This window comes from Streptomyces sp. SID5469 (genome assembly GCF_009862865.1).
Lineage (GTDB): Bacteria > Actinomycetota > Actinomycetes > Streptomycetales > Streptomycetaceae > Streptomyces > Streptomyces avermitilis.
Map to the genome: position 1 here is coordinate 1,827,348 of NZ_WWIN01000001.1, position 115,343 is coordinate 1,942,690.

General features: G+C 71.7%; 94 protein-coding genes and 3 pseudogenes (1 of these 97 only partly in view). 47 read left to right on the forward strand and 50 right to left on the reverse strand.

Annotation, left to right across the window (positions count from 1 at the left end):
* Nucleotides 1-151 precede the first annotated feature (151 nt).
* A complete protein-coding gene (locus GTY58_RS07870) occupies nt 152-565 on the reverse strand; it encodes a thioredoxin family protein (RefSeq protein WP_010982921.1) in 414 nt (137 codons plus the stop codon).
* A gap of 102 nt (nt 566-667) precedes the next feature.
* Between GTY58_RS07870 and GTY58_RS07875 the strand changes: the two genes are divergently transcribed.
* Both GTY58_RS07875 and GTY58_RS07880 read left to right on the forward strand, forming a co-directional pair.
* Complete coding sequence (locus GTY58_RS07875; RefSeq protein WP_010982922.1) at nt 668-1,084, forward strand: DUF4395 domain-containing protein; 417 nt, start codon at nt 668-670, stop codon at nt 1,082-1,084.
* A gap of 185 nt (nt 1,085-1,269) precedes the next feature.
* Nucleotides 1,270-1,998 (forward strand): lysophospholipid acyltransferase family protein, encoded by a 729-nt coding sequence (locus GTY58_RS07880; RefSeq protein WP_010982923.1) that lies wholly within the window; start codon nt 1,270-1,272, stop codon nt 1,996-1,998.
* 4 nt (nt 1,999-2,002) lie between these two features.
* Here the strand turns inward: GTY58_RS07880 and GTY58_RS07885 are convergent, their stop codons facing one another.
* The 6 genes from GTY58_RS07885 to GTY58_RS07910 form a co-directional block, all read right to left on the reverse strand.
* Nucleotides 2,003-2,695 carry a phenylalanine--tRNA ligase beta subunit-related protein gene (locus GTY58_RS07885; RefSeq protein WP_010982924.1) on the reverse strand — a complete coding sequence of 231 codons (693 nt, stop codon included), beginning with the start codon at nt 2,693-2,695 and terminating at the stop codon, nt 2,003-2,005.
* Nucleotides 2,696-2,709: 14 nt separating this feature from the next.
* Nucleotides 2,710-3,282 (reverse strand): transglutaminase domain-containing protein, encoded by a 573-nt coding sequence (locus GTY58_RS07890; RefSeq protein ID WP_037645961.1) that lies wholly within the window; start codon nt 3,280-3,282, stop codon nt 2,710-2,712.
* Between the two features lie 87 nt (nt 3,283-3,369).
* Nucleotides 3,370-4,440, reverse strand: coding sequence for a low specificity L-threonine aldolase (locus GTY58_RS07895; protein WP_010982926.1), 1,071 nt, complete (start codon nt 4,438-4,440; stop codon nt 3,370-3,372).
* Nucleotides 4,437-5,183, reverse strand: coding sequence for an SDR family oxidoreductase (locus GTY58_RS07900; RefSeq protein WP_010982927.1), 747 nt, complete (start codon nt 5,181-5,183; stop codon nt 4,437-4,439). The genes GTY58_RS07895 and GTY58_RS07900 overlap by 4 nt, the downstream gene beginning before the upstream one ends.
* A gap of 38 nt (nt 5,184-5,221) precedes the next feature.
* On the reverse strand, nt 5,222-6,619 hold the full coding sequence (locus GTY58_RS07905) for a DUF6421 family protein (RefSeq protein WP_010982928.1): 1,398 nt from the start codon (nt 6,617-6,619) through the stop codon (nt 5,222-5,224).
* Nucleotides 6,620-6,700: 81 nt separating this feature from the next.
* Nucleotides 6,701-7,021: an alpha/beta hydrolase gene (locus tag GTY58_RS07910; RefSeq protein WP_137865271.1), complete on the reverse strand. Its 321-nt coding sequence runs from the start codon at nt 7,019-7,021 to the stop codon at nt 6,701-6,703.
* Nucleotides 7,022-7,311: 290 nt separating this feature from the next.
* Between GTY58_RS07910 and GTY58_RS07915 the strand changes: the two genes are divergently transcribed.
* Nucleotides 7,312-7,995 carry a glycerophosphodiester phosphodiesterase family protein gene (locus tag GTY58_RS07915; protein WP_010982930.1) on the forward strand — a complete coding sequence of 228 codons (684 nt, stop codon included), beginning with the start codon at nt 7,312-7,314 and terminating at the stop codon, nt 7,993-7,995.
* Between the two features lie 3 nt (nt 7,996-7,998).
* Here the strand turns inward: GTY58_RS07915 and GTY58_RS07920 are convergent, their stop codons facing one another.
* Nucleotides 7,999-8,538, reverse strand: coding sequence for a GNAT family N-acetyltransferase (locus GTY58_RS07920; RefSeq protein ID WP_010982931.1), 540 nt, complete (start codon nt 8,536-8,538; stop codon nt 7,999-8,001).
* A gap of 71 nt (nt 8,539-8,609) precedes the next feature.
* Here GTY58_RS07920 and GTY58_RS07925 point away from each other — a divergent pair, with 71 nt between their 5' ends.
* Both GTY58_RS07925 and GTY58_RS07930 read left to right on the forward strand, forming a co-directional pair.
* On the forward strand, nt 8,610-9,002 hold the full coding sequence (locus GTY58_RS07925; protein ID WP_010982932.1) for a VOC family protein: 393 nt from the start codon (nt 8,610-8,612) through the stop codon (nt 9,000-9,002).
* 61 nt (nt 9,003-9,063) lie between these two features.
* Nucleotides 9,064-9,828 carry a VOC family protein gene (locus GTY58_RS07930; RefSeq protein ID WP_010982933.1) on the forward strand — a complete coding sequence of 255 codons (765 nt, stop codon included), beginning with the start codon at nt 9,064-9,066 and terminating at the stop codon, nt 9,826-9,828.
* Here GTY58_RS07930 and GTY58_RS07935 read toward each other — a convergent pair.
* The 3 genes from GTY58_RS07935 to GTY58_RS07945 form a co-directional block, all read right to left on the reverse strand.
* Nucleotides 9,825-10,334 carry a cupin domain-containing protein gene (locus GTY58_RS07935; RefSeq protein WP_037645953.1) on the reverse strand — a complete coding sequence of 170 codons (510 nt, stop codon included), beginning with the start codon at nt 10,332-10,334 and terminating at the stop codon, nt 9,825-9,827. The two genes, GTY58_RS07930 and GTY58_RS07935, sit on opposite strands and share 4 nt — an antisense overlap.
* 126 nt (nt 10,335-10,460) lie before the next feature.
* On the reverse strand, nt 10,461-11,057 hold the full coding sequence (locus tag GTY58_RS07940; protein ID WP_010982935.1) for a MarR family transcriptional regulator: 597 nt from the start codon (nt 11,055-11,057) through the stop codon (nt 10,461-10,463).
* Entirely contained in the window at nt 11,054-12,715 is a 1,662-nt protein-coding gene (locus tag GTY58_RS07945; RefSeq protein ID WP_010982936.1) for an FUSC family protein, read from the reverse strand. The genes GTY58_RS07940 and GTY58_RS07945 overlap by 4 nt, the downstream gene beginning before the upstream one ends.
* A 160-nt stretch (nt 12,716-12,875) precedes the next feature.
* Between GTY58_RS07945 and GTY58_RS07950 the strand changes: the two genes are divergently transcribed.
* The 5 genes from GTY58_RS07950 to GTY58_RS07970 all read left to right on the forward strand — a co-directional run bounded on the left by GTY58_RS07950 (nt 12,876) and on the right by GTY58_RS07970 (nt 16,973).
* Nucleotides 12,876-13,424 (forward strand): DUF5134 domain-containing protein, encoded by a 549-nt coding sequence (locus GTY58_RS07950; RefSeq protein ID WP_010982937.1) that lies wholly within the window; start codon nt 12,876-12,878, stop codon nt 13,422-13,424.
* 176 nt (nt 13,425-13,600) lie between these two features.
* On the forward strand, nt 13,601-14,536 hold the full coding sequence (locus GTY58_RS07955; RefSeq protein WP_010982938.1) for a M56 family metallopeptidase: 936 nt from the start codon (nt 13,601-13,603) through the stop codon (nt 14,534-14,536).
* Nucleotides 14,537-14,639: 103 nt separating this feature from the next.
* Nucleotides 14,640-15,323 (forward strand): phosphatase PAP2 family protein, encoded by a 684-nt coding sequence (locus GTY58_RS07960; protein ID WP_010982939.1) that lies wholly within the window; start codon nt 14,640-14,642, stop codon nt 15,321-15,323.
* Between the two features lie 79 nt (nt 15,324-15,402).
* Nucleotides 15,403-16,095 (forward strand): HAD-IA family hydrolase, encoded by a 693-nt coding sequence (locus tag GTY58_RS07965; RefSeq protein WP_107083179.1) that lies wholly within the window; start codon nt 15,403-15,405, stop codon nt 16,093-16,095.
* Between the two features lie 158 nt (nt 16,096-16,253).
* On the forward strand, nt 16,254-16,973 hold the full coding sequence (locus tag GTY58_RS07970; protein WP_010982941.1) for a TetR/AcrR family transcriptional regulator: 720 nt from the start codon (nt 16,254-16,256) through the stop codon (nt 16,971-16,973).
* Here the strand turns inward: GTY58_RS07970 and GTY58_RS07975 are convergent.
* On the reverse strand, nt 16,961-18,463 hold the full coding sequence (locus tag GTY58_RS07975; RefSeq protein WP_010982942.1) for a hypothetical protein: 1,503 nt from the start codon (nt 18,461-18,463) through the stop codon (nt 16,961-16,963). The two genes, GTY58_RS07970 and GTY58_RS07975, sit on opposite strands and share 13 nt — an antisense overlap.
* A 146-nt stretch (nt 18,464-18,609) precedes the next feature.
* On the opposite strand from GTY58_RS07975, the gene GTY58_RS07980 reads away from it, so the two are divergent.
* The gene (locus GTY58_RS07980; RefSeq protein WP_037645943.1) at nt 18,610-19,248 is read left to right on the forward strand and encodes a DUF305 domain-containing protein; all 639 of its coding nucleotides are present in this window, start codon (nt 18,610-18,612) and stop codon (nt 19,246-19,248) included.
* Nucleotides 19,249-19,257: 9 nt separating this feature from the next.
* Here GTY58_RS07980 and GTY58_RS07985 read toward each other — a convergent pair whose 3' ends face one another.
* Entirely contained in the window at nt 19,258-19,722 is a 465-nt protein-coding gene (locus GTY58_RS07985) for a DUF6214 family protein (RefSeq protein ID WP_010982944.1), read from the reverse strand.
* A gap of 203 nt (nt 19,723-19,925) precedes the next feature.
* Here GTY58_RS07985 and GTY58_RS07990 point away from each other — a divergent pair, with 203 nt between their 5' ends.
* Together GTY58_RS07990 and GTY58_RS07995 are read left to right on the forward strand one after the other, a co-directional pair.
* The gene (locus GTY58_RS07990) at nt 19,926-21,272 is read left to right on the forward strand and encodes an FAD-dependent oxidoreductase (RefSeq protein WP_010982945.1); all 1,347 of its coding nucleotides are present in this window, start codon (nt 19,926-19,928) and stop codon (nt 21,270-21,272) included.
* Between the two features lie 125 nt (nt 21,273-21,397).
* On the forward strand, nt 21,398-22,753 hold the full coding sequence (locus tag GTY58_RS07995) for a nucleobase:cation symporter-2 family protein (RefSeq protein ID WP_010982946.1): 1,356 nt from the start codon (nt 21,398-21,400) through the stop codon (nt 22,751-22,753).
* On the opposite strand, the gene GTY58_RS08000 is transcribed toward GTY58_RS07995, so the two are convergent.
* Nucleotides 22,739-23,098 carry a helix-turn-helix transcriptional regulator gene (locus GTY58_RS08000; protein WP_010982947.1) on the reverse strand — a complete coding sequence of 120 codons (360 nt, stop codon included), beginning with the start codon at nt 23,096-23,098 and terminating at the stop codon, nt 22,739-22,741. The two genes, GTY58_RS07995 and GTY58_RS08000, sit on opposite strands and share 15 nt — an antisense overlap.
* 116 nt (nt 23,099-23,214) lie before the next feature.
* Between GTY58_RS08000 and GTY58_RS08005 the strand changes: the two genes are divergently transcribed.
* Nucleotides 23,215-24,294, forward strand: coding sequence for an NADH:flavin oxidoreductase/NADH oxidase (locus tag GTY58_RS08005; RefSeq protein ID WP_010982948.1), 1,080 nt, complete (start codon nt 23,215-23,217; stop codon nt 24,292-24,294).
* 196 nt (nt 24,295-24,490) lie between these two features.
* Here GTY58_RS08005 and GTY58_RS08010 read toward each other — a convergent pair whose 3' ends face one another.
* Together GTY58_RS08010 and GTY58_RS08015 are read right to left on the reverse strand one after the other, a co-directional pair.
* Nucleotides 24,491-25,402, reverse strand: a complete 912-nt coding sequence (locus GTY58_RS08010; RefSeq protein WP_010982949.1) for an adenosine kinase — start codon at nt 25,400-25,402, stop codon at nt 24,491-24,493.
* 80 nt (nt 25,403-25,482) lie between these two features.
* On the reverse strand, nt 25,483-26,112 hold the full coding sequence (locus tag GTY58_RS08015) for a hypothetical protein (RefSeq protein ID WP_010982950.1): 630 nt from the start codon (nt 26,110-26,112) through the stop codon (nt 25,483-25,485).
* 237 nt (nt 26,113-26,349) lie between these two features.
* Between GTY58_RS08015 and GTY58_RS08020 the strand changes: the two genes are divergently transcribed.
* From GTY58_RS08020 to GTY58_RS08040, 5 genes are all read left to right on the forward strand, one after another.
* The gene (locus tag GTY58_RS08020) at nt 26,350-27,492 is read left to right on the forward strand and encodes a sialidase family protein (RefSeq protein ID WP_010982951.1); all 1,143 of its coding nucleotides are present in this window, start codon (nt 26,350-26,352) and stop codon (nt 27,490-27,492) included.
* Between the two features lie 237 nt (nt 27,493-27,729).
* Nucleotides 27,730-29,433, forward strand: coding sequence for an NAD-dependent malic enzyme (locus GTY58_RS08025; RefSeq protein WP_037645939.1), 1,704 nt, complete (start codon nt 27,730-27,732; stop codon nt 29,431-29,433).
* 124 nt (nt 29,434-29,557) lie between these two features.
* Nucleotides 29,558-30,631 (forward strand): AEC family transporter, encoded by a 1,074-nt coding sequence (locus GTY58_RS08030; protein ID WP_037645936.1) that lies wholly within the window; start codon nt 29,558-29,560, stop codon nt 30,629-30,631.
* A gap of 99 nt (nt 30,632-30,730) precedes the next feature.
* On the forward strand, nt 30,731-32,488 hold the full coding sequence (locus GTY58_RS08035; protein ID WP_010982954.1) for an FUSC family protein: 1,758 nt from the start codon (nt 30,731-30,733) through the stop codon (nt 32,486-32,488).
* 141 nt (nt 32,489-32,629) lie between these two features.
* Nucleotides 32,630-33,547 (forward strand): LysR substrate-binding domain-containing protein, encoded by a 918-nt coding sequence (locus GTY58_RS08040; RefSeq protein WP_037645934.1) that lies wholly within the window; start codon nt 32,630-32,632, stop codon nt 33,545-33,547.
* A gap of 54 nt (nt 33,548-33,601) precedes the next feature.
* Here the strand turns inward: GTY58_RS08040 and GTY58_RS08045 are convergent, their stop codons facing one another.
* Nucleotides 33,602-33,901: a zinc-ribbon domain-containing protein gene (locus tag GTY58_RS08045; RefSeq protein WP_010982956.1), complete on the reverse strand. Its 300-nt coding sequence runs from the start codon at nt 33,899-33,901 to the stop codon at nt 33,602-33,604.
* Nucleotides 33,902-34,221: 320 nt separating this feature from the next.
* Here GTY58_RS08045 and GTY58_RS08050 point away from each other — a divergent pair, with 320 nt between their 5' ends.
* The 5 genes and pseudogenes from GTY58_RS08050 (at nt 34,222) to GTY58_RS08070 (ending at nt 38,433) form a co-directional block, all read left to right on the forward strand.
* On the forward strand, nt 34,222-34,935 hold the full coding sequence (locus tag GTY58_RS08050; protein ID WP_010982957.1) for an SDR family oxidoreductase: 714 nt from the start codon (nt 34,222-34,224) through the stop codon (nt 34,933-34,935).
* Nucleotides 34,936-35,353: 418 nt separating this feature from the next.
* Nucleotides 35,354-36,334 carry a D-cysteine desulfhydrase family protein gene (locus tag GTY58_RS08055; RefSeq protein ID WP_010982958.1) on the forward strand — a complete coding sequence of 327 codons (981 nt, stop codon included), beginning with the start codon at nt 35,354-35,356 and terminating at the stop codon, nt 36,332-36,334.
* Between the two features lie 70 nt (nt 36,335-36,404).
* Nucleotides 36,405-36,968: a CGNR zinc finger domain-containing protein gene (locus tag GTY58_RS08060; RefSeq protein ID WP_037645932.1), complete on the forward strand. Its 564-nt coding sequence runs from the start codon at nt 36,405-36,407 to the stop codon at nt 36,966-36,968.
* Nucleotides 36,969-37,138: 170 nt separating this feature from the next.
* Nucleotides 37,139-37,824: pseudogene (locus tag GTY58_RS08065) on the forward strand (alpha/beta hydrolase).
* Nucleotides 37,825-37,989: 165 nt separating this feature from the next.
* On the forward strand, nt 37,990-38,433 hold the full coding sequence (locus tag GTY58_RS08070; RefSeq protein ID WP_010982961.1) for a VOC family protein: 444 nt from the start codon (nt 37,990-37,992) through the stop codon (nt 38,431-38,433).
* Nucleotides 38,434-38,490: 57 nt separating this feature from the next.
* On the opposite strand, the gene GTY58_RS08075 is transcribed toward GTY58_RS08070, so the two are convergent.
* Together GTY58_RS08075 and GTY58_RS08080 are read right to left on the reverse strand one after the other, a co-directional pair.
* Nucleotides 38,491-39,111, reverse strand: a complete 621-nt coding sequence (locus tag GTY58_RS08075; RefSeq protein ID WP_010982962.1) for a TetR/AcrR family transcriptional regulator — start codon at nt 39,109-39,111, stop codon at nt 38,491-38,493.
* A gap of 300 nt (nt 39,112-39,411) precedes the next feature.
* Nucleotides 39,412-39,714: a muconolactone Delta-isomerase family protein gene (locus tag GTY58_RS08080; protein WP_037646199.1), complete on the reverse strand. Its 303-nt coding sequence runs from the start codon at nt 39,712-39,714 to the stop codon at nt 39,412-39,414.
* Between the two features lie 443 nt (nt 39,715-40,157).
* Between GTY58_RS08080 and GTY58_RS08085 the strand changes: the two genes are divergently transcribed.
* Nucleotides 40,158-41,072 (forward strand): LysR family transcriptional regulator, encoded by a 915-nt coding sequence (locus GTY58_RS08085; protein ID WP_010982964.1) that lies wholly within the window; start codon nt 40,158-40,160, stop codon nt 41,070-41,072.
* 24 nt (nt 41,073-41,096) lie between these two features.
* Here GTY58_RS08085 and GTY58_RS40545 read toward each other — a convergent pair whose 3' ends face one another.
* On the reverse strand, nt 41,097-41,417 hold the full coding sequence (locus tag GTY58_RS40545) for a hypothetical protein (protein WP_237529831.1): 321 nt from the start codon (nt 41,415-41,417) through the stop codon (nt 41,097-41,099).
* Between the two features lie 331 nt (nt 41,418-41,748).
* A complete protein-coding gene (locus tag GTY58_RS08095; RefSeq protein ID WP_010982965.1) occupies nt 41,749-42,426 on the reverse strand; it encodes a uracil-DNA glycosylase in 678 nt (225 codons plus the stop codon).
* A gap of 358 nt (nt 42,427-42,784) precedes the next feature.
* Between GTY58_RS08095 and GTY58_RS08100 the strand changes: the two genes are divergently transcribed.
* Nucleotides 42,785-43,735, forward strand: coding sequence for a BadF/BadG/BcrA/BcrD ATPase family protein (locus tag GTY58_RS08100; protein WP_037645928.1), 951 nt, complete (start codon nt 42,785-42,787; stop codon nt 43,733-43,735).
* 192 nt (nt 43,736-43,927) lie between these two features.
* A complete protein-coding gene (locus GTY58_RS08105; RefSeq protein WP_010982967.1) occupies nt 43,928-44,851 on the forward strand; it encodes a hypothetical protein in 924 nt (307 codons plus the stop codon).
* A gap of 122 nt (nt 44,852-44,973) precedes the next feature.
* On the opposite strand, the gene GTY58_RS08110 is transcribed toward GTY58_RS08105, so the two are convergent.
* From GTY58_RS08110 to GTY58_RS08120, 3 genes are all read right to left on the reverse strand, one after another.
* Nucleotides 44,974-46,014: a lactonase family protein gene (locus GTY58_RS08110; RefSeq protein ID WP_010982968.1), complete on the reverse strand. Its 1,041-nt coding sequence runs from the start codon at nt 46,012-46,014 to the stop codon at nt 44,974-44,976.
* 101 nt (nt 46,015-46,115) lie between these two features.
* Nucleotides 46,116-47,666 carry a nitric oxide synthase oxygenase gene (locus tag GTY58_RS08115; protein ID WP_010982969.1) on the reverse strand — a complete coding sequence of 517 codons (1,551 nt, stop codon included), beginning with the start codon at nt 47,664-47,666 and terminating at the stop codon, nt 46,116-46,118.
* A gap of 437 nt (nt 47,667-48,103) precedes the next feature.
* Complete coding sequence (locus tag GTY58_RS08120; protein WP_037645925.1) at nt 48,104-49,612, reverse strand: FUSC family protein; 1,509 nt, start codon at nt 49,610-49,612, stop codon at nt 48,104-48,106.
* A 264-nt stretch (nt 49,613-49,876) separates the two neighbouring features.
* Between GTY58_RS08120 and GTY58_RS08125 the strand changes: the two genes are divergently transcribed.
* Complete coding sequence (locus GTY58_RS08125; protein WP_010982971.1) at nt 49,877-50,101, forward strand: hypothetical protein; 225 nt, start codon at nt 49,877-49,879, stop codon at nt 50,099-50,101.
* A 24-nt stretch (nt 50,102-50,125) separates the two neighbouring features.
* Here the strand turns inward: GTY58_RS08125 and GTY58_RS08130 are convergent, their stop codons facing one another.
* The gene (locus tag GTY58_RS08130) at nt 50,126-50,476 is read right to left on the reverse strand and encodes an ANTAR domain-containing protein (RefSeq protein WP_010982972.1); all 351 of its coding nucleotides are present in this window, start codon (nt 50,474-50,476) and stop codon (nt 50,126-50,128) included.
* 227 nt (nt 50,477-50,703) lie between these two features.
* On the opposite strand from GTY58_RS08130, the gene GTY58_RS08135 reads away from it, so the two are divergent.
* On the forward strand, nt 50,704-51,180 hold the full coding sequence (locus GTY58_RS08135; protein ID WP_010982973.1) for an Lrp/AsnC family transcriptional regulator: 477 nt from the start codon (nt 50,704-50,706) through the stop codon (nt 51,178-51,180).
* 20 nt (nt 51,181-51,200) lie between these two features.
* Nucleotides 51,201-51,896 carry an HAD family phosphatase gene (locus GTY58_RS08140; protein ID WP_010982974.1) on the forward strand — a complete coding sequence of 232 codons (696 nt, stop codon included), beginning with the start codon at nt 51,201-51,203 and terminating at the stop codon, nt 51,894-51,896.
* 103 nt (nt 51,897-51,999) lie between these two features.
* On the opposite strand, the gene GTY58_RS08145 is transcribed toward GTY58_RS08140, so the two are convergent.
* The 4 genes and pseudogenes from GTY58_RS08145 to GTY58_RS08160 form a co-directional block, all read right to left on the reverse strand.
* Nucleotides 52,000-53,160 carry an XdhC/CoxI family protein gene (locus tag GTY58_RS08145; protein WP_010982975.1) on the reverse strand — a complete coding sequence of 387 codons (1,161 nt, stop codon included), beginning with the start codon at nt 53,158-53,160 and terminating at the stop codon, nt 52,000-52,002.
* Nucleotides 53,153-55,295 (reverse strand): annotated as a pseudogene (locus tag GTY58_RS08150) (xanthine dehydrogenase family protein molybdopterin-binding subunit). The gene GTY58_RS08145 and the pseudogene GTY58_RS08150 overlap by 8 nt, the downstream one beginning before the upstream one ends.
* Entirely contained in the window at nt 55,292-56,284 is a 993-nt protein-coding gene (locus tag GTY58_RS08155) for a xanthine dehydrogenase family protein subunit M (RefSeq protein ID WP_010982978.1), read from the reverse strand. The pseudogene GTY58_RS08150 and the gene GTY58_RS08155 overlap by 4 nt, the downstream one beginning before the upstream one ends.
* Entirely contained in the window at nt 56,281-56,853 is a 573-nt protein-coding gene (locus GTY58_RS08160; protein WP_010982979.1) for a 2Fe-2S iron-sulfur cluster-binding protein, read from the reverse strand. Before GTY58_RS08160 ends, GTY58_RS08155 begins: the two co-directional genes overlap by 4 nt.
* Nucleotides 56,854-57,126: 273 nt before the next feature.
* On the opposite strand from GTY58_RS08160, the gene GTY58_RS08165 reads away from it, so the two are divergent.
* Complete coding sequence (locus GTY58_RS08165; protein ID WP_037645921.1) at nt 57,127-57,705, forward strand: TetR/AcrR family transcriptional regulator; 579 nt, start codon at nt 57,127-57,129, stop codon at nt 57,703-57,705.
* 72 nt (nt 57,706-57,777) lie between these two features.
* Here GTY58_RS08165 and GTY58_RS08170 read toward each other — a convergent pair whose 3' ends face one another.
* The 11 genes from GTY58_RS08170 to GTY58_RS08225 form a co-directional block, all read right to left on the reverse strand.
* Nucleotides 57,778-58,668: an NAD(P)-dependent oxidoreductase gene (locus GTY58_RS08170; RefSeq protein WP_010982981.1), complete on the reverse strand. Its 891-nt coding sequence runs from the start codon at nt 58,666-58,668 to the stop codon at nt 57,778-57,780.
* A 217-nt stretch (nt 58,669-58,885) separates the two neighbouring features.
* Nucleotides 58,886-60,505: a subtype B tannase gene (locus GTY58_RS08175; protein WP_237528741.1), complete on the reverse strand. Its 1,620-nt coding sequence runs from the start codon at nt 60,503-60,505 to the stop codon at nt 58,886-58,888.
* 187 nt (nt 60,506-60,692) lie between these two features.
* Nucleotides 60,693-61,952 (reverse strand): acyltransferase, encoded by a 1,260-nt coding sequence (locus GTY58_RS08180; RefSeq protein ID WP_042492851.1) that lies wholly within the window; start codon nt 61,950-61,952, stop codon nt 60,693-60,695.
* A gap of 210 nt (nt 61,953-62,162) precedes the next feature.
* Entirely contained in the window at nt 62,163-62,690 is a 528-nt protein-coding gene (locus GTY58_RS08185) for a GAP family protein (protein ID WP_052082301.1), read from the reverse strand.
* Between the two features lie 163 nt (nt 62,691-62,853).
* Nucleotides 62,854-63,351 carry a carboxymuconolactone decarboxylase family protein gene (locus tag GTY58_RS08190; protein WP_078234682.1) on the reverse strand — a complete coding sequence of 166 codons (498 nt, stop codon included), beginning with the start codon at nt 63,349-63,351 and terminating at the stop codon, nt 62,854-62,856.
* 85 nt (nt 63,352-63,436) lie between these two features.
* Complete coding sequence (locus GTY58_RS08195; RefSeq protein ID WP_010982986.1) at nt 63,437-63,907, reverse strand: RpiB/LacA/LacB family sugar-phosphate isomerase; 471 nt, start codon at nt 63,905-63,907, stop codon at nt 63,437-63,439.
* Between the two features lie 14 nt (nt 63,908-63,921).
* Complete coding sequence (locus GTY58_RS08200; RefSeq protein WP_010982987.1) at nt 63,922-64,722, reverse strand: alpha/beta fold hydrolase; 801 nt, start codon at nt 64,720-64,722, stop codon at nt 63,922-63,924.
* 63 nt (nt 64,723-64,785) lie between these two features.
* Nucleotides 64,786-65,922 (reverse strand): alpha/beta fold hydrolase, encoded by a 1,137-nt coding sequence (locus GTY58_RS08205; RefSeq protein ID WP_010982988.1) that lies wholly within the window; start codon nt 65,920-65,922, stop codon nt 64,786-64,788.
* Nucleotides 65,919-68,447, reverse strand: a complete 2,529-nt coding sequence (locus GTY58_RS08210; protein ID WP_010982989.1) for a thioester reductase domain-containing protein — start codon at nt 68,445-68,447, stop codon at nt 65,919-65,921. Before GTY58_RS08210 ends, GTY58_RS08205 begins: the two co-directional genes overlap by 4 nt.
* Nucleotides 68,448-68,480: 33 nt before the next feature.
* Nucleotides 68,481-82,970: a type I polyketide synthase gene (locus tag GTY58_RS08215; protein WP_063774023.1), complete on the reverse strand. Its 14,490-nt coding sequence runs from the start codon at nt 82,968-82,970 to the stop codon at nt 68,481-68,483.
* A gap of 240 nt (nt 82,971-83,210) precedes the next feature.
* Entirely contained in the window at nt 83,211-84,935 is a 1,725-nt protein-coding gene (locus GTY58_RS08225; RefSeq protein WP_010982991.1) for a fatty acyl-AMP ligase, read from the reverse strand.
* Between the two features lie 321 nt (nt 84,936-85,256).
* On the opposite strand from GTY58_RS08225, the gene GTY58_RS08230 reads away from it, so the two are divergent.
* The gene (locus GTY58_RS08230; protein WP_010982992.1) at nt 85,257-85,937 is read left to right on the forward strand and encodes a class I SAM-dependent methyltransferase; all 681 of its coding nucleotides are present in this window, start codon (nt 85,257-85,259) and stop codon (nt 85,935-85,937) included.
* Nucleotides 85,938-86,257: 320 nt separating this feature from the next.
* Entirely contained in the window at nt 86,258-87,973 is a 1,716-nt protein-coding gene (locus GTY58_RS08235) for an ATP-binding SpoIIE family protein phosphatase (protein WP_037646192.1), read from the forward strand.
* Between the two features lie 12 nt (nt 87,974-87,985).
* Here GTY58_RS08235 and GTY58_RS08240 read toward each other — a convergent pair whose 3' ends face one another.
* Entirely contained in the window at nt 87,986-89,308 is a 1,323-nt protein-coding gene (locus tag GTY58_RS08240; RefSeq protein WP_042492856.1) for an MFS transporter, read from the reverse strand.
* A 71-nt stretch (nt 89,309-89,379) separates the two neighbouring features.
* Between GTY58_RS08240 and GTY58_RS08245 the strand changes: the two genes are divergently transcribed.
* Nucleotides 89,380-90,375, forward strand: a complete 996-nt coding sequence (locus GTY58_RS08245) for a helix-turn-helix domain-containing protein (RefSeq protein ID WP_037645914.1) — start codon at nt 89,380-89,382, stop codon at nt 90,373-90,375.
* 190 nt (nt 90,376-90,565) lie between these two features.
* Nucleotides 90,566-90,931, forward strand: coding sequence for a peptidoglycan-binding domain-containing protein (locus GTY58_RS08250; protein ID WP_037645913.1), 366 nt, complete (start codon nt 90,566-90,568; stop codon nt 90,929-90,931).
* A 1,070-nt stretch (nt 90,932-92,001) separates the two neighbouring features.
* Here GTY58_RS08250 and GTY58_RS08255 read toward each other — a convergent pair.
* Complete coding sequence (locus tag GTY58_RS08255) at nt 92,002-92,424, reverse strand: secondary thiamine-phosphate synthase enzyme YjbQ (RefSeq protein ID WP_010982996.1); 423 nt, start codon at nt 92,422-92,424, stop codon at nt 92,002-92,004.
* Nucleotides 92,425-92,751: 327 nt separating this feature from the next.
* Here GTY58_RS08255 and GTY58_RS08260 point away from each other — a divergent pair, with 327 nt between their 5' ends.
* The 5 genes from GTY58_RS08260 to GTY58_RS08280 all read left to right on the forward strand — a co-directional run bounded on the left by GTY58_RS08260 (nt 92,752) and on the right by GTY58_RS08280 (nt 97,810).
* A complete protein-coding gene (locus GTY58_RS08260) occupies nt 92,752-93,630 on the forward strand; it encodes an ABC transporter permease (RefSeq protein ID WP_037645912.1) in 879 nt (292 codons plus the stop codon).
* The gene (locus tag GTY58_RS08265; protein WP_010982998.1) at nt 93,603-94,385 is read left to right on the forward strand and encodes an ABC transporter ATP-binding protein; all 783 of its coding nucleotides are present in this window, start codon (nt 93,603-93,605) and stop codon (nt 94,383-94,385) included. The genes GTY58_RS08260 and GTY58_RS08265 overlap by 28 nt, the downstream gene beginning before the upstream one ends.
* A gap of 112 nt (nt 94,386-94,497) precedes the next feature.
* Nucleotides 94,498-95,526, forward strand: a complete 1,029-nt coding sequence (locus GTY58_RS08270; RefSeq protein ID WP_010982999.1) for an ABC transporter substrate-binding protein — start codon at nt 94,498-94,500, stop codon at nt 95,524-95,526.
* Nucleotides 95,526-96,680: an LLM class flavin-dependent oxidoreductase gene (locus tag GTY58_RS08275; RefSeq protein WP_010983000.1), complete on the forward strand. Its 1,155-nt coding sequence runs from the start codon at nt 95,526-95,528 to the stop codon at nt 96,678-96,680. The genes GTY58_RS08270 and GTY58_RS08275 overlap by 1 nt, the downstream gene beginning before the upstream one ends.
* Before the next feature lie 41 nt (nt 96,681-96,721).
* Complete coding sequence (locus GTY58_RS08280) at nt 96,722-97,810, forward strand: NAD(P)-binding domain-containing protein (RefSeq protein ID WP_010983001.1); 1,089 nt, start codon at nt 96,722-96,724, stop codon at nt 97,808-97,810.
* Nucleotides 97,811-97,826: 16 nt separating this feature from the next.
* On the opposite strand, the gene mltG is transcribed toward GTY58_RS08280, so the two are convergent.
* Together mltG and GTY58_RS08290 are read right to left on the reverse strand one after the other, a co-directional pair.
* Nucleotides 97,827-98,672 carry an endolytic transglycosylase MltG gene (gene mltG / locus GTY58_RS08285; RefSeq protein WP_010983002.1) on the reverse strand — a complete coding sequence of 282 codons (846 nt, stop codon included), beginning with the start codon at nt 98,670-98,672 and terminating at the stop codon, nt 97,827-97,829.
* Nucleotides 98,673-98,715: 43 nt separating this feature from the next.
* Nucleotides 98,716-100,515: an ABC transporter transmembrane domain-containing protein gene (locus GTY58_RS08290; protein WP_010983003.1), complete on the reverse strand. Its 1,800-nt coding sequence runs from the start codon at nt 100,513-100,515 to the stop codon at nt 98,716-98,718.
* A gap of 94 nt (nt 100,516-100,609) precedes the next feature.
* Here GTY58_RS08290 and GTY58_RS08295 point away from each other — a divergent pair, with 94 nt between their 5' ends.
* The gene (locus GTY58_RS08295; RefSeq protein ID WP_010983004.1) at nt 100,610-101,065 is read left to right on the forward strand and encodes a MarR family transcriptional regulator; all 456 of its coding nucleotides are present in this window, start codon (nt 100,610-100,612) and stop codon (nt 101,063-101,065) included.
* A gap of 327 nt (nt 101,066-101,392) precedes the next feature.
* On the opposite strand, the pseudogene GTY58_RS08300 reads toward GTY58_RS08295, so the two are convergent.
* The 3 genes and pseudogenes from GTY58_RS08300 to GTY58_RS08310 all read right to left on the reverse strand — a co-directional run.
* Nucleotides 101,393-101,614, reverse strand: a pseudogene (locus GTY58_RS08300) (C4-dicarboxylate transporter DctA); the annotation flags it as partial.
* Between the two features lie 57 nt (nt 101,615-101,671).
* Nucleotides 101,672-103,315 (reverse strand): peptide-N4-asparagine amidase, encoded by a 1,644-nt coding sequence (locus GTY58_RS08305; protein WP_078234680.1) that lies wholly within the window; start codon nt 103,313-103,315, stop codon nt 101,672-101,674.
* Between the two features lie 176 nt (nt 103,316-103,491).
* Nucleotides 103,492-104,256 carry a lipoprotein gene (locus GTY58_RS08310; RefSeq protein WP_042492861.1) on the reverse strand — a complete coding sequence of 255 codons (765 nt, stop codon included), beginning with the start codon at nt 104,254-104,256 and terminating at the stop codon, nt 103,492-103,494.
* Nucleotides 104,257-104,526: 270 nt separating this feature from the next.
* Between GTY58_RS08310 and GTY58_RS08315 the strand changes: the two genes are divergently transcribed.
* From GTY58_RS08315 to GTY58_RS08330, 4 genes are all read left to right on the forward strand, one after another.
* Nucleotides 104,527-106,389: an ABC transporter ATP-binding protein gene (locus tag GTY58_RS08315; RefSeq protein WP_010983008.1), complete on the forward strand. Its 1,863-nt coding sequence runs from the start codon at nt 104,527-104,529 to the stop codon at nt 106,387-106,389.
* Nucleotides 106,386-108,167, forward strand: coding sequence for an ABC transporter ATP-binding protein (locus GTY58_RS08320; protein ID WP_010983009.1), 1,782 nt, complete (start codon nt 106,386-106,388; stop codon nt 108,165-108,167). Before GTY58_RS08315 ends, GTY58_RS08320 begins: the two co-directional genes overlap by 4 nt.
* A gap of 576 nt (nt 108,168-108,743) precedes the next feature.
* Entirely contained in the window at nt 108,744-109,214 is a 471-nt protein-coding gene (locus GTY58_RS08325) for a DUF5709 domain-containing protein (protein ID WP_010983010.1), read from the forward strand.
* A gap of 154 nt (nt 109,215-109,368) precedes the next feature.
* The gene (locus GTY58_RS08330) at nt 109,369-109,644 is read left to right on the forward strand and encodes a type B 50S ribosomal protein L31 (protein WP_010983011.1); all 276 of its coding nucleotides are present in this window, start codon (nt 109,369-109,371) and stop codon (nt 109,642-109,644) included.
* An 80-nt stretch (nt 109,645-109,724) separates the two neighbouring features.
* Here GTY58_RS08330 and GTY58_RS08335 read toward each other — a convergent pair whose 3' ends face one another.
* Nucleotides 109,725-110,519: a metal-dependent hydrolase gene (locus GTY58_RS08335; protein WP_010983012.1), complete on the reverse strand. Its 795-nt coding sequence runs from the start codon at nt 110,517-110,519 to the stop codon at nt 109,725-109,727.
* Between the two features lie 145 nt (nt 110,520-110,664).
* Between GTY58_RS08335 and GTY58_RS08340 the strand changes: the two genes are divergently transcribed.
* Together GTY58_RS08340 and GTY58_RS08345 are read left to right on the forward strand one after the other, a co-directional pair.
* The gene (locus GTY58_RS08340) at nt 110,665-113,178 is read left to right on the forward strand and encodes a DEAD/DEAH box helicase (protein WP_042492864.1); all 2,514 of its coding nucleotides are present in this window, start codon (nt 110,665-110,667) and stop codon (nt 113,176-113,178) included.
* A 19-nt stretch (nt 113,179-113,197) separates the two neighbouring features.
* Nucleotides 113,198-114,064 carry an acyl-CoA thioesterase II gene (locus GTY58_RS08345; protein ID WP_010983014.1) on the forward strand — a complete coding sequence of 289 codons (867 nt, stop codon included), beginning with the start codon at nt 113,198-113,200 and terminating at the stop codon, nt 114,062-114,064.
* Nucleotides 114,065-114,123: 59 nt separating this feature from the next.
* Here the strand turns inward: GTY58_RS08345 and GTY58_RS08350 are convergent, their stop codons facing one another.
* Entirely contained in the window at nt 114,124-114,999 is an 876-nt protein-coding gene (locus GTY58_RS08350) for a DUF6397 family protein (protein WP_042494288.1), read from the reverse strand.
* A gap of 261 nt (nt 115,000-115,260) precedes the next feature.
* On the reverse strand, nt 115,261-115,343 hold the 3' portion of the coding sequence (locus GTY58_RS08355; RefSeq protein ID WP_010983016.1) for a roadblock/LC7 domain-containing protein. Its footprint extends 334 nt past the window's final position; only the last 83 of its 417 coding nucleotides appear in the window; its start codon lies beyond the right edge, outside the window; its stop codon occupies nt 115,261-115,263.

A 115,343-nucleotide genomic window follows, 5' to 3' on the forward strand; every position in this document is an offset into this window, starting at 1 on the left:
GACACCGCACACTCGCGGTGCGGGCCAGGGCCGCAGTCCGAATGCGTACGCGCTCGAAGAGAAGGAGTTCCGGGGGCATACGGTCAGGCTGACGATAGGTGGCGCGTGCAGTCAAGTGCGTTCCGGGATCTGGGAGCCTCGTCACCACGGATCAGACCGCCTCTCCCAGCGCGGCGATGACATCCGCCTTGCGGGGCTGCCCCGTTGCGCGCCGCACGATCCGCCCCTCCGCGTCGAGGACGAGCACCGTCGGCGTCTTGATGATGTCGAGTTCGCGGACGAGTTCGAGCCGGTCCTCGGCGTCGATCTCCACATGGGTGACCCCGGGAACCAGCCCGGCCACCTCCGTGAGGACCCGCCGGGTGGCCCGGCACGGCGCGCAGAAGGCGCTGGAGAACTGGACGAGTGTGGCCCGTTCGCCGAGCCCCTCCCCCAACTCCGCCGCGCCGAGGTGCTTTCCGCCGTCGCGCCCGCGCACTCTCACTCTCCCGCTCCGCCGCCGATGCAGCACTCCGTACGCGCTCGCCACCACGAGCACCACCACGCACACCACAAGTCCGGTCATCCCCGCCTTCAGCGTTCCCGCGGCCGTGGAGATTCCCGTGTTCACGAGACTGCAAAGATTCCCTGCTCCTCACCAGCGCTCCCGGTGCGGAATGCTTGATTCATGGACATTGATGTGAGGGGGCCGCGCTTCGGGGCGGCCGTGACGACCGTCGTGCTGGCGGTGGTGCTGATCACCGGCAGCGCCTGGCTGCTGGCCTGGCAGACGCTGGCCTTCGCGCTGGGCGCGGCGGGCGGTGCCGGGCGCTCGCCGTACGGGTGGCTGTTCCGGAAGGTCGTGCGCCCCCGCTTGGGGCCGCCGACGGAGTTCGAGGCGCCCGATCCGCCGCGGTTCGCGCAGACGGTCGGGCTCGGCTTCGCCGCCGTGGGTCTCGTCGGCTACACGGTGGGGCCGCCGTGGCTGGGCCTCGCCGCGACGGGATGCGCGCTCGCGGCCGCCTTCCTCAATGCCGCGTTCGGGTACTGCCTCGGCTGCGAGCTTTACCTGCTGGTGCGCAGGGTGACGGTGCGAGCGGAGTAAAGCACTGGGAAAACTCCGAGGTCGACCACTCGGCTGACGTGACGAGGATCTCGCCGTTCCCGGGCACCAGGACTGGCCACTCGTCCGTTCTTGGGGCACGATCTGCGCAATGCCGTAAACCTACGGCTGCGTAACTTTCCCGCCGGGCGCCCCATTCCAGGCAGAGAGAAGGGTCCACCCCGTCCATGGCAGAGCTTGTCTACCGTCCCGTCGTCGGTCTCGCCCAAACGTTGTTCAAGGCCTGGGACCTCAAGATCGACTGCAAGGGATCGGAGAACATTCCGCGCTCGGGCGGCGCCGTGCTGGTCAGCAACCACATCAGCTATCTGGACTTCATCTTCGACGGCCTGGCCGCCCTGCCGCAGAAGCGTCTGGTGCGTTTCATGGCGAAGGAGTCGGTCTTCCGGCACAAGATCTCCGGTCCGCTGATGCGGGGCATGAAGCACATCCCGGTGGACCGCAAGCAGGGTGAGACGGCGTACCAGCACGCGCTGGACTCGCTGCGCTCCGGCGAGATCGTCGGTGTCTTCCCCGAGGCGACCATCTCGCAGTCGTTCACCCTCAAGAGCTTCAAGTCGGGTGCCGCGCGCATGGCCCAGGAGGCCGGCGTCCCGCTGATCCCGATGGCCCTGTGGGGCACCCAGCGCCTGTGGACCAAGGGCCACCCGAAGAACTTCAAGCGCAGCCACACCCCCATCACGATCCGGGTCGGGGAGCCGGTCGAGGCTCCGACCGACCAGTACGCGGGCGCGATCACGCGGCGGCTGCGCGAGCGGGTCCAGGAGCTGCTGGAGGCCGCTCAGCGCGCCTATCCCGTACGCCCCAAGGGTCCGGACGACACCTGGTGGATGCCGGCCCATCTCGGCGGCACGGCACCGACCCCCGAAGAGGTGAAGGCGGCCGAGGCCCGCTGAATCGTCACACCGGGGCGCGGACGGTGATCCGCGCCCCCGGGCTGAACTTCTCGAGCAGTTCCGCGAGCTCGGCAGCCGCCGCCTCGAGGTGGGCCACCGGCATGGGGGCGAGACTCTCCAGCAGGAAGACCGCCGAGGCCGACTCCTCCGTGAGCCGGGTCCGCGGTCCCTGGCGCCAGTTCCAGCGGCGGCAGGTGACACCGGCGTCGTCGCACCACACGACCTCACCGGCGTCGGGGTGTTCGACGGCCTCCTCACCCGCGGCCACCGTCACGAACTCCTCGTCGCCCGTGGCCCGCACAAGACGCATTCCGCCCTGGACGCGGTCGAGGTCCTCACCGCCGACCGGGATCAGATGGGCGACGCTGACCGCGTTGTAGAGGTCGACGAGCATGTTGATACGGGGCAGTCCGGCATCGGCGAGGGCCCGCTTCGCCAGCGCCTCGGCGGAGTTGCGGGTGCGCGACGGCTTGGAGCCGAACGCCGTGTACACCTCACGCCAGGCCGCCATGTGCGGGTCCTCGTGCGGGGCGCGACCGTCGAGGCGTACGGCGAGCCGACGCGCCGCGTCCTCGAGGAGTGCCGCAGTACCTTCGTTACTGGGCCCGTTGAGCAGTCCGTGCGCCTCGACGGCGACATGGGTGAAGCCGGGTGCGAGGGCGCGCACCTCGTCGGACACGGTGAGCGTGAGCGTCATCTTCCTGCCTTGCCTCAGAGTGCGGTGGGGAGCGTCTTCCACAGGTGCGGCCGGTCGTGCGCGGCTTGGAGAGCGCCCAGAACCGCCGGATGAGGTTCAGCATACAGAACTGGATAGTCCAACTCATTGGACTCGGGATCGGGAGTGAAGGCCAGCCGCTCCCCGTCGAGCGAGAACCGGGCGTCGACCCCCGGCTTGTTTCCGCGGGGATCCTGCCGGTGCCACGCGCCGTCGAACCGCACGGCGACCAGCCCGTGCACCAGGTCGAGCTTCTGGTAGCAGAGCGCCGTGGGGATGTCCTCGGCCCGCAGCAGCGCGGCCAGCGCGTGGGCCTTGGCGTGACAGATTCCGGTGCCCTCGGCCAGGACGTCGGAGGCGCGCCAGGTGACGCGCAGGTCTCCGGAGTCCGCCGAGTGCGGGATGGCGTCCCGTACGAATTCGTACGCCGATCGCGCATAGGCATACGAGTCCACGGCCTGCTCGGCCAAGCGCGCAGCCGTCTCCCGCACCCGCGGATGGTGATGATCGATGACCTCGCCAGCGGCCAAGTAGGCGGACAGGTCCGGGGTCTCCTGCGTCAGCTCCATACCCGCAGAGCATAGAAATGCGACCACCCGAGCGTCAATGACTTTTCGAGTGATCGCATATCTATGCATCGAGGCGGGTGGCTGTGACTACCGGGCCATCTCCTCCTTGAGCGCCGCCACGAATCCGTCGACGTCGTCCTCGGTCGTGTCGAAGGCGCACATCCAGCGGACGTCGCCCGCGGCCTCGTTCCAGAAGTAGAAGCGGTAGTGCTTCTGCAGGCGCTCACTCACGTCGTGCGGGAGACGCGCGAAGACCGCGTTGGCCTGCACCGGGTAGAGGATCTCCACGCCGTGGACCGCGCGCACGCCCTCCGCGAGCCGCTGGGCCATCTCGTTGGCGTGCCGGGCGTTGCGCAGCCACAGATCCTTGGCGAGCAGCGCCTCCAGCTGCACCGAGACGAAACGCATCTTCGAGGCCAGCTGCATGGACAGCTTGCGCAGGTGCTTCATGTGGCTGACGGCGTCCTGGTTGATGACCACGACGGCCTCGCCGAACAGCGCGCCGTTCTTCGTCCCGCCCAGGGAGAGGATGTCGACGCCGACCGCGTTGGTGAACGTCCGCATGGGGACGTTCAGCGAGGCGGCCGCGTTGGCTATCCGGGCGCCGTCGAGGTGCACCTTCATGCCGTGCCCGTGGGCGTGGTCGCAGATCGCGCGGATCTCGTCGGGCGTGTAGACGGTGCCCAGTTCGGTGTTCTGGGCGATCGAGACGACCTGCGGCATCGCACGGTGCTCGTCGTCCCAGCCGTACGCCTGCCGGTCGATCAGCTCGGGCGTGAGCTTGCCGTCGGGCGTGGGCACGGTGAGGAGTTTGAGGCCGCCCATGCGCTCGGGGGCGCCGCCCTCGTCCACGTTGATGTGCGCGCTCTCCGCGCAGATCACCGCGCCCCAGCGGTCGGTGACCGCCTGGAGGGCGACGACGTTTGCGCCGGTGCCGTTGAAGACGGGGAACGCCTCGGCGCCGGCGCCGAAGTGGCTGCGGACGATGCGCTGGAGGTTGTCCGTGTACTCGTCCTCGCCGTACGCGATCTGGTGCCCGCCGTTGGCCAGGGCCAGGGCGGCGAGCACCTCGGGGTGGGCCCCCGCGTAGTTGTCGCTGGCGAAGCCACGTACCTCCGGGTCGTGATGCCGCCGGGCGTCGGTCTTAGGAGGGTTCACGGCTTCTCGGTCAGCCACAGACGGTTTCCGTTCACTTCGGCGGCGGACTGCTCCCAGACACCGGCGATGGCCTCGGCCAGCTCCTTGACGTCGGTGAAGCCCGCGAACTTCGCATTGGGGCGCTCGGCGCGCATCGCGTCGTGCACCAGTGCCTTGACCACCAGGACGGCAGCCGCGGACGTCGGCCCGCTCTCGCCGCCCGCCTTGCGGAAGTAGTCGGCAAGGGCCAGCGTCCACGCCTCGGCGGCGGCCTTGGCGGAGGCGTAGGCGGCATTGCCCGCGGTGGGCCTGCTCGCGCTCGAGGCGCTGATCAGGAGGTACCGGCCACGGTCGCTGCGCTGCAAGGCCTCGTGGAACGCGAGGGAGGTGTGCTGCACGGTGCGGATGAGCAGCAGCTCGAGGAAGTCCCAGTCGTCCAGGATCGTCTTGGTGAAGGTCTCGCTGCCGCGCCAGCCGCCGACGAGATGGACCAGGCCGTCGACGCGGCCGAAGTCCTTCTCGATGCGCGTGGCCCAGTCCCGGGTCGACTCCAGGTCGAACAGGTCGACCGTGTCCCCGACGACGGTGGCGCCGCCGTGCCCGTAGCGGGCCGCGTCGACGGCTTCCGCGAGCCGCTCGGGGTCGTTGTCGGAGCCGACGACGGTCGCGCCCGCGTCGGCGAGCCGGACGAGTGTCGCGCGTCCGGCGGGTCCGCCCGCGCCGGCCACCGCGATCACCGCACCGCTGAGAGCACCGTTCCTCATCTTCTTCGCCTCCTGAGCAGTGTTCTCGGCGCCGTCGCTCACGCGGCGGCCCGCTCGGCACTCGTCGCCGTGATGCCCTTGGTGGAGGCAATCACGTTCTTCAGCTTCTTGGCGAGCGCCTCATAGAACATGCTCAGCGGAAACTCGTCCGGGAGCACGTCGTCCACGAGCTTGCGCGGGGGCTGGGTCAGGTCGAGGGCGTCCGGGCCCTTGGCCCAGCGGGAGCCGGGGTGCGGGGCGAGGTAGGTGGAGACCAGCTCGTACGCCTTGAACCAGTGGACGAGCTTGGGGCGGTCGATGCCGGCCCGGTAGAGGTCCTCGATCTCGGCGCACAGCTCGTTGGTGACCTGCGGGGCACGCTGCCAGTCGATGTGCAGCTTGTTGTCCGTCCAGCGGACGACGTCGTGCTTGTGCAGGTAGGCGAAGAGCAGCTGCCCGCCGAGGCCGTCGTAGTTGCGCACGCGCTCACCGGTGACCGGGAAGCGGAACATCCGGTCGAAGAGCACCGCGTACTGCACGTCACGGCCCTGCGGGAAGCCGTCGGCCTCCAGCTTCACGGCCTCCTTGAAGGCGGTCAGGTCACAGCGCAGCTCTTCGAGGCCGTACATCCAGAACGGCTGGCGCTGCTTGATCATGAACGGGTCGAAGGGCAGGTCACCGTGGCTGTGGGTGCGGTCGTGGACCATGTCCCACAGCACGAAGGCCTGCTCACAGCGCTGCTGGTCGTGGACCATGGCGGCGATGTCCGCGGGCAGCTCCAGGCCCAGGGTGTCGACGGCCGCGTCGGTCACGGCGCGAAAACGGGCGGCCTCGCGGTCGCAGAAGATGCCGCCCCAGCTGAAGCGCTCGGGGGCCTCGCGCACGGCGATGGTCTCCGGGAAGAGGACCGCCGAGTTCGTGTCGTAGCCCGCCGTGAAGTCCTCGAAGGTAATGCCGCAGAACAGCGGGTTGTCGTAGCGGGTCGCCTCCAGCTCGGCGAGCCAGTCCGGCCAGACCATGCGCAGCACGACCGCTTCGAAGTTGCGGTCCGGGTTGCCGTTCTGCGTGTACATCGGGAAGACGACCAGGTGCTGGAGGCCGTCCCGGCGGTGCCCCGCGGGCTGGAAGGCCAGCAGCGAGTCCAGGAAGTCGGGCACCTTGAACCCGTCGTCGGACCAGCGGCGCAGGTCCTTCACCAAGGCCGCGTGGTAGGCGGCGTCGTGCGGGAGCAGCGGGGAGAGCTCCTCGACCGCGTCTATGGCACGGCGGACGGCCAGTTCGGCGTCGGAGGCGTCCGGCGCGCCCTCGGCCTCGAAGTCGATGGAGCCGTCCTTCGACTGCCATGGCCGAATCTGCTCCACGGCATCCTTGAGCACGGGCCAAGCCGGGTGCTCCACCACCCTGACCTGCGGAGGAACCTGCTCCTCCGAACGCTCCTGCACAAGAATTTCCGTCATAACCCATCCTCCACGAGAGAACCTCACGTATGGACACCGTATGCATATGAGGTTTCTTCCAGCAAGTAGGGGTTCGGGAAATTATCCTGCCTCACCCCCGCCTTCACCGCTCTTTTTCCTGCCGGACACCGTAGAGGCGACGACTTCCGCTATCGACCGCTGGGCATCCCGGGCGTCCGCGACGGGTTCGGCGAGAGGTTCGGCAAGGGGTTCGGCGAGGCCGAGGAATCCATGGAGCATGGCCGGATACCGACTACAGGTGACCGGCACCCCGGTCACACGGAGCTTCGCGGCGTAGGCCAGGTCGCCGACGCGGCGGCTAGGTGCCGGCGGGCCTCGGCCGTCGGCGACACTGCCGCCGAGGTCGGGAGAGTGCTCCTTGACGGCGTCGGCCGGCGGCATGAAGTCACCTCCCGAAGAGCCGAACATCCCGGGGGCGCATGCCATATGACCATTCGTCAGTTTCATGCCAGGCGCATGCCCGCGACCTCGGTCAACCTCCGCGTGACGCGCCCACCCAGGGGTGACGCGGACCGGCTGTACGGCCCGGGCCGCCGTTGGGCGGGGCCCCATTCACCCGTGTACAAGCGGGTTCATCGCGGACCGGGAGCATTAGGCTGCGGCCTTGCCGCGTGGCCACGGGAGCGCAGTACGCGGCAGCCGAGCCGCCGTCGACGGAAGCGAGTTGAGCCTTGAACTTCCTCACCATCGGTCACCGCGGAGTCATGGGCACCGAGCCCGAGAACACCCTCCGTTCCTTCGTCGCCGCCCAGCGTGCGGGCCTCGACCTGATCGAACTCGATCTGCATCTGAGCAAGGACGGGGCCCTCGTCGTCATGCACGACGCCGAGGTGGACCGGACGACCGACGGCACGGGACCGATCGCCGAGAAGACCCTCGCCGAGCTGCGGACGCTGGACGCGGGCCGGGGCGAGCGCGTCCCCGTCTTCGAGGAGGTCCTCGACGCCGTCAGCGCACCGCTCCAGGCCGAGATCAAGGACGTGGCGGCGGCGCGGGCGCTGGCCGAGGTGATGAACCGCAGGGACCTGGTCGCCCGGGTGGAGGTGCTCTCGTTCCACGACGCGGCCATCGCCGAGATCTCCCGCCTCGTGCCGGGGGTACGCACCGCCCTGGTCGCCAGCCGCTACGGCACCGACGTCGTCGACCGTGCCACGGCGGTCGGCGCCACCACGCTCGTGCTCAACATCCGGCGGCTGACGCTGGAGATCGTCGAGCACGCGCGCAAGGCGGACCTGAGGATCATCGGCTGGGTGGTGAACACCCAGGACCATCTGCGGCTCGTCCGGGCGCTGCAACTGGACGGCGCGACCACCGACTACCCGGAGATCAAACGCACCGGCCGTTTCACCGCATGAACGTCACGCCAGCGGCTTGACCAGCAGCTCGAACTCCAGGTCGTCGCGCTGCGGAACGCCGAAGCGCTCGTCGCCGTACGGGAAGGGGGTCGTCTCTCCCGTACGGCGGTAGCCGCGCCGCTCGTACCAGGCGATGAGGTCGTCGCGTACGGAGATCACGGTCATGTGCATCGCGGCGACGCCCCAGGCCTCGCGGGCCGCCCGCTCCGCCTCCCCGATGATCACCTTGCCGAGGCCACCGCCCTGGAGGGCGGGGCTCACCGCGAACATGCCGAAGTAGGCGTGGTCACCGCGGTGTTCGAGCTGGCAGCAGGCGACGACCGCGCCGGCCCGCTCGACGGTGAGCAGTCGGCTGTCCGACGACTTGATCACCGCGCGCACGCCCTCGGGGTCGGTCCGCTGCCCTTCCAGGATGTCCGCCTCGGTGGTCCAGCCGGCCCGGCTGGCGTCCCCGCGATAGGCCGACTCGATCAGCGCGACCAGCGCGTCGACGTCGGCGTCGGTGGCGTCGCGGAAGGTCAGTCCGGTGGCGGCGGTGTCCATGGGGCACTTCTCCGATCTCTGGCGGGGCTCGGGCACCGCTGAGCGTAACCCTCGCACTAGGCTCCGTTTGTATGGTCCACGTACTGAGCAGCCGCACCCTTCTGCGCCCCACCGACCCGGAACGCTCCCGCGCCTTCTACGGCGAGAAGCTGGGCCTCGCCGTCTACCGCGAGTTCGGCACGGGCCCCGAGCGCGGCACGGTCTACTTCCTCGGCGGCGGCTTTCTGGAGGTCGCGGGCCGCTCGGACAGCCCGCCGTCACCGGCCCTGAAACTGTGGCTCCAGGTGCCTGACGCGGGCACGGTGCACGAGGAGCTGAAGAACGCCGGCGTCGAGATCGTCCGGCCACCGGTACGGGAGCCGTGGGGCCTGATCGAGATGTGGATCGCGGACCCGGACGGTACGGAGATCGTGCTCGTGGAGATCCCGGCGGACCATCCGCTGCGGTACCGGCCCGGGATCTGATGCCGCTCGCGGGGCACGGGCTTAGCCTGCTGGAGGGGGCCGGACCGGCGGAAGGTACTCCATGAAGCTCGACAGGCCGGTGACCGGCGGGCCCTGCTGGACCGAGCTGGGCACCAGTGATCTGGAGGCGGCCAAGCGGTTCTACACCGACCTGTTCGGCTGGCGGCTGGAGACCGACCCTCGGCAGGAGGCCGGCGGCTATACCGTCGCGCACCTCGGCGACGCGGCCGTCGCGGCGATCTCCCCGCGGTACGAGGAGTCGCAGCCGGTCGCCTGGAACGTGTCGTTCTCGGTGGCGGACGCGGACGCGGCCGTCGCCACGGTGCGGGACGCGGGCGGCACGGTGGTGCTGGGCCCGATGGACGTGTTCGACGTCGGCCGTTTCGCGGTGGCGTCCGATCCGGGCGGCGCGGCCTTCCAGCTGTGGCAGCCACGGGCCTTCCCCGGCGCGGGGCTGTTCAACGCGCCCGGCTCGCTCGGCTGGGTGGAGCTGCTGACGCGGGCTGCCGAGCAGGCCACGGCGTTCTACACGACCGTGTTCGGCTGGAGTGTCAACGCCTCCGAGCACTACACACAGTGGGGTGTCGGCGGCGCCGACTTCGGCGGCATGGTGACGATGGACGAGCAGTTCCCGCCTCAGGTGCCGTCGCACTGGCTGCCGTACTTCGCGGTCGAGGACGTGGACGCCACCGCGCACGACGCGACCGAGGCGGGCGGCAGCGTACTCATGGAGCCCACGTCCGTGCCGGACGGACCACGGATCGCCGTCCTGCGGGACGCGCAGGGCGCGGCCTTCGGGATCCATGTGGGCGGCGAGGAGGGCTAACCACCGGGCTTCATCGGCGTGAGCTGGTGGATGCCATGGCGTGTGCGTGCCTCGGCGATCGCTCTCTGGTCGGGCGGGCCCGGGGCGTCGAGGATGTCGGCGATCTCCCGGATGTAGAGCTCATGGCCGGCCGGCGCCGCGAGGAAGAGCATCCGGGCGGGCACCGAGCCGGGGTTGGCGAACGCGTGCGGGCATCCCGAAGGCACGTACATCATGCTGCCCGGGCCGCCGCGGACGACCTTGTGACCGGTGCCGGACTCCCAGGCCCGCCAGTCGCCGGACGCCCTGATCCGCGGCTCGAAGGCCAGCAGATCGAGTTCGCCGTCGAGTATGTAGAACAGTTCCTCCGCTTCGTCGTGCAGGTGTGCCCCCACGTCGAACCCCGGCTCCACATCGGCCTCGAACACCGACCATCGGGCCGAGACGTCGGCCCCCACCTTGAGCGTCATGCCGGACGTACCCATCCGGCGGCCCGACCCGGGCGACAGGACCAGTCCATGGGTCATGGCGCACATCGTCCCCCGGAAGCCGGGCCTCAGGAAGGCGTCGGGCCTGCGGTGTCAACGACACCTGGCCGATGACCGGGGCGCACGCGGCGCGTTGTCGAAGTGGACAGAGGGCACCGGGCGGGCTCAGCCGCGCGGCACGCCGAGCCTGCCCTCCAGCTGGACCAGCAATTCGCCGAGCAGGCCCGCGAGTTCACCCTGCCCTTCGCCGTCGAGGCCGGACAGTACGGCGCTCTCGTAGGAAAGCTGCTCGGGAAGGATGCCGTCGACCAGCTCGCGCCCGGCGTCCGTGAGCCGGACGTGGGCCACGCGGCGGTCGCGGGCGTCTCCGCGCCGTTCGACCAGGCCGCGCTCGGTCAGCTGCTTGAGGCGCTTGGTGACGGCGGCCCCGGAGGAGAAGGTCTCGCGGGCGATCTCGCCGGGCGTCAGCTCATGGCCGGTGCGGCGCAGCGTGCCGAGGACGTCGAACTCGGGACGGGTCAGCCCGACGCGGCGCAGCGGGGCGTCCTCGGCCTGCTGGAGGAGGGCCGCGCAGCGGTTGATGCGCCCGATGATCTCCATGGGTCCGGTGTCGATGTCGGGACGGACGGCCCGCCACTGGCGCACCACGGCGGCCACGGTGTCGTGCGCCGCCGCACCGCCCCCGTCGGCGCCGCTGCCGGTGTGCGGCCGCCCGCCCGCCGTGCCGCCCCCGGTGTCCGTCCGTCCGTCCGCTGCCGTCATGCCGGTGCACCCTCCGTGGTGTGCAGTCCCTGCCGTCGTACCGTCGCCGCGAGCGTACGGTGTCCGGCCTGCTCGGCGAGCACCACCCGCTCCTCCGGCAGGGCGCGCTGCCACCACTCGCCGGCCGCGGCGTCCGTGGTGGCCCGCAGATCCACGACCGCGGCGGCCAGCTCGCGGCGGGCGGACTCCAGGGCCCCGGGCTCAGGGTGCTCGGCGGTGACGGTCTTCGCCGCGTGCTCCCGGGCGCTTTCCAGGGCGTCGAGGGCGAGCTCGATGCGGTCGCCGGCCCGCCGGTTGGTCACCGCGACCGCCGCGACGAAGCCCACCAGGGCCCCGACGAGGGTGTCCACGACCCGGTCGGTCATCAGCTCGCCGGGTTCCTGGAGGTGCGCGAACTCGGTGATGAGCAGGGCCATCGGGGTCACGCACACGCTGCCGAGCCAGTAGTTGCGGCCGATGAGTGCCTCGGCGCCGAAGTTGAGGGCGAGGCAGCTCAGCACGAGGGCCGCCGGGCCGAGATGCGCGAGCGGGGCGATCGCGGCGAAGGCGAGGACGCCCACGAGGTTGCCGACTACGCGCTGGATGCCACGGCTCCAGGTGAGCGTGACGTTGGCCTGGTAGAGCGAGGCGGCCGTGACCAGCGCCCAGTAGGGGCGGCCGACGCCGAGGGCGAGCGCGACGTATCCGGCGAGGGCGCACCCGAGGGCGGTGCGCAGCGCGATGGGCGCGAGGGGGCCGAGCCGGCTGAGCAACGGCCGTGCGGGGCTGTCGAGTTCGGCTTCCACACCGAGCAGTTCGTCCGTCGTGCCGTCGCCAGCCCGCGGGACGCGCGGGATCGGGATCGGCCCCTTGCCGCGCAGCTCGCGGGCCCAGGCGCGCAGCTGCCCGGCTTCGGCGTCCGCGGGCACGGCGAGCGCGACCTCGGCGCGCACGACGAGCCGTTCGAGGGCACGGCGGGGCGCGGTACGGGCGCCGGTGGACAGCAGCGACTGCCAGGCCGCGTGCACGGCGGCGGCCGCACCGGCGCGGGCCCGGGCATGTCCGTCGCCGGTGCCCCGTGTCTCGGCGTACGCGGCCGCGGCGTTCAGGGCATGGGCGGTGGCGCGCCGCTCGGGCCCGTGCGGCCGTACGAGACCGGGGGCCATGCCCACGATCCAGGCCCAGGCACCCGCGGCGACCGCGAGCGCCAGATGTCCGGGGACCTGGCCGAGGGTCCCCGGCGCGAACAAGGAAGCGGAGCTGATGAAGGTGAGCACGACATGCCCGGGCGGGCCGATGCGGGTCGCGTCGCACACCGCCTTCTGCGCGGCGGCCAGCAGCGCCCCCACGGTGACCAGCACGACGGCGCTGGTGGTGAGCGACGCCGCGATCAGGGCGACCGCGAGCCCGCCGATCATCCCGAGCACCACCCAGGCGAGGGCACGGGCCCGGGCGGCGTACGGGCGGTTGTGCGCGTAGAGGGCACAGAGCGACCCGGCCATCGTGTACATCGCCAGATCGAGGCGGCCGAGCGCAAGGAGGGTCAGGTTGGGCGGTGTGACCGCGGCGACCACGCTCAGGGCGGGTTTGAACCAGATGTCGGAGGGCCGGCCGAGGCGCAGCACGCCCACGAGGGGGAGCGGACGGACGCGGGAGGTGGTGGGGGTCGCACTGCTCATGCGTTTAACATTAGCAGGTGTTTTACTCGTAAAACATTGCCTGCGGGCCGGTGCGCGTCCCGTGCGCTCCCCCGCGTACCCCTGTGCGCTCGCGTGCGCACCGTCCGTGACGGGCATGCCCTGACCGACTGTCCGACACCGTCGAGCGGGGAGGTGCGCGGTGCACGGATCGGCTTCGCCCGGCTGGCTGCTCGTCGCGCTGTGCGCGGCGACCGGGACCTACTGTCTGCTGCGGATGCGCAGCGGCGTCGAGGAGCAGCGCCGGGCCGCGGGCGGCGAGGCGCTGATGGGGTTCGGCATGGCGGCCATGGCCGTACCGGCCGCGGTGGCCGCCCCACCCCGGTGGGCCTGGCTGGCGTACGCGGTGGTCTTCGGCGCGGCCGGCGTACGGGCCCTGTGGGGGGCGCAGACCGGCGCACACCATCTGCACCATCTGGTGGGCGCGTTCGCGATGGCCTACATGGCGGGGGTGATGGCAGCGTCCCCCGCGCACCACGAGCACGGTGCCGCCTCCGGGCTGCCGCCGGTGACAGGGGTGCTGCTGCTCTACTTCGCGGGGTACGTGCTGTGGTCCGGGGTGCGGCTGATACCGGTGGCGTCCGTGGCGGGGGGCGGCCGGAGCGTCGGCTGGGGCGACCGGCCCGAACTGGCGCGGGCCTGCAGACTCTCCATGGGGATCGCCATGGTCGCCATGCTCCTCACACTCTGACCACGCCCGATCCGTCCGCGCCGAGTCGCAGTGGCGCGAAGCCGAATCCCAGTGGTGTACGAAGCCGAGTCGCAGAGGCACGAAGCCGAGTCCGGGCCGCACGAACCCGTGGCGTGCGTCACTTTGCCATGACAGGCCGTATCCTCCGGCGCCGCCCCGCTCATAGGCTGCGCCCCATGATGGTCCCCGCGGCACTGTTGCTGCTCGGCGCCCTGACCGCCGTCGTCGCGCCGCGGCTGCTCGCCCTGGCCGACTGGCCGGACCGTGAACCGGTGGTCGCCCTGTGGGTGTGGCAGTGCGTGGTGGCGGCCGTACTGGTGTGCTGCGCGCTGTCGATGACCCTGAGCGCGGCCGCCGCGTGGGTGGCCGTGCGCGGTCATGTGTTCGCCGGGGCGCCGCACCCGGTCGTGGAGGCGTACGCGCTGAGCACCGGGGGTTCCTGGGCGTCGACGACCGCCGTGATGCTCGCGGGCGGCGGCGTGTGGAGCGCGGCGATGCTGGTCCGTGAGATCGCCCGGGCCCGGGCCCGCCGCCGGCAGCGCCGGGCCGAACTTCTCGTACGCGCACCGCTGTTGCCCGGCGAGGAACCCGGTGCCGATCGGCTCGTGGTGCTGGAGGGCGAGCGGCCCGATGCCTGGTGGCTGCCCGGGGCCGCGCCCCAGCTCGTCATCACCACGGCCGCGTTGCGCCGGCTCAAGGGGCGGCAGCTGGACGCCGTCCTCGCCCATGAGCAGGGGCACGCACAGGCCCGGCACGACTGGCTGCTGCACTGTTCGGGCGCGCTGGCGGGCGGCTTTCCCCAGGTGCCGGTCTTCGCCGCGTTCCGCGACGAGATGCACCGACTGGTCGAACTCGCCGCCGACGACGTGGCGTCCCGCCGGTTCGGCCGCCTCACGATCGCCCTGGCGCTGGTGGAACTCAACGAGGACCGGGGCGTGTTCGGCCCCTGCCCGACCCCGCAGGCCCACGTTCCGCAGCGTGTCCACCGCCTGCTCACTCCCCCGGACCGCCTCACGGCCGCGCGCCGGCTGCAACTGACGGCGGCCGCGGCGCTGGTGCCGGTGATTCCGGTACTGGTGGCGTTCGTACCGGGACTGCGGGCGCTCGGGTAATCACCTTTTCCAGCCACCGGTCCGCCCGTGCCGAACGACGGCGATCCTCCGGTCCCGCGATCCTCGTTCGCCTCCGGTCCCCCGGGTCGGAGAGGATCACTCCATGCACTCCCCGCCCGTCGGCTCGCCGCCCCGACCGCCCCGTCCCCGGGCCGCCGCGCGCGCCGTGGTGGTGCTCGCCGCCGCGTCCGCGCTGGTCGTCCTGCTGGTCGCCCTCCCCTGGCAACCGCTCATCGCCCTCGACGGCGACATCTCGCGCGCCACACACCGCTGGGCCGTGGACGAACCCGGTGTCACCCACGCCTTCCGCATCCTGACGGACTGGGTGTGGGACCCGCTGACGATGCGGCTCGCGTGTGCGGCGGCCGTCGTGTGGCTGGTGTGGCGGCACTCCGCGTGGCGGCTCGCGCTGTGGGTGGCGGCCGCGTGCGCGCTGGGCACGCTGCTGCAACAGGTCCTCAAGGCCGCGGTCGACCGTGCCCGTCCCGTGTGGCCTGATCCCGTGGACTCGGCCCACTACACGGCCTTCCCCTCGGGCCACGCCATGACGGCCACGGTGGTGTGCGGGCTGCTCCTGTGGCTGCTGCGCCTGTACGGCGCCGGGCGCGCACTGTGGCGTACGGGCGTCGCGCTGGCGGCGGTCTCCGTCGTGGGAGTCGGTCTGACCCGCGTATGGCTGGGTGTGCACTGGCCGTCGGACGTGCTCGGCGGCTGGCTGCTCGGGGCGCTGGTGGTGGCGGGCGCGATGGCGTCGTACGGGCGGTGGCACGGCTCAGGGCCCGCTTGACCCGCTTGACCCGCCCGCTTGGATGGTGTGACCCGCTTGACCCGATTGGATCGTGTGACGAAGGATCACCTGTATGGCGATCAAAGGTGTGCTCTTCGACTTCTCCGGAACGCTCTTCCGTATCGAGTCCACCGAGTCCTGGCTGCGCGCGGCGCTCACCGCGGCCGAAGTCCCCCTGCCGGAACCGGAGTTGATCCGGACCGCCGAGGAACTGGAGTCGGTGGGCGCGCTGCCCGGCGGGGCGCTCCCGTCCCAGCCGCTGCCCGCCCGCCTCGCCGAGCTGTGGGAGGTCCGTGACCGCAGCGCCGCCCAGCACCGGGCCGCGTACACCGGCATCGCCCGTCAGGTGCCGCTCCCGGATCCACGCCTCCACGACGCGCTGTACGACCGCCACATGGCCCCGGCGGCGTGGTCCCCCTACCCCGACGCGGCCGAGGTGCTCGGCGCACTGCGCGAGCGCGGGGTCGCCGTGGGGGTGGTCAGCAACATCGGCTGGGATCTGCGGCCGGTCTTCCGTGCGCATGGCCTCGCCCCGCACGTGGGCGCGTACGTCCTGTCGTACAAGCACGGCATCCAGAAACCGGACACCCGCCTGTTCGCCCTCGCCTGCGAGGCGCTCGGCGTCGCCCCGCAGGACACGCTGATGGTCGGCGACGACCGCCGCGCGGACGGCGGCGCGGCGGCCCTGGGCTGCGGAGTGCACTTCGTGGACCATCTCCCGGCCCCGGAACGCCCGGACGGCCTCCGGCCGGTACTGGAACTGGTCGGCTAGGGCACCTGCGGCCAGTGCTCCGTCCGTGCACGACCGCCCTGGACGCTCCCCCGCGACGCCCAGGGCAGACGGCAACCGCCGGAACCGACCCGCACGAGGCCGGGTCCGGATGCGCTGAGTATAGTTGGCTGGCAGCCAGTCAACGCAGGAGTTACAGGATGTCCCCGCGCAGCGCCTCGGTCAATGAAGAGTTGCGCCGGCGTTCCCGGGAACGGCTTCTGCAGGCGGCCGTGGAGCTGGTGAGCGAGCGTGGCTACGAGGCGACGACGCTCGGCGACATCGCTGACCGGGCGGGCTCGGCACGGGGGCTGGTGTCGTACTACTTCCCCGGCAAACGACAGCTCGTCCAGTCCGCCGTGCACCGGTTGATGCACCGCACGCTTCAGGAGGCGCTGGACCGTGAGCCGCGTACCGAGGACGGCAGGGAGCGGATGGCGCGGGCCATCGACGCGATCCTGGGCCTCGCCCGGGACCAGCCCGTGCTGATGCGCCAGCACATGGCGGGCATCCTGCAAGCCGAGGGCTTCATGCAGTGTCCTGAGCAGCGGCGGCTGGCGGAACTGCTGCGCGAGACGGTCGCCCGTCGCGGCTCGCCGGACGCCGCCACCGACTATCCGATGCTGCGCGCCCTGCTGATGGGCGCGGTCTACGCGGCCCTGGTGCCGGGGGCTCCGATGCCCCTGCCCGTGCTGCGGGCCGAGTTGTTCAAGCGGTACGGCCTCGACTGGGAGACAGGCGCCCCGCCGGCCCCGGAGGGGGCCGACGGGACGTGCGGCACGGATCTGTCGCGCTTTTTCGCGACGGAGAGCCGAGCCGGTGAGGACGAGGGCCGGCCGAAGCCGCCGGACTCCGTCCCCGGGACGCGTCAGTCGAAGTAGTCCGGCTGCGTCTGGACGTTGAGCTCACGCAGACGGACCCGCTTCGCGGGGTCGGTCCGCCGGTCGGTGATCTTCAGGACGTCGAAGCCCTTGGCGATGTCGTTCGAGTAGATGTAACCGTTGTAGTAGTACGCGGACCACGAGCCGCCGACCGAGAGCGTCCCGGTGGACAGCGGACCGCGCTCGAAGTAGGCGATCTCCTCGGGGTGGGCCGAGTCGGTGAAGTCCCAGACCGAGACCCCGCCCTGGTACCACGCCTGGACCATGAGGTCCTTGCCCTTGACCGGGATCAGCGAGCCGTTGTGGGCCACGCAGTTCTCGGTGTCCGCCTGGTGGCGGGGGATCTTGTAGTAGCTCTTGAAGACGAGCTTGCGCTTCTCGCCCTTGCCGACGATGTCGTAGATGCCGTCGGCTCCGCGGTTCGGCCCGACCGTCGCGTTGCAGGTGGCCGCGCCACCGCCGCCCAACTCATCGGTGAACACGACCTTGTTGGCCTTCTGGTTGAAGGTGGCCGAGTGCCAGAACGCGAAGTTGACGTTGTCCTCGACCTGGTCGAGGACCTTCGGGTGCTCCGGATCCTTGATGGAGAACAGGATGCCGTCGCCCATGCAGGCGCCCGCCGCGAGGTCCTTCGAGGGCAGGACGGTGATGTCGTGGCAGCCGGTGGTTTTGGCGACGCCGGGGTTGGTGGGCGAGCCGGGGTTGCCCCCGCCGTCCTGGCCCTCACCCGGGAACAGCACCGGGAAGCTGACGACGGCCGCCTTCTCCGGCGCCTTGCGCGGCACCTTGATGACCGAGATGCCGTCGTGCGGCGGCTGGCAGTCGGGGAAGGCGGCGTTCGGCGAGTACGAGGACACGTAGACGTAGACGTTCCTGCGTTCCGGCACCAGCGCGTGCGTGTGCGAACCGCAGGCGGTCTCGACTGCGGCGACGTACTTCGGGTTCGCCTTGTCGCTGATGTCGAAGACCTTCATGCCCTCCCAGGAGGACTTCTCGGTCGCGGGCTGTGTGGTGCTGTTGCAGGAGCTGTCGCTGCGCGAGGAGTCGGTGGACAGGAAGAGGAGGTCGCCCGAGACGGAGATGTCGTTCTGCGAGCCGGGGCACAGCACCTGGGCGACCGTCCTGGGGGCCCTCGGGTTGCTGATGTCGAAGATGCGGAAGCCGTCGTAGTTGCCGGCGAACGCGTACTTGCCCTGGAAGGCCAGGTCCGAGTTGAAGCCGGTGAAAGCCTCCTTGGGGATGTTGGCGACGTGTTCGATGTTGTCGGAGTGGACGACCTCGTCCTGGCCGGGTATCTCGCCGTCGGACATCGCCGCCCTGACCTGAGCCTGTGCGCTCCGGGAGACCTCCTTCTGCGTCACGGCGCCGTCCCCGGGGTCGGGGGTGGCGGCCGCCGGGCCTGCCGTGAGCAACGCGGCCAGGAGTCCCGCCGCGGCGGCGGCAACTCCCGTGGATCTGCGCCGCCTTCGGGGTTCGTTCAACAGGGTCACTGCGTCCTCCCTGGTTGCCGTTCACACTGGAACGGTTCACGGACCTCCGAAGTATCGTCTCTCCCATGCGGAGATCAACAGGTGGCAACGTACTCGTCACAAACGTTCCTGATCCCTCTCGCGCCCTCAACAGCCGTGTCCGCCAAATGACTTGGGCCACGGTGTCACTGGCCGTCGTGGCGCTCGCGCTCTCGGGATGCGACTCCGGATCGGATTCCCCCACGGACGTCAAGTCCGGTGCGGCGAGCGGCCCTTCGGTGATCGTGCCCGGCAAGCCCGGAGACGCGAACGAGACGCTCTCCGCCGAGGACGCCGCGAAGCGGCGGACCGACGACGACTCCCCCAACACGGCGGACTTCTCCTACGCACGCATGATGATCGAGCACCACACCCAGGCCCTGGAGATGACCGAACTCGCCCCGAAGCGGGCCGAGTCGGGCAAGGTGAAACGACTGGCCGAGCGGATCGCGGCCGCGCAGGGGCCCGAAATCGCCTCCATGGAAGCCTGGTTGAAGTCGCACGGCGGCGAGCGGAAGAGCACCTCGCACGCACACGACACGATGCCCGGCATGGCGAGCGCCGCACAGCTGAAGACGTTGCGGGCGGCGAAGGGCCGGGCATTCGACGAGCTGTTCCTGACGCTCATGATCACGCATCACGACGGGGCGATCACCATGGCCACCGAGGTGAAGTCGCAGGGCAACAACATCCAGATCGAGGAGATGGCCGACGATGTGATCGCGCAGCAGACCAGCGAGCTCGGCCGGATGCGCGACCTGCCATGACAGCCACGCTCAGCGCCGGACGTGACGTGGTGTCAGGAATCCCGCGTCACGCGCCCCGGCGATCAGCCTGAGCGCCCTGCGGCGGCTGTGCCCGGTCGCGCACATCACCGCGAGCACCGGGTCGATCCCCTCGCCCTGGGCGGCGAGATACTCCTCGGCGACGAGGCGCCGCCCCTCGATGCCGCGCGGCCAGGCCGGCCGGGCATGGCGCGACGACGCCTCCTCCGGCTCGCCCGACGGCCCGGGCTCCCCGCCGCAGGCCTCGAACAGCGGGCCCTCGATCCAGTCAGCCAGTGCCGTCAGGTCGTCGAGCGACAGCGGCGGCTGGGCGCGTACGTCCTCGACGAAGACACCCCCCTCGGCCAGCACCGCGAGGACGTCGACCCGGGCCCCGTCGGCGAAGGCCAGGCAGACGTCGAACCAGGACGTGGTGACCTCGTGCTCCCGCACCTCCCACGCGCGCCGAACGGACACCGCGCCGTCCGGTCGATCGCGATCAGAAAGATTGAGAAAGGATTCTTCCAGCACATACGCAACGTAAGCAAATGATCACATTCAATGCGAATCGGCACGCAGAGCAGATACACGACAGGCCCACACCTTCCCCCTCCCTTCGGGGCGTCCGCGGTGCGATCCTGGAGCCATCAGCGACCTCCGCCGAAGCAGGGAGTCCCGCCGTGCTGCATGTCGCCGTCGTAGGTTCGGGGCCGAGCGGGGTCTACACCGCCCAGGGCCTCGTCCAGCAGGACTCCGGGGTGCGCGTCGACGTCCTGGACCGACTGCCGTGCCCGTACGGCCTGGTGCGCTACGGGGTGGCGCCCGACCACGAAAAGATCAAGTCCCTGCAGAACAATCTGCGGACGGTCCTCGAACATGAGCGGGTGCGTTTCCTCGGCGGCGTCCGGATCGGCCCGGACGGGGTGCCGGCCACCCGGCTGCGGGAGCTGTACCACGCGGTCGTCTACTGCGTGGGCGCCGCCACCGACCGCCATCTGGGCATCCCGGGCGAGGAACTGCCCGGGAGCTGGTCGGCGACCGAGTTCGTGTCCTGGTACAGCGCCCACCCGGACTCCGTCGCCGACGGCTTCGTACGCGGGGCGCGGTCGGCCGTGGTGATCGGCGTCGGGAACGTGGCGGTGGACGTCACCCGGATTCTGGCTCGCGGACCGAGCGAGCTGAGCCCCACCGACATGCCCCAGGCGGCGCTCACGGCACTGGCCGCCAGCCGGGTCACCGACATCCACATGGTCGGACGGCGCGGTCCGTCGCAGGCCCGCTTCACCACCAAGGAGCTGCGCGAGCTGGGCGCGCTGCCGGACACCGATGTCGTCGTGGACCAGCGGGAGCTGGCGCTCGATCCGGCGTACGCCGATCCTTCCGGGCTGCCCGCCGCCCAGCGCCGCAATGTGGAGGTGCTGCGGGCATGGGCCGAGGCGCCGCCGAAGGGCGCTCCGCGTCGTATCCGGCCGCGGTTCTTCCTGCGGCCCGTCGAACTGCTCGACGGCGGCGGGCACGTGGGTGCGGTGCGTTTCGAGCGGACGGCGCCGGACGGGCGCGGCGGGGTGGCGGGCACCGGGCAGTACGAGGACATCGAGGCGCAGCTCGTGCTGCGGTCCGTGGGCTATCGCGGGGTGCCGCTGGAGGGGCTGCCGTTCGACGCGGAGCAGGGCACGGTGCCGCATCTCGCGGGGCGCGTGCTGCGCGACGGAGCGGTCTCCCCGGGCGAGTACGTGGCGGGGTGGATCAAGCGCGGTCCGACCGGCGTGATCGGCACCAACCGGCCCTGCGCCAAGGAGACGGTGACCTCGCTGCTCGCGGACGCCCCCGTTCTCGTACGGCGGGAGGTGCCGGACGATCCCATGGCGGTGCTGCGTGCGGAGGGGCTGCGACCGGTCGAGTGGGCGGGGTGGCAGGCCATCGAGCGCGCCGAGGCGGAGCTGGGCGCATCACTGGGGCGGAACGTGGTCAAGCTTCCCGACTGGGCGGCACTTCGGGCGGCAGCTGCGGGGACCGCGGCGCACTAGCAGGTGTTTGCAGGGGCGTCGACCGGGACACACTCCGGCAACAATCCGGAAATCAACAAACTGTTCAAGACCCTTACGGTCTCGTGCTGTCCCCATCGTTCCCGCCCGCCGCTCCTGGAGTGCCCATGGCAACGACCGCATCCGTGCATCCCGTCGACGAGGTCCCGCCCATACGCCAGTTGGCCGCCTTCGGGCTCCAGCATGTTCTCGCGATGTACGCGGGCGCGGTGGCCGTTCCGCTGATCGTGGGCAGCGCGATGAAGCTGTCGGCCGCGGACCTGGCTTATCTGATCACCGCCGACCTGCTGGTGTGCGGGATCGCGACGCTCATCCAGTGCGTGGGTTTCTGGCGCTTCGGGGTACGGCTGCCGATCATGCAGGGCTGCACCTTCGCCGCCGTGTCGCCGATGGTGCTCATCGGCACGACGGGCGGCGGACTGCCCGCGATCTACGGTTCCGTGATCGTCGCGGGCCTCGCGATCGCGCTCCTCGCTCCGGTCTTCGGGAAGCTGCTGCGGTTCTTCCCGCCGCTCGTCACCGGCACGGTGATCCTGATCATCGGCGTCTCGCTGCTGCCGGTCGCGGGCAACTGGGCCGCGGGCGGCCAGGGGGCGAAGGGCTTCGGTGAGCCGAAGAACCTGGCGCTCGCCGGATTCGTGCTGCTGGTGGTGCTGGGCGTGCAGCGGTTCGCGCCGGCGTTCCTGAGCCGGATCGCCGTACTGATCGGCATCGTGGTGGGGCTCGCGGTCGCGGTGCCGTTCGGCTTCACCGACTTCGGCGGGGTCGGCGACGCCGACTGGCTCGGCATCAGCACGCCCTTCCACTTCGGTACGCCCACCTTCCACGCCTCCGCGATCGCGTCGATGCTGGTGGTCGCGCTGGTGACGATGACCGAGACCACCGGTGACCTCATCGCGGTCGGCGAGATGACGGACCGCGGGGTCGAGCCGCGTATGCTCGCCGACGGGCTGCGGGCCGACGGCCTGTCCACCGTCCTCGGCGGTGTCTTCAACACCTTCCCGTACACGGCGTACGCGCAGAACGTGGGCCTGGTGGGCATGACCCGGGTGCGCAGCCGCTGGGTCGTCGCCGCCGCGGGCGGCATGCTGGTGCTGCTGGGCCTGCTGCCCAAGCTGGGCGCGGTGGTCGCGGCGATACCGGCGCCGGTCCTGGGCGGCGCGGGCCTGGTGATGTTCGGAACGGTCGCCGCGAGCGGGCTGAAGACGCTGGCGCGGGTCGACTTCAAGGACAACGACAACCTCACGGTGGTGGCCGTTTCGGTGGCGGTGGGGATGCTGCCGGTGGGGGTGCCGACGATCTACGCGCAGTTCCCGGACTGGTTCCAGACCGTCATGAACAGCGGCATCAGTGCCGGCTGCCTGACTGCGATCGTATTGAATCTGCTCTTCAACCACCTTCCGGGGAAGGCCGGTTCGCCCGCGAAGGCCGCCGAGCCCGACGAGGCCTCAGGCACCGCCTAGCCGGTCGGCCTGGTGGGCGCACGCGGTGAGGACGCTGTCGAGGAGGCCGGGGAACAGCGCGTCCAGGTCGTCCTTGCGCAGGCCGCTCATCTTGGCCGTGCCCCGGTAGATCTGCCGGATCACTCCGCTCTCGCGCAGCACCCGGAAGTGGTGCGTGGTGGTGGACTTGGTGACCGGCAGGTCGAAGTGCGAACAGGAGAGCTCGTCGCCATCGGCGGCGAGCTCTCGCACGATCTGGAGCCGCATCGGGTCGGACAGCGCGTGCAGCACGGCTTCCAGGCGGATCTCCTCGCGGGCGGGGTGCGCGAGGGCGCGACTGCGTGCGGTCGGGGCGGCGGTCGTCACGGCGGCTCCAATGGTCGGAACCCCATTGTACGAGAACCCTCGTAGTTTGACATCTCCCGTACTACGATGCCTACCGTACGAGCCGGTACACCGTCCCGCGATGAAGGGAGTCCGCTGTGAGCGCGCTCTTCGAGCCCTACAGCCTGCGCGATCTGACCATCCCCAACCGGGTGTGGATGGCCCCGATGTGTCAGTACTCCGCGGCGCCACAGGGCCCTGCGGCCGGCGCCCCGCACGACTGGCACTTCGCGCACTACGCGGCGCGCGCCACCGGCGGCACGGGCCTGATCGTCGTCGAGGCGACCGCCGTCTCGCCCGAGGGCCGCATCAGCCCGTACGACCTCGGCATCTGGAACGACACCCAGGTCGAGGCGTTCCGCCGGATCACCCGCTTCCTCGCGGCCCAGGGCACGGTGCCCGCGATCCAGCTCGCACACGGCGGCCGGAAGGCCTCCACGGACCGCCCCTGGAAGGGCGGCGCGCCGCTCGCCGCCGACGAGCACGGCTGGCAGCCGCTCGGACCGAGCCCGGTCGCGTTCGACGAGAGGCACCCGGTGCCGACCGAACTGTCGGTCGCCGAGATCCGGCAGATCGTCGGCCAGTTCGCGGACGCGGCGCGGCGCGCCCTGGCGGCCGGTTTCGAGATCGCCGAGATCCACGGCGCCCACGGCTACCTGATCAACGAGTTCCTCTCCCCGCACTCCAACCGCCGCACCGACGAGTACGGCGGCTCGTACGAGAACCGCGTCCGCTTCGCCCTCGAGGTCGTCGACGCCGTACGGGAGGTGTGGCCGGCCGGGAAGCCGCTGTTCTTCCGCGTCTCGGCCACCGACTGGCTGGACGAGGGCGGCTGGACCGCCGACGACACGGTCCGCTTCGCGGCCGAGCTCCAGGCGCACGGCGTGGACCTCCTCGACGTCTCGACGGGCGGCAACGCCTCGGGTGTACGCATCCCGACCGGGCCCGGCTACCAGGTCCCCTTCGCGGCCCGGGTGAAGGCCGGAACCTCCCTGCCGGTGGCCGCCGTCGGCCTCATCACGGACGCCGAGCAGGCCGAGAAGATCCTCGCCAACGGGGAGGCGGACGCGATCCTGCTGGGCCGTGAACTCCTGCGCAATCCGTCGTTCGCCCGGCTCGCGGCCCGGGAACTGGGCGGCGACGTCCATGTCCCCGCCCAGTACCACCGCTCCGTCTGACGTCGCGCGCCCGACGTCCGACGCCCGGGCGTGACATCGCGCGTCCGACGCCGACGCCGATGCCGATGCCCGGGCGGCCCGGGATCCCTGCTCGACGGCGGCGGCCGGCCGGGTGGGGGGCCGGGGCGGGTCGCCGACGAGGAGTCCCGCGCGGTGTGCGGTTACGGCTGGGGTCGTCGGCCACCGTGCTCGTGGGCTACGGCCTGTTCGTCAACTCCGCTGCCGTGGCCAGCAGTTGCTCCCGGCCGATGGCGTCCGCCCTCGTCGCCGGTACCGTGCAGGCGTAGGCTCCGGCGATCGAACCGTACAGGGCGCAGCGCCTGGGTGGCTCGCCCGCCAGCCGGCCGAAGAGGTAGCCCGAGGCGAAGGCGTCGCCCGCCCCGTTGGAGTCCACCACCGGGGCCGGGGGTGTGACGGTGGGGATGTGTGTCACCTCGCCGTCGGCCAGCAGATACGCCCCTTCGGCCCCCGCCGTGGCGACGACCTCCCGGGCCCGGCCGCGCTCGGCGATCTGCCGCATGGTCTTCTCCGGGTTCGCCAGGGCGGTGGTCGACAGGAACACGATGTCGGCCTCGTGGGCGAACGCCTCGTGATACGCCTGGACACCGTCCCAGTTGTGCAGATCGGTGGAGATGCTCACCCCCGTCTCGCGCAGCGTGGGAAGAGCGTCCGCGCAGGGGTGGGTGATCGCCACATGGGCGTGCCGGCTCGCCGCGGCCAGGGCGGCCACCGTGGGCGGGGGCAGCCGCTCCTCGTCCGGTGCGCGGCTGTCGTCGTACAGCGACAGGCGGCGCCCGTCGGGGCCCACGAGATTCACCGCCCGCTTCGTACCCGCGGACAGCGGCACTTCGGTGAGTCCGATTCCCCGGTCGCGGTGGAGCGCGCGGACCAGGTCGCCCTCCCGGTCGTCCCCGATCATGTCGATGTGGTGCGTGCGCAGCCCCAGCGCATGCACGCCGACCGCCACGAAGTCGCCGGTCTGCCCCGCCCGGGTCTCGATCGCGGGCACCATGTAGCTGTCCGCGTACGGGAGCGGCAGCTCGGGCACCTGCACGATCGTGTCGACCCCGGCACCTCCCAGGACAAGGACGTCGATTTCACTGCTCAAGGCGCTCCCCCAGCCGGTGAGTTCAGGACCACGAGATCCACGACGGGCAGCCTACCCGGGCAAAAACGCCGGATCCGCTCTCAGCCCGTCTTACGCCCCCACATCGGCCCGAACCGTGCCCAGTCCTCGTCCCACCGCTCCATCCGCCGCCGCTCCAGACGTCCCCGGACCAGCCGCCCGCCCACGAACGGCCCGGCCGCCGCGCTGACCCCCACGAGAAGGCCGACCGTGACGCCGCGCACCTGCGCCTCGGAGGGGGGCACGGGCTTGGTCACCAGAAGGCCGTCGCGGTCCGTCCACACGGTCACCGGGGTGCCCGTGGCGCTGCCGGCGGCGACGCGCGCCTGGCCGGAGTGCGTCGAACCGTTCGCCGTGGTCCAGCGGACCTTCGCCCACACCCGGTCGGCGCCGGACGAGGCCGCGGCGGACGACTCGGGCGCGTCCTCGGCGACCAGGGCGCGGACGGGGCGCCACTCGGCGCGTTCCCGGGCGAGGCCCTGCTCGACGGAGTGTGCCGCCGCGAGCCCCGTCAGCACACCGCAGAGCACGGTGACGGTCCAGGCCGAGAACAGGACCCACGCCTCCAGCACGTCGCTGCGGCGCCGCAGCTGGTTGCGCCGCCATCGCCACAGGGGGTTGCGCCGCCATCGCGCCAGGGGCTTGCGCCGCCATCGCGACCTCCATGCCTGGGGACCACGGAATGCCGACATCGATGGCACCCTCCTCACGAACTCACGGACACGCCGGACCGCCCTCCCATACGCGAGCCGTCCCCCTCGTGCTCACGTGATGTCCGTCAACTCGTCTGCCCGCAAGGGCCCGATGACAGTCCCGCCGGTTCGGCAAGGGCTCTTTCGAGGGCCGCGACGCCGTCCCGTCCCCCTCCCGCCGCCTGCCGGAAACACCGCCCTGACCTCCCGGAACGACGCGTCCGGAGGTGACTGTCAGTGGTGGGGTGCAGACTGGCCCGTATCTGGAACAACGTTGTTGCGGAGGTGGCCGCCATGGCCGAGGTACTGCTCACCGTGGGCACACGCAAGGGGCTCTTCGTCGGACGGCGGCGGGGCGGCGCCTGGGAGTTCGACGAGAGCCCGTACTTCAACGCGCAGGCCGTGTACTCGGTCGCCATCGACACCCGGGACAAGGCGCCGCGGCTGCTGGTCGGCGGGGACAGCGCGCACTGGGGCCCGTCCGTCTTCCACTCCGACGACCTGGGCCGGACCTGGACCGAGCCACCGCAGCCGGCCGTCAAGTTCCCCAAGGACACGGGCGCTTCGCTGGAGCGGGTGTGGCAGCTGCACCCGGCGGCCGCCGAGCCGGACGTGGTGTACGCGGGTACGGAACCGGCCGCGCTGTACCGCTCCGAGGACCGGGGCGAGAGCTTCCGGCTCGTACGTCCCCTGTGGGAGCACCCCACCCGCGACAGATGGGTGCCGGGCGGCGGTGGCGAGGGCCTGCACACCGTCATCACCGACAAGCGGGACCCGAGCGCCGTGACGGTGGCCGTCTCCACGGCCGGCGTGTTCCGCACGCACGACGGCGGCGCGAGCTGGGCACCGTCCAACTCCGGGGTCTCCGCGGTGTTCCTGCCCGATCCGAACCCGGAGTTCGGACAGTGCGTGCACAAGATCGCACAGGACGCGGCGACTCCGGACCGGCTGTATCTGCAGAACCACTGGGGGGTGTACAGAAGTGACGACGCGGGCGGCCACTGGACGGACATCGGCGAGGGCCTGCCGTCCACGTTCGGGTTCGCGGCCGCCGCCCATCCGCACCGCGGGGACACGGCGTACGTCTTCCCGATCAACGCGGACGCGGACCGTGTCCCGGCGGACCGCCGATGCCGTGTCTTCCGCACGGCGGACGCGGGCGAAAGCTGGGAGCCGCTCACGGCCGGGCTGCCGGACGAGGACCACTACGGCACGGTGCTGCGCGACGCGCTGTGCACGGACGACGCGGACCCGGCGGGCGTGTACTTCGGCAATCGCAACGGAGAGGTGTACGCATCGGCGGACGACGGCGACAGCTGGCGGCAACTGGCCTCGCATCTGCCGGACGTGCTGTGCGTACGCGCGGCGGTGGTCGGGTGAGGCGGGCGAGTCCCCGGTCACCTTCGGTCGCGGACCGATCGCCTCGGAGGGCCGTCGGGAGGGGCGGCGTCCGTCACAGTCGCACCGCCTGACGGCGTCGTCTCCTCCACAAAACCGCACTTCAGGCCGTCGAATTCCGTCAGGTTATGGATCATGTGAATACCAGGCATTGGACGCATGCATCCGTGTTCTCCCAGGCTGGTCGGTGTCCCCGCCCCCGACCGTTTTGGAGTACTCATGGGCACGCAGTGGAACGCCGTGGACGGTCGCATCCGGACGACCGCCCGCGGACACGCCGTGCTGAACAGTCCGCGGCTGAACCGGGGCACCGCCTTCACCCGGCAGGAGCGGCAGGAACTGGGCCTGGTGGGTCTGGTGCCGCCGCAGGTGCTGACGCAGGACCAGCAGGCCGCCCGCGCCTACACGCAGTTCCGTTCCCAGCCCAACGACCTCGCCAAGAACGTGTATCTGACGGCGCTGCGCGACCGCAACGAGGTGCTGTTCCACCGGCTGCTCGGCGACCACCTCGCCGAGATGCTGCCCATCGTGTACACCCCGACCGTCGGCACCGCGATCGAGCGCTACAGCTATGAGTACCGCCGCCCGCGCGGCGTGTACCTGTCGGTCGACGCGCCCGAGGACATCGAGCGCACCCTGCGCGCGTCCGGGCTGGGCGCCGACGACGTCGACCTGATCGTGGCGACCGACGGCGAGGCGATCCTCGGCATCGGCGACTGGGGGGTGGGTGGCATCGACATCGCGGTGGGGAAACTCGCCGTCTACACCGCCGCCGCGGGCGTGGACCCGGCCCGCACTCTGGCGGTGATGCTGGACGTGGGCACCAACCGCCAGGAGCTGCTGGACGACCCGCTCTATCTGGGGAACCGGCACCCGCGCGTGGACCGGGAGAGCTATGACGCCTTCATCGACGCGTACGTCACCGCGGCCACCGAGCTGTTCCCCGACGCCCTGCTGCACTGGGAGGACTTCGGCCCGGCCAACGCCCGCCGCATCCTGGACCGGTACCGCGAGAAGGTCCGCACCTTCAACGACGACATCCAGGGCACCGGCGCGGTCAACCTGGCCGCCGTGCTCTCCGGTGTGCGCGCCGGCGGTGTCCCGCTGCGCGACCACCGCGTCGTGCTCTTCGGCGCCGGTACCGCCGGCATCGGGATCGCCGACCAGCTCCGCGACGCCCTGATCGCCGACGGGCTGACGCCGCAGGAGGCCACCGACCGCATCTGGGCCGTGGACCGCCACGGCCTGCTCGCCGAGGACCAGCAGGGGCTGCACGACTTCCAGCTGCGCTACGTCCGTCGCGGCGCCGAGATCGCCGGCTGGCGGCGCGACGACGCCCTCGGCGGCGTTCCGCTGGCCGAGGTCGTCGACCGGGTGCGCCCGAGCGTCCTGATCGGCGCGTCCGGGCAGGGCGGGGCCTTCACCGAGGACATCGTCCGCGCCATGGCCGCGCACACCGACCGCCCGATCATCCTGCCCATGTCCAACCCCACCCGGCTGGCCGAGGCCGTCCCCGCCGACCTGCTGACCTGGACCGACGGCCAAGCGCTGATCGCCACCGGCAGCCCCTTCGACCCGGTGGAGGTCGACGGCGTCACCCACCACATCGGGCAGGCCAACAACGCGCTGGTCTTCCCCGGCCTGGGGCTGGGCGCCGTCGTCGCCCGCGCCGAGCGCATCACCGACGGCATGCTCGTCGCCTCGGCACGCGCCGTCGCGGAGCAGACCGACGCCACGGCGCCGGGCGTGCCGGTGCTGCCCCTGATCGACCGGCTGCGGGACACCTCCGCCGCGGTGGCCGTGGCCGTGGCCCGCGCCGCCGTCGAGGACGGCGTCGCCCGGGAGACCGTCGACGACGCGGTCGAGGAGCGGGTCCGCGCGGCCATGTGGCAGCCGGAGTACCCGCCGATCGAGGCCGTCTGACGGACGCCGGTCCACGGATCAGCCCACTCCCGTAAGAGTCGACGACCGTCGGAACTCGCCTCTCCGACATGCCGTCGCCGGGCCGCGCGGTCGCGCCTCCCCCTTTCGAAGGATGGACCCAGCCATGTCTTTCGCCGAGATCTTCACCGTCGTGGTGCCGGTCTTCCTCGTCATCGCGGTCGGCTACGGCACCGGCCGCCGCGCGCTCTTCGACGCCGGCGGAGCACAGGCGCTGCGCGAGTTGACCATGCAACTCGCCCTTCCGGCCGCCCTGTTGCTGAGCATCTGGCAGACACCGCGGCGGGTGCTGGTCGAGCAGCTGCCCCTGGTGGGCCTTCTCGCCTTCGGGCTGCTCGGGGTGTACGCCGTCCTGCTCGGCGTCCTGCGCCTCGCCGGCCGTCGTCCGCTGCGGCGGGCGGCCCTGTTCGCACTGGCGTGCGTCCAGCCGCAGTACGCCTTCATGGGTACGTCCATCCTCGGGGGCCTGTTCGGTACCGCGCAGGCCGCCGTGCCGATCGCCGTCGCGGGCATCCTCGTCAACGTCGTCCTCGACCCGGTCGTCCTGATACTGCTCGGCATGCCGGAACACCCGGCGTCCCGGACAGCCGCGACCGCGGCAGCCGCCACCTCCGCGGTACGGCGGCCGGCCCTGGTGACCGTCGGCGGCGGCGCGCCTGGGGAATCCGTGGAAGCCGCCGCCCCGGTGGCCGCCGGGGACGCGTCGCCCGAGCACCGTCCCTCCGTGCTGCGCACCGTCGGGCACGCGCTGCGCGAGCCGTTCTGCTGGGGCCCGGTCCTGGGTCTGATCCTGTCGGTCGGCGGGGTCGGTGTGCCGAAGGTCGCCGGCACCTCGCTGACCCTGCTCGCCGGGGCCGCGTCGGCCGCCGCGCTGCTGTATGTCGGCGTCTCCGTGTCCCGGATCGGCCGCCCGAAGCTGACCCCCGCGGTGTGGGCGATCGCCCTCACCAGCGTCGTCGTCCTGCCGCTGCTCGTCTACGGTGCGGGTCTGGCCATGGCCTCCGCGGCCGACGCCGCCCAGGCCGCGCTGATCGTCGCGTTCCCCGTCTCCCCCGTCCCTCTGATGTTCGCCGCCCGTCACGGCTCGAAGGCCGACGTGCGGACCATCGGCTCCGCCGTCGTACTGAGCCTGCTCCTCTCCTTCGTCACCCTCCCGCTGCTCATCGAACTGATCGGCTGACTCCGGCCTCAGGGCCGTCGTTTCGCCCCTGCCCGGGTCCGACCACTCCCCTCCTGGCAGGCCAAGTGAGCCCACCCGCAAGCGAAAGGACACGGCCGCATGACACCGACAGCCGACACGCGACCGGAACGTCCGCCCCGCACGTCCCGTATGCGGTGGCCGCGTTCCGCCGCCGGCTGCACGCCCGTACGCCTGCCCCTCGCGGCGGCGGCGCGGGGTGCCGTCGCCCTCGCGCTGCCGCTGCTCGTCGGGCTGCGCACGGGGTGGGTGGTGCCGTCCGTGATCGCGGCGATCGGCGCCCTGTGGGGCGTGAGCCAGGACGGCTCCGATCCCTACCGGGTACGGGTGCGGCGGCTGGGCTGGACCGGCCTGTCCAGCGCGCTCGGCCTGCTCGCCGGTGAACTCGCCCTGCGCAGCGGGGAGCCGGCGGCCGTGGCGGGCTGTCTGGTGGCTGCCGCGCTCGTGGCGGGCACCGTCGGCCTGCGGGGGCGGATCGCGTCCGTTTCGGGCATGCATCTGCTGCTCGGCGTGACGATCGGCAGTGGCATCCCCGTGCCGGGACCGTGGTGGCAGCCGCCGCTGGCCCTGCTCGCCGGTGTCGCCCTCGTCCTCGCGCTGTCCGCGGCCCCGTGGCTGTGGCGTCGGCACCACGTCGAGCGGGCCGCCGTGCTCGCCGTGTACCGGAGCGCGGGCGAGGCACTGGCCGCGGCCGGCACCCCTCGCGCCGAGGAGGCCCGGCGACGGATGACGCTGGCCCTCAACCACGCCCATGAGGTGATGGCCGCCCATCTCGCGCCGCGCGCCCGGCAGCGACAGCAGTCGGAAGTCCGGGAGCTGATCCGGGCGTTCCACTGCGCCGTACGGCTGGGCGAGGCCGTGACGGCGGTGGTGTGGGAGGCCCGTCCGCTCCCGCCCGCCGTGACCGGCGTACCGCAGCAGCTGTCCGAGCGCCTGCTGCCGGGACGGGGCTCGGCTCCCGCCGCGGCAGATACGGCGGCGGAGCAGGCGGTGCCGGCAGTCGATGCCGGTTCACCGGGCAGGCGGGCCCTGGCCGAACTGTGCGCGACCGTCGACGGCGCACCGGACCCCGCCGACCTGACGCTGGATCTGCCGGCGCGTTCGTGGCCCGGGCGGGCGGCACGTCTGCGCTATGCCACGCTGCTCGCGGGCTGTGTGCTCACCGCCCATCTGCTCGCCGAGGCCCTGCACGGTGCCCGCGGTTACTGGCTCCCCATGACGGTGGCCTTCGTCTACAAGCCCGACTTCGGCCCGGTGTTCACCCGGGCGCTGCACCGCTGCGCCGGCACGGTCGTCGGCGTTGCCGCCATCGGCGCGGTGTCCCTGGCGGCGACCGGCACCTACACCGTGATCGGCGTCGTGGCCGTCTTCGGCGCCCTGATGGCCGTCGGCGTGCGCCATCACTACGCGCTCGCCACGCTGGGCCTGACCGCGGTCGTGTTCGTGCTCGTCGACCTGCTCGGAGACCACCGGGCGCTGTACGGCACACGCATCCTCGACACCGTCCTGGCCTCCGCGCTGGTGCTCGTCGCGCACTTCGCGGTGTGGCCCGACTCCGCGGCGAACCGGGCCGAGGCGCAGACCGAGGCCGCCGTCGCCGCCGCCCGCCGCTACCGCGAGGTCGCTCCGGAAGCAGGCCTGGTCCAGCGGCAGTCACTGCGCCGCGCCGCGTACCACCAGCTGGCCGAGGCACGCCGGGCCGTCGCGCACGCCCGCGGTGAACCGGCTCGCCCCGGCCGGCCACTGCCCGACTGGGAGGACACGATCACGACGGCCGAACGGCTCTGCGACAGGGTGACCGCGCAGGCGGTGGCGGGCGCGGCGGGCCCGGCCCGATAGGCGGTTCCGTCCGGGGTCGCCGAAGGCGGAACCCGGCCCTGCCTGCCCGCGCGTGCCTGCGTGCCTGCGTGCCTGCGTGCGAGTGACCCATGCCGCTGCTGCCTGGATTCTCCCTGACCCATGAGGAGGAAGAATGCACGCATGGACCTCCAGGTACTCCGCTCCTTCCAGGCCGTGGCAGAGGGAACGACGGTGACCGACGCCGCGGCGGACGCCCGTATCACCCAGCCCGCCCTGTCGCGGGCCCTGAACCGGCTCGAGGACGAGGTCGGCGCGGAACTCTTCCAGCGCGTCGGACGCGTACTGCGCCTCACCCCGGCCGGACGGGTGTTCAAGGAGTACGTCGACGCGGTGCTCGACAGCTACGACCGGGGCCGGCGAGCCGTGGCGGAGATCGTCGACCCGGACGCGGGTGCGGTGTCGCTGGCCTTCCTGCACACCCTGGGCACCTGGCTGGTGCCCAGGCTTGTCACGGACTTCCGGCAGGCGTTCCCGCAGGCCCGGTTCGAGCTGCACCAGGACGGCGAGATCGGACTGACCCGGCACCTCCTCGACGCCACCGCGGACCTGATCATCACCAGCAGCGAGCCCGCCCACCCCCTGATCACCTGGCGGCGTCTCCTGGTGGAGCCACTACGGCTGGCCGTCCCCGCCCGGCACCGGCTGGCCAGGCGGCGCCGGGCCCGTCTGGCCGAGGTGGCCGAGGAGCCGTTCATCCTGCTCAAGCCCGGGTACGGGCTGCGCGGCATCAGCGAGACGTTGTGCCTCGAGGCCGGCTTCACCCCGCTCGTCGGCTTCGAGGGCGAGGAGGTGGAGACCTTGCGGGGCCTGGTCGCCGCCGGTCTGGGTGTGTCCCTGATCCCGTCGTCGCCGGACAGCACGACGCCCCCGGACTCCCCGATCCGCTACCTGGAGATCACCGACGTACACGGTGCCCGGGACATCGGCATCGCCTGGCTGAGCTCCCGTGCCCTGCCACCGATCACCCGGCGTTTCCTCGATCACGCCCTGAAGTCGGCCGCCGCACCCGCGGCTTCACAAGCGACCTCGCGCGCCTGACCTCGCTGCCGAGTGGAGCGGAAGCCACCGCGCCGGTCCCCGATCCGCTCAGGATCAGGACTGGTACGGCTGCTGCGGTTGCTGCGACTGCTGCCCGTACGTCTGACCGCCGTGGCCGTGCGCGCCCTGCGCCTGTAGCCGCTCCGCCTGCTCCTTGGTCACTTTCTGCTCCGCACCGCAGAAGGTGCACTGCGTCGTGTACTTCGTCGAGAACGGGAACAGCGGCACGAAGAAAAGCGTGAACTTCGTGACGCGCTTCCTGAGCGTGTGCGCGGAGGGATTGCCGCAACGGCCGCACACGAGCGTCAGCATCGCGAGCTGGTACAGGTATCCCCTGGTGCCAAAGATGATCATGCTGGTCCCTCCCGGGTCAGGCCACGGTGCCGGTGGCGACTGTGGTGGCAGTGGCGGCTGTAGTGACCGTGGTGGCAGTGATGGCATCTGAACTGCCGGCCGTGGCCAGTAGGTTCCCCTGACGGCCGGCCGCCTGGCCAATTCCGTCAGGACGCGTCGACCTGCGCTGGGAGGACGAGTCTCCCAGCTGGGAGGAAGCCGGTCCTGGTACAGGCCCTGTCGACCTTTGACTCGGCTCTGCGGACCGACTACTTTCCAAATAGTAGACCGGTCGGCTAGTAATTCGTCGGAACATCCTCACCCCTTTCGGAGAAGTCACCATGAGCTCTCAAGGCCAGAAGGTCGCGGTCATCACCGGCGCGTCGCAGGGCATCGGCGCCGCACTGGTCGACGCCTACCGCAAGCTCGGCTACGCCGTCGTCGCCACCTCGCGCACGATCGCCCCCGTCAACGACGCGGGCGTCCTGACCGTCCAGGGCGACATCGCCTACCCGGCCACCGCCGAACGCGTCATCTCCACCGGCGTCGAGCGATTCGGTCGTATCGACACCTTGGTCAACAACGCGGGCGTCTTCGTCGCCAAGCCCTTCACCGACTACACCCAGGACGACTACGCCACCGTGACCGGGGTGAACCTCGCCGGCTTCTTCCGCATCACCCAGCTGGCCCTGGAGCACATGCTCTCCCAGGGCGGCGGCCACATCGTCAACGTCACCACCAGCCTGGTCGACAACGCCGACTCCAACGTCCCCTCCGTGCTTGCCTCGTTGACCAAGGGCGGCCTGCAGTCCGCCACCAAGTCCCTCGCCATCGAATACGCCACGCGCGGCATACGCAGCAACGCCGTCTCGCCGGGCGTCATCAAGACGCCCATGCATTCCGAGGAGACGCACGAGGCGCTCGCCGCCCTGCATCCGGTCGGCCGGATGGGCGAGCAGAGTGACATCGTCGACGCGGTGATCTTCCTGGAGAACGCCCCGTTCGTCACCGGCGAGATCCTCCACGTCGACGGCGGCCAGAGCGCCGGGCACTGACCCACGGGCACGCGCGGGCCGGGAAAACGTTCGTGTCGTCGGGGAACAAGACGATTCATCGGGGAACAAGACGATCGTGGCACCGGTCCCGGTGCGGGCAGACGATCAGAGCAGGTCGAGCCAGTGCCCGGTGGGCTCCGCAGCTTCGCACTCGACCAGTTGTCGTCCCGCGGCTTCGCCCGGCTGTCGCCCCATCCAGCGGCCCACCGATCGAGCGGCAAGCCCCCTCAGCAGAACCGCACACGGCCGACCGCCGCTCCAGGTCCGGCGAGGGACGCGTACGACCCCGCCGAGCGGCCCGTACGCAAGTGTCTGCGAGCCTGATGGGCAGCACCGAGCAGTGGCAGGGCCCCCTCCGGTCCCGCACGTTCCACACCCGCCCTCGGCCGGTGCACGCACCGCTTCAACTGGAGATTTCATGAGTGACAAGATCGCCCTGTCGACGTGGCCCACACCGCTGGAGCCCATGCCCCGTCTGGCGGCGGCACTGGGCCTCGGCGAGAACGACCTCTGGATCAAACGGGACGACCTCATCGGCCTGGGCGGCGGTGGCAACAAGGTCCGCAAACTGGAATGGACCGTCGGCGCCGCCCTCGCGGCAGGCGCGGACACCCTGGTCACCACCGGCGCCGCGCAGAGCAACCACGCCCGCCTCACCGCGGCCGCCGGCGCCCGCCTGGGACTCGACGTCGTACTCGTCTTCCCCGGCACTCCCGACAGCGCCACGCACGGCTCCGGCAACCTCGTTCTCGACAGCCTCTTCGGAGCCAGGGTCCACTGGGCCGGAGACGGCGGCCCGAGCACGATGGGTGACGTCGCCGACGAGGTCTGCCGGCAGCTGCGCCGCGATGGAGCACGCCCTCATCTCATCCCCTTCGGGGGGTCAAGTCCCCTCGGGGCGCGGGGATACGTGGAAGGCGGCGAGGAACTGCGCTCCCAACTGCCCGACGTGGACCACGTCGTGGTCGCCCTCGGTTCCGGCGGCACCATGGCGGGACTGGTCGGCGCACTCGGGGAGCAACGCGTCCTCGGCGTTCACTGCGGGGCGGTGGCAGAGCCGGCCGCCACCGTCGCCGACCTCGCGGGCCCACTCACCCGCCGCAGCATCACCCCGGAATCCCTGCGCCTTCGCACCGACCAGGTGGGTGCGGGATACGGAGTGCTTCATGAGCCGGTCCTGGAAGCGATGCGAACCGCCGCAGGCACCGAGGGCATCGTCCTGGATCCGGTCTACAGCGGGCGCGCCATGGCCGGCCTGATCGCCGCGGTGCGGGACGGCGACATCCGCCCGGCCCAGCGCACCGTATTTCTTCACACCGGGGGGCTCCCGGGCCTGTTCGGGCATACGGAGACCGTGCAGCGCTCCGTCAGCACCCTGCGCTCCTACGAGGTCGAGTGAGCGCGATTCGTCACCTGTTCAACAGGTGACGAGCTTTGCACGGGTCAGGATCACCTGTCAAGATGGTGACGTGAATCTGGATCATGTCTTTGTGTGCGGGAACCCGGCTCTCGACTTCGCCGCCACGCTGCGCGCTCGGCGCTCGCTGCGGTTCGAGATGTTCGCGTCGCCGGACCGACTGGATGCCTGGTACCGGGAGTCCGGTGTCGTCGACGCCGTCTCCCCCAGTCAGGAGGCCGACGTCGAGCAGGCGGTGGCGGTACGGGAGGCCATCTACGAGCTGGTCACCGCCCGGCGCCTCGGGGAGGCCTACGCCGATGAGGCGCTCTCCGTGGTGAACGGCGCGGCCCGGAAACCTCCCGCGACGCCGCAGCTCACCGCCGCGGGGCGGCGAACGGACGCGACGCCGGAAGAAGCGCTGTCCACCGTGGCGCGACATGCCGTCGAGGTCCTGAGCGGACCGGATGTGCCGCTGCTCAAGGAGTGCGGCAATCCCGAATGCACCCGCGTCTACATCGACCGGTCACGAGGCATGCGCCGGCAGTGGTGCGGCATGGAGTCGTGCGGGAACAAGCTCAAGGCCGCGGCCTACCGCGCCCGCAAGAAGGAGGCCCAAGCACCCGCCTCCCGCTGAGACACCGCGACACCGCGACACCGCGCCTTGCCGCATGAGGGCCCGCAGGCATGCCTGACGGATGAGCCCCGTTCTCAACCAGCACGAACACCTCTCGACCCCTGGCGCATACCCCTCCCCACCACCACCGCACCCCCGCGACGGCAGGACGCGCCCCGGGGCAAAAGCACCTGCCCGGCCAGCTGAGTGTCGGCTACGCGGAGGCCGGTCCCGCACACGGCCCTGTGGTCGTTCTTCTGCACGGCTGGCCCCACGACATTCACAGCTTCGTCGGTGTCGCGCCCTTGCTGGCGGCGCGGGGCTACCGGGTGATCGTGCCGTGGTCTCCGTGACCGGTTATCTGATCACCAACCGTGAACGCAACAAGTCGCCGTTGCCGCCGCAGGCCGAGTGGGCGTGGTGGTACCAGTACTACTTCAGCACGGAGAGGGGTCTGCTCGGACTCCAGGCGAACGCCCATGACCTTGCCAGGCTCATCTGGAAGTTCAACTCCCCCACCTGGGACTTCGACGACGCCACGTTCGACCGTACGGCGGCGGCCTTCGACAATCCCGACTACGTCAGCATCGTGATCCACAACTACCGCTGGCGGCTGGGCCTGGCCGAGGGCGACCCTCGGTACGACCGCCTCGAGAACCGACTTGCCGCAGGTCCCGTCATCGGCGTGCCCACGGTCACCCTGGACGGGGAACGGGATCCCTTTACTCCTGCCGGGGACGGCTCGTCCTATCGCGACAAGTTCTCCGGCCCGTACGCCCACCGGACTCTGAAAAACATCGGCCACAACGTGCCGCAGGAAGCACCCGAGGCCTTTGCCGAAGCCGTCGTCGAAGCGGACGGGCTCGGTCACCGTTAGTCGGCACGGACCGCAGGCCAGGACCTTTGCACAGGTTGCGACCAGCCATCTCCGGCACAACCGTGGATACAGGCGGAAGCACCCAGTGGTCAGAGGCCAGCGGCCGGCGGCATGGACACAGAGACCGTTGAGACCCGTTGACACCAAAGACAGGAGCAGGCAGTCGTGGACATGAAACTCGAGATTGCGGTGGTGCCGGTCGCCGATGTCGACCGAGCCAAGGACTTCTACCAGGCTCTGGGGTGGCGGCTCGACGCCGACGTCGCCGACGGTGAGGACTTCCGGGTGGTGCAGTTCACCCCGCCCGGCTCGCCGTGCTCGATCATCTTCGGCACCGGGGTCACCTCGGCCGCGCCGGGCTCTACGCAAGGCTTGCACCTCATCGTCTCCGACATCGAGGCGGCCCATGCCGAGCTCACCGATCGCGGCGTCAAGGTGAGCGAGGTGTTCCACGACGCGAGCGGGGTGTTCCACCGCGCCGGGAACGAGGGGCGGGTACCGGGCCCGGACCCGGAACGTCGCAGCTATGCCTCGTACCTCTCGTTCAGCGATCCGGACGGCAACGGCTGGCTGCTCCAGGAGATCACGGAGCGGTTTCCGGGCCGGTGACCGGACCCCCGCGCACCGAGACGCGGGTGCCCCCGCCGCACCGCCGCGGCGGAAACCTCAATTCGCGGCCGACACCTCCTCAGGCATACGGGCACCGAGGATGGCGAGACAGTTCGTCCAGAGGGGCTTGAGGCGCCCGGTGTCGTTGTAGAGCTTGGCGAAGAGCACCTGGCCCTCGAGCTGGGCGACAACGGAGCGCGCGCCCTCGCGAGTATCACTCACGGCGACTTCACCGCGCTCCCGGGCTCCGATGATGACTTCTTCCACCATGTCGACCTGCGCGTCGAAGATCTGTTGCAGGCGCTCACGGATGGCTTCGGTCTGGTTGCTCATCTCCAGGGTCAGATTCCCGAACATGCACCCGGAGACGGTGCCGCAGCTCTGCTGCCCGGCACGCTGGCCGGCCTCGGTCTCCTCGAAGAGCTGCCGCAGGCGCTGGAGCGGCTCGGCCTCGCCGCTCAGGATGCGGGTCCACTCGCGGCGCTGGGTGGCCCAGTGCTCGTCGAGAACCGCGAGGGCGAGCGCTTCCTTGGACTCGAAGAAGTAATAGAAGCTGCCCTTCGGCACGCCTGCGACCTTACAGATCTCGGCCGTACCCAACGCCGAGTAGCCCCGCAGCTCGATGAGCGACTGCGCGGCGGTGAGGATCTTCTCCCGGGCATCACTGGTACGTCCCATGCGGCAAGTATACGACCGATCGACTACTAATATAGTAGATCGGTCTACTACTGCAGGTCCCGCCAACTGTCTCCACCGCCTCTCCCCCGCCCATGCCGACCGTCAGGGCCGCCACGGCCTGGGCAACGTGGGCCCAGGGTGAGCGGACCGGGCCGTCCGATCGGGCGGAGGAGTGTCGGGGGATCCCCGCGTTCATGCCGTAGTCCTCGTGCGGGGGTGAACGTATCCGGGCCGGGCATGGCTCACCGCCGCGGCCGCGTCGTGGCGGGCGACGGTGAGGACCGCGAGCGGAACTGACTGTCACGCGGTGGCGTCGGCTCTGCCCGGGTCGTTGGGGTGGGACTCGAGAGGGGTGACGGTGAGCGTCATCCACGAGCGCAGCGGCAGCGTGCCGAGCACCTTCTCGTGAAGCTCGTCCTCGTCCGCGGCGCGCCACACGCCGATGCTGCGCAGCTCGCCGACCGGGCGCCACAGCCGGAACAGGTTGCCGGTGGCGGCCAGTTCCTCGGCCCGGACCGCTTCGGCGGCACGGCGCCGGTCGACCTCGGCCGGTTCGGTGCCTTCGGGGATGGTGGTGGTGATCTCGACCAGGAACTCACGCATGATGTTTCTCCGTTGGGTGTGGCGCCCGGCTCGGGCCGGAACGCCGGAGACGACCGTTGGGAGCAGGTGGCGTCCGGCGAAGCCGAGGTTGTCGATGTCGACGGACCGGTCGTGCGAGAGAAGTACGGCGTGGGGTGTGCCGATCCCCTCGGCCGCCCCTGCGGGGTGGCGGGACTTGGCCAGGGCGCGGGTGCCGCCGGTGGCGGGGCCGGGGGCGTCGAAGGCGGGGTCGGTCAGCAGCCGCAGGCCGCCGGTCTCGATCAGTGCGGTCGGTCCGCCGAACAGCCGCACCGTGACCGGCTGCCGGGTGCCGGCGGGACCCCTACCGGTGGCGTGCTGTCGGGTTTCCATGTCCTCATGGTGTGCCTGCCGCCGGCGCGGACGCCACGACCGGCTTCCTCCTTGCTGGTAGGCGCAGCCTCTCAGCGACGTAGCATGACAGCGTGGAGCTGCGCCAACTGCGGTACTTCCTCGCGGTCGCCGAAGAGCTGAACTTCGGCCGGGCCGCCGAGCGGTTGCTGATCGCCGGACCCTCCCTGTCCCAGCAGATCAAGACGCTCGAACGCGACCTGGGGGTACGACTGTTCGATCGCGACCGCCGCTCCGTGTCTCTCACTCCGGCCGGTACGGCCCTGCTGCCGTACACCCGCTCCCTGCTCGAAAGGGCCGACGACCTCCAGCGCCGTGCCCGTCGGCTGGGCGGATCGGAGCCGGTCCGGCTCGGCTACGTCAACTGGCTCCCCGCCGACCTGACCGCCCGCGCCTCCGCGGTGGCCCAACTGCACATCGACGCCTGGGTCGCGCCCTCGCACGCCCAGGCCGCCCGGGTCGCCGACGGCAGCCTCGACCTCGCCGTGTGCTGGGTGCGGAACGAGGACCTGGAACGGCACGGCCTGCGAGCCCGGCTCATCGGTGCCGATCGGCTGTACGCGGTCACCACCGGCAGCGACCCCAGCGGTGTCGGCGCCCAGGACACCGTGGTCCTGCTCGACGACGACACCACATCCTGGTCGTCGTGGAACGTCTACGCCGAACAACTGGCCCATGACACCGGCGCCCGCACGGTACGCATCTCCGACGGCGGCGTCACGGGCCCCGCGTTCTTCGACCATGTCCGCCGCGGCCGCCGTCCGGTCGTCAACTCTCCCAAGGGCCAGACCACACCGCTGCCGCCGGACCTGGTCCAGCGTCCCGTGATCGCGCCCAAGATCTACTGGACCTGGTCTCTGGTCTGGCGCAGCAGCGAAGTCCGCGCCGCGGTACTCGCCGTCGTCGACACCCTCACCGACGGCGTCGGCGACCTCGGAATCCATGCCCCGGACGCCTGGCTGCCCGACGGAGACCCGTACAAGCGGTAGGGGCACCCGATAGGTCGGAACAACTCACAGACACGTACGGACGAGCCACTCGTCGTAATTGTATGCGTCTCTCGCCGGATCCGGGACTGTGGCCGGCTTTTCTTCAACCGTATCCGCCAGGCGGATACGCTCCGGAAGCTTGCCGAATCGTTCACGGCGCGCCACCTCGACGGCATCCAGGGCCTTCTGTTCGTACGGCATTTCGCCCTCCTCCATTCGACGCGGCCCGCCGGGGGCAGCTCGGACGACGGCCGCTTCGACGACGGCCGCTCCGACAGCGACCGAGAGGCTGCCGCGATTCTCCTTGCCAGGTTCGACTGCGGCCTGCCGGTCACTCGTAGCCACGGCAATTCCCCTCCGCCGGATTTCGAGTCAACAAAGTCTCATATGCGATCGATAGACCTACGACGCGGAATCCAAATGGCGGTCCGAATTCGTTCGGAATTCCGCAGCCTTGAACCGCCGGGCGACGGGACATCACCTCTTCAGCTGGTGACGATGCTCGCAGCCTGCTGCGTCACCTGTCAAGGAGGTGACGTGATCCCGACCGCGACTTCGACGCGACCGGGATCGGGAACGAGAACGGGAACAGGAACAGGAACAGGAAACAGGAAACGGGAAACGCTCCAGCGAACAAGGGGCGGCACCCGTGCCACCCCGCCGCGACGGCCGCGCCCTAAGGCAGGCGCCAGTCCACCGGCTGCGCACCCTGGCGGACCAGGAGTTCATTGGCCCGGCTGAAGGGACGTGAGCCGAAGAACCCGCGATCGGCCGACATCGGCGAGGGATGTGCGGACTCGATCGCCGGGAGATCCCCGAGCAGCGGCCGCAGATTGCGGGCGTCCCGCCCCCACAGGACCGACACCAGCGGCGTACCGCGCGCCACCAGTGCCCGGATCGCCTGCTCCGTCACCTCTTCCCAGCCCTTGCCCCGGTGCGCCGCCGGCTTGCGGGGGGCCGTCGTCAGCGCCCTGTTGAGCAGCAGCACCCCCTGCTCGGTCCATGGCGTCAGATCGCCGTTGGACGGCCTGGGCAGCCCCAAGTCCGTGTGCAGTTCCCGGAAGATGTTCTCCAGGCTTCCCGGCAACGAACGCACCTCGGGTGACACTGCGAAGCTCAGCCCGATGGCCATCCCCGGCGTGGGATAGGGGTCCTGACCGACAATCAGAACGCGGACGTCGTCGAAGGGCTGCTGAAAGGCCCTCAGCACATTCGCCCCGGCGGGGAGATAGGTCCGGCCGGCAGCCACCTCGGCCCGGAGGAAGTCCCCCATCGCCGCGATGCGTCCGGCCACAGGGTCAAGAGCCTTCGCCCAGCCTGCTTCAACGAGTTCATGCAAAGGTCGTGGTGCCACAACGCGTCACTCTACTGGCACACACCGGGGCCCTACCCAGGCATCGCCGCCCCGCGCACGGGGCCGTCGCACGGCGCTACTCTTCCTCCTCGCCAAGGCCTTCGAACCGGAAGGCCTTCGAACCGGTCCGACAGAGCACCCAGCCGGTCGCCGCGAAGAAGGGGAGCGTGTTGCGTCCAGTGATCAAGTCACTCCGCCATGGTGACCTGCCCCCGCGGCAAGGGGCGCAGCCGGTGGACCGGCGCCTGCCGTGACACCCACAGGCGCGGCGCCGGGCGGTAGGGACGGGACGCCGGACGGCCCGGGACCACGTGCCGATCCCACCGCGGCTGCCGGACGTTCGGATGTCGTCCTCGCCGTGGACTCCGGGGGTTCCGGACTGCGGGCCGTTCTGGCCGCGCGCGGCGGCGGGGGCGCGGCTCTGTCGGCGCCGCTCGTGTCGAAGGAGCCGGTGCGCACCGGACCTCGCGGTATCGATGCCGGGCAGCTGCTGGAGCACCTGCTGCCCATGGCACGGCAGTTGCTGGCCGACGCCGAGGCGGGCGGACCGTGCGCGGTGGCGATCGGAGCGGCCGGCTTCGCCACCCTCGGCGACGGGTTGCGCGCCGAACTGCCCTCCGCGCTGGCCCGGGAGCTCGGCGTACCGAGGGTCGCCCTCGCCGCCGACGCCGTCACCGCCTACACGGGCGCCCTCGGCGTCCGGCCCGGCGCGGTGGTCGCGGCAGGCACCGGTCTCATCGCCGTCGGCACGGATCTCCGAAGCTGGCGCCGGGCGGACGGCTGGGGCCATCTGCTGGGCGACTGTGGCAGCGGGGCGTGGATCGGGCGGGCCGGTCTCGAGGCGGCGCTGCGGGCCCACGACGGACGGCCGGGCGGCTCTCCGCGGCTGCTGGCGCGGGCCGAGGAGAGGTTCGGTCCGGTCGCCTCTCTGCCCGGCAAGCTCTATCCGCGCACCGACCGCCCGGCCGTGCTCGCCTCCTTCGCACCCGAAGTGGCCGCCTGCGCACCGGGCGACCCGGTCTCGGCGGGCGTCCTGCGCACGGCGGCCCGGCACATGGCGGAGTCCGCGGCCGCCGTCTGCCCGGCCTCGGGGCATCCCCAAGTCGCCCTCACCGGCGGCCTGTTCAAAATGGGCGCCCCGCTCCTCGTACCACTGGGGGAGGAACTGGCCGTCCAGCTCCCGCACGCACGGCGGGTGACGGCGGAAGGCGACCCGTTGCACGGCGCCGTGCGCATCGCCCTCGACCTGGCCGCCGGTTCGCTCACTCTCCCGTGCGACGAGCACATGCTGTACGTGGTGACCGAGTGACCGAGTGACCGAAAAGAGTGACTGATCCGCCTTGCGGAAAGGATGACTGGCGTCTTCCGGCACAGCCGCAAGATCAGACCGTGTCGATCCCTTCAATTCCGTACGTAACTCATCAGACAAAAGCGGACGGATACCGCTCACCTGCACCCTCCCCGAACAGGGGAGCCCAGGAAACCAGTAACATGCGGCGCCATGAGCTCCCCCACTGGGCCCGCGTCCGGCCTGCCTGTACGAATGCCGCGACCCCGCCAGCCCGGGCGGCACCGCCGTCCGGAACCCCTGGCGGCTCCCGAGGGCGCGCCCGCGCTCGTCCTCGCGGTGCCGGGCACCCCCAGCGCCGCCACGCGCAGCCTCGCCGAGGAGGTCGTGAGCATCGCGCGCTCCGAGCTGCCCGGCCTCGACGCCCGGATCGGCTACCTGGACGGGGACACCTCCGAGTTCCCCACGCTTCAGTCCGTGCTCGTGCGCACCTTCGAGGAGCGCACCGCCCGCTTCGAACAGGCCCGCGCCGCCGGTATGGACGTCAAGGAGCCCGACGGCCCCGTCGCCGTCGTGGTGCCCCTGCTCGCGGGACCGGACAGCGCGCTGCTGCGCCAGGTCCGCCAGGCGGTCATGGACAGCCGTATCGCGGCCGATCTGACCGATGTCCTCGGCCCGCACCCGCTGCTCGCCGAGGCGCTCCACGTGCGCCTCTCCGAGGCCGGTCTGGCCCGCGCCGACCGGGCCAGGCTGTTCACCGTGGCCACGGCCGCGGACGGCATCATCCTGGCCTCCGTGGGTGGCGACGAGGCCGTGCAGGCGGCCGGGATCACCGGCATGCTGCTCGCCGCGCGGCTCGCCGTGCCGGTGATGGCGGCGGCGCTGGACGAAGAGGGCTCGATCGCGGCCACCGCCGAGCAGCTGCGTTCCTCGGGCTCGCAGCAGCTGGCGCTCGCGCCGTACCTGATCGGCCCGGAGATCGACGCGGGGCTGCTGGACGCGGCCGCCCAGGAGGCGGGCTGCTCCGCCGCCGAGGCCCTCGGCCCGTACCCGGCGATCGGCAAGCTCGTGCTCGCCAAGTACACGACGGCGCTCGGTATCGCCCCGCAGCAGCCGCAGGGCGCGCCCGTCCGCTGACCCGTACGCTTCCAGAACGACACAGGGCCCGCCCTTCTCGAGGGGCGGGCCCTGCGGCTTCCGGCGTTCCACCTCGGCCAACGCCCATCAGGCAGCCGGTCGGCTGGTCCGGAGCACGCACCCTAGACCCGGTCGAAGACCACGCAGGACGCCGCCGGCGCCTCGATCGAGCCGCCCCTGCGTGGCAGCCCCGTCGTCGGGTCGACGGCGAACCAGGTGACGTTCCCCGACCGCTCGTTCGCGACGTACAGGAAACGCCCCGCGAGGGTCAGCGCCCGAGGCCAGGCTCCTCCGCACGGCACCGTCGTGACCAGGCGCAGTCCGTCCTTCTCGACCGCGAGCACGGAGATCACGTCCTTGCCGCGCGTCGCGGTCCATACGAAGCGGCCGTCGGGCGAGACGACGATTCCGGACGGGTAGGCGTCGCCTTCGGGGGCGCCGGGCAGCACGGGTGTCTCCGCGACCGGCTTCAACGCTCCGTCGGCGGGGTCCCAGCGGCAGACGGTGACCATGGGTGTCAGTTCGTTCAGTACGTACGCGCGGTCGCCGTCCGGGTGGAAGGCCAGATGGCGGGGGCCCGAACCGGGCCGCAGCGCGATCTCGCGGTGCACGGCGAGTGCACCGCCGTGCAGGATGCACACCCGCACCGAGTCCGTGCCGAGGTCGACACTGACGATCCACCGGCCGCTCGGGTCGGGCAGCACCTGGTGGGCGTGCGGACTCTGCTGGCGCTTGGGGTCCGGGCCCGCGCCGGCATGCTGGAGGACAGTGGCCCCCTCGTCCGCCGGGGTGCCGTCGGCGCGCAGGGGAACGGCGGTGACACTGCCGGAGCCGTAGTTGGCGATCAGGACGTGACCGGCGTGCACGCTGAGATGGGTGGGCCCGCTGCCGCCGACCGGGACCGGCGGAGCGGTCAGTTCCGGCTTGTCGTCCTCCACGCGGTACGCGGCCACCGCGCCGTCGGCCGTCTCGCTGACCGCGTAGAGCATGCCTCCGTCCGGTGACAGGGCGAGGTACGACGGGTCGGGTACGCCGTCCGCGCCGCCCAGGACCGTCAGCGCGCCGGTGTCCTCGTCCACGGCCGCGGTGAGCACGCCGAGACCTCCCGCCGCCGTGAACGACCCGATGAACGCCCGTCGTCGCCGCCTGCCGCCGTCTGTCACCTGCGTCCCCTCTCACCGATGGGGGTCTCCAGCCCGGGAGGCCGGGCTCGGGAGCCTCTGGGCCGACCGTAGCAGCCGGTCTAGACCAGAATCTCGTCGATCTAGACCAGAATCTCGTCGATCTCACCGCGCGCCCGGGCCAGCGCCTCCGGATGGTGGACGTAGGCGGGGTGCCGTTCCACCGTCTCGTACGTGCGGTGGAAGACCGGGGTGGCGCTGCCGGAGATCGGCGGCACGATCCAGGACCAGTCGGCACCGACCCGGCGGCCCTTGCGCTCCTCGCGGTCCAGGTGGGTGAGGAAACGAAGGGACTCGGTGTGGTGATCGGTGACGGTGACACCGGCGCGGTCGAAGGAGTGCAGGACGGAGCGGTTGAGCTCGACGAGCGCGCGGTCCTTCCACAGGGAGCGGTCGCTGCGGGTGTCGAGGCCGAGGCGGTCGGCGAGGTGCGGCAGGAGGTCGTAGCGGTCGGCGTCGGCGAGGTTGCGGGCGCCGATCTCGGTACCCATGTACCAGCCGTTGAAGGGGGCCGCCGGGTAGCAGATGCCGCCGCTCTCCAGACACATGCCGGCCAGGGCGGGCACCGCGTGCCAGCGCAGTCCGAGCGACCGCCACCAGGGGTACTCGGGGTGCGTGAGCGCCACTTCGAGCACGGCGTCCTCGGGCAGCGTGAACCAACGGGGCCGGTCGCCCGCGCTCTGCACGATCAGCGGCAGCACGTCGAACGGGCTGCCGGGGCCGCCGGGCCAGCCGAGGCGACGGGCGAGCGCGGTCAGACCGGCGTTGCGCGGGTCACCGGTGACTGCGCCGCCGGGGCGGGCGTAGCCGGCGTACCGGATGAGCTGCTCGTTCCAGATCCGCGGTCCTGGACGGCCGGGCGCGTCGGGTGCGAACACCGTGATCAGGGCGCGGATACGGCCGTCCCGGGTGGCCTCCCGCAGGTGGTCCGCCGAAGCCTCGGCGACGTCCTTTGCGTCCCGCACGTCCCGGCGGTCGCGTACGCACAGGGAGTGCCAGTACAGCCGCCCTATGCATCGATTGGCGTTCCGCCAGGCGACCCGGGCGCCGAAGACCAGTTCTTCCGTGGTGTGTCGGTACGTCCCTGTCTCCGCGATCTCCGCGTGCGCGGCGGCGATGCGGCGGGCCGGGTCGCCGAGGCGTTCTTCGGTGTGGTGGAGGGTGAGGAACGCGGTGGCGGCGCAGAGGAGATCGTGCCCGTCGTGACCGTCCTGGCCCTCGTGCCCGTCATGGCCGTCGCCTTCTTCACGCCGGTCGGGCCGGGCGGGCCGGGCCGGCCCGTCGGTGGTGGGGCTGCCGGTCGGGTGGTCCGGATGCCCGTCCGGGCGGTCACCGCGGGTGCGCGCCGCGCCCCACCCGCGGGCGCCTGGGAGGGTCGGCCCAGGGGGTCTGTGCTCGGACTCCCCCGCGGTGTCCTTGCGACCGTGCGGCGCGCACCACGTCTCCGTGCTCCAGCCGCGTGCGCGGGAGGGCGCGCCGTGCCGATCGCGCGCGTCCCCGCCCGGTCGACTCGCGGCACTTTCCGGCGGAGCGTCGGCCAGTAAGCGGCCCTGGAGGCCCGTGATCGATCCGGTACCGGATCCGTCGGCCGTCCATACGCCCCGGCCCCGCCCGACACCGGATGGGTCGGCCATGCGCGGGCCCTGTCCCGTGGCGGTCCGCAGGCCCTGGCCCGTATCAGGCGGCTCCGCGGTCCGCAGGCCACGTCCCGCGCCGCCGGTGGCGGGCTCGTGGGATGCCGGGGGATCCGTATCCGCGCCGTCACGGTGGGCCCGGGCCCGGTCGAGCCAGCCTCCTGGCTCCTCCGGCCACTGCGGCCGGGACCCGGTGCTTCCCGTACCAGCCGTATTCCCGGCGCTTCCGGTACTTCCGTCGCCGTGTCGGCGTGGGAAGTTCCGCATGGCACACCCCCAAGCGGCTCCGTCCGCGGGCCGCTCCCGCACGGTCCGCGGGTTCCGTGCTGTCCGATAGCGGCGGGATTACCCAGCCGATGCCCTGATCCACCCTCCAGGTGGCCGAAACATGTGCCTCACTTCAAGGTCGGGTCGCCCGGCCCCCGAGCGCAGCAAGGTCAGGCGCGGGCGAGTCCCGGGTCGTGGGCGTCGCGCAGGGGTGCGGTGAGTTCGTGCAGGGCCCGCTCGATCCCGTGCAGATGTGCGAGCACCGGTTCCTCCGCCGGACCGGCGGCCGTCCTGCCGCCTGCCGGGACCCCGACGCCCGGACTCCCGGGGGTGGTGAGCGCCTCGACGGCCGCCTCGACCCGCTCGCATGCGGCGGAAAGGCGGGGATCGTGGGACGCCTCGGGGTCCGAAGCGATGGCGGCGAGACCGCGCACCTCGTCCGCACAGGTACGCAGCAGGGCGAGCACGCGTCGGGCCCGCCGACCACGGGCGCGCAGCGGGTTGAGTGGGTGCACCAGAGGGGCGAGCGAGAGGCCCACCCGGCTCAACAGCACCTCCAGCTCGGCCACGTGCGCGGTCGGATCGGCGGTGGCCGAGCCCTGCAGACGCGCCGCGGTCTCGGCGGTGCAGCGGTGCACACAGCGAAGTGCTCGCGCTATCCAGGCATCCGTGATGACGTGCGTGCTGACCGGCAGGACGAACAGGACGGCCAGCACAGCGCCGAGTGCCCCGACTCCCGTCTCGACAAGACGCAAGGCGATCAAGTGCGGATCCAGCACTCCGAGAACCCCGTAGAGCAGCTCGGCCATCACGGTCACGGCGAGCATCATCCACGTGTACGAGACGGGGGCGCTGTAGAAGATGCCGAAGACGCACACGGCCACGAGAGCCGCGGTGGGTACGGGCGCCCCGTGCAGCGGGACGACCACCAGCAACCCGAGAGCGATGCCGATCACCGTGCCGAGGACCCGGCGGAACCCTCGAATCAGGGTCTCCCCACGGGAGGTGGTGTTCACGAAAACCCACCATGCCGCGCCGACAGCCCAGTACCACCGTTCCGGCGACACCATCTGCCCGGCGACAAGGGCGAAGGCAGCGGCTACGGCCGCCTGGACCGCCTGACGGTTCGTCGGGCGAGCAAGACCTCGGCCGGTGAGCGGAGCGGACGCCGCGACGGGCGGCATACGGCGCTCGTAGCACCAGAGGCCGAACCTGACAGCGGAGGAAGCCGAGAGGGCGAGCAGCGTGGCGCCGTACAGCTCGGGCAGCTGATCAGGCACGGTACGCAGGAACTGCGCCACGAAGAACGCCATGAACGCGAAGACGCCGAGGGAATGGCCGCGCGGCCCCCATCGCCGTGCGTACACGCCCGCGGCCACGACGGCGACGAAGGCGGCATCCCTCGCCACCGGGTGTTCGTGCAGCCCGGCGGCGAGAGCCAGTACCGGGAAGCCCACGACGGGCAGCAGCGCGGTCGTGGTCGCCTGTCCGCGCACTGTCGCGTCGGCGACCGTGAACAGCGCGAGCAACGCCGCGAGGCCGCCGGCGACAGCCCCGACGAGAGAGTGACCGGCCAGACCGCACAGGGTCACCGCCAGGCCGATGCCGAGGACAGCCCGGGTGGCGCTGCGCAGACGCAGCAATCCCGGGTCCGGAGCCACGAACATCCTCTTCCACACGTTTTCCCGCCCCAGATTTCTTCGCCATGGCGCCCGCCCGGCACACAAAAGGCGCCGCGGAGTCCGCAGCGCCATCGACCTGCACATGAGAGCATCCACAGGTCCTATGGCTCAAGTCGCCCTCTCACACATGAGCCATTGGCCCAATCGACGGGCAAGACCGGTGGCCGACGCAGAACCATTGGGTCATCAGGAGCAGGACGTCGAGGCGTACGGTCGACCGGCCCGGATGCGTAACCGGACGGTCCGGCCGATCCTGGGAACATGTCCGGACCACTGCCCGTGATCGTGTCGCCGCCCTCGCCGACGGGCGGACGGCGCGTCCGTGTGGACGGGGAGATCCTGGGACTCGCGTACAACCTGGGGGATGTCGCCGAGTTCCTCCGTCGGGCCGGGATGGACATGGAGCCGGTGCAGGTGGCCGTCTCACCGCTGATCGACTGGCGCGGTGTGGGGCCGGAGTACTGGGGGCCGGAGACGCGAGCCTGACCCGGGCGAGGCACCACGGCGCGGTCAGAGCGGCCCGTCTCCTCCGTCGACCCGGCATTTCGCCTGTCGCAGCCCGCTCTCGAGTTCCTCGCGGATGTCCCTGGGCAGATCACCCGTCTGGGCCCAGTCGATGATCAGTTCCGCCACGTGTCTCAGCTTGATGTTGGTGCGCTGCGAAACCTCCCGCAGGACGTCCCAGCTCCGGCCGGGTGCCAGCCCGCCCAGCACGACGACGACACCGATCGCCTGGTCGATCGTGGCGTGCGACAGCACCGCCTGCTTGAGCTGGAGGTTCTCATCCTCCAGTCGGGCCTTGGAGAGTTCCTGCTCATACGGTTCCTGGGCCGCAGGGCGCTCGTATGCCTCGGATGTCAACGTTGCCTCCGGGGGTGGGGAAGTAGCGTCAACCTGTTACTGCCGCAGATGCCCGTCGACCTCCAGGACATTCCCGGCGGGGGCGGGAAGTTACCCGGCAGGGTGAACGAGACGCCCCTGCCCCCTGTCCGGATCGACCCGCTCGCCTCGAGCCGAGCCACGGGTACGGCCGAGCCATGGGTACAGTCGTCGAAGATCACGCCGGACGGCTGGGAGGCCAACGGACCATGGCCGTCGACGAACTCGACACCCGCATCCTGCGGTTGCTGCTCGAGCAGCCGCGCACCAGCGTGCGCGAGTACGCACGCATCCTCGGCGTGGCCCGTGGCACGCTCCAGGCCCGCCTCGACCGGCTGGAGCGGGACGGAGTCATCACCGGCACGGGTCCGGCCCTCTCCCCCGCCGCCCTCGGCCACCCGGTGCTCGCGTTCGTGCACATCGAGGTCACCCAGGGCCATCTCGACGACGTGGGCGACGCGCTCGCGGCCGTACCGGAGATCGTCGAGGCGTTCTCGATCACCGGCGGCGGCGATCTGCTGACCCGGGTGGTCGCGCGGGACAACGGGCATCTGGAGGACGTGATCCAGTCGCTGATCAGCATGCCGGGCGTGGTGCGCACCCGCACCGAGGTGGCACTGCGCGAGCGCGTACCGCACCGGCTGCTGCCGCTGGTGGAGTCGATCGGCCGCACGGCCGCCAAGTGATCATTGGCATCCTGGACACCATGAGCACTCTCGGCACCACGTCGGTCGTCTTCGATCTCGACGGAACTCTTGTGGACAGCGAGCCCAACTATTACGAGGCGGGCCGGCACCTCCTCGCCGAGCAGGGCGTCACGGACTTCACCTGGGCGGACCACGAGCAGTACGTCGGCATCAGCACCCAGGAGAGCCTGGAGCTGTGGAAGGAGCGGTACGGCGTCGAGGCCCCGCTCGACGACCTCCTCGCGGACATGAACCGCCGTTATCTGGCGCTGGCCCGCGCCTCCACGCCGGTCTACCCGGAGATGCGGAAGTTCGTGGAACTGCTGGCCGGCGAGGGCGTGCCGATGGCCGTGGCCTCCGGTTCGTCGCCGGAGGCCATCGAGGCGATCCTGACGGGCACGGGCCTGGCGTCGTGGCTCACCACCGTCGTCTCCGCCGACGAGGTCGCCCGGGGCAAGCCCGCCCCCGACGTCTTCCTGGAGGCGGCGCGCCGGCTCGGGGTGTCCCCGGCGGACTGTGTGGTCCTGGAGGACGCCGCCCCTGGGGCCGCGGCCGCGCACGCCGCCCGAATGCGCTGCATCGCGATCCCCTACGTCGCCGCCCAGGCCGACGACCCGGCGTTCGCGACCGCGGGGCTACTGGTGCGCGGCGGCCAGACCGAGTTCACCGCGCGGGCGGCGTACGAGTGGCTGGCGCGCTCGACACCGTCTTCCTGAGGTGCGGCCCGTAGGGCGTTGACGTCGGCTTCCGCGCCCCTGAGCCAGGCCGGTCTCCAGGTCTCCAGGTCTGGCGTGGTGCCCGGCACCTCGGCGTCGTGAGTCATCCGACCGCCCTCGTCCCCGCGGTCACCGGGCCGGGGGCATCGGACAGGTCGTGGTGGATCGGGGTCGGTGAGCCGGTCAGTGGTACGCCCGTCCCGCCCCGTCGGGCCGCGACGATCTCTGCCGCGATGGACAGGGCGGTCTCCTCGGGCGTACGGGCGCCGAGGTCGAGGCCGATCGGTGAGCGCAGCCGGGACAGTTCACGTGGGGTGAGGCCGGCCTCGCGGAGTCTGCGGTCGCGGTCCTCGTGGGTCCGGCGCGAGCCCATCGCGCCGACGAACGCGACCGGCAGCCGCAGGGCCTCCACGAGCAGCGGCACGTCGAACTTGGCGTCATGGGTGAGCACGCACAGCACCGTGCGCTCGTCGGTCGGCGTGTCCCGGAGGTAGCGGTGCGGCCAGTCGACCACGAGGTCGTCCGCCTCGGGGAAGCGGACCCGGGTGGCGAAGACGGGACGGGCATCGCACACGGTCACGTGATAGCCGAGGAACTTGCCGGTGCGCACCAGCGCGGCGGCGAAGTCGACGGCCCCGAAGACGATCATCCGGGGCGGCGGCACGCTCGACTCGACGAACAGCGTCAGTCCGCCCGGGCAGCGCGCTCCGCTCTCCGAGACCTCGACCGTGCCGGTGCGGCCCGTGTCCAGCATCGCGCGGGCCTCGGCCACCGCCGTCCGGTCCAGCCGGGGATGCCCGTCGAGACCTCCTTCGTACGATCCGTCCGGGTGGACCAGCAGGGCCCGGCCGAGCAGTTCGGCGGGCCCCCGGGACACGCGGACGACCGCCGCGGCCTCCCCCCGGGCGGCGGCCGAGAGGGCCGCCGCGAACACGGTCCGGCCAGGTGCGTCCACGCCGACCGGCGTGACCAGGACCTCGATGACCCCGCCGCAGGTGAGCCCCACCGCGAAGGCGTCGTCGTCGCTGTAGCCGAACCGCTCCAGGACGGTGGTGCCGTCCTGGAGCGCCTGGACGCAACTGTCGTACACCGCTGCTTCCACACAGCCGCCGGAGACGGAGCCGATGACCGTGCCGTCGGAGTCGACGGCGAGGGCGGCGCCCGGCGGGCGGGGCGCGCTGCCGCCGACGGCCACGACCGTGGCCACGGCGAAGCCGCGCCCCTCCCCGACCCAGCGGTTCAGCTCCTCGGCGATGTCAAGCACTCCTGGATCCCTCCGCCGCCAGCAGGACACGGTCGGGCCTGATCGGGAGCTGCCGGTGGCGTACGCCGGTCGCGTGCCAGACCGCGTTGGCGATCGCCGCCGCGCCACCGACCACGCCGATCTCGCCGATGCCCTTGATCCCGACCGGGTCGTCCGGGTCGGGGTCCTCCACCCAGTCCGCCTCGAGCAGAGGGACGTCGGCGTTCGCGGCGAAGTGGTAGCCCGCGAAGTCGGCGCCGACGAGGCCGCCCGAGGAATGGTCCCTGACGGCCTCCTCGTGCAGCGCCATGGACAGACCCCAGACCATGCCGCCGAGGAACTGGCTGCGCGCGGTGAGCGGGTTGACGATCCGGCCCGCGGCGAAGATGCCGAGCATCCGCCGTACGCGTACCTCGCCGGTGGTGGTGTCGACCGCGACCTCGGCGAACTGCGCTCCGAAGGAGTGCCGTTCCTTCTTCGCGAGGCCGCCGACGGCCTCGGTGGTGTCCGACCGTGCGGTGATCCCCTCCGGCGGAATGCCGCCGCCCAGGGCCAGCCGCTCCCGCAGCTCGCCCGCCGCGGCCGTCACCGCCCAGGCCCAGGAGCGGGTGCCCATCGAGCCGCCGGCGAACATCGCCGGACCGAGGTCGCTGTCCCCGATGTGCACGCGGACGCGTCCCGGCTCGGCGGCCAGCGCCTCCGCGGCGATCAGGGTCAGCGCGGTCCGTGCTCCGGTCCCGATGTCCGCCGCGTTGATCCGCACGGTGAAGGTGCCGTCCGCCTCCGCGGTCACCGCCGCCGTGGACGGGCCGACCCCCGAGGGGTACGTGGCGGCCGCCGTACCGGTCCCGAGCAGCCAGCGCCCCTCGCGGCGCACGCCGGGACGCGGATCGCGGTCCGCCCAGCCGAACCTGCGGGCGCCCTCCTCGAAGCAGGCGAGCACATTGCGGCTGCTGAACGGCAGCCCGGACACAGGGCCCGCCCCGGGTTCGTTGCGCGCGCGCAGGGCGATCGGGTCCAGGCCGCACTTCTCCGCGAGTTCGTCGAGCGCCGACTCCAGCGCGAACGAGCCCGGCGCCTCGCCCGGCGCACGCATCCAGGTCGGGGTCGGCACGTCGAGCCGTACGAGGCGATGAGTGGTGCGGTGCGCGTCGGCGTCGTACAGCACACGGCCGAGGACGGCGCTCGACTCGACGAACTCGTGCACGGTCGACGTGAGGCTCTGCGCCTGGTGGTCGAAGGCCCGCAGCCGCCCGTCGGGGTCGGCACCGAGCCTGATCCGCTGCGCCGTGGGGCTGCGGTAGCCGACCAGCGAGAACATCTGCCGACGGGTCAGTACGACTCTGACGGGGCGGTGCAGAACCGTTGCGGCCATGACGGCGGCCACCTGGTGCGGGCGCACCCCCTTGGACCCGAAGCCGCCGCCCACGTGCTCCGACCGCACCCGCACCGAGGCCGGGTCGAGGGAGAACAGCTGGGCCAGCTCGCCGGCCACCCACACGGTGCTCTGGTTGGAGTCGACGACGTCGAGCCGGCCGCTGTCCCAGCGGGCCGTCGCCGCGTGCGGCTCCAGCGGGCAGTGGTACGCCTCCGGGAGTGGCGTACTCCGCGTCCACGACGACGTCGGACGCCGCCAGTTCGGCCTCCACGTCGCCCTTCACCGCCTCCGCCTGCACGAGCGGGCTGTCCTGCGGCGTGTACAGACCGGGATGCCCGGCGAAGAACTCGACGTCGTGCGGCTCCTCGTCGTAGCGGACGACCAGTGCCTCGGCCGCTTCCCTGGCCTGCTCCGAAGTCTCGGCCACGACGAGCGCCACCGGCCAGCCGACGTACGGCACCCGGTCGTCCTGGAAGATCCCCAGGGCCGGGTCGGGACGCCCCACGATGCCGATGTAGTCGGTGGTGACGCGCGGCGCGTTGGCGTGGTGCAGGACGGCGAGGACACCCGGCATCGCGAGGACGGGGTCGGACTCGACCGTGCGGACACGGCCACGGGCGACGGTGGACAACACCAGCCAGCCGTGGGCCAGTTCGTCGTACGGAATCTCTCCGGCGTAGCGTGCCGCTCCGGTGACCTTGTCGCGGCCCTCGACGCGGGTGTGCGCGGTTCCGACGGCACCCGTCGCCCGGGCGGCGCCCTGGGTGGTCGTGGTCATCGGGCGGCCTCCTCGGTGAGTTCGGTCAACACGGCCACGACGAGGTTGCGCAGCAGCGGCACCTTGTATCCGTTGTGCGGCAGGACCTCGGCGGCGCCCAGTTCGGCGTCCGCGGCGGCGGCGAACGCCTCGGCGCTCGCCGGGCGCCCGGTCAGCGCCCGCTCGGCCGTCCGGGCCCGCCACGGCCGGGACGCGACCGCGCCGAAGGCGAGGCGCACCTCGCGTACGACGCCGTCCTGGACGTCGAGGGCGGCGGCGAGCGAGCCGATCGCGAACGCGTACGACGCCCGTTCGCGCACCTTCCGATAGCGCGAGACGGCGGCGACCGGGCTCGGCGGGAGGGTGACGCCGGTGATCAGCGCACCCGGCGGCAGGGCGGTCTCCCGGTGCGGGGTGTCACCGACGGGCAGATAGAAGTCCGCGAGTGCCAACTCCCCTTCTCCGTCCGCGGTTTCGTACGAGACGACCGCGTCGAAGGCGGCGAGCGCCACCGCCATGTCCGAGGGATGGGTGGCCACGCAGTGGGCGGAGGCGCCGAGGATCGCGTGGTTGTGGTGCTCGCCCTCGACGGCGGGGCAACCGCTGCCGGGGAGACGCTTGTTGCAGGGTTGGGCGAGGTCGGTGAAGTAGCCGCAGCGGGTGCGCTGGAGCAGGTTCCCGCCGACGGTGGCCATGTTGCGCAGCTGGCCCGAGGCGCCGGCCAGGACGGCCTGCGCCAACGCCGGGTAGCGACGCCGCACGTCGGGGTGGACGGCAAGATCGCTGTTGGTGACGGTGGCGCCGATGCGCAGTCCGCCTTCCGGGGTCGGCTCGACGAGGTCCAGGGGAAGCTCACGTACGTCGACGAGACGGCCGGGCCGCTCCACGCCGGACTTCATCAGGTCGACGAGATTGGTGCCGCCGCCGAGGAAGCGCGCGTCGGGATCGGCGCCGAGCAACGCGACCGCGCCCGGGACGTCGAACGCCCGCTGATAGTCGAACTCCCTCATGCCGCGGCCCCTTTGACCTCGGCCGCCTGAGCGTCGGCCGCGTGCGCCTCGGCCGCCCGCGCGACCGCCTGGACTATGGACACATAGGCACCGCAGCGGCAGAGGTTGCCGCTCATCCGTTCGCGGATCTCGTCGGCGGTGAGCGGTGGCGCTCCCGCTTCGGGACGTACGTCGGCGGTCACGGCGCTCGGCCAGCCCGCCGCGTGCTCCTCGATCACCGCGATGGCCGAACAGATCTGGCCCGGGGTGCAGTATCCGCACTGGTAGCCGTCGAGGTCGAGGAACGCCTGCTGCACCGGGTGGAGTTGCTCACCGTCCGCCACGCCTTCGATGGTGGTGATGACGCGCCCCTCGGCGGCCACCGCCAACTGCAGGCAGGAGACGGCCCGGCGTCCGTCGAGGAGCACCGTGCAGGCACCGCACTGGCCCTGGTCACAGCCCTTCTTGGTACCCGTCAGATCGAGCCGCTCGCGCAGCGCGTCGAGCAGGGTGGTGCGATGGTCGACGGGCAGCGTGTGTTTCTCCCCGTTGATGTTGAGGGTGATGGCGCTGGACGTCGATGGGGCCATGGTCAGCCTTCTTTCGCGTTCGTGGTGCGCGTCGAAGTCGAACGGGAGCCTCAGGGGAGCCGAAGGGGCGGTCCCTCAATTGGAGAGGTACGAGAGAATGCCGGTGGGCGATCGGTTCCGGCCATCCCCACGGGCCCTGTTTGCCGCTATGGTGGCGCTAAGCGGACAGCTGTCCGTTACATGGAAAACCTAACGGACAGCTGTCCGCTTAGCAAGGGCGGCCCGGCCGCGACTTCCGGAGGGAGTCTCGCCGTGATGCCGGAAGGAGGACGGGTGCAGCAGAAGAAGGAAGCACCGCTGCGCTCGGACGCGCAACGGAATCGCGAGCGCATCCTGGAAGTCGCCCTGGCGGAGCTGACGTGCTCGGCGGACGCCCCGCTCAGCGCGATCGCGAAGAAGGCGGGCGTCGGGCAGGGGACGTTCTACCGCAACTTCCCCAACCGCGAGGCCCTCGTCCTGGAGATCTACCGCTACGAGATGCAGCAGGTCGCCGACACCGCGGCCCAGTTGTTGCGGACCCGCGCACCGGACGAGGCCCTGCGGGAGTGGATGGACCGGCTCGCCCAGTTCGCCATGGCCAAGGCAGGCATGGCCGAGGCGATTCGCAAGGCGACCAGCGCGCCGGGCAGCCCGGCCAAACCGGGGCACGAACCGGTGACCGCGGCCGCCGCGCTCCTGCTGGACGCGAACGAATCGGCCGGCACGATCCGCCCCGGGGTGACCCCCGACGACTTCATCCTCGCCATCGCCGGCCTCTGGCAGATCGACCCGCACGGCGACTGGCAGCCACGCGCCGCCCGCCTTCTGGACCTGGTCATGGACGGCCTGCGCACCGGGGCACGCGGGCGCTGAGCGTCACGCCCCCGCGGCCCCGGGCCCGGCCCGGCCCGCAGACGATCCATGCGGCCGCGCCGACCGCCGTCGTCAGGGGGTCCGTGTCTCGTCGAAGCTGGCGTAGTAGACCGCGGCCATGTCTTCGTCGGCGTGGCCCTGGGCGGCGGCGCGGTGGAGGCGTTCGGCGGAGGCCTCGGCTCCGTCGAGGCGGACGCCGTGCTCCTGTCCGGCCTGGACGATCAGGCGGGCGTCCTTTTCGGCCGTGCTCACGGCGAAGCTGGCCGGGGTGAGACCGTTGTTGAGGACGAGGTCGGCCTTGGCGTGCAGATAGCCCATGTCGAGGGGGCCGCCGGCGATGGCGTCGAAGAAGTTCTGCGGGTCCACGCCGAGGGCCTTGGCCAGGGCGAGGACCTCTCCGGTGGCGTTGGTGGCGGCGATGACCCAACTGTTGGCCACGAGCTTGAGGCGGGTGGCACTGCCGGCCGCGCCGTCCTCGCCGGTCCACAGCGTGCGGGAGCCGACGGCGTCGAACACGGGCGTCACGGTCTCCCGGCTCTCCGTGGGGCCGGCGGCGAGGACGACGAGCTGTCCGGCTTCGGCGGGCTGGCGGGTGCCGAGGACGGGGGCGTCGAAGAAGGCCAGCCGGTGCTCGCGGGCGAAGTCGGCGAGGCCGGTGAGGGCGTCGAGGCCGGCGGTGGTCGACTGGATCCAGGCGGTCCCGGGGCGCAGGGCGGGGGCGGCCTGGCGCATGACGCCCAGGACGGCGTCACCGTCGTGCAGCATGGTGAGGACGACGTCGGCGCCCTCCACGGCCTCGGCCGGGGTGTCGGCGATGTGCGCACCGTCGGCGGCCAGCGGCTCGGCCTTGGCGCGGGTGCGGTTCCAGGCCCGGACGGTGTGTCCGGCCCGGGCGAGGTTGCGGGCCATCGCCGCTCCCATGATTCCGGTGCCGAGGACGCTCACGGTGAGGGTGTCGGTCATGACGTCAGCCTTCTGTGCTGGGGGTCTGCGGGGCCGGCGCGTCTCAGGATGCCCGGGCGCACCGGCTCCCAGGAGTGTGCCCCTCACAAGCGCGCTTTCCCGGCCACGGCACGGACGGGGTCGTCACAACACCGCGACGCCGGGCCCACGCTGACTGAGGGACGTGGGTTCGGCGTCGCGGTTGATGGTGGGTTACTTGTTGTGGCCGGGGACCGGGCTACTTCTTGTAGCCGGTGACCTTGGCGATCCAGGTGATGAAGTCGGCGGCGTCGGTGTTGGCGCCGTGGCCCTGGTCCCAGTAGTAGAGCGTGTCGACGTCGTCGCCGAGCTGTTCCAGGCTCGCGGCGAGGTTGCCGACGACGGACAGGGAGGTGTCGCTGTCCTTGGTGCCGACCCGGATCCACCAGTGCTTGGACCGGTGGGGGTTCTGCTCCTTGACGAGGTGGTACATCGGGTTCATCAGATCGAGCTTGGTGGGAAGGTCGCTGTCCAGCCGGGCGCTGCCGCCCTTCTCGTGCCGCAGGCTGTACAGGGTGAAGTGGCGGGCCTGGGTGGTTCCGGTGCCGAACTCGTTGTTCTCGCCCGCGGACAGGTCGAACGCGTCGAACGCGGGCGTGTCCTTCTTCCGCGCTCCCACATGGGTCAGGAAGTCGGCCCAGGTGAAGGTCGCGACGGTCCCGTCCCAGGTGATGAACGTGTTCGCCGCCAGATACGTCGACCGCTCCGTCTCCGACAGGCCCTTGAGGTAAGTGGTGGCGGACGGCTGAAGGTAGGTGCGCAGCAGGTAGTCGTCCAGATTGCGTGCGGTCAGCGCGCCGAAGCCCTTGGCGCGCAGCCTGAGGGAGGCCTGGTAGTCGGCGAAGGCGGTGCTCAGTTCCTTGGAGACGCTCTGGTCGACGAGTGTGCCGGTGCTCAGCTTGTTGGCACCCCAGTTCCACTCGTAGGCCATGTCGGCGTGCTCCAGATCCGTGATCGGGCACCAGTCGCCGCTGGCGAAGATCGCGTCGCTGGCCTCGGCCGCCCCGAGATCCTTCAGGTAGCTGTCGTAGAGGGGGCTGTCGCCGGACGCGCCCAGCAGCGCCGAGAGCGCGCCGCCCGCGCTGGTGCCGGAGGAGACGATCCGGGCCGTGTTGCCGGGGATGCGGCCCTTGTTGAAGCGGACGTAGCGCACCGCGGCCTTCAGGTCCACGATCGCGGCCGGTGCCGTCCCGTAGTACGTGCCACTGGAATCCGTCAGTGTCCGCCCGCGCGCACCCGGCTCGACGACCACATAGCCGGCCGCCAGGGCCAGCTTGCCGTTGTTGACCATCTCACCGCCGGCATTCACCTGCCCGTTGCCGCCGGACTGCACCTCGCCCGCACCCGTACCGGCCGACGCCGAGGCGCTGGGCGACGCGCTCGCGCCGCCGCCGGGCATGCCGGTCATCGCGGCGCCGCCCACCCCGGTCGCGTCCGCCACCGACGACGGCATGTAGCCGCCCACCGAGTTCGCGAACAGGATCGGCGCGTTCGTCGCATCCACCGCCGTCCCGTCGATCTCGACCGGAACACTCACATTCAGGCTCTGGTACTTCTCGTCCACCGGCTTGGCGACATAGGTGATCGCCTTGTAGAAGTGATACTTGACCTCCTTGTCACCCCCGTCCGTGGTGATGGTCGTCGTCAAAACCGTGAAAGCGTCCTTGTCGAAAACCAACGCGTCCGAAGAATCCGAGGACTTGGAACCGGACGTACCCGACGCCTGCGCGCTCAAGGCGAATCCGCCGGCCGCCACGACGCCGGCTGCCGCGCCGACTCCCATGACGACGGTCCTGCGCTTCATTGCCCTGTGCTTCATTGATCTCTCCCATTCACGGCCGCGCTCTGTGCTGATCTTGCGCTTGCGAACGTAAAAGACCCGACGCGATATTGTCAACAATCCTGTCGACGTTATCGCGGACGCATATGTAATTCATCGCGAACACACAGCATTTCCATGGCTGCGCCATTCCCTCAGCGGACGGAGGGAATATGACGGCCTCTTGTCAGCGGGAGCGCGGGGAAGTCCCGGGCCGTGGCGGTCGGTCAGGTGTATTGACCCGCATTCCGAGAAGGAACCGCGTCACACGCGTGCGCCGCACCAGGAGCTCGTAGACCGACAGGGTGACAGCCAGGGAGATGATCACGATCACCGCGTATTCGACGGGGATCGGGGCGTTCCAGCCCACGACGAAGTACGCGACGGCCACGACGACGGGCTGGTGCAGTACGTAGACCGGCAGCACGGCGGCGCCCAGGTAGGCGTACACGCGGTGGCGCCCGGAAGAGAGCGGGTCGGGAGTCCGGCCGACGGCCCGCGCCGCGCGGCGCCGGTCGAGGTGGCCGAGGATGGCGACGACCAGGCACCAGCCGGCCGCCCCGAAGAACGCGCGGGTCGCCATGCCCAGGGCGGTCATCTCGGTGAAGGGCTCGTCCGCGACGGCGAAGCCGGGGCCGGACAGGGCGAACAGGACACCCCCCAGCCGGCCGGCCGGCACCGCGGCCCGGCGCATGGCGGTGCGGACGCGGTCATCGGCGGCGAGGGCGCAGCCCGCGGCGAAGAACACCAGATAGGCCCAGCGATGCCAGCCGGCGTAGTCCTCCTCCAGGCCGGCGAAGGCGCAGAGCAGGGCGAGCGGAAGCGCCGGCAGAAGGATCGCCCCGCGGACGCGGAAGGTGGCCTGCGCCAGCCGGTCGGTGACGGGTCGGAGGCGATCCGCCGCGAGCACGCGGAACAGGAACGCCAGCATCAGGGAGAAGGCGAGCAGCAGCACCACGAACCAGAGGTGGCCGGTCTCGAAGTGCTCGCCCTGCAAGAGGAAGGGGAACTCGGCGAGTTCGACATGCACGTCGTAGAAGTGAGGGAGGAAGGCGAGGTAGGACTCGTCGTAGCCGGGGTCCGCGGAGCGCAGGCGCAGCCACTGCGGCAGGGGGTTCAGGACGAGGGTGGCGAAGACCAGCGGCACGCCCAGGCGCAACAGGCGTTCCTTGACGAAGCCCGCCGCGCCGCGGCGGCGCAGCGAGTACCACGAGCCCAGGCCGGAGATCAGGAACAGCACCGGCATCGCCCAGACGACCGCGAAGCCGGCCAGGATCATGATGACTTGCGTGGTCTCGGAGTTCTTGACGTAGTAGTCGTCGTCCGTCGCGAAGACGAGGGCCGAGTGGAAGAAGATCAGCCCGAACACCACGAGCATCCGGATGGCGTCGAGCTCCGGACGCCGCTCCGGCAGCGCCTGCCCTACCTGTTCGATGCGGGTCGCCATGACCGGTGCCCCTCCCCCGACTGCCGCCTGCACCACCAGTGTTGGGGGGCGAGCGCGCCGGGCACCACCCCCCGGCGTGTCCGGCGCGTCAGCCGCGTGCCACCCAGGACACCGACCGCGGACCTCGGGTGGCGCGTGCGAACGCGGCGACGTGTGGGGGACGAGGAATCAAGCGGAAGCATCCGCGAGAGGGAGGGCGTCGGAGGACGGTCAACCGGTGAGGATGGCGATGCCGTCCCCGAGCAGCTTCAGCCCGATCACGAAACACAGCACCGCCATCACGGGGATGTTGTGCTGTGCGGCCCAGTTCTTCCAGCCGTCGAGCGTGTTCCGTGCTCGCTCTCCCGCGATCAGGAAGACCGCCAGCGGCGCCAGGATCCCCAGAGACGCGATGACCACGAACACCGCCAGCGCCCCGATCTGCTGCCCCAACGGAATCCCGGACGAGCTGATCGAGGCGCTCGCGGCGATGGTGAACGTGGCGTTCTTGATGTTGGCCGCCGACAGCAGCAGCGCGAGCCCGAAGATCTTGACTGGGGTGAAGCTGTCGATCGCGGCCATCCACTTCGGCAGTCGCGCCTGGGAGACGTCCCTGGGGCGCCGGTGCCACAGCCGGACACCGAACAGCGCGAGCAGCACTCCCAGGCCCAGCTTGAGCCCCCCCCCGACCCAGGTGGCCGGCTGCCCGTGGCCGGAAGCTCCTTCCGACCCGCCGACATCGCCGAGCACCTTCCCCATGTACCTGCCTCCGGACGGCGATAGGCGGCCGAGGCGAACAGGCATGCAGCCGGCGACCGCCGGAACGCCCACTGCAACGTGCCCCCACGGACATCATCGACGGCAGCCGCCCCGGCGGCGCGATGCGGGGGACGAACGGGTGATCCGACCCGACGGGTATCCGTTACTGGTGGGGGATCCCGCGCACAGGGTGCTTGCTCATGATGGAGACCCGGTTGAAAGCGTTGATGGTGACCGCCACCCAGATCACCGCGGAGATCTCGTCGTCGGTGAGAACCTGGCGGGCGGCGTCGTAGGCGTGCTCCTGCGCGGTGGCGTCCGCGGGGTCGGTGGTCACCTCCGCCAGGGCGAGGGCCGCGCGTTCCCGTGATGTGAACAGTTCGGTGTCGCGCCACGCCGCCAGCACACCGAGGCGCTGGGTAGTCTCACCCACCCGCAGCGCTGCCTTCGTGTGCAGGCTGAGGCAGTACGCACAGCCGTTGATCTGCGACACGCGGAGATTGATCAGCTCCACGAGCACACGGTCCAGCCCCGCGTCGGCGGCGACCGCGCGGACCGCCTCGGAGGTTTCGACCAACGCGTGATAGGCCTTCGGGCTCTGCTTGTCGATGAAGACCCGCGTGCCCCGCGTGCCCACGGGACCTGCTGTCGTGTCGCTCAACGTGAAACTCCTCGGTGCTGCGGCGTCGGCTTTTGGCGCGGCCGTCTCCTCGGCCACGGGAATGTTCGCACGGCCGAGGAACGCGTCACCCGCGGTCGGCGGCGCCCCCGGTCCTGTCCGCGTCCAGCCGCCCGACGTGCGCCACGTTCTCCCGGTCGTCGGCGTCCTCGCCGGCCTCGGCGGCGAACCAGGCGTCGAGGATCTCCCTGAGCAGGGGCTGGGACGTCAGCCGCAGGCTGAGCGCCAGCACGTTGGCGTCGTTCCAGCGGCGTGCGCCGTCCGCCGTGTACGCGTCCGTGCACAGAGCCGCCCGCACGCCGGGCACCTTGTTCGCGGCGATCGACGCGCCCGTGCCGGTCCAGCAGCACACGACCGCCTGGTCCGACGTCCCGGTGGCGACCTCCCGGGCCGCCGCCGCCGAGCACGCCGCCCACCGCGTGTCGTCGCCGGGGCGCAGCGCGCCGTGCGCCACGACCTCGTGGCCGCGGCCGCGCAGTTCCGCGAGCAGAGAGCGGGCCACGGGTTCGTCCATGTCCGAGGAGACGGAGATCCGCATGCCTCGGAGACTACTCAGCCGACGAGCTGGACGCCTCCCACTTGGCCGGTCACGAACCGGTCCAGCGCCGAGGTCAGCTCCGCGGGCTTCTCCACCGGCAGTTCGTGGCCGGCGTCCACGATCCGGACCACCGCGTCCGGGTAGTCCTTCGCCATCCGCAGCATCTGTGAGACGGGCAACTGGATGTCGTAGTAGCCGTGCACCAGCAGGGTGGGCATCCGGATCTCGCCGACCCGGTCGAGGACGTCGAAGGACCGCATGGCCGCGTAGTACGTCATGACCACGTCCCGCGGCGTCGCCGAGGAGGCCCGGATGTACTCCCGGACCTCCTCGCGCGGGTGACCGGGGGCGAACGCCCGCTGGATGTTGGCGGCGACGAACAGCTTGAACGGCACCAGCGTGGACGCCGCCATCAGCAGCCCCCGCCCCCGGCTGTAGGTCATCCGGCTGATCGAGTTCACCAGCACCAGGCGCTCGATCCGCTCGGGGTGGGCGAGCGCGAGGGTCTGCGCGATCATCCCGCCCATCGAGTGGCCGACGGGTATGAACCGGTCGATCTCCAGGTGGTCGAGGAGAGCGATGACGTCCCCGGCCAGCTCGTCGATCGTCCGCGCCGAACCCCCGCTCTCCCCGTGCCCGCGCAGGTCGAGCCGGACCACCCGGCGCTTGTCGGCGAAGTGCGCCATCTGGTGGTCCCAGCGGTGCCGGTCGGCCGTCCAGCCGTGGATGAACACCAGAGGCACACCGCCGTCACCGTCGTGCGGGCCCTCGTCGTCGTACGTCATTCCTGCGCCGTCGACAGCGAGCTGCGGCATGGGTCGCCTCCTGGAGTGCGGTCCGGTTACTGACGCGTACGGTAGTCGGCCGCTCCGCTGCCGTCACCGCCGTTCGCCCAGGAAGTCGAGAATGTGACCGAACACGTCGAGGGCGGCGCCCCGGCCGAGGAACGTGTCGAGGTGACCGTAGCCGGGAATCTCGGTGTACGAGACGTCCAAGTACGGCTGCCTGCGCGCGAGTACGTCGTGACAGAGCTTCTGGGAGTCGAGCCACAGCCCGTTCTCGCTGCCCGCGATCAGCAGGACCGGGGTGTCGATACGGCCGGCCGCGTCCAGCGCGTTCTGCGGCAACTCCCGGTAGCGGTGGTCGGTGTCGTGCCAGCGGACCACGCTGCGGGCCAGCTCGATCCGGCGCAGATGCGGCAGGATCCACAGCGGCGCGGGGCCTAGCAGCTCGGCGAGCCGGTCGTGGGTGGCCTCGGACAGGTGCTCGTGCACGAACAGCGAGGCGCCCGTCCCCCACGCCGAGTTGTGCAGGATCTGACAGGTCGGGTCCGGGCAGCTCGCCTTGCGGGAGGCCAGTGCGAACAGCGGCGTGTACTTCGACCAGAGGCCCACCTTGCGGAAGTCGACCGGGATGTGATCGATCCGGGTTTTCAGCAGCTCTCCGGCCACCGACATCCGCAGCGAGGTCCGGCCCGCGAGCTTCGGCGTCAGGAACACGCCCTGCGACACGACGCCCGCGAGCCCCGGCACCAGCCCCGCCGTCATGCTCAGCGACAGCGTGAGCGAGCCGATGCAGTGGGCGACCACGAACAACGGCCGGTCGCCGATGCGCCCGCGGATGTGGGAGACGGCCGCGGGGATGTCGTACAGGGCGACGTCGTCGTACGTGTACTTCTGGCCGGTCTCGTTGTACGGCAGCCGGCAACTGCCGCGCCAGTCGAGCAGCCAGGGCTCGTAGCCGTCGTCGAGGAGGGCGTCGACGAGGTTGCGGGTCTCGGGCAGCAAGAACATGTCGGCGGACGCGGTGTGTCCGTGCAGGAGCAGCACCGCGGGCCGGTCGGGCTCGCCGCTGTCGACGCGGGTCAGGCCGAGCCGGACCCCGTCCCCCGCGCGGAAGGGGATCTCCTCGACGCGCGCGGGATCGAGGCGGTGGTGGAGCGGGCGCAGGGTCGTGGTGGTCCTGACCCTGCGGAGCGCCGGCCTGGTGGTGGAGTCGGTCGTCCTGAAGATCATCGGTTGCGCTCCGTGAGGGTCGGGTTGCGGCGCAGGTCGAGCAGGTCCGCGGCGACCCGGGCGAAGGGGCCGAGCAGACCGCGGCCCACCTCAAGGCCGAACCAGGCGAGCCAGGTCAGCTTGGCGGCCCGCTTCTCCTGGCTGGTCAGGCGCGGGTCGACCTTGATGCCGTCGATCTGGTCGCGCACATAGCTGTCCGCCGGTACGACGACCTCGCCCGTCAGTCGCGCCGGTTCGCCCGCACGGCCGATCTCGACGGTCAGCGCGCGGGTCTGCCGCCACACGTCGCGGCGGGCCCGGGCGTACTTGTGGCCCTCGAGCCACCAGTGGCCGCCGTCGGTGTCACGCAACTCCAGCCGGTAGCGCAGGAGTTGATGTCGCATACCGTGCTGTTCCGGGATGCCCTCCTCGGGGCGGATCCAGACGTCACCGCGCTCCACCGTCAGCGGCTCGGGGTGCACCGCCGCGCACACCAGCTCGCCGCTGACGTCCACCCGGCGCTCCTTCACCAGCTGGTACATGCTCGCGATGGACAGGGTGAGCGCCATCGAGCAGGGGGTGTCGGCGGGGGCGCCGACCGGGCCGACGCCGCCCTCGGTCCTCTCGGAGAACCACAGGTACGGCTGGTCGTCCTTGTGCGGCAGCCGGGCGAGGCCGTCGCGGGCCAGCCGCTCGAACGTCCTGAGCTGCGCCTGGGCGTCGTAGCGGGCCGCGGGCCCGAGCCCGAGCGCCTCGACGAGCGCGGCGGTGCGGTCGTCGTGGGCCGCCGGGCCCTTCAGTGTCGCCTCGCACAGCTTGAGGGCGGTGGGGCTCCGCAACACCCTTGTCAGGAAGGCGAGTTCGGGCACCGGGTCGGCCTCCAGGCGGGCCAGGGCGTCGGTGCGCCACTCGTCCCAGTCCTGTACGCGCACGTGCATGCCGCCGAGCGCCATGTCCTGTACGACGTCGTCGAGGGTGTTGGGCACGCCGGTCAGGTTGTAGTCGTAGCCCCAGGCGTCGGGTTCGCAGATGACGCCGACCGCGACCCGGCTCACCCAGTCCACCGGGGCCGCGTTCAGGTAGCGGAACGCGGGCACGGTGCGGAAGCGGCCGAAGGCCGAGATGAGGCCGCTGCTGAGGTCCTGGGGGTTGTAGGCGCCGGTCCTGGTGTGGCCGCCGATGCCGCCCGGGCGCATCGCCGTGACCAGCAGACCGTGGTCGCGGGCTCGCCGCAGCGCGACTTCGGCGGTCCACTTCGTCTGGTCGTAGCCCGCGACGAGCCGGTCTACGCGGGCGAGCGGGTCGTCCTCGCCCATGGCGGTGATGCCGACCTCGTTGAAGACCGCGATCGAGGAGATGTGGTGCAGCGGCTTGGGCCGGCCGGTCGCCGCCAGTTCGGCCAGGGTCAGCGCGCCGAGGACGTTGCTCTGCCGCAGCGAGGGGTAGCCGCGCAGGAAGTCCACGGCCGCCGCCACGCCGACGACGCTGTCCAGCTCGTGGGCGAGGGTGTTCCACAGGTCGTCGGACAGGCCGAGGCGCGGGTGCCGGATGTCTCCGGGGAGCACGGTCACCCGGCGGCGGACCTCCGACGACCAGGGCAGCTCGTAGCCCTTCAGCGCCTGGCCCAGCCGGGCGGTGGCCGCCTCCTCGTCGGCGGCGCGGACCAGGCAGTAGACGTGGGCGTCGCTGTGCCGCAGCAGGTCGAGAAGCATGTGGCTGCCGAGGAAGCCGGTCGCGCCGGTCAGCAGGATCCGGCGCGGCGGCAGCGGCTCGGGCGCGCCGGTCCAGGGCAGGCGATCGGCGAGCGCGAGGTCGGCCAGGATCTGGTCGAGGTCCTCGCGGCGGGCGGTGGAGTAGGGGGCGTCGCCGCTCCCGGGCGGCGGGGTGGCCGCCACCGCCGGTGGGGTGCGGGGGGACGGGACGGGGAGGCCGCTCGGGGCGGGCGCCGGACGGGTGCCCGCGGCGGAGAGCGGGAGGAGGCCCGGGGTCGCGGCGACGCCGGCCGCGGTGGCACCGGCCACGGCGGCACCGGCCGCAGTGGCGCCAATCGCGGTGACGCCCGTCGCGGCGACGCCGGCCGCGGTGGGCTCCGGGGTCGCCGGAGTTGCTGAGTGGGCGGCCGGGGCGCCGCCGGCCGACAGCCACCGCCGGGCGAGGGTGCGCGGCCGGGCGTCGGCGAACACGTCGTCCAGGGCGATCTCCATGCCCAGCTCGCGTTCCAGCTCCGCGACGAGTTCCACGGCGTGCACGGACGTGCCCCCGGCGTCGAAGAAGTCACTGTCCGGCGACAGGTGCCCCCCAGGCAGATAGCGGCCCGCGGTGGCGGCGACGGCGACGGCGAGGCCGTCCACATCGAGCGACGGACCGGCCGTCGGACCGGCGCCGGGCCCCGACTCCGTACCGCTGCCGGTCGGCTGGGGCGCGGCGGCCGTCATGACCTTGGCCAGCAGGTCGCTCACGCTGAGCCCGCCGCCGCCCCGTTCGATCGACTCGCCGGTCGCCCGCTGTCCGGGGTACGCCGACGCGCCCTCGTTCACCTCACGCATGAGAACCCTTCACGGTGTGCTGTGTCCTTTCCCTCACTGCTGCTGCCAGGACCGGAAGGCCCGCAGTTGGTCCGGTGTGACCACGGTCTCCAGATACGCGTCGTCCTGGTCACCGCCGCCGAGCGCGGCGACCAGACGACGGGCCGGAACGTTGCGCGGGGTGCGCTCCGCCGTCAGCCGTACCTTCGCGCAGCCCAGTTCCTCGGCGCGGTCGGCCAGCCACCGCAACAGGCGCTCCTCGACACCCCGGCCGAGCGCCCGGCAGCTCATCATCCAGGCCAGTACGTCGAGTTGGCCCTCTCCCGGGCGGACGGCGAGCAGGCCGATCTGGCCGTAGTCGCCGAACCGGTCCCGGGCCGCGGCCGTCCACACCTCGCCGCACTCCCGCCACCGGGTGAGATCGCCGCCGTCGGCCGACCGGGCGCGGAGAGTGAACTGGTTGGTACGACGGACGAGTTGCTCGGCCCGCTGGACGTCGGCCGCGGACAGGGCCCGGATGTCTACCTCCAGCTCCAGCTGGGCGAGGAACTCTTCGAAACCGGCGTGTTCGCGGACGGCGTCCCGCTCCCGCTCCTGCTCGTAGAACCGTGCCCGCAGCCCGTCCTCGGCCGTCGCAGCCGCCGGGACCAGCGGCCACAACCGGCCCAGGAACTCGTCCAGTTCGGCCGTCGGCGGGCAGGTCACCGACAGCACCTCCGGCAACGCGGACCGCACCCCCGCGATCTCGACCGGGTTGTCGTCGAGGAACAGGAAACTGTCCGTACCGAGGTTGAGCGTGCGCGCCGCCTCGGCCAGGCGACCCGACTTCGGGCCCCAGGCGGCGGAGAGCACGCTGAAGTGCTCCGCCTTCAGCAGGCTGTCCGGGCGGTCCAGGACGGCCCGGACCGTGTCCTCGTCGTTGTTGCTGACCAGCGCCAGCAGCGCACCCGCGGCACGCCACTGCAGCAGCCTGCGCGCCAGCAGGGCACGCGGACCGGTCAGGTCCACCGCCTCCGGGCCGATCTCCCCGGCGACACCGCCCCACAGGGTCTCGTCCCCGTCCACCGCGATCACCTTCGGCGCGGGGCGCCGCACCGCTCGTACGACGTCGGCCAGGCGCAGGGCCACCGCCGCCTGGAAGTCCGGGGTGAAGGGGAGGTGGGCGAGCTTCTCGGTCCGTTCGTCGAAGCGTTCCCCGACGGCGTGGTGCCGGGTCCAGTCGTCGGGGCCCAGCACCGCGATGCCGGGCAGCCCGGCCAGCTCGGCGGCGACCTCGCTGTCCCAGCGCTCGAGGCGGTCGTCGGCGCGCGCGGACGGCGGGAAGCCGACGATCAGCGGCTTCCGGGTCCGCTCGGACAGGGCCCGCAGCGCGGCCGGGTACTCGGTGCGGAGCTCGGCGAGCAGCGCGTCGTCGACCGGCCCGAACCGTTCCAGGTCCGCCGCCCGCAGCAGCACCACGCCCACCGCCGTGGCCGGGTCCGCGAAGACGCCGGAAGGATCCCGCAGGCTCGCGAGCACATGGTGGTACGGCGCCTCCGCGACCGTCACACCGCCGTCCCGTGCCCCCGCCCCCTCGTTGCACGCCAACTCGCACATCAGCGGCAGATTGCCCAGGGCGAAGGTGGCGGCGACGGCGAGCGGACGCGGCGGGACGACAGCGGGCTCGCCGGCGGGCGGGACTTCGGTCGCGGGCGGGACTTCCGTCGCTGCCGGCGCTTCGCTCACCGCCAGGGCTTCGGCCGCGGGCGGGACTTCGGACGCGACCAGGACTTCCGTCGCTGCCGGGGCTTCGCTCGCGGCCGTCGTACGCACCGGTGCCGTCGGATCCTCCACCGCCCGGGCGAGCAGCCGCAGGAACTCCTCCCCCAGGTCCGTGGTGGCCGCCGCGTCCAGGATGTCGAGGTTGTGGTCGAGCCGGATCCGGCCCGCGTCCGGCGTCATGGTGATCATCAGGTCGAGGTCCGACCAGCCCGTCCCGGCCGGCAGCACCTCCAGGTTCGTCAGGCGCCCCGCCGAGGAGCGTACGTAGTTGAAGTACACCTCCACCAGCGGCGCGTTCGGCCGGTACAGCCCCTGCTTCGCCAGCGTCGGCAGGACGTCCGAGAACATGGCACCCTTCGCGAGGACCTTCTCGAGGCGGCCGTCGGTGCGGCGCAGCACCTGCTCGACCGGCTCGCCTGCCCCCGCCTCGGCAGGGAACGGCACCGGCACGCCGAAGAAGCCCACCGCGTCGTACGCGTCGGCGTGGATGCGCGTGTCCACGGGCACGGCCAGCACGAAGCGCTCACGCTCGCGCCTGTGTGCCAGCAGCACGGTGAGTGTGCCGAGGCAGAAGGCGGCGGGCGTGACGGCTAGCCCGCTCGCGGCTGCCGACACCCGCTCCATGAGCCCGTCGGGGATCGCCACGGTCACACTGCCGGCCCGGTACGACCGCGCGGCCGGGCGCTCCCTGGTGAGTGTCAGGTCGAGACGGCCACTGCCGTGGAAGGCCTCGCGCCACTCGACCGCGGCGGCAGCACCTGGCCCGTCGCCGGTCGGCACGGTCCCCTCGGTGCGCTGGGCCTGGATCAGCAGGTCTATGTCGCGGTTGGTGACGGTGTCGCCGAGCGAGGTGCCGGACAGTTCGGCGTCGATCTCCCCCGCCACGAGCAGCAGCGACTGAAGATCGCTCACCGCGTGGTGCGCGCCGAACACCAGGATCTGTCCCCGCGCACCACCGTCGAGCAGTTCGAACCGCCACAGCGCCGCGGTCGTCAGGTCGAACGGTGACTCGAGCAGTTCCCGCAGCCGGTCGCCGGCGTCGAGTTCCACGTCGGCGGCCACGTCCGTCCAGCGCAGCACCGGGTTCGCCGGCTCCCGGTCCACCCGCAGCTGCCGCCCGCCTTCGGCACCGGGCACGATCGCGGTCCGCAGGGCCGCGTGCCGTGCGACGAGCCGGGTGAGGATGCCGGTGAGCGTCTCGCGGGTGGTCGGCGTGGTGAGCCGCACCGCCAGGCCGACGGCGTGCGCCGCGCCCGGCATGCCCGGCTGGGCGCTGCGCAGCAGTCGTACGACATCGCGGGTCGCGGGCCGCAGTTCGGTCTCCGGCACTTCCAGCACTTCCGAGGTGACGTCGGCCGGCTGCTCCGGTGTCACGGTGTCCCGCTCGGGCAGGGCCGCGACCAGGGCCCGTACGAGGCCGCGGATGTCGGACGCCGAGAACATCGCGGCGGCCGGGAGTTCGACGCCCAGCTCGCGGGCGAAGGCGTTGCGCAGCCGGACGAGCATGAGGGAGTCCAGGCCCAGTTCCTTGAGGACCGTGGTCCCGGACACGTCCACGGCACCTCCGCAGACCTCGCCGACCCTGGCCCGTACGTACGCTTCGAGCCGTACGGCACGGTCGTGGTCCGTCGTCGCCGCGAACACCTTCTTGACGAGGTCGTCCGAGTCCGCCCCACCCGTCGGGACGGTGACCAGGTCACCCAGGAGCGGGCGGGTCCGCGCCGCGTCCGCGTCGAGCGCCAGCATCTCCCAGTCCAGGGCGATGGGCGCGAGCTGGCGCCGGGACGTGGCCAGCACCCGCTCGAACAGTTCCCCGCCCTCGTCGGGGGAGAAGGCGACCAGACCCGACCGGCTGGTCTCGTCGGCCCGGGTGCCGGACTCGGCGACCATGCCGACGCCGGCCCAGGCACCCCAGTCGAGGCTCAGCGCCCGGCGGTCGGTACGGGAAAGGTGGTGCGCCCAGGCGTCGAGGAAGGCGTTCGCCGCCGAGTACGGGCTCTGCCCGGCCGAGCCCAGAAGACCGGCCGCCGAGGCGAACAGGACCAGGTTCCCGGCTTCCGGGATCAGCTCGGTGAGCAGGGTGGTGCCCAGAACCTTGGGGGCGAGCACGCGCAGGACGCGTTCGTCCGTGAGGTTCGCGACCGTGGCGTCGTCGAGCACACCGGCCGCGTGGACGACTCCGGCGACCGGTCCGGCGTCACGCCGCAGGGCCGCCAGCGCGGCCGTCAGACCGGCACGGTCGGCGACGTCGGCGCGGGCGAGGTGCACGGTGACGCCGCGCTCTTCGAGGCCCTTGATCCAGCCCGCGGCGTCCGCGCCGGGCCTGCCTCGGCTCAGCAGGGCCAGTCTGCGGGCACCACGGCGGACCAGCCGCTCGGCGACCACGCGACCGAGGCCGCCCAGACCGCCGGTGATCAGGTACACGCCGTCCGGGGTGAGCTCACCGTGACCGCCGTCGTCCGGGCGCGTACGAGCCAGGCGCGGCACCAGACGTCCCGTGTCCCGCAGTGCGACCAGCCGTTCGTCGTCCGCGTGCCGGAGCTGCTCCCACAGGGCGTCGACGCCGTCCGTGGACGGCAGGTCGATCAGCGTGGTCGCCAGCTCCGGGTACTCCTGCGCCACCGCGAGACCGAAGCCCCAGGCGAGCGCCTGCTGAGGGTGCGTCACCTGTGTGCTGTCGCCCACGGCCTGGCTGCCCCGTACGACCACGAAGAGACGAGGGGCCCGGCCCTCGGGACGGTCGGCGAGCGTCCGCACCAGGTGCAGGGTGCTCAGGCAGCACAGCCGGGCCGCTTGCTCCGCCGTACGGGCCTCCCCGATCGCCGGAGCGTCGAGCGCGGACAACTGGACCACCCGCTCGGGCAGCCCGTCCGCGAAGGCCTCGTCGAGCAGGTGCGCCAGTTGCTGCGGATCGGCCGGATCGAGGACGTACCGGCCGGGTCCTTCGACGCCGAACGCCTCGCCCCTGCGGACGATGACATGCGGTACCGACGAGCCCAGCCGCTCGGCGAGCTCGACGGCCACGCCCGTCTCGTCCGCCAGGATCAGCCAACTGCCCGTGGCGGGCGGCTCCTGCGCGGGCGGGCGCGGCTGCCAGCGGGTCTCGAAGAGCGCGCCGTCCAGTGGGGAGAGCGCGGCCAGCTCGAACTCCTCCGCTTCCAGGACGAGTTGCTCGTTCTCGTCCCAGAGCCGCAGGTCCAGGGTCGCGGTGTCGCCGGCCATGGACCGCAGCTCGCAGGTCACCCACACGGGCGTGGTGCGCAGCCCGGTGAACCGCAGCCGTCCGAACCCGGCGGGCACGAACGCCCGGCCCTCGGGCGCGTCGCCCGGCAGCGCGGCCGTATGGAAGGCGGCGTCGAGGACCGCGGGGTGCAGCAGATGACCGGCTGCGGGGTGCGCGGCCAGCCGGCCGAGCGCCGCGGAGTGTGTGCGGCGGCCCTCCTCCAGGCCCCGGAAGGCGGGGCCGTAGTCGATGCCGAGGGCGGCGAGCCGGGCGTAGACACCCGGCAGGTCGACCTGTTCGGTGCACTGCTCACGCAGGACGGCGAGCCGCGCATCGGCCATGGGTTCCCCGGCGGTGACCGTGACGCGTCCGCTGACGTGCCGCTCCCAGCGGGTACGCCGCTCACCGGTGACCGCGGAGGCGATGGTGAAGTCCCGGACGCCGTCCTCGGCGGGCCGCAGGACCAGTTGCAGCCGCACGGGCCGACCCTCGTCCAGACGCAGCGGCCGCAGGAACCTGACGTCGGCCAGCCGCACCTCGCCGCCGTCCTGCAGCGCGGAAGCGGCTTCCAGTGCCATGTCGAGGAAGGCGGCGCCGGGCAGCCAGACGTCGCCGGTGACCCGGTGGTCGGTCAGGTAGGCGAAGCGGCTGTCGCGCAGGTCCAGGTCGCTCTGGAAGAGGTGCCGGTCGGGCTCGTCGCTGGCCTCGACGTGGGTGCCGAGGAGCGGCCCCCCGCCGCCCGCCGGGGAGGCCGGGGCGGGCGCGAGCCAGTGGCGTTCGCGGGCGAAGGCGTACGTGGGCAGGTCGACCCGGCGCCCCGTCGGGAACAGCACCGGCCAGTCGGGCGTGTGCCCGGCCGCGTACAACTCCCCCAGCCTGCGCAGCAGAATGTCGCGCCCGTCCTGCTGCCGGCGCAGCGAGCCGACGCCGACCGCGTCGATGCCTGCCTCGGCCGCCACCGCCTCGATCGAGGGGCCGAGCGACGGGTGCGGGCTCAGCTCGACGAAGTAGCGGTAGCCGTCGTCCAGCATCCGCCGGACCGTGTCCGCGAAACGGACGGGCTCCCTGAGGTTCGCGTACCAGTACGCGGCGTCGAGCCGGTCCCCGGGCACGGGCTCGGCCAGCACCGTCGAGTACAGCGGGGTCGGCGTCCGCGCGCCCCGCACATCGGCGAACCGGTCGAGCAGTTCCTCGCGGAGCGGATCCATCAAAGGGGTGTGCGAGGCGAACGGCGTCGACAGTCGCCGGGCGGGGATCTTCCGCTCCTCGAGTCGGTGGAGCACCTCGGCCAGTGCCTCGGCGTCGCCCGAGACGGCGGTGGCGTGCGCGCTGTTGACCGCCGCGACGAACAGCCGTCCCGCGTACGGCGCGAGCAGCTCCTCCACCTGCGCGCGCGGCAGTTCCACGCTCAGCATCCCGCCCTTGCCCGCCAGCGGTACGACGGCCTGGGCACGCCTGGTCACCACGGTCACGGCAGCGTCCAGGGTGAGGGCGCCCGCGCTGTACGCGGCGGCGATCTCGCCCAGGCTGTGCCCGATCACGGCGTCCGGGGTGATGCCGAGCGCACGCCAGGCGGCGGCCAGCGCCGCGTTGACCGCGAACAGCACCGGCTGAAGGAACTCGGTCCGGTCGAGCGGGGCGATTTCCTCCGGTGCCCGCAGCACGTTGAGCACCGACCAGCCGACGTGCCGCCGAACCGCCTCGTCGATGCGGGCCAGCTCCTCGCGGAAGGCATCCGAGCCGGCCATCAACTCCACGCCCATGCCCGGCCACTGGCCCCCGTGCCCGGCGAAGACGAAGGCCACTTTGCCCGTCTGCTCCTCGCGGGGCGGCACGAGCGGTGTCCGTCCGGTCGCCAGCGCGTCGAGCGCGGCGCGCAGTTCGTCCCGGTCGGCCGCCACGATCGCCGTGCGCCGCTCGAAGTGGCTGCGGTGCCGCGCCAGGGTGTGGGCGACGTCGGGCAGGGCGACGTCCTCGGTCAGGTACTGGGCCAGTCGCGCGGCCTGGCCCCGCACGCCGGCCTCACTGCGCCCGGACAGTGCGAACAGCCGCTTCCCGGGCATGGGTTCGGCGTTCGGCTCCGTCGCGGCCGGTGGTGGTGCCTCCTCCACGATCACATGCGCGTTGGTGCCGCTGATCCCGAAGGCGCTCACGCCGGCCCGCCGCACCCGCTCCCCCGACGACGGCCAGTCCACCGCCTCCTGGAGCAGGTGCAGGCCGCTGCCGTCCCAGTCGACGTGCTGACTGGGCGTGCCCGCGTGCAGGGTGCGCGGCAGGGTCCCGTGCCGCAGCGACTGCACCACCTTGATCAGCCCGAGCACGCCCGAGGCCGCCTGCGCATGCCCGATGTTGGACTTGAGCGACCCGAGGTACAGCGGACGGTTCTCGGGACGCGAGTCGCCGAAGACCTCCGACAGCGCGTTCGCCTCGATCGGGTCGCCCAGTGTGGTTCCCGTGCCGTGCGCCTCGACGTAGTCGATGTCGGCGGCGCCCAGTGCGGACAGCTCCAGCGCCCGCCGGATCACCTGTTCCTGAGCCGGGCCGTTCGGCGCGGACAGCCCCTGGCTGCGGCCGTCCTGGTTGACGGCCGTGCCACGCAGCACCGCCAGCACCTGGTCGCCGTCCCGCCGCGCGTCGCTCAGCCGCTTCAGTACGAGCATGCCCGCGCCCTCGGCCCAGACGGCGCCGTCGGCGTCGTCGGAGAACGAGCGGCAGCGGCCGGTCGGGGACAGGCCCCGAAGGCGGCTGAACTCCACGAAGGTCCCGGGCGTCACCATCAACGTCACACCACCGGCGAGCGCCAGGTCGCACTCGCCCGACCGCAGTGCCTGCGCCGCCAGGTGCGTCGCGACCAGCGACGACGAGCACGCCGTGTCCACCGTCAACGCGGGACCGTGCAGCCCCAGCGCGTACGAGAGCCGGCCCGAGGCCACGCTCAGCGCCGACCCCGTACCGACGTACCCGTCCAGCTGGTCGAGCCGGGAGCCCGCGAGATAGTCGCTGCCGAACATGCCGACGTACACACCGGTGGTGCTGCCCGCCAGTTCGGCGGGCACGGTACCGGCGCGCTCCAGTGCCTCCCACGCCATCTCCAGCAGCAGCCGCTGCTGCGGGTCCATGGCCGCCGCTTCCTTCGGGGTGATCCCGAAGAAGCCCGCGTCGAAGGACTCGATGCCGTCCAGGAAACCGCCTTCCCGGGCGTACGACTTGCCGAGGGCCTCCGGGTCGGGGTCGTACAGCGACTCCACGTCCCAGCGGCCCGCCGGGAACGGGCCGACCGCGTCACGGCCCTGGGCGACCAGGTGCCACAGACCCTCCGGGTCGCTCACCCCGCCGGGCAGGCGGCAGGCCATGCTCACCACGGCCACCGGCTCGTCGGACGCGGGCGTCGCCGTGCGGGCCGGCTGGGCGCCGGGTGCGGTCCGGCGGGCCGGCCGGCCGGCCGTCGCGAGCGCTGTGGTCAGCAGGTACTCGGCGAGCCGGGACGGCGTGGGGTGGTCGAACAGCAGGGTGGCGGGGAGCTTGGCGCCGATGCGGGTGCCGATGCGGTTGCGCAGTTCGACCGCCGTGACCGAGTCCATGCCGAGTTCGCGCAGCGGCTGGTCGGGGCGGACCGACTGGGCCGAGCGCAGGCCCAGGGCGCGGGAGGCCTCCTCGCGGACCAGGGCCAGGACGCGTTCGGCGCGTTCGGCCTCCGGCAGCCGGGCCAGGCGGTCCGCCAGGCCGTCGGCGCCGTCCTGGCCGGTGCGGGGCGCGGGGAGCAGCGAGCGCCACAAGGCCGCCGCCGTGTCGTCGCCGGCCGCCGTCGTCTCGCGCAGGCGGGGCAGGTCCAGGGACCAGGCGACCAGGTGCGGTGCGCCCCGGCGCAGGGAGAGTTCGACGAGTTCGCGGCCCTGGTCGGGGGTGAGGGCGCGGTGGCCGAGGCGGGCCATCCGTTCCAGGTCGGCGTGTTCGGCGGCCAGTCCCTCGCCCGCCCAGGCGCCGAAGGAGACCGAGACGCCGGGCAGGCCCAGCGCCCGGCGATGGTGGGCCAGTTGGTCGAGGAAGACATTGGCCGCCGCGTAGTTGCTCTGCCCCGCGGTGCCGAGGACGCCGGCGGCGGAGGAGACCAGCAGGAACAGGTCGAGCGGTACGTCGGCGGTGAGCCGGTGCAGATGGGCGGCGCCGTCGACCTTGGGGCGCAGGACCCGCGTGAGGCGTTCGGGCGTCAGCTCGGCGACCACCCCGTCGGCCAGGACGCCCGCGCAGTGCACGACGCCGCGCAGCGGCAACTCGTCGCCGATGCGGCCGAGTACGTCGGCCAGGGCCGCGGCGTCCGCGACGTCGCACGCCGCCACCTCGACCTCGGCGCCGAGCGCGGCCAGTTCCGCTCGCACCTCGGCGGCGCGCGGGTCGTCGGCGCCCTGACGGGAGGTCAGCAGCAGCCGGGGGACGCCGTGTTCGGCGAGGAGCCGGGCGATGTGCCGGCCGACCGCGCCCAGGCCGCCGGTGATCAGCACCGTGCCGTCGGTGGGCGCCAGGGTGGGGCGGCCGACCAGGTCGAGGACGACGGGGCCGCCTCTCCGTATCGCCTCGCGCGCGGCGGTGACGGGCCACGCCCGCGGGCGCGTGGGACGCGTGTGCCCGGCGGCGACCGACGCGACGGCCTCGCGCAGAGCCGCACCGAGCTCTGCGCGGCCTGGTGCGACGGCATCGGCGTGTTCCCCGGGCAGCGTGACCGCGGTGGTGAACGGCAGGCCGTCCGGGAGCGCCACGACCAGCCGCGCGTCGGCGACCGCCGCGGAGCCGGGCGCGGTGTCGGCGACGGCGACGACCCGCAGGCCGAGGGCGAGTCCCTCGACGTCGGCGCCGACCTCGGTGAGCACACCGGCCGACACGGCGTCCGGCGCGTCGTCACCGGAGGGGTGTACGCGTGCCGCGTGCACCTGGATCCGGACCTGGCCGGGGGCCAGGGCCCGGGGCGCCACCGCGCGCAGGGTCACGTCCGCCGGGAGGCCGGCCAGCTCGTAGTGGTCATCGGCCGGGATCGGCAACGCCTGTGCGGCGCGGGCCCGCACCAGCCGCGGGACGAGCAACGTGCCTGCCCGGAGCGCGAGTTCGGGTTCACCGGCGTACGCGACGGCGACCGGCAGGGCACCCCCGGGATCGGAGCCGTCGAGGTCGAGCAGGGTCAGCCCGAGGCCGGGGTGTTCGGTGCGGGCGCTGCGGGCGAGGCCCCACAGCACCGACTGGGCGAGGCCGGGCACCGTGTCCCCCTCGCCGGCCGCGACCGCGCCATGGGTCACCCAAACCGTCCGGGTGGGCGCCTCGTCCTCGGGGAGGGCGAGCAGCGCCTGGAGTTCGGCCAGTGCCGTGGCCGCCAACTCCTGTGCCGCGGCGGCCGGTTCGACGTCGGACGCCGGGCGCGGCCAGAACCGTACGCGGACGTCCGCGCCCGTCTCGCCCACCGTGATCCCCGCCGCCGCGAGGCCGCGCAGGGCCGCCGCGGCCTCCGGGTCCGAGGGGTCGCCGAGGACGGTCCACTCGGTGCCCGGCGCCCCGGCGGGCTCCTCGGGTACGGCCGTCCACGCCACCTCGTACAGGTGCCGCCCGTTCTCGGAGCCGGTGCCCAGGTCCGCCGGGTTCGCGGCCCGCAGCCGTACGCCCTCCAGGCGGCCCGCCGGGATTCCGTCGGCGTCCCACAGCGTCACGTCGAGCGTGAGGTCCGTCCCGGAACCGCCCGACCGCCTTACGCGCGCGGTCAGTTCGGTCGCTCCGCCGTGCGGCAGGACGCAGCGGCCCACCGCGACCGGCAGCAGCACCCGGCCGTCGGACGCGTCGCCCGCGTCGAACACGGCGGCCACGTGCAGTGCGGCGTCCAGCACCGCCGGGTGGAGCGGGTAGGGGTCGGCGACATCGCGGGCCACGGTCGGCAGCGAGAGCCTGGCCAGCAGCTCGCCGTCGCCGGTCGTCACCGCCGCCCGTACGCCCTGGAAGGCCGGGCCGTAGCCGAGGCCGAGGCGGGCCAGCCGCTCGTACGTCTTGGGGCTCCAGGCCGTCCCGGCCGCCTCCGGCCACACCGGCAAGGGCCCTTGCGTCACCGGAGCGGCCTCGGCCGCCGACGCGGTGGCGTGCAGGGTCCAGCCCGTGCCCTCCTGGCCGCGCGGACGGCTGTGCACGGTGATCTCCGGTACGGGACCGGCGGTGACCACCTCGACGGACACCTCGACCGTGCCGGACCCGGGCAGGGTGAGGGGCGTCAGGAGGAACAGGTCGGTGACGTCCCCCGGGGCGTCCGGGCGGGCCACGGCGAGCGCGGCGCGGCACAGTTCCATCAGCGTCGTGCCCGACACCACGGTCCGGCCGAACACGGCGTGGTCGGGCAGCCAGTCGGCGGTGGCCGGGGACCACTCGTTGCGGAAGGTCCAGCGGGTCTCGTCCGCCGACTGCAACTGGATGCCGAGCAACGGATGCGCGGCACGGTCGAAGAGACCGGGGGCGCCGGCGGCCGCTTCCGGTTCGATCCAGTGGCGCTGCGGGTCCCAGGCGTACGTCGGCAGATCCGCGCGGGGTGCGTCGGCGACCAGACGGCGCCAGTCGATCCGCCGTCCGTGGACGTGGAGTTCGGCGGCGGCCCGGTCCAGGCAGGCGGGCCCGTCCTCGTCGCGACGGAGCGATCCGACGGCGACCAGGTCGGGGGCTGTGTCTTCAGCGGCCTCGGCGGCATCGGCGTCTTCGACGACGGTGCGCAGGGCGGTGAGCAGGGACGGATGGGGGCTGAGTTCCACGAAGTACCGGTAGCCGTCGGCCGCCATGCGTTCCACGGTGGGCGCGAAGCGGACGGGTTCCCGGAGGTTGGTGTACCAGTAGTCGGCTTCCAGTTCCTCGGTGACCGGTTCGCCCAGGACCGTGGAGTACCAGGCGACGGACGTCGGGCAGGTGGTGATCCCGTCGAGTTCGTCGAGGACGGCCGCGCGGACCTGCTCGACCTGGGCGCTGTGGGAGGCGTAGTCGACGTCGAGGCGGCGGACGAACACCTGCTGCCGGTCGAGGTCGGCGAGCAGGGCTTCCAGTGGCTCCACGTCGCCGGCGATCACCGTGGACCGGCCGCTGTTCACGGCTGCGACGGACACCCGGCCGTCGAGGCCGGCGAGGTGGGCCTCGACCTCGGTGTGCGGCAGGGCGACGACGGCCATGGCTCCGGTGCCGGACAGCTCGGTCAGGGCCTGGCTGCGCAGGGCGACCACCGCCGCCGCGTCGTTGAGGCTGAGCGCCCCGGCGACGCAGGCCGCGGCGACCTCGCCCTGGCTGTGCCCGATCACGGCGTCCGGCCGTACGCCACGGGCCCGCCACACGGCGGCCAGGGACATCATCACGGCGAAGAGGACCGGCTGGACGACGTCCACCCGGTCCGGCGACGGGGCGCCCGCGTCGCCGCGCAGGACGGCCGCCACCGACCAGGTGGTGAACGGGCGCAGGGCGGCGTCGCAGCGGTCGAGTTCGTCCGCGAACACCGGGGAGCGGTCCAGCAGATCGCGGGCCATGCCGGTCCACTGGGCGCCTTGGCCGGGGAAGACGAAGGCCAGCTTCCCCGGGGGGAGGGCTTGTTGGGGGCCGGCGACCCTGTCGGTGTCCGGCTGTCCCTCGGCCAGCCCGCGCAGTGCGGTCAGCAGTTCGTCGCGGTCGCCCGCCTGGACGACGGCCCGGTGCTCGAAGTGCGTGCGGTGGTGGGCCAGCGTGGCGGCCGCCTCGGGCAGCGGCGTCTGCGGATCCGCGCTGAGCGCTTCGAGGAGACGGCCGGCCTGGCCCCGGAGGGCGGGGAGGGTGCGGGCGGAGAGCGGGAAGAGGGTCTTTCCGGTCAGGTGGGGGGCTGGCAGGTGGGGAGCGGGCAGGTGGGGAGCGGTCTCTTCGGCCGTCGGCTGCTCGGGACTCTGCGGCTCGCCCGTGGGCCGCGTCAGGTCGTGCGGTGCCTCCTCCAGAACCACGTGCGCGTTCGTACCGCTGATCCCGAACGCGCTCACTCCGGCCCGCCGCACCCGGTCGACGTCGCGCGGCCACCCCGCCGCGGTGCTGTGCACGCGCAGGCCGCCGCCCGCCCAGTCGATGTGTTCGGTCGGGGTCTCGGCGTGCAGCGATGCCGGGAGCAGTTGGTGGCCGAGGGCCAGCACCGTCTTGATGACGCCGCCGATGCCCGCCGCGGCCTGTGTGTGACCGAGGTTGGACTTCAGGGAGCCGACGCCGAGCGGCCGGTCGGCGGGGCGGCCCGGCCCGAAGACGGCGGTCAGCGCCCGGCCCTCGATGGGGTCGCCGAGCGGCGTGCCCGTACCGTGCGCCTCGACGTAGTCCAGGTCGTCTGGCCGGAGCCCGGCGGCGTCCAGGGCGGCGCGCAGCACCCGCTCCTGCGCCGGGCCGCTCGGGGCGCTGAGGCCCTGGCTGCGGCCGTCCTGGTTGATCGCCGACCCCTTGACGACCGCGAGGACCCGGTCGCCGTCCCGGCGCGCGTCCGCGAGCCGCTTGAGCAGGACCAGACCGCAGCCCTCGGCCCACACCACGCCGTCCGCCTCGGTGGAGAACGGGCTGCACCGCCCGGACGGCGACAGCCCGCGCAGCCTGCTGAACTCGACGTGCCCGCGCGGGGTCACCAGCAGGGTGGCGCCGCCCGTCAGCGCGAGGTCGCACTCGCCGTCCGCCAGCGCCCGCGCCGCCAGGTGCAGGGCGACGAGGGAGGAGGAGCAGGCGGTGTCGACGGTCACCGCCGGGCCCTGGAGGCCGAGGGTGTAGGAGATGCGGCCGGAGGCCACGCTGGACGCGGAGCCGGTGCCGACGTGCCCGTCGAGCCGACCCAGTGAGGCCGAGGCCTGGTATCCGCTGTCGTACAGACCGATGTAGACGCCCGTGGAGCTGCCGTTCAGCGTCTCCGGGACGATCCCGGCACGTTCGATCGTCTCCCAGGCGGTCCCGAGGAGCAGCCGCTGCTGCGGGTCCATGGCCGCGGCCTCGCGCGGTGAGATTCCGAAGAAGGACGCGTCGAAACGGTCGATGTCGGAGAGGAAGCCGCCCCGCAGGGTGTACGCCTTGCCGGTGGCCTCCGGGTCGGGGTCGTAGAGCCCCTGGGTGTCCCAACGGCCCGCGGGCACCTCCGAGATGGCGTCCTCGCCCGCGGTCAGCAGCCGCCACAGCGCCTCGGGGTCGTCGGCGCCGCCGGGGAAGCGGCAGGCCATGGAGACGATGGCGATGTCGTCGTCCGCCCGTGCGGGCGGCGCGTCCGCAGGCGCCGGGTCCGCCGCCGTCGCGCCGACGGGACTTTCGTCGAAGACCGCCTCGGCGATCCCCGCGATGGTGGGGTGGTCGAAGACGAGGGACGGGTTCAGGGGCCGGTCGATCCGCTGGGAGAGTTCCGCGGCCAGAGTGACCAACTGGCGGGAGCTGAGGCCGAATTCGGCTATCGGCCGGTCCAGGTCGATGACCGGCGCCTGGAGCCCGGCCGCGTCGGCGACGGCCGCCGACAGCCAGGCCCGCACTCCTTCGGAGGTCGCGTGGGACGTCTCGGGGAACTGCTTCGGGAACTCGTTCGCAGGCATCTGGGCAGGTGTCCTCGTGAACTCGGGCTCAGGCGGTTTCCGTACGGCCGACACGGCTGACGGTGCCGACGCCGATCCAGCGGGCGCGGGCCGACGCCGGTCCGGCTGAAGCGGTCGTCGTACGACGGATTCAGGCGCCGTACGACCGTGGGCGACCGGCGTGCGACCGGCACGCCGGTACGACGGCGGCAACTGGCGTACCGCCGCCGGCGCTCTCGTCCGCGCCGGCGGCGGGCGACGTCATCTCGTGGCGGCCGCGCCGACCACGGAGAGGGTGCCGTCGAGGTACGCCGTCCTGGAGGCGCGGCGCTGGATCTTCCCGCTGGACGTCTTGGGGATGGTGCCGGGATGGACCAGCACGACATCACGCACCGACAGTCCGTGGGCCTCGCCGATCGCGCTGCGGATCCGGTCGGTGATCTTCTCGAACTCGTCCGCCGCCTCCGGGGCCGCCTCGGCGACGATGACGGGCTGTTCGCCCTCCACTCCGCCGTCCACGGAGAACGTGGCGGTGCAGCCGGGCCGCAGCGCCGGGTGGGACATCTCCGCCGACAGCTCCAGGTCCTGCGGGTAGTGGTTGCGTCCGTCGATGACGATCAGGTCCTTGAGGCGGCCGGTGACGAACAGTTCGCCGTCACGCAGGAAGCCGAGGTCGCCGGTCCGCAGGAAGCGGCCCTCACGGTTCTTCAGGGTGGCGCGGAAGCTCTCGCGGGTGGCGAGGGTGTTGCGCCAGTAGCCCTTGGCGACGCTCGCGCCCAGGACCCAGATCTCGCCGACCTCGCCGTCGGGCAGTTCCTGCTGCCGCTCCGGGTCGGCGATCACCAGGGTCACACCGGGGCCGGGCCGGCCGGAGCCGACCGCCGCCGCGTCCGCCGCGCCGGCGTGCGGTCCGGTCTCGGGGGCCTCGATCAGAGTGGGCGGGGCCGCCACCGAGCCGCCGGTGACCATCAGGGTGGCTTCGGCCAGCCCGTAGCACGGGTAGAGCGCCTCGCGACGGAACCCGGCCGTGCCGAACGTCTCGGTGAACCGCCGCAGGGTGGCGGCCCGCACCGGTTCGGCGCCGTTGAAGGCGACCTTCCACCGGCTCAGGTCGAGGCCGTCGAGGAGGTCGGGAGTGGCCTGCTTCAGGCACAGCTCGTACGCGAAGTTGGGGCCGCCGCTGGTGTGCGGGCGGTAGTGGCTGAGGGCGGTCAGCCAGCGCTGCGGCTGCTGGAGGAAGTGCAGCGGCGAGAAGAGTGTGGCGGTCGCGCCGAGGTAGACCGTGTTCAGCACCGGGCCGATGAGGCCCATGTCGTGGTACACGGGCAGCCAGCTGACGAACAGTTCGTGGTCGTACTCCGCGATGGTGTCGGGAGTGTGGCCCATCCGTTCCGTGATGACCCGTTCGTTGTCCAGCAGGTTCCCGTGGGTCACCATCACGCCGCGCGGAGCGGAGGTCGACCCTGAGGTGTACTGGAGGAAGGCGACCGAGTCGGCGGTGAGGTCGGGTTCGCGCCAGGAGCCGGCCGCCGCGTCCGGGATGTCCTCGGTGGCGACGCAGGTGATCTCGGCCAGTTCGGGCAGGTGCTCCGCCATGGTGCCCAGGGCGGCGATCACCTCACGGCCGCCCAGGATCACCTTGGCGTCCGCGTCGGCGATCAGGCGCTTCATCCGGGTCAGGGCGCGGTGGTTCTGCGACCGGCCCTGCGGGGGCACGCCCGGCACGGCGACGACCCCGGCCGAAAGGCAGCCCAGGTAGCCGCAGATGAACTCGAGACCGGGCGGATACAGCAGCATGGCGCGGGAGCCGGCCAGGCCGCGCTCCTGAAGCCAGGAGGCGACGGCGCGGGACCGTTCGGCCAGCCGCCCGTACGAGATGTCCTGGATCTCTCCGTCACGGTCGCCCGTGACGAGATAGCGGTAGGCGGTCCGGTCGGGCTGGTGCGAGGCGTGCTTGGTCAGTAAGTCGACCAGGGATCGAGCCATATGAAGAGTCTCACCTGTCTGGATCAGTGGGCGAGGGAACTGGAGTTCGAGGGCCGCGTGACACACACGCGCAGAAGCCTTGGCCGACCTGGCCCCCTTGCCAGACCGTCCGTCTCAACCACCCGCCCGAGGAGCTGCGGCGATACGTCCGCCGACCCCTCGCGCCCCCCATTCAGCTTGCTACCAACGGGTAACACCCTAGCAAGTCCCACCCGCCCGAGGGACAGACCGCATGTAAACGCTGCGCGTCGAGGATGCGCCCACGACCGCAATTCACCCGATTGTGGGATAATACAATATGACCCATGAAAGGTTACTTTCGTGATCAACAGTGGCAATGGGACTGATTACGAGAGCATGCGGTTCGACCGCAGAGGTCAGGCCGAGGCCTTCGACGCCATCGGCGACCGCTACGACGAGGCCTTCCCGCACAAGGAGGGCCAGGTTTCCGTCGGCGAATGGCTGATCGGATCCCTGCCGCCGCGATCCCGCGTGCTGGATCTGGGCTGCGGCACCGGAATGCCGACCGCGCGCCAGCTGACGGACGCCGGCTTCGACGTGGTGGGCGTCGACCTGTCCGGCGGGATGGTGGAACTCGCCCGCGCGTATGTCCCGGGTGCGACGTTCCACCAGTTGGACGTCGCCGACCTGCGACCGGGCGGCTCTCGCGACCTGGGCCGCTTCGACGCCGTCGCGGCCTTCTTCTCCCTGCTGATGCTCCCGCGCCCCGAGATTCCGCTCGCGCTGCTGACGGTCCGCCATCTCCTCGTTCCCGGCGGCCTGTTCGCCCTCGCGATGGTGGAAGCCGATGTGGACGACTTCTCCATCCCGTTCGTCGGACACACCATCCGGGTCTCCGGCTACCTGCGGGAGGACCTGCACACGGTCATCGAGACCGCGGGCTTCGAGATCGTCAAGGAGTTCTCCTACACCTATGCCCCCTCGGTCGCCGACGTCCCTCCCGAGGAACAGGTCTTCCTCTGCTGCAGACGGCGCGGCTGAGAACGCACGAGCCATCACCGCGGACCGCGGCACCCACGGAACGGGACAAACGCGTGACGGAGCACCACACCCCTCATGAAGGCCCGGCCCAGGCCTCCCGGCAGTCCGGCGGCCCGCTGAGCGGGGCCGGGCCTGTCGCACCCGTCACGCCCATGGGCCCGCGGGTCACCCGGACGCCCCAGCCGCCCCCCGCGCACGGCCGCCACGACGGGGGCAGGCCCGGGCAGCCGGGAAAGGGGCCGGTCACCCCGTCCCGTGCCGACACCGGGCGACACGCGCCGGAAGGGGACGCTCCCGAAGCGGAGTACGCCGAGGGAGCGGTGCCGGACAGCACCGGGCCGCAGACCGACCGACTCAGGTATCTCGACGTGGCGACCCGGCAGATCGCCCGCGGGATGGACCTGGACGAGACGCTCCGAGAACTGCACCGGGCAGCCGTTCCCGCGTTCGCGGACGTGATATTCATCCATCTGCACGATCCGCTGCCGGTCGGCGACGAGAAGTCGGCCGCGCCCGTGGCCCTGCAACTGCACAGCATCGACCGGACGCCGGAGCCCGCCCACACCGGCTGGTCTCGTATGCCCGCTCCGACGAGTCTTCCCCTGCCCTCGGATGTGGCCGAGCGCGTCCATCTCACCGCCACCGGCCGGCTCGCGACGCTCCTGCTGGCCGGGCGGCCGGCGTTCGGCGACGCGCCGGGGATCGCGCCCGCGGTGGCCGAGTTGCTCGGGCCCGTGGCGAGCGTGCCCGGGGCTCTGCCGCCGGGCCGCAGACTGGTCATCGCTCCCCTGCACGGCCGCCACCACGTCATGGGCACCGTCGTTCTCCTGCGCCGGCCCGACCGGCCCGCCTTCACCGGTGACGACCTGCTGGTCGCCTCCCAGCTCGCGACCCACACCGCTCTCGGCGTCCAGAAGGCGGTGATGTACGGACACGAGGCGTCGGTGGCGGACACCCTTCAGCACACCATGCTCCCGTCGTCGCTGCCCGAACCCACCGGCGTCCGGCTGGCCAGCCGATACCTGCCCGCCTCGAAGACCGCTCAGGTCGGCGGCGACTGGTACGACGCGATCCCGCTGCCCGGCAGCCGCGTCGCGCTGATCGTCGGCGACGTCATGGGCCACTCCATGACCTCCGCCGCGATCATGGGCCAGCTGCGCACCAGCGTGCAGACCCTCGCCGGGCTGGACCTGCCTCCGGACGAGGTCCTGCACCATCTCGACGAGCAGGCCCAGCGCCTGGGCAGCGACCACATCGCGACCTGCCTCTACGCCATCTACGACCCGATATCGCACCGGCTGCTCATGGCGAGCGCCGGCCACCCGCCCGCGGTGCTCCTGCACCCCGACGGCCGCGGGGAAGTACTCCGCATCCCGCCGGGCGCCCCGATCGGCGTCGGCGGCGTCGCCTTCGAATCCGTGGAGATGCCCGCGCCCACCGGGGCGACCCTTCTGCTGTACACCGACGGCCTGGTCGAGTCCCGCGAGACGGACGTGGGAACGGGCGTCGAGGCGCTGCGTGCCCGTCTCCAGGCCACTGCCGACGGGCGCGCCGCCCCCTCGCTGGAACGGCTGTGCGACCAAGTGCTGGGCACGTTGGGGCCGGGCACCCGGGACGACGACATCGCGCTGCTCGCCGCCCGGTTCGAGGGCTTCCCTCCGGACAGCGTGGGGTACTGGTTCCTGGCCCCCCACCCGCTGACCGCGCGGCAGGCACGCCGGCTGACCCGCAGGACGCTGCGGCGCTGGGGGCTGGAGTCCCTGCTCGATTCGACGGAACTCATGGTCAGCGAGGTCGTGACGAACGCCGTGCGGTTCGCCTCACGGCCCATCGCGCTGCGGCTGCTCCGCACCGACGTGCTCCGCTGCGAGGTGACCGACGACTCCCCTCAGGTGCCCCGGATGCGGCATGCCGAGCCAGGTGACGAGGGCGGCCGCGGCCTGTTTCTGGTCAATCAACTCGCGCGGCGCTGGGGAGCGACGCGGCTGAGCACGGGCAAGGTGGTCTGGTTCGAGCAGCTGATCCCGAAGAAGTAGCCGGCCCGCGCCCTACCGGCCGGTTGCGCAGTCCGCCGTGCTCGGGACAGGAGTGTCCCGGAGTTCGGTGCTCCGGGGCGCGGAGGGCCGCTGGATGACGAGGGCGAGCAGGGCGGCGGCCGCGCAGGCGGCGCCCAGGAGTACCCAGACGAAGTCGTAACTGCCGAACGCGTCGCGGGCGACGCCGCCGAGAAGGGCGGCCAGGGCGGCGCCGACCTGATGGGCCGCGTTGGTCCAGCCGAAGACGATCGCGCTGTCCGCACCGTGGAACTGGCGGCACAGGGCGATGACGGGCGGGACCGTGGCGAGGTCCAGGAGGCCGAAGACGACGACGAAGACCATCATGGGCGGGTTGACGGTCGCGGCCATCAGCAGCGGCAGAGTGACGAGCAGGACGCCGCGGAGGGTGAAGAAGACGGCGAGCAGACGGCGGGCGTCCACGCGGTCGGTCAGCCAGCCCGAGCCGATGGTGCCGGCGACGTTGAAGACACCGATGACGGCCAGCAGCGTGGAGGCGGTGGTCACCGGCATGCCGTGATCGTGGGCGGCCGGGGCGAAGTGGGTCCACATGATGCCGTTGGTGGAGGCGCCGCAGATCGCGAACAGAGCGGCGAGCAGCCAGAACGGACGGGTCCGCGCCGAGTCACGCAGCACGGTGACCGTGCGACGGGCGGCACCGGTCACCGGAGGCGGCTTGGGGACGAAGGCGTCGCTGCCGTAGGGGCGTTGGCCGAGGTCGGCCGGATGGTCCCGCAGCGTGAGCCGGACGAGGGGAGCGGTGGCCAGGGCCACCAGGGCGAGAGTGATGAGGGCGGGGCGCCAGTCGTAGTGGTCGATGGTCCAGGACAGCGCCGGCAGGAAGACCAACTGGCCCAGCACGCTGCCCGAGGAGAGCATTCCGGTCACCAGGCCGCGCCGCTGTACGAACCAGCGGTTGGTGACCGTGGCGCCGAAGGTCATCGCCAGGGAACCGGTGCCCAGACCGACGAGGAAGCCCCAGAAGAGGGTGAACTGCCAGGAGGCGTTCATCACCGTGGTGAGCAGGGCGCCGCCGGCGACGGCACTGAGGGCGGCGACGACCACCCGGCGGATGCCGAAGCGGTCCATCAGGGCCGCCGCGAAGGGGGCGGTGACGCCGTAGAGGACCATGTTCACGGAGGCGGCGAGGCCGATGGAGCCCCTGGACCAGTGGAACTCCCGGTGCAGGGGGCCTTGGAGGATGCCGGGCATCGTGGAAAAGGCACCGGCGACCACGATGGCCAGTCCGGCGACGGCGGCTACCCACCAGGCGCGGTGTCCCTGAGCATTGCGGGGGTGTCCGGTTGTGTCTTCCATACCCGTCACCCTTCGTGAGGCGGGACGCCCGTACCACTGGCCGACTGGACAGGTAGTGAAACAATCCGGCCATGCGTGAGGAGAAGGCACACCGCGTGGTGATCCTGGTGCGCCCCGGGCTGCTTCCGATGGAACTGGGCATCGTGCACCGCCTGTTCGGCACAGCGCGCGGAGCGGACGGCCGGCGCCTGTATGCGGTGGTGACCTGCGCTCCCGTGCCCGGCGAGATCACCACCGACACCGACTTCACGATCAACGTGCCCTGCGGGCCCGAAGCGCTGGAGGGTGCCGACACAGTGATCGTTCCTGCGGCCGTGGAGGACTACACCCCGCAGAAACGGGGGCAGTTGGCCGCCCCGGTGCGTGCCGCTCTGGCCCGGATCCCCGACGGTGCGCGGCTGGCTTCGATCTGCACCGGATCGTTCGTCCTCGCCGCCGCCGGGCTGCTGGCGGGCCGCCGGGCGACGACGCACTGGAAGTCCTGCGAGGAACTGCGCACGCTGTACCCGGAGATCGACGTCGACCCCGACGTGCTGTACACCGACGACCGGGGTGTGCTGACGTCCGCGGGTGTCGCCGCCGGGATCGATCTGTGTCTGCACATGATCCGCAGTGATCACGGCGCGGAAGTGGCGAACACCGTGGCCCGCGACACCGTCGTACCGCCCCATCGCGAGGGCGGACAGGCCCAGTACATCGAACAGCCCATCCGTGAACCCGCGGATGCCTCCACAGCCGCCGCCCGCACCTACGCGCTGCGGCATCTGGAACAGCCGCTCGTCCTGGAGGATCTCGCGCGGGAGGCGTCGATGAGCGTGCGGACCCTGAGCCGCAAGTTCCGCCAGGAGACCGGGATGACGCCCATCCAGTGGCTGGCCCACCAGCGCCTCCAGCACGCCCGTCGGCTCCTGGAGCAGACCGATGAACCGGTGGACCGCGTCGCGGCCCGGGCCGGATTCGGCACCGGCACCGCGATGCGCCAGCGCTTCAGAGAAACGCTCGGCGTGTCACCGCGCGCGTACCGCCATACCTTCCGAGGGACGGCGCGGCGGCATGCGCCCGGCTGATCGTGGCCGTCCGGCGGCCGCGGGTGGCTCACGGGACCGACCTGACGGCTCGGGCTGTCCCACGGGAGGCCGGCGCCACGATCGAACGTGTCGTAACGCGCGGACGTTGCCGGACATGCGGGATCATGGGGATATCCATCGCCCCGGACGCCGAGTTTCCCCAGCAAGTGGCCGGACCGGAAGGAGCGGCATGAGACAGAGCGGATCGGTCACCTTGGGCGCGGCGCTGTGCACAGCCGCGGCACTTGGCCTGGCAGTGCCACCTGTCGCCGTAGCCGTCCCCGATCGCTGTTCCTACGTGTCGTCGACGGCGCGGCCGATGCTCACCCTCGGTGACACCGGTAAGGCGGTCAGGCAGGCGCAGTGCCTGAGCAACGTGTGGGGAGGCCAGCCGCCCAAGCTGGCCCTCGACGGGGTCTTCGACTCCGTCATGCTGAAGAAGATCGAGTGGATCCAGGGCTGCCACGGCCTGCCGCCGAGCGGTGTCATCGAGGGCCGCACTTGGCAGGTGCTTTATGACCCGGCCCTGGACTGTTACCACCCCTATCCGTCCTGAGCTTCCCCTCACCAGCCCGTTGGCTTCTCCCGGAGCCACTCCATATCCACCCCGAACCAACCCTCTGACCGGCGGAGTGCGCGACGACCGGCCGTCGTACCGGCCGGCCGTCGTCCCAGCCGGCCGACGTGCCGCCTCGGCGGCCTACGCGCCGAGATGGACGCTTGGCGAGAGCCACGTCGGACGGGGCCAGGCCGAAGTGCTCCTCGAGCATCAGCTCGGCCTGGGTGAGCGCGCCGTAGACCCATCCCTGCCCCGTCGACCACGCCGATCCGCAGACATACAGGTTGGCGTCGGGGAGCGGGTGGCGCATCCGTGGCACGACCTCCCAGCTCTTCGCCCCCACCTGCCAGAAGTGGCAGGCCGCTCCGTACGGGTCCTGCACCCAGTCCTGGAACAGGCCCACCGCGAGGGGGCCGCCGCGCCGCCGCCGAAGCTCCTTCAGCTTGCGGCTGCGCTCGGCTTCCGGGCCGAGCAGCCGCCAGGCAGCGTACGCCCCGGACACCCCGGTGTGGACGCGCGCTCGGTTCCGCAGGGAGCCGATAGGCGGGGAGCCCGCCAACCGGGCGGGCTCCCCGCGGGTCCGGCACGATGCCAGGCCGATGACGCGCTATGCCTGAACACTGGTGGTCTCAGATGCAGGCGGGAGAGAGCACGGACAACCTCGGCACTCGAGAAGCCGGGAAAGCCACGTCTGGGGGCACAGGCACCCATGGCGCGTCCGCTCAGCCGGGATTCGTCGGCGCCGCTCTCGCCGCCGTGCTCACATTCGCGCTCGCGCAGGGTTTCGCCATGACGCCGTTGCCGACTGCCTGGCGTCCACGACAACCCTGTGGCTGACCGTGTACGGAGCCGGGGCGGCCCTGCTGGTGGGTCTGGGCGCGTGGTTCTTCGACCGCACTCGTCCACGGAGAGAAACGGCCGTGGGCACCCGAAGCGCTTAGCCCCGGGCTTTCGCGCGTCCAGCAGGCTTGAGACCCCGACACGTAGGTGCACCCGAGTGACCAGGGGAGGCGCAGGGCGGCGGAGGGTCGGCGCCGGCGGTTGCCCGCCCGAGCGGAACGAGTCCATCAGCCAAGAAAGCTCAGCCGCACCTGACGGTTGGGATTGTCCTGGTTCGTGTCCACCAGACACACCGACTGCCAGGTCCCCAGTTGCAGCCTGCCGTCGATGACCGGAAGGGTCGCGTGTGGGGCCACGACGGCCGGGAGTACGTGGTCACGGCCGTGGCCGGGGCTGCCGTGGCGGTGCTGCCAGCGGTCGTCAGCGGGGAGCAGGGTGTGCAGGGCGGCGAGGAGGTCGTCGTCGCTGCCGGCGCCCGTTTCGATGATCGCGACACCGGCCGTGGCGTGCGGGACGAAGACGTTCAGGAGGCCGTCGCGGCCGGCCGCCGTGTCGCGGAGGAAGGCCTCGCAGTCGTGGGTCAGGTCGACGACCGTCTCCTGCGAGCCGGAGGCGACGTTCAGGACGCGAGTGGTGAAGGCATCGGACATGCCTCAATCCTCACCCATGCGCCGGGGTTCGCGCGCGAGCGATCGCCCGCGCCTTGATACGAGGGGTCCAGTCCGCGAGACGCCATTGACCGGGCAAGGGCCGTTTGGCTACTTTCAGCCGCATGTTGCGTTCAGCCATGCTCACCACGCGCGGTCACATCGACCTGCTGCGGGTGGCCTCCGCCGCGTGTCGCCGCGGCCGCTGACGCCCTTTCACTCCTCTCTCCCCGCCTGCACTTCGCCCTGCCCGCACGTCTGATGCCCCATCGGACGCGGCGGCGTCCAGGCGCACCCTCTTCAGGCCGCTCTCCTCCCCGTGGAGCACTCATGAGCATCAGCCATGCCCCGCCCGGCTCACCCAGGACCGATATTTCGGCAATATCCAAGGATGAGCAGGCGGTGCCCGCGCTCGAACCCATCGTCCCCGCCTCCACCCGCCGCACCCGCGTCCCGCGCTGGCTGCGCCGCACCTCCGGCCCGGTCCTGCTGCTCCTTCTGTGGCAACTCCTCAGCAGCACGGGCGTGTTGACCTCCGACGTCCTTGCCTCGCCCGGGCGGATCGCCCAGGTCGCCCGTGATCTCGTCGTCGACGGCTCGCTGCCGAACGCGATGGGCGTCTCGCTTCAGCGGGTCGCGGTCGGGCTGCTGTTCGGGGCCGCCATCGGCACCGGGCTCGCGCTGGTCTCCGGCCTGTTCCGGGCCGGCGAGGACCTGGTGGACGCGAGTGTCCAGATGCTGCGGACCGTGCCGTTCGTCGGCCTGATCCCGCTGTTCATCATCTGGTTCGGCATCGGCGAGGCGCCGAAGATCGCGATCATCACGCTCGGCGTGTCCTTCCCGCTCTACCTGAACGTCTACGCCGGTATCCGTGGCGTCGACTCCCAGCTCATCGAGGCCGGAGAGTCCCTCGGCCTGTCCCGCTGGGGGCTCGTGCGGCATGTGGTGCTTCCGGGTGCGCTGCCCGGCGCCATGACCGGGCTGCGTTACTCGCTCGGCATCGCCTGGCTGGCGCTCGTCTTCGCCGAGCAGATCAACGCGGACGCCGGGATCGGCTTCCTCATGGTGCAGGCACGGGACTTCCTGCGGACCGACGTGATCGTGGTCTGCCTGATCGTCTACGCCTTCCTCGGCCTGCTGGCCGATTTCGTCGTCCGCTCCCTCGAAAGGCTGCTGCTGCAATGGCGACCGACGTTCACCGGCCGTTGAGTACACAGAAGGCCGCGACCGCGGCGGCCCAGGCGTCCACGGCTGCCGCCTCCGCCGTACGGGTGGACGGCCTGACCCGCTCCTTCGACGGCCGTGCCGTCATCGACAACCTTGAACTCGACGTCCGCCCGGGCGAGTTCGTCGCTCTCCTCGGTCGCAGTGGCTGCGGCAAGTCCACCCTGCTGCGCATCCTCGCCGGGCTCGACCGCGACATCGAGGGCACGGTGCTGGTGCCGCGCCGCAAGGCCGTCGCGTTCCAGGCCCCCCGGCTGATGCCGTGGAAGAAGGTGTGGCGCAACGTCCTGCTCGGGCTGCCCGGAAAGCCCGAGCGTGCCGTCGCCGAGCAGGCGCTGACCGAGGTCGGCCTCGCCCACCGCTCCCACGCCTGGCCCAAGACCCTCTCCGGCGGCGAGGCCCAGCGCGCCTCGCTGGCACGTGCGCTGGTCCGCGAACCCGATCTGCTGCTGCTCGACGAGCCGTTCGGCGCGCTCGACGCGCTCACTCGCATCAAGGCCCAGCGGCTCGTCGGCGAACTCTGGCAACGCCGGGGCTGCGCCGTCCTGTTGGTCACGCACGACGTCGAGGAGGCGGTACTGCTCGCCGACCGTGTCCTCGTGATGGACGACGGCGTCATCGCGTACGAGACGGAGGTCGAGCTGGACCGCCCGCGCGACATCACCGACCCCCGGTTCGCAGAACTGCGCGCCGAACTGCTGGAGCGGCTCGGTGTCGACACCGCCGCAGAGGCCGCCTGAACCCGCACGCTCCCCGAGCCGCACGCCCCGCGCTCCCCAGAGCCGCACACCCCACCCCTTCAGCCCGCCCCCGGGGCCTCACCCTCACCTGAACCAAGCGAACGGAATCACCATGCGACGACGCCTCGCCCCCGCTCTGCTCCTCCCCTTCCCCCTGCTACTGGCCGCCTGCGGCGGGAATTCGGCGGCCGGCACCTCGACGGGCGGCAGGACGGACGGCAAGGGGTCCCTCACGCTCAACGTCGGGGACCAGAAGGGTGGTTCCGAAGCGGTTCTGCGGGCCGCCGGAGAGCTCAAGAACCTGAACTACAAGATCAAGTGGTCGACGTTCACGTCCGGACCACCGCTTCTGGAGGCCATCAACGCCAAGGCCGTCGACATCGGCGGCGTCGGCAACACCCCGCCCGTCTTCGCGGCCGGCGCCGGCTCGAAGATCTCGGTGGTGGCCGCCTGGCACGGCACGTCCAAGGGCGAGGCCGTCCTCGTACCGAAGAACTCGTCGCTGCGGAAGCCCGAGGAACTCAAGGGCAAGTCCGTCGCCGTGGCGCAGGGTTCGTCCGCGCACTACCAGCTGGTCGCCTCGCTCGAAAAGGCCGGTCTGAAGCTGAGCGACGTGAAGGTCAAGTACCTCCAGCCCGCCGACGCGCTGGCCGCGTTCACCAGCGGCAAGGTGGACGCCTGGGCGGTGTGGGACCCGTACACCTCGCAGGTGCTCCAGGCGAAGCAGGGCCGGGCGCTGGTCGATGGCGACGGTGTGGTCAACGGCCTCAGCTTCCAGGTGGCGGCGCCCTCCGCGCTCGCGGACAAGAAGAAGAGCGCGGCCGTCAAGGACTACCTGGAGCGGCTGCGGCGCGCCCAGGACTGGGTCTATGAGCACCCCGCCGCCTGGGCGAAGGTCTGGGCGAAGGACACCGGGCTGCCGTACGAGGTGGCGCTGGCCTCGGTGAAGCGCACCAACGCCAGCCGTGTCCCCGTCGCCGTCGACAAGCCGCTCATCGCCTCCGAGCAGCAGATCGCGGACACCTTCACCGGTCTGAAGCTCATCCCGAAGAAGGTCGACTTCGCCGACTTCGTGGACACGCGCTTCAACGGCGGCCTGCCCGCTTCCACCAGCACGCCCCGCGTCTACAAGGACTCCTGATGACCGTCCATCTCCACTGGTTCCTGCCGACCGGCGGCGACGGCCGCACCCTCGTGGACCGGCACGCCTACGCCTCCAACAGTGCCGACCTCGCACGGCCGGTCAAGGGCGTACGCCCGCCCGACATCGAGTATCTCGCGCAGATCGCCAAGGCCGCCGAGCAGTTGGGCTTCGAGGCGGTACTGACGCCGACCGGCACCTGGTGCGAGGACGCCTGGCTGACGACGGTGGCGCTCGCCCAGCACACCGAGCGGCTGAAGTTCCTGGTCGCGTTCCGGCCGGGCGTCATCTCGCCGACGCTCGCCGCGCAGATGGCGGCGACCTACCAGCGGATCACCCGGGGCCGGCTGCTGCTCAATGTCGTCACCGGTGGCGACTCCACCGAGCAGCGGCGCTTCGGCGACCATCTCGACCACGACCGGCGGTACGCGCGTACGGACGAGTTCCTCTCGGTCGTCCGCGGGGTGTGGAGCGGACGTCCGTACGACTTCGACGGGGCGCACTACCAGGTCGAGGGCGGGCTGACCGCGGTACCGCCCGACCCGCTGCCGGAGATCTTCTTCGGTGGCTCGTCGGCCGCCGCGGGTCCGGTCGCGGCCCGGCACGCGGATGTGTATCTGACCTGGGGCGAACCTCCCGAGCAGGTCAAGGAGAAGATCGACCGGATCCGTTCGCTGGCCGAGCGCGAGGGGCGGACGGTGCGCTTCGGCATCCGGCTGCACACCATCTCGCGCGACGCGTCCGCCGAGGCCTGGTCGACCGCGCACCGGCTCCTCGACGACCTCGACGCGGACACGATCGCCGCCGCGCAGACGGCGCTCGGGCGCAGCGAGTCGGTGGGTCAGCAGCGCATGCTGGCCCTGCACGGCGGCTCGCGCGACCGGCTGGAAATCTCGCCGAACCTGTGGGCGGGCGTGGGTCTCGTGCGCGGTGGTGCGGGCACCGCTCTCGTGGGCAGTCATGCCGAGGTCGCCGACCGGATCGAGGAATATCACGCGCTGGGCATCGAGCACTTCGTGCTCTCCGGCTATCCGCATCTGGAGGAGGCGTACTGGTTCGGGGAGGGCGTGATCCCCGACCTGGCGGCTCGTGGGCTGCTGCCCCCTGTGACGGCAGGGGGTGGCTCGCCGCTGCTGGTCGCGGGTGGCCGCTGACGATCGGGAAGATCCCGGACCCCGACCGAGTTGGTAGAAGCGTGAACAACATCGGGGTACCGGCGCGCGAAGTCGACGTGGTCGTCACAGGCGCTGGGCAGGCAGGTCTGTCCAGCGCCTTTCACCTGCGGCGCACGGGTTTCGAACCGGAACGGGACTTCGTGGTCCTGGACCACGCCCCGCGTCCGGGCGGCGCCTGGCAGTTCCGGTGGCCGTCGCTGACGTACCGCAAGGTGCACGGGATGCATGCGCTGCCCGGCATGGAGCTGACGGACGCCGATCCTTCGCGGCCGTCCTCCGAGGTCATCGCCGAGTACTTCGACACCTACGAGCGCACCTTCGACCTGCGGGTGCGCCGGCCGGTCGACGTCACGGCCGTGCGCGAGGGTGAGGGCGGGCGCCTGCTCGTCCAGACCTCCGACGGCACGTGGGCGACCCGGGCGCTCATCAACGCCACCGGCACCTGGGACCGGCCGTTCTGGCCGCGCTATCCGGGCCAGGAGTCGTTCCGGGGGAGGCAGTTGCACACGGCCCAGTACCCCGGCCCCGAGGAGTTCGCCGGGCAGCGGGTGGTCGTCGTGGGCGGCGGCGCGTCCGGCACCCAGCACCTGATGGAGATCGCTCCCTACGCGGCCTCGACCACCTGGGTGACCAGGCGTCCGCCGGTCTTTCGCGAGGGTCCGTTCAGCGAGGACGTGGGGCGGGCGGCCGTGGCGATGGTGGAGGAGCGGGTCCGGCGGGGGCTGCCGCCGCGGAGCGTCGTCTCGGTCACCGGGCTGCCGCTGAACGACGCCGTCCGACGCGCGATCGCGGACGGCGTCCTGGACCGGCTGCCGGTGTTCGACCGGATCACCCCGGACGGCGTGGAGTGGGACGACGGACGGCGCGTGGCCGCCGACGTCATCCTGTGGGCGACCGGCTTCCGCGCCGCGATCGACCATCTGGCCCCGCTGCGGCTGCGCGCGCCGGGCGGCGGGATCCGCGTCGAGGGCACCCGTGTGGTCGCCGATCCGCGGATCCACCTGGTCGGATACGGCCCGTCGGCCAGCACGATCGGCGCCAACCGGGCGGGCCGGGCGGCGGTACGGGACATCAGGCGGCTGCTGGCGGGAGAGCCCCTCACCGTGTGACACCCCGCACGGCGTCTCACCGGTGCGACGGCGACGGCGACGGACTCCGGCGGTTCCGGTTGAACTCGGCGACGTTCTTCTGATGCTCCTCGTAGCTCGACGTGAAGCGGGTGTCGCCCGGCTTGACCGTGACGAAGTACAGCCAGTCCCCCGGCGTCGGATTGACCGCGGCGCGCATCGCGTCCTCGCCGGGGTTGGCGATCGGCGTGGGCGGCAACCCCATGCGCTGGTACGAGTTGTAGGGGCTGTCCAGCTTCGTGTCGGCCACCGTGGTGTTCAGCGTGGAGCGGTTCATCGCGTAGTTGATGGTGGAGTCCATCTGGAGCGGCATCCCCCGCTCCAGCCGGTTGAAGACGACCCGGGTGACCTTGCCCATGTCGGCCTTGGTCGCCGCCTCGGACTGGGCGATGCTCGCGATGGTGACGGCCTGATACATGGTCATCGCGTTGCGCTGCGCCCCCGCGGTGATCGGGCTGCCGCGGAACTTCTTGTTCGCGGTGTCGACCATGGCCCGCAGCAGGGACTCAGGCGTCGCCTTCTCAAGGGGGTACGTCGCCGGGAAGAGGTAGCCCTCCGGGTTGCCCTCCGCGTCGCCCGGCAGCTTGAGGTTCGCCTTGGCGAGGGACTTCCTGGTAGTTCCCGCGGGCAGTTCGAGGGCCTTGTCGACGGCCTCGTAGATCTGTCCGGAACGCCAGCCCTCGGGGATCACGAGGGAGGTGGGCCGCGTGGGCCCGTCGCTCTTCAGGATCAGCAGCGGCACCGCCACGGCGGTGGCCGCCACGACGGCTCCGGTCGCGATCAGGGCGCCCCGGCCCCGGCGCGTCAGTCGAATCGTGCTCCGTGGCGGAGTGTTCATCTGCATGCGGGCACGGTAACCCGCTAAACGTCACAAACCCGGCATATCTTCATCTTGTCGGCTCCAGTTGGGCGTCTCGGCGCACCAGGGCCGCGTAACGGCCGTCCCGCTCCAGCAGTTCCTCGTGCGTGCCGCGTTCGACCGCGCGCCCGGCGTCCAGGACCACGATCTGATCGGCGCCCCGGATGGTGGACAGCCGGTGGGCGATGGTGAGCGTCGTGCGGTTGGCCGAGAGTGCGTCGATGGCTTCCTGGACGGCGCGCTCGGTGCGTGTGTCGAGGGCGCTGGTCGCCTCGTCGAGGATGAGGACCGGCGGGTCGCGCAGGATGGTGCGGGCGATGGCCAGGCGCTGCTTCTCGCCGCCGGAGAAGCGATGGCCGCGCTCGCCGACGACCGTGTCGTACCCGTCGGACAGGGAGGCGATGTGGTCGTGGATCTGGGCTGCCCGCGCCGCCGCGTACAACTCCTCGTCGGTGGCGTCCGGCTTGGCGAAGCGCAGGTTCTCGGCGACCGAGGCATGGAAGAGGTACGTCTCCTGGGAGACGACGCCGACCGCGCGCGCGAGCGTGTCGAAGTCCAGGTCGCGCACGTCTACACCGTCGAGCGTGACGCGGCCGCCCGTGACGTCGTACAGCCGCGGCACCAGATGGCTGAGGGTGGACTTGCCGGAGCCGGTGGGGCCGACGACGGCGAGGCTGCCGCCCGCGGGGACGCGGATGTCGATGCCCTGGAGGATCGGGCCGCTCTTGTCGTCGTAGTGGAACTCGACGCCCTCGAAGCGGATCTCACCCTTGACCTGGTCGAGGTGGACGGGCTGGTCCGGCTCGGTGATGTCGATGGGCAGGTCGAGGTACTCGAAGATGCGCTGGAAGAGCGCCAGCGAGGTCTGGATCTGGACGCCGGTGGAGAGCAGGCTCACGGTCGGCCGGAACAAGCCCTGCTGGAGCGAGACGAAGGCGACGAGCGTGCCGATCGACACCGAGGGGCCGCCGAGTTGCAGGGCGATGCCCGCGGTCCAGTAGATGACGGCGGGCATCGCGGCCATGACGATGCTGATGACGGCCATGCGCCAGCGGCCCGCCATGTTCGACTTCACTTCGAGGTCGACGAGGCTCTCGGACTCGTCCGCGAACGACTGGGTGAGGGAGTCGGCGCGGCCCATCGTGCGGCCCAGCAGGATGCCGCTGACGGAGAGCGACTCGGTGACCGTGGCCGCCATCGTGGCCATCTGCTTCTGGCGCTGGGTGGCTATCTTCTTGCGCTCGTTGCCGACGCGGCGGCTGATCCACACGAAGAGCGGCAGCAGGAGCAGCGACACGGCGGTGAGCCGCCAGTCGAGGGCGGCCATCGCGACGATCGTGGCGACGACACTGGTCAGATTGGAGACCAGGGAGGTGGCGGTCGAGGTGACCGTCGCCTGCATGCCGCCGATGTCGTTGGCGATGCGGGACTGGACCTCTCCGGTGCGGGTCCGGGTGAAGAAGGCGAGCGACATGCGCTGGAGCCGGCCGTAGACGGCGGTGCGCAGGTCGTGCATGACGCGCTGGCCGACGGTCGTGGAGATCAGGGTCTGGAGCACGCCGAAGATGCTGGTGACGACCGAGCTGACGATCATGCCCAGCGCGAGCAGGCTCAGCAGACCGGTGCGGCCCTGCGGGATCGCGACGTCCAGGATCTCCCTCAGGAGGAAGGGCGTGGCGACGGAGACGAGCGAGGCGGCGCCGACCAGCAGCCCGACGATCGCGAGCCGGCCGCGGTAGGGCCGGAAGAGCTTCAGAATGCGGCGCACCTGTCGCGGCTGTTCGGTGGCGGCGGGTGACGGGGTCCAGGTGGGTCGGTCGGGATGCATGGGCTCCTACGGAGGCGAGACGAGGACGACTGACGGAGCTTAGCTCATTGTTACCTATGCTCACAATGAACGAGGTCCTGATATTGTTCCCGACATGACCACCCCCGATCCCGACGGCCTGCTCGCCGAGCAGTTGCTGCGGCTCACCCGCCGTGTGCACCGCATCCAGAAGCGCCATCTGGAGCAGCGCGGCCTCGGCATCACACCGGCCCAGTCCCGGCTGCTGCGCACCCTCGCGCACTACAGCTCACCGCCCCGCATGGCGGACCTCGCCCAGCGTCTCGAGGTGGTGCCGCGGGCCGTGACGACGCTCGTCGACGGCCTGGAGGCGAGCGGCAAGGTGCGCCGGGTGCCCGACCCGACCAACCGTCGCGTGATCCGGATCGAGGTCACCGACGAGGGCCGCAAGGCGCTGCACGAACTGCGCGGCGCGCGCCGGTCGGCGGCGGAGGAGATCCTGGCCCCCCTGACCGACGACCAGCGCGAGGTGCTCGGGGGGCTGCTGGACACGTTGGTGGACGGCGCACCGGAAGGGGAGCGGCACTGCTGAGTCGTCCCGGACGAGGCGTGCGGGATGCCGGCCTTGCCGGACGCGGCGCGGGCGGACGCGCGGCGTGACATGACGCGGCGGTGCGGGGTGACGGCGGTACGACATGGCGGCGCGGCCACCGCCCGCACGCGCCGTCGGGCTTGCCGGTGTCGCCTCCTGCCCCTGCCTCCTGCCCCGCCTCCCGGGAGACGCCCGTACCGCGCGCGTGAGTGGCGGCCGTGCGCGGGGCGGTCGCCACGCACGGGGCGTGGAGCAGGCGGACGGGCCACGACTCCCCCTCCGTACCGAAGGAGTGGTAGCCGCGGCCCGCCCGATCCCGTACAGCCGTCAGCCGACCTCGGGTGCGGGCTCCTTGACCGACCGGGCCGGCACCGTCGGCTTCGCGGCTTCGGCTTCCGGAGTCTCGGCGTCGGTCCGCGGAGCGTGGTCGTCGTCGTCCGGTACGAACGCGATCTCGCCGTCCAGCACCTTCTTCGCCCGCGCCGTGTCCAACGCGCCCTCCCAGCGGGACACCGCGAAGACGGCGACACAGTTGCCGAGAAGATTGGTGCTCGGATACGCGTGCGTCACGTCCGTGTAAATCATGGAGCGGCCCCGACGACCGCCTCAGCAGTCGCTGCGGTCACGCGTCAACACCCCCTGCACGGTGACGAGGTTGCGGTCGTAGCAGCCCGCCGAACCGCTCAGCCGGTAGCGCTCGCTCGTCGTGGCGACCGCGTGGCGCTGGTCGCGCGGCACGTTCGCCGTATACGTGGCATCACCCGTGTAGGTGTCGTCGAGCCGGGACCACGCGGTGCGCCGGCCACCACGCGACTCGACGGCCGTCGCCCGGTCGCCGAGCGTCAGGGCGCTCCGCAGCCGGTCGTCGGGGCCGAGCGTGGTGGTGCCGTCCATCGTGTACGTGCGCCGGATACGCGTCGTCCGGTCCGGTCCGCGCCCGTCGGCGGTGACCGACTCGTCGTCGTTCCAGACGGCTTGGAGGCCGTCCATGTTCTCGCCGTCGGTCCAGCGGTGTGCGGAGGTGGTGGCGAGGGTGCGGCTCACGGTGGTCGTCACCCGGCCGTGCGAGGTGTTCACATATCCGGCGACCGTCAGCCGGTGGCCGCCCTCGGTGTCCAGGCGATGTTCCGAACCGGGCGTGTACGTGGTGGAGTTGGCGAGGTCTGCCGCCTTGTGGGCGGTGAGTGCGCCGGTGACCCGTGTGCTCTTCGTGTCCTGCCAGACGAGGACGTTGACCGGTGCGCTCCAGCCGGCCTGCCCCTCGGGAACGCCGACGACGGAGACGTCGACCCGGTGCGGACGGCCGTCGTTGAGCAGCCCGGCGAAAGGTGTGAGGTCGTACTCGATCGGCTTGACGTCGAAGGCGCGCGGTCCCGGAATCACGTACCAGAGGAAGGGGTTCGACCAGCCGCCGGTCCACACGGTCGGGAACGGTGCGGCGATTCCGGCCAGTTGGCCGTCCACCTTGATCTGCACCTCGCGGTAGGGCCCCTTGTCCGCCTTGCAGGAGTACGGCGCCGAGTCCGGCACCGTCAGGTACCAGAACTCCTCGCAGCCGCCCCCCGAGCCGGTGGCGTACACCTCGGCGACGATGCGTTCGCTGTTGCGGGGTGTGGTGAGGGTCGTCCCGTCGGCGAGGGTGAGGACGCGGTCGGGGGTCGCCGCCGGTCCGTTCGTGCGGTCGGCCGCGTAGAAGGTCAGCGTGGCCCTGACGTCGATGACTCCGGTGTACGTGTCGTCGACGACGTTGCCGATGAGCATCTCCACGTCGCGGCTCTGCCGGAACGTGTCGCTGTACCGGGTGACGTCCTTCTCGACGGACCACTCGATGCCGTCGGGCGAAGGCTCGGGGGTGGAGGTGCGGAGGATCTCGACGCCGCCGATGTGCAGGTAGCCGAGGCGGTCGAACTGCCGCCCCCGCACCTTGCCGTCGAGCCGCAGCACGACCCTGCTCCAGCGGTCGCCGCAGCCACGCGGCGGCGCATATGTGCCCCGGTACGGCGTGAAGTCGCGGAACTGTGCCTCGGCGACGGTGACCTGGCAGGATCTGGTGGCGGGTTTCCCGATCGGCGGGGCCGCGGTCAGCGGGTCGTGCCAGTCGGTGCCGAATTCGGCGGGTGGGGCGGGCTCGGCGGACGGCGTGGCCTCGGCGGTGTGCTTGCCTGCCGCTGGTGCGGGACTCGCCCCGAGGAGGGTGCTCGCCACGAGAATTACCCCGACGAGCATGGACATGACTATCCGGCTTCTCATGGCCCGTGTTCTACGGGGGAGTTGACCCCACCCGCAATGAGTACCGCGACGAGCTGGCGGAGAACAGTCGCGGAGCGGGCGGGGACCGGGCGGAGAGCAGGCGGGGACCGGGTGGGGAGCAGGCGGGGACCGGGTGGGGACACCCCAGGACAGTGTCCCGCGTTCCACCGGTGGGACTAGGCCTTGAGGTCCGCCTTGTCCCCCATCACCACCACAGGGTGCTGGTTCGGGTCGAGCGTGCGCAGCAGATACTCCATACCGGACTTGGACAGGCTCACACAGGCCGACGTACCGCCGGCGTGGTCCATGTGCAGCCAGATGCTGCCGCCCTTCGACTGGCCTTCGGGGCGGGTCGGGTCGTTCGGCGCGGTGCCCTTGACCCGGTTGTAGTCGATGGCGATGACGTAGTCGAAGTCGTGCCAGTGCGACCTGGACCAGTAGTGCGGAGCCTGGAAGGACGCCGACTGCGTGTACGGGAGCTCCGCGCCCGGATCGGCGAGGACACCGCCCGCGTCGCTGAGCGTGAACACACCGACGGGGCTGCGCTTGTCACCCTCGTGGTGGTCGGTGGTCCAGCCCTTCTTGCCGTTGTGCCCTTCCCAGCTGCGGGTCTGGTCCCAGGTGGAGCCGTTCTTCGTGTACAGCACGATCGTGGAGTCCGCCGAGTCCTTGCCCTCGCCGTAGACCGCCACGACCTGGCGCGAGTTGGCCGGGATCTTGTTCTGTAGCCGGTCGCCGACGTCCGGGATGCGGAGCAGATCGACGGTGGGCGCCTTGGACTGCCCCGAACCGGAGCCCGCCTTGCCGCCCGATCCGCCGCCGCCCTTCGCCGCGTTCGACCCGTCCGAACCACCGCAGGCCGTCAGGGACATCAGAAGGACACCGCAGGTCGCCGCCACGACCCCCGCGCGTACCGCACCGCTCGCACCGCCAATTCGCATGCGAACCATCGTCGCACCACGTTCCGGGCGATTGCGCACGGCCCCCTGCTTCCCGGCCATATGCGGGCGGTCCGGGCCGAACCTTTGCCTCCGGACCGGAAAATCGCTTGCCTCCGACCACGCTGTGACGCGAACCTTTCACGGTTTGTTGTCGCCGACAGGGCCAGTCCAGCCTTGAGCTCCAGCAGTCCATTCATCCCATTTCGGCACTTTTCACCCTTCGCCGCTCCTCCTCCCCGTTCACCCCCTGACACGAGCCACTGGGACGTCATGCAGATTCAAGACCTTCCGTATCCCGACCCAGGTGTGCCGGACGCGCGCTCGGGTCCCCGATTCCTTTGGTGGCTCTTCCGGAATCAGCTGGGCGGCCAGCTGACGAGCCTCGCCTGGGGTCTGCTGCACTTCCTGGCCGTTTCCGGGCTGCCGTTCTGCGTCGGCCTCGCCGTCCAGGCGGTGGTGGACCGCTCGGGCACCCGACTCGCCCTGACCGGCGGGCTGATCGTGCTGTGCGGCGCGGGCCTCGCCCTGGGCGAATCCATGCTGCACCGGGCCGCCGTCACCAACTGGATCACCGCCGCCGCCCGCGTCCAGCAGCTGCTGGCCCGCAGGACCGCGCAGCTCGGCTCCGCCCTGACCCGGCGGGTCGCGGCCGGCGAGATCGTCGCGGTCTCCACGGGCGACGTCGAGAAGATCGGCTGGTTCGTCGAGGGCGTCTCGCGGTTCACCGCGGCGGCCGTGACCGTCGTGGTGGTCTGTGTCGGGCTCGTCGTGTACCAGCCCGCCCTCGGCGTCGTCGTCGCCGTCGGCGTACCGGTGCTGGCACTCGCCGTGCTGCCGCTGCTGCCCCGGGCGACCCGCCGCGCCGACGTCCAGCGCGAGAAGGCGGGCCGTGCCACCGAGTTGGCCTCGGACACGGTCGCGGGCCTGCGGGTGCTGCGCGGCATCGGCGGCGAGGAGCTGTTCCTCGACCGCTATCGCCGGGCCTCGCAGGAGGTCCGCAGGGCGGCCGTGCGCAGCGCCCGAATGTGGTCGCTGATCTCGGCGATCCAGGTGCTGCTGCCGGGGCTGCTGATGATCGCGGTCATCTGGCGCGGCGTGCATCTGGCCGTCGACGGCCGGATCACCGTCGGTGAACTCGTCACCGTGTACAGCGCGGTGATGCTGCTCACCTATCCGTTGCGGCACTTCGAGGAGATCGCCATGGCGTACTCCTTCTCGCGCCCGTCCGCCAGGCGCGCGGCGCGCGTGCTGTCGCTGGAGCGCGCCACGGACACGGCGGGATCGCGCGAGGCGGACGTGCCGGACGGAGATCTGTACGACCCCGCGACCGGGCTGCTCGCGCCCGCCGAGCGGCTCACCGCCGTGGTGTGCGGCGACCCGGACGCGGCGGGCGTGCTGGCCGAGCGGCTGGGCGGCCACCCGTCCGAAGAAGGCACCTCGGTGCTGCTCGGCGGCGTGCCGCTGGACGAACTTCCACTCGACTCCGCCCGCACCGCCGTTCTGGTCCAGGACAAGGATCCGGTGCTGCTGTCCGGTTCGCTGCGCGAACTCCTCGACGTACCCGCGTCGGGAGAGGTGAGTGCCGCCGAGGCGCTGGCCGCAGCCCAGTGCGGCGACGTCCTGGAGGCGCTCGCCCAGGGGTCGCTGGAGGCCGAGGACCCGATGGACGCGCGGATCACCGAGCGTGGCCGGTCTCTGTCCGGCGGGCAGCGCCAGCGGCTCGCGCTGGCCCGGTCGCTGATCACGGACCCGGAGGTGCTCGTCCTGGACGAGCCGACGTCCGCCGTCGACTCGCACACCGAGGCCCGGATCGCCGACGGCATCCGCGGCCTGCGCACGGGCCGCACCACGGTCGTCTTCACCTCCTCACCGCTGCTCCTGGACCGCGCGGACCGGGTCGTACTGGTGCACGAGGGCGAGGTGGTGGCGGTCGGCGCGCACCGCGAACTGGTGCACAGCGAGCCCCGCTACCGGGCCGTCGTCACCCGCGAGGTGGACGCAGAGGCCGCCCGAAGCGGCGTACTGACAGACGACCGGGCCGCCGTGGGCGGCGTGCTCGCGGGCGAAGAAGCCGCCATGGGCGGCGTACTGCACGAGATCGACGAACTGGAAGAGATCGAGGAGACCGCATGATCGGCGTGGCGCCACCGGCGTACGACCCGGCCGCCCCGACAACGGCGAACACCCTGCCGGTCGGCGCCCCCGCGACCGTACGCGCCTACGTGGCCGAACTGTTCCGACGGCACCGCCGTGCCTTTCTGATCCTCATCGCGGTCAACACGGTGGCCGTCGTCGCCTCGATGGCCGGTCCCTACCTGCTGGGCGCGGTCGTCGAGCGGGTCTCGGACCACACGCGCGAACTCCACCTGGAGCGCACCGCCGCACTGTTCGTTCTCGCGCTCGTCGTGCAGGCCGTGTTCGTACGGGAGGTGCGGCTGCGGGGGGCCATGCTCGGCGAGCGGATGCTGGCCGATCTGCGCGAGGACTTCCTCGTACGGTCGGTCGGGCTTCCCCCCGGCGTGCTCGAACGGGCCGGCACGGGTGATCTGCTGTCCCGCATCACCACGGACATCGACCGCCTCGCCAACGCGATGCGCGAGGCCGTGCCGCAGCTGACCATCGGCGTCGTGTGGGTCGCGCTGCTGCTCGGCGGCCTCGCCGTCACGGCACCGCCGCTGGCGCCCGCCGTGCTGCTCGCCGTGCCGCTGCTGGTGATCGGCTGCCGCTGGTACTTCAAGCGCGCGCCGTCCGCCTACCGGTCGGAGGCCGCGGGATACGCCGCCGTCGCCGCCGTCCTCGCCGAGACCGTCGACGCCGGTCGCACCGTGGAGGCCCACCGCCTCGGCGGCCGGCGCATCGACCTGTCGGACCGGCGGGTCAAGGAGTGGACGGCCTGGGAGCGGTACACCCTGTGGCTGCGGACGGTGCTCTTCCCGGTCGTCAACCTCACCCACGTCACCGTGCTGTGCTCGGTCCTGATGATCGGCGGGGTGTTCGTCCTGCAAGGCTGGATCGACGTCGGCCAGCTGACCACCGGCGCGCTCATCGCGCAGATGCTCGTCGACCCCATCGGCATGATCCTGCGCTGGTACGACGAGCTTCAGGTCGCCCAGGTCTCGCTGGCGCGCCTGGTCGGCGTCCGGGACGTCGAGCCGGTCGCGGGCGACGAGTCGCTCGCCCCGGACGGCCGCGACGTGCACGCCGACCGGGTCCACTTCGGCTACCGCGCCGGAGTCGACGTCCTGCGCAAGGTGTCCCTGGAGGTCGCGCCCGGCACCCGGCTGGCCCTGGTCGGCCCGTCCGGCGCGGGCAAGTCGACCCTGGGCAGGCTGCTCGCCGGCATCTACGCGCCCCGCGACGGCCGCATCACCCTGGGCGGCGCCGAGCTGTCCCGGATGCCGGCCGAGCGGGTCCGCTCCCACGTGGCCCTGGTCAACCAGGAGCACCACGTCTTCGTGGGCTCCCTGCGCGACAACCTGCTCCTCGCGCGCACCGGCGCCGGCGACGCCGAGCTGTGGGCGGCGCTGGGCGCGGTCGACGCAGACGGCTGGGCGCAGGCGCTGGACGACGGCCTCGACACCGAGGTCGGCTCGGGCGGACTCGCGCTCACCCCGGCCCAGGCCCAGCAGATCGCGCTGGCCCGGCTGGTCCTGGCCGATCCGCACACGCTGGTCCTGGACGAGGCGACCTCGCTCCTCGACCCGCGCGCGGCCCGCCATCTGGAGCGGTCCCTGGCCCGCGTCCTCGACGGCCGCACCGTCGTCGCCATCGCCCACCGGCTGCACACCGCCCACGACGCCGACGTCATCGCCGTCGTCGAGAACGGGCAGATCAGCGAGCTGGGCAGCCACGACCAGCTGGTCGCGGCCGACGGAGCGTACGCGGCGCTGTGGAGGTCCTGGCACGGGTGAGACACGGCGGCCAAGCCGCTCGGCCGGCCCGCCCGGTTCACTTCGGGGGACGACGGTCCGGCCGCCCGATCCCGCTACGGCGAGGCGGCCCGCTTGGGAAAGACAGCGCGCTTCGGGAAGGCGGCGCGCGTCGGAAAGGCGGCGCGCTTCGGGAAGGCGGCGCGCTGCCGAAAGGGGTACGGCCCTTCGGCAGCGGCACGACCACCTTTTCGGTGGCGGGGTGCGGCTGTCCGGGCCCCGGCTGCCCGCACGATGATCCACCCGCCCGGCCATGCCCCCCTCCCCCGCCCGCCACCGGCCCGTCTCTCACCGTCGGGCCGGTGCCGGGGAGGGGCATCCGAGCCCGACGTCGACGGAGATCTGCGTCTGCCGCCGGGCCGGATCCGGCCCGGCGGCGGCAGTCATCCCGTCGTGCCGTTGCGCAGTGCCGAACGGGGGTGGAAGGCTGGATAGCGGCACCGGCTCGGGGAGCGTCCCGGACCACCCGGTTCACCAGGGCGCAGCCTGTGCCGAGCGGACCCGCGCCGTCGGCGAACACGACGGCACCGGATCCGCCCCCACCACCTGGAGGTACCCGTGGACAGCGCCGAGGGATGGGGAGACGACGTCTATCAGCCCGACGGATCCGAGATACAGGAGGACTCGGGACTGCTCGACACCGAGGACACCCTGGTCTCCGACGGTGTGAGCGACCCGCTCGACCGGGGCTGGTCATCACCGGACCGGCCGTGGGCGGTGGAGCGCTCCGACGTGACCGCGGCCGAGCGCCGCCACGGCGAGACGCTGGACCAGCGCCTCGCGGAAGAACTCCCCGACATCGCGGAGCCTGACGGCGACGGCATCGGCGACTGTCCGGACGGCGACGGCGAACCCCTGGACAACGAGGTGGGCGCGGCCCGCTCCGGTCGGCTCGTGGCTCCCGACGAAGGGGCGCACGAGGACGAGGAGAACGGGCTGATCGCCACCGACGTGGGCATCGACGGCGCTGCCGCCTCGGCCGAGGAGGCAGCGATGCACATCGTCGACGAGGACGCCCTGTCCGGCTGATCCGGACGGCCATCCGTGCCCGATGGGGCCGTACACGCGTACGCGCCTGATCCGGCCGGACGCGTCTGATCCGGCCGCCTCCGGGCTTTCCCCGCCTGCGCGAGAGCCGTATCCGGGCTCTCCCCGCCCGTGCGAGACCATGCAAGGAGCACCCATGCAGCAGGACAAGCAGCCCGACTACCACCCCGTCGTCTTCCGCGACCGCGCCGCCGGCTATGCCTTCCTCACCCGGTCCACCGCGACCAGCGACAAGACCATCGAGTGGGACGACGGAGAGACCTACCCGGTGGTGGACGTGGAGATCTCCTCGGAGAGCCACCCGTTCTACACCGGGAAGGCACGGACGGTGGACTCGGAGGGCCGCATCGCCCAGTTCGAGCGGCGCTACGGAAGCACGGGACCGGGCTCCGACGGGGGCGGTGCGGCCTGAGCCGGAGGCTGAGGAACCTGAGGCTGAGGAGCCTGAGGGAGGCCTGAGCGGCCTCGGCAGCGGGGCGCGCCCGCGTGCGCTCAGATGAAGTTCAGCGCCGCCGCGCAGCCCACCCCGCCCAGCAGCATGAACACCGGCATCAGCACCTTCAGCTCGACCCAGCTGCCCGCCCGGAACCGCATCGCCTTGGGCGGCCCCACCGGGTACCAGCGCTTGCGGCCCACCGGGATCGGCCACAGGATCGGGCAGCCGGAGACCGTCAGAGCGTCCCCGATGTCGTGCACCAGGGCACCCAGAACGATCGGCAGTCCGAGCCACAGGTACTCCTGGCCCGGCGCCGTGAACAGCCAGTCGGAACCGTTGCCCGGCTTGTCCAGGACTCCCGCGAGGATCCAGGCGCTGGTCGCGGCCAGCAGCCACACCAGGACGTCGCTGCTCGAACCGCGGGCCGCCCGCCACAGCAGCCCCTCGATGGCCAGAACCATGTGCACGAAGAGAAGCGCGAGCACGGCCCAGCGGCCACCGGTGATGGCCAGGACCGACGCACCCGCACCTATCAGCACCGCCCACAGCCATGTGTGCGTCAGCGTACGGTGACCACCCGACCTGCGTGGGTCGCCCTGCTTCCTGGTCCCCTTGTAGACGGCGTACGACAGCTTGTCGACGATCTCGCACAGGGTTCGTGAGATGGGGCCGAAGGCCCGCGAGATCGTGGCCGCCTTGTGATCCAGATCGGGGGCCAGAGCAGCACCCGCGCAGATCAGCGCGCCGACCAGCAGGACCGGCCAGGGCATCGTGTGGCCCGCCGCGGCCGCCGCCGCTCCGACGCCGAGCCAGGCCGCCGCCCCCGACAGTGAGTGTGCTGGTCCCATCATGGCCCTGTCCCGCCCCATCCTTCTGCTGCCGCTGCCCAGTTGCCCGTGTGCTCTGACGCTCTGTCGGCGCCACAGCGTAGCGTTCGCGATCTTCGTGCGGGCATCCGATTCCCCCCTCGGGTGCGATGACAGGCAAGATGGGGGCGTGACCCTTATCGATCAGCTGCCGCAGACCGCAGACCCCGACGCCCTCTACGAAGCCTTCGAGTCGTGGGCCGGGGAACGCGGTCTCACCCTCTATCCCCACCAGGAGGAGGCGCTGATCGAGGTGGTCTCGGGTGCGAATGTGATCGTGTCGACGCCCACCGGGTCCGGCAAGAGCATGATCGCCGCGGGCGCGCACTTCGCCGCCCTCGCCCGGGACGAGGTCACCTTCTACACCGCGCCGATCAAGGCGCTCGTGTCGGAGAAGTTCTTCGAGCTGTGCAAGCTCTTCGGCACCGAGAACGTCGGCATGCTCACCGGCGACGCGTCCGTGAACGCCGACGCGCCCGTCATCTGCTGCACCGCCGAAGTCCTCGCGTCCATCGCCCTGCGCGACGGCAGGCAGGCGGACGTCGGCCAGGTCGTCATGGACGAGTTCCACTTCTACGCCGAGGCCGACCGCGGCTGGGCCTGGCAGATCCCGATCCTGGAGCTGCCGCAGGCCCAGTTCATCCTGATGTCGGCGACGCACGGCGACGTCTCGATGTTCGAGAAGGACCTCACCCGCCGCACCGGCCGCCCCACGGCGGTGGTCCGCTCGGCGACCCGGCCCGTGCCGCTCTCCTACGAGTACGTGGTGACTCCGCTGACGGAGACGATCACCGAGCTGCTCGCGACCAAGCAGGCCCCCGTCTACATCGTGCACTTCACCCAGGCGCAGGCCGTGGAGCGGGCGCAGGCGCTGATGAGCATCAACATGTGCACGCGGGAGGAGAAGGACAAGATCGCCGAGCTGATCGGCAACTTCCGCTTCACCACCAAGTTCGGCCGCAATCTCTCCCGCTACGTGCGACACGGCATCGGTGTGCACCACGCCGGCATGCTGCCCAAGTACCGCCGTCTCGTGGAGAAGCTGGCCCAGGCCGGTCTGCTGAAGGTCATCTGCGGCACGGACACCCTGGGCGTCGGCGTGAACGTCCCCATCCGCACCGTGCTGTTCACCGCGCTGACGAAGTACGACGGCACCCGGGTGCGCACGCTGCGAGCGCGTGAGTTCCACCAGATCGCGGGGCGCGCCGGGCGTGCCGGCTTCGACACGGCGGGCTTCGTGGTGGCCCAGGCGCCGGAGCACGTCGTCGAGAACGAGAAGGCGCTTGCCAAGGCCGGTGACGACCCGAAGAAGCGCCGCAAGGTGGTCCGCAAGAAGGCGCCCGAGGGTTTCGTCGGCTGGACGGAGAACACCTTCGAGAAGCTCATCTCCTCCGATCCGGAGCCGCTCACCTCCCGTTTCCGGGTCACCCACACGATGCTGCTGGCGGTGATCGCCCGGCCGGGCAACGCCTTCGACGCGATGCGCCATCTGCTCGAGGACAACCACGAGCCGCGCAAGCAGCAGCTGAGGCACATCCGACGGGCCATCGCCATCTACCGCTCGCTTCTCGACGGTGGCATCGTGGAGAAGCTGGACGAGCCGGACGCTTCCGGCCGCATCGTGCGCCTCACCGTCGACCTGCAGCAGGACTTCGCTCTCAACCAGCCGCTGTCGACCTTCGCGCTGGCCGCGTTCGAACTCCTCGACCCGGAGTCCCCGTCCTACGCCCTCGACATGGTCTCCGTGGTCGAGTCGACGCTCGACGACCCGCGGCAGATCCTCGCCGCCCAGCAGAACAAGGCGCGCGGCGAGGCGGTGGCCGCGATGAAGGCGGACGGCGTCGAGTACGAGGAGCGCATGGAGCGGCTCCAGGACGTCTCCTACCCCAAGCCGCTGGAGGAGCTGCTCTTCCACGCGTACGACACGTACCGCAAGAGCCACCCGTGGGTCGGTGACCATCCCCTGTCGCCGAAGTCCGTCATCCGCGACATGTACGAACGCGCGATGTCCTTCACCGAGTTCGTCTCCTTCTACGAACTCGCCCGCACCGAGGGCATCGTGCTGCGCTACCTCGCCAGCGCCTTCAAGGCCCTCGACCACACCGTCCCCGACGACCTCAAGTCCGAGGACCTCGAGGACCTGATCGCCTGGCTCGGCGAGATGGTGCGCCAGGTCGACTCCAGCCTGCTGGACGAGTGGGAGCAGCTCGCCAACCCGGAGGAGATGACGGCCGAGGAGGCCCAGGAGAAGGCCGACCAGGTCAAGCCGGTCACCGCGAACGCACGCGCCTTCCGCGTCCTCGTCCGCAACGCCATGTTCCGCCGCGTCGAACTCGCCGCCCTCGACCACGTCGAAGAGCTGGGCGAGATGGACTCCGACTCCGGCTGGGACGCGGACGCGTGGGGCGAGGCCATGGACAAGTACTGGGACGAGTACGAGGAGCTGGGCACCGGGCCGGACGCCCGCGGCCCCCGGCTGCTGATGATCGAGGAGGAGCCGCAGAACGGGCTGTGGCGCGTCCGCCAGACCTTCGCCGACCCCAACGGCGACCACGACTGGGGTATCAGCGCGGAGGTCGACCTCGCGGCGTCCGACGCGGAGGGCCGTGCCGTCGTCAAGGTCACCGCCGTCGGCCAGTTGTGAGCACAGGAGAATCCCACCCATGACGAACCCAGCCGAGAGGCTCGTCGACCTGCTCGACCTGGAGCAGATCGAGGTCAACATCTTCCGTGGTCGCAGTCCGCAGGAGTCCCTCCAGCGGGTCTTCGGCGGCCAGGTGGCGGGCCAGGCCCTGGTGGCCGCCGGCCGCACCACGGAGGGCGACCGGCCGGTGCACTCGCTGCACGCGTACTTCCTGCGCCCGGGCATACCCGGCGTGCCCATCGTGTACCAGGTCGAACGGGTCCGCGACGGACGGTCCTTCACGACCCGCCGGGTCACCGCGGTGCAGCAGGGCCGCACGATCTTCAATCTGACCGCCTCCTTCCACAAGTCTGAAGAGGGGAGCTTCGAGCACCAGTTGCCGCCGGCCCGCGAGGTCCCGGAACCGGAGTCGCTGCCGACGGTGACGCAGGAGATCCAGGAGTATCTCGGCGCACTCCCCGAGACGTTGGAGCGCATGGCCCGACGTCAGCCCTTCGACATCCGCTATGTGGACCGGCTGCGCTGGACCGCCGAGGAGGTCAAGGACGCCGAGCCGCGCAGCGCGGTGTGGATGCGGGCCGTCGGCCCGCTGGGCGACGATCCGCTGGTGCACACCTGCGCGCTCACCTACGCGAGCGACATGACTCTTCTCGACGCCGTCCGCATCCCCGTCGAACCGCTGTGGGGTCCCCGCGGCTTCGACATGGCGTCGCTGGACCACGCCATGTGGTTCCACCGTCCGTTCCGCGCGGACGAGTGGTTCCTCTACGACCAGGAGTCGCCGATCGCGGTGGGCGGCCGCGGACTGGCCCGCGGACGCATCTACGACCTGGAGGGGCGCCTGCTCGTCTCGGTCGTCCAAGAGGGACTCTTCCGGCCGCTGTAGGGAAACAGCAGCGGACCTCCAGGGGGGCGGCCGCCGTCGCCGTGGACCAGCAGCGGACCTCAGGGGTTTCTGCGGCGCAGCCATCCGAACAAGCCACCCGATCGCTGCGCCTCCTCGCTCGCGCCTGCGAGATCCACGGCGGTCGTCGTCTCGGGCGGCCGCTCGTCGGGGACGCCCTGGGAAGGGCGCGGAGCCGGCCGGTGCTCCCGGGCTTCGGCGAGCGACTGGCTCAGGTCGGCCCGCAGCCAGCCGATCTCGTCGGGGGCGTCCGCCGTCATGATCCTCGCGGTGAGCACGGCTGCCGGGGAGTCGTGGGTGTCGTGGGCGGACCGCGCGGGCCTGAGCCGGTTCAGCAGGGCACGCTCGTAAGGGTCCTGGACGATCTCCGCGACTTGGGCGGGGTCGAGCAGCGATGCCACGACGGCGGCCTTCTCCCACGGATCCTCGGTCTGCCGCAGCTGGAATCCCAGGTGTCGCCCGCGCCAGTTGCGGGGCCGCAGATCCAGGCCCGCGTCGAGTTGATCGCGCAACCCTTCCGGAGTACGGCCGCTCAGCAGTCGGGTGTTCTCCTTTCCGGCGGCGAACTGCCGTAGCTCTTCGGCCAGATACAGCCAGACCACGGCCCTGTAGCGGTTGAGGTAGAACTTCACCGGGACCACCAGTCCCAGACGCGCGAAGCGGGTGAACCTGGCGGGCGTCACTCCCATGAGCGCCGCGCCGTCCCGGGTGCCCAAGACCGTGACGCGCTCCCGCAGTGCTTCGGGGAAGCCGTCTTCGTCTCGCACCCGGTCGATCTCCGCTCGGGCGACGCGCGGTCCTCCTCCCTTGTCGTCCGGGACCGTACGGACGTACCCGAGCTGTACGGCCAGCTCGAACTCGCCTCGCCTGAGCCCCAGTTCCCGCGCGGCTCGGGTGAGTGCGACGGGAGTCGACATGGCGGTCTTCGACCTGATGGTCCGTGACGGCGCGGTCTGTGACGGCACGGCCTGTGACGTGGCGGTCTGTGACGGCATGGTCTGTGACGTGGCGGTCTGTGACGTGGTGGATTGCGTGATCGTGTCTCCGGACATGGCGGTTCTCCCCCGTGGAGCCGGTTGCTCGCGCCGGTCTGCGCTCGCTTCGGAAAACCGTAGCCGGATCGCCGGATCTCCGTTCCGGCCTGTGGATAACTCCACCGGCGTCACCGTTTTCGCAGGTCAGAGATCTACGGTCGGCGTTTTCTTCTCCGGCTGGCGTGCGTCCACGCCGAGGTGCTCGCCGACACGGTTCACGAGCAGAG

Bases quoted from the DNA above. Each gene is read 5' to 3' on its own strand.
- GTY58_RS08105 (WP_010982967.1), top strand. From the start codon at position 43,928: ATGAGCTCCCCCACTGGGCCCGCGTCCGGCCTGCCTGTACGAATGCCG.
- GTY58_RS08335 (WP_010983012.1), bottom strand. From the start codon at position 110,519: ATGATGGGACCAGCACACTCACTGTCGGGGGCGGCGGCCTGGCTCGGC.
- GTY58_RS08175 (WP_237528741.1), bottom strand. From the start codon at position 60,505: ATGAAGCACAGGGCAATGAAGCGCAGGACCGTCGTCATGGGAGTCGGC.
- GTY58_RS08045 (WP_010982956.1), bottom strand. From the start codon at position 33,901: ATGATCATCTTTGGCACCAGGGGATACCTGTACCAGCTCGCGATGCTG.
- GTY58_RS08025 (WP_037645939.1), top strand. From the start codon at position 27,730: ATGGGCACGCAGTGGAACGCCGTGGACGGTCGCATCCGGACGACCGCC.
- GTY58_RS07960 (WP_010982939.1), top strand. From the start codon at position 14,640: ATGCACTCCCCGCCCGTCGGCTCGCCGCCCCGACCGCCCCGTCCCCGG.
- GTY58_RS08225 (WP_010982991.1), bottom strand. From the start codon at position 84,935: ATGGCTCGATCCCTGGTCGACTTACTGACCAAGCACGCCTCGCACCAG.
- GTY58_RS08265 (WP_010982998.1), top strand. From the start codon at position 93,603: ATGGCGACCGACGTTCACCGGCCGTTGAGTACACAGAAGGCCGCGACC.
- GTY58_RS07890 (WP_037645961.1), bottom strand. From the start codon at position 3,282: ATGGAGCTGACGCAGGAGACCCCGGACCTGTCCGCCTACTTGGCCGCT.
- GTY58_RS08195 (WP_010982986.1), bottom strand. From the start codon at position 63,907: ATGCGGATCTCCGTCTCCTCGGACATGGACGAACCCGTGGCCCGCTCT.
- GTY58_RS08080 (WP_037646199.1), bottom strand. From the start codon at position 39,714: ATGCGTGAGTTCCTGGTCGAGATCACCACCACCATCCCCGAAGGCACC.
- GTY58_RS08170 (WP_010982981.1), bottom strand. From the start codon at position 58,668: ATGACCGACACCCTCACCGTGAGCGTCCTCGGCACCGGAATCATGGGA.
- GTY58_RS08250 (WP_037645913.1), top strand. From the start codon at position 90,566: ATGAGACAGAGCGGATCGGTCACCTTGGGCGCGGCGCTGTGCACAGCC.
- GTY58_RS07905 (WP_010982928.1), bottom strand. From the start codon at position 6,619: ATGACGGAAATTCTTGTGCAGGAGCGTTCGGAGGAGCAGGTTCCTCCG.
- GTY58_RS08040 (WP_037645934.1), top strand. From the start codon at position 32,630: ATGGACCTCCAGGTACTCCGCTCCTTCCAGGCCGTGGCAGAGGGAACG.
- GTY58_RS08245 (WP_037645914.1), top strand. From the start codon at position 89,380: ATGCGTGAGGAGAAGGCACACCGCGTGGTGATCCTGGTGCGCCCCGGG.
- GTY58_RS08275 (WP_010983000.1), top strand. From the start codon at position 95,526: ATGACCGTCCATCTCCACTGGTTCCTGCCGACCGGCGGCGACGGCCGC.
- GTY58_RS07920 (WP_010982931.1), bottom strand. From the start codon at position 8,538: ATGGACACCGCCGCCACCGGACTGACCTTCCGCGACGCCACCGACGCC.
- GTY58_RS08345 (WP_010983014.1), top strand. From the start codon at position 113,198: ATGACGAACCCAGCCGAGAGGCTCGTCGACCTGCTCGACCTGGAGCAG.
- GTY58_RS08030 (WP_037645936.1), top strand. From the start codon at position 29,558: ATGTCTTTCGCCGAGATCTTCACCGTCGTGGTGCCGGTCTTCCTCGTC.
- GTY58_RS07875 (WP_010982922.1), top strand. From the start codon at position 668: ATGGACATTGATGTGAGGGGGCCGCGCTTCGGGGCGGCCGTGACGACC.
- GTY58_RS08210 (WP_010982989.1), bottom strand. From the start codon at position 68,447: ATGCGTGAGGTGAACGAGGGCGCGTCGGCGTACCCCGGACAGCGGGCG.
- GTY58_RS07925 (WP_010982932.1), top strand. From the start codon at position 8,610: ATGGTCCACGTACTGAGCAGCCGCACCCTTCTGCGCCCCACCGACCCG.
- GTY58_RS08260 (WP_037645912.1), top strand. From the start codon at position 92,752: ATGAGCATCAGCCATGCCCCGCCCGGCTCACCCAGGACCGATATTTCG.
- GTY58_RS08270 (WP_010982999.1), top strand. From the start codon at position 94,498: ATGCGACGACGCCTCGCCCCCGCTCTGCTCCTCCCCTTCCCCCTGCTA.
- GTY58_RS08290 (WP_010983003.1), bottom strand. From the start codon at position 100,515: ATGCATCCCGACCGACCCACCTGGACCCCGTCACCCGCCGCCACCGAA.
- GTY58_RS08050 (WP_010982957.1), top strand. From the start codon at position 34,222: ATGAGCTCTCAAGGCCAGAAGGTCGCGGTCATCACCGGCGCGTCGCAG.
- GTY58_RS07870 (WP_010982921.1), bottom strand. From the start codon at position 565: ATGACCGGACTTGTGGTGTGCGTGGTGGTGCTCGTGGTGGCGAGCGCG.
- GTY58_RS08330 (WP_010983011.1), top strand. From the start codon at position 109,369: ATGCAGCAGGACAAGCAGCCCGACTACCACCCCGTCGTCTTCCGCGAC.
- GTY58_RS08015 (WP_010982950.1), bottom strand. From the start codon at position 26,112: ATGTCGGCATTCCGTGGTCCCCAGGCATGGAGGTCGCGATGGCGGCGC.
- GTY58_RS08160 (WP_010982979.1), bottom strand. From the start codon at position 56,853: ATGGCCCCATCGACGTCCAGCGCCATCACCCTCAACATCAACGGGGAG.
- GTY58_RS07885 (WP_010982924.1), bottom strand. From the start codon at position 2,695: ATGACGCTCACGCTCACCGTGTCCGACGAGGTGCGCGCCCTCGCACCC.
- GTY58_RS07880 (WP_010982923.1), top strand. From the start codon at position 1,270: ATGGCAGAGCTTGTCTACCGTCCCGTCGTCGGTCTCGCCCAAACGTTG.
- GTY58_RS08140 (WP_010982974.1), top strand. From the start codon at position 51,201: ATGAGCACTCTCGGCACCACGTCGGTCGTCTTCGATCTCGACGGAACT.
- mltG (WP_010983002.1), bottom strand. From the start codon at position 98,672: ATGCAGATGAACACTCCGCCACGGAGCACGATTCGACTGACGCGCCGG.
- GTY58_RS07930 (WP_010982933.1), top strand. From the start codon at position 9,064: ATGAAGCTCGACAGGCCGGTGACCGGCGGGCCCTGCTGGACCGAGCTG.
- GTY58_RS07955 (WP_010982938.1), top strand. From the start codon at position 13,601: ATGATGGTCCCCGCGGCACTGTTGCTGCTCGGCGCCCTGACCGCCGTC.
- GTY58_RS08185 (WP_052082301.1), bottom strand. From the start codon at position 62,690: ATGGGGAAGGTGCTCGGCGATGTCGGCGGGTCGGAAGGAGCTTCCGGC.
- GTY58_RS08320 (WP_010983009.1), top strand. From the start codon at position 106,386: ATGATCGGCGTGGCGCCACCGGCGTACGACCCGGCCGCCCCGACAACG.
- GTY58_RS08135 (WP_010982973.1), top strand. From the start codon at position 50,704: ATGGCCGTCGACGAACTCGACACCCGCATCCTGCGGTTGCTGCTCGAG.
- GTY58_RS08240 (WP_042492856.1), bottom strand. From the start codon at position 89,308: ATGGAAGACACAACCGGACACCCCCGCAATGCTCAGGGACACCGCGCC.
- GTY58_RS07900 (WP_010982927.1), bottom strand. From the start codon at position 5,183: ATGAGGAACGGTGCTCTCAGCGGTGCGGTGATCGCGGTGGCCGGCGCG.
- GTY58_RS08125 (WP_010982971.1), top strand. From the start codon at position 49,877: ATGTCCGGACCACTGCCCGTGATCGTGTCGCCGCCCTCGCCGACGGGC.
- GTY58_RS08305 (WP_078234680.1), bottom strand. From the start codon at position 103,315: ATGAGAAGCCGGATAGTCATGTCCATGCTCGTCGGGGTAATTCTCGTG.
- GTY58_RS08350 (WP_042494288.1), bottom strand. From the start codon at position 114,999: ATGTCGACTCCCGTCGCACTCACCCGAGCCGCGCGGGAACTGGGGCTC.
- GTY58_RS08115 (WP_010982969.1), bottom strand. From the start codon at position 47,666: ATGGCCGACCCATCCGGTGTCGGGCGGGGCCGGGGCGTATGGACGGCC.
- GTY58_RS08180 (WP_042492851.1), bottom strand. From the start codon at position 61,952: ATGGCGACCCGCATCGAACAGGTAGGGCAGGCGCTGCCGGAGCGGCGT.
- GTY58_RS07970 (WP_010982941.1), top strand. From the start codon at position 16,254: ATGTCCCCGCGCAGCGCCTCGGTCAATGAAGAGTTGCGCCGGCGTTCC.
- GTY58_RS08075 (WP_010982962.1), bottom strand. From the start codon at position 39,111: ATGGGACGTACCAGTGATGCCCGGGAGAAGATCCTCACCGCCGCGCAG.
- GTY58_RS08255 (WP_010982996.1), bottom strand. From the start codon at position 92,424: ATGTCCGATGCCTTCACCACTCGCGTCCTGAACGTCGCCTCCGGCTCG.
- GTY58_RS08035 (WP_010982954.1), top strand. From the start codon at position 30,731: ATGACACCGACAGCCGACACGCGACCGGAACGTCCGCCCCGCACGTCC.
- GTY58_RS07945 (WP_010982936.1), bottom strand. From the start codon at position 12,715: ATGAGCAGTGCGACCCCCACCACCTCCCGCGTCCGTCCGCTCCCCCTC.
- GTY58_RS08310 (WP_042492861.1), bottom strand. From the start codon at position 104,256: ATGCGAATTGGCGGTGCGAGCGGTGCGGTACGCGCGGGGGTCGTGGCG.
- GTY58_RS07935 (WP_037645953.1), bottom strand. From the start codon at position 10,334: ATGACCCATGGACTGGTCCTGTCGCCCGGGTCGGGCCGCCGGATGGGT.
- GTY58_RS08295 (WP_010983004.1), top strand. From the start codon at position 100,610: ATGACCACCCCCGATCCCGACGGCCTGCTCGCCGAGCAGTTGCTGCGG.
- GTY58_RS08200 (WP_010982987.1), bottom strand. From the start codon at position 64,722: ATGCCGCAGCTCGCTGTCGACGGCGCAGGAATGACGTACGACGACGAG.
- GTY58_RS08205 (WP_010982988.1), bottom strand. From the start codon at position 65,922: ATGATCTTCAGGACGACCGACTCCACCACCAGGCCGGCGCTCCGCAGG.
- GTY58_RS08315 (WP_010983008.1), top strand. From the start codon at position 104,527: ATGCAGATTCAAGACCTTCCGTATCCCGACCCAGGTGTGCCGGACGCG.
- GTY58_RS08155 (WP_010982978.1), bottom strand. From the start codon at position 56,284: ATGAGGGAGTTCGACTATCAGCGGGCGTTCGACGTCCCGGGCGCGGTC.
- GTY58_RS07980 (WP_037645943.1), top strand. From the start codon at position 18,610: ATGACTTGGGCCACGGTGTCACTGGCCGTCGTGGCGCTCGCGCTCTCG.
- GTY58_RS07995 (WP_010982946.1), top strand. From the start codon at position 21,398: ATGGCAACGACCGCATCCGTGCATCCCGTCGACGAGGTCCCGCCCATA.
- GTY58_RS07910 (WP_137865271.1), bottom strand. From the start codon at position 7,021: ATGCCGCCGGCCGACGCCGTCAAGGAGCACTCTCCCGACCTCGGCGGC.
- GTY58_RS07940 (WP_010982935.1), bottom strand. From the start codon at position 11,057: ATGACGGCAGCGGACGGACGGACGGACACCGGGGGCGGCACGGCGGGC.
- GTY58_RS08055 (WP_010982958.1), top strand. From the start codon at position 35,354: ATGAGTGACAAGATCGCCCTGTCGACGTGGCCCACACCGCTGGAGCCC.
- GTY58_RS08215 (WP_063774023.1), bottom strand. From the start codon at position 82,970: ATGCCTGCGAACGAGTTCCCGAAGCAGTTCCCCGAGACGTCCCACGCG.